Genomic DNA, 113787 nt, shown 5'->3' on the forward strand with positions numbered 1-113787 from the left:
GTCGCGGGCTCGAAATAGCAAGGAGAAGTGACATGGCTAACATCGGTTCCTTCAAGAAGTCCGGCAGCGAGTTCCAGGGCGAGATCGTCACCCTCAGCGTCCAGACCAAGAACGTCCGCATCGTCCCCGAAACCAACCGGGCCAACGACAACGCGCCGAGCCATCGGATCTATGTCGGTCGCGCCGAGATCGGGGCCGCCTGGTCGAAGCGCTCCAACGAGGGCCGCGACTACCTCTCGGTCAAGCTGGACGATCCGAGCTTCAACGCGCCGATCTACGCCAACCTCTTCGACGACGAGGAAGGCGACGGCTACACGCTCATCTGGTCCCGCAGCCGCAAGTCAAACGGCGATTGAGCCAGACTTTCCTGGCGCCCCGCCCGGTTCCTCGGGCGGGGCTTTCTGGGCAACAATGTGATGAGGGTCATCGCCTCATCACTCCGAGATCGGAACGGCTGAGAGCCAGACTCTGAAATTCGCTTCCGGCGAATTGTTTGGCCGGACTGACCTTTCCAGTCATTCGTCGCCAAGTGCAGAGTGACCTGTTTTGGCCGACACAGGAATGGCAGCTCGCGATCGATTGGAAGCGAAAGCAGGCTTTCGATGGTCGAGTCGAACGGCTTATACCAAAGGTTATGACAATTAACCGACGTGCGCCCATGTGCGCAAACCGATGGATCGGACGAGGTCGGGCCTTGCGGCCAGTTTATTCCGTGTGTCGCAAGCGGATGATGGCGTCGTAGGTCTCAAAGATAGTGTTTGAGAGCCGGTTCTGAGTAAGCGCTGTTTTGTGGGCACCTTTTCAGCGGGCCTTCCGGCGTCGATATTCGGAGCGACAAGCGGCTCCGACACATGTCGACTACAGAGCATAGGAACGTATAGGACGCTGAGATCGCATCCCGCGCGTCGAGATATTCACGGGCGCGGGACGACGGCGCAGTTGGACGAAACAGCAGAAGGCGATCATTGTCTCGGAGCGCTTCAAGGTCGGCGTTCGGGCGAGTCACGCCGCTCAGCCCAAAACCCGGGAAACGCGATGCAAAAGCCGGCAATCGCAGCATAGACGCGCCCAACCAGAAGCCGGAAAACCTCATTTCTCAATGGTTCGCTGAAAAGCGTTTTGGGCGCATTATTGACGGAATTTCACGACAGGCAGCCAGCGGCAAATTGCCAGTGAGCTTGACGAAGCGCCTTTCGCACAAAAAAGTTGGGATTCTTGGTAGAGAGGTGAGGGTTTTTGCGTTGCTCACGTGGGTAGCATCATAGCCAAATGAAGATCTAAATAAATGTCGCTGACATCCATTTTCTTGTCGAAACCAAGTGCCCAAGTTCCAATTGGGCTCCAATTATGAAGGCCGACTATGCCAAATACATCTGCATCTCTGACTGCATTCCACGCGAGTACTCTTCCGTATCTAATGATTTTCCCAGCGACGCCGTCGAATTGAGCTTCCGTGCCATCGTCGCGAACATATCTTGGGTTATCCGGCGGCTTTATCCAAATAGAAGCAGCCTGAATTTTTGCGTCAGTACGAAAAGAAGCCCCAATACCGCGCAGACGAAGCATAGACGCGTCGCCAAATAGACTGCTCGTGAGATCGAACGTCCAATGATTTGAATCAACAAAGCTAGAAAATCCGTCATGGCCAATTAAATCAACAACACTAATCTGAACAACGTTATTCTGCTCTCTTCTTTGCTGCGCAGATAATCTGTTTATCGTCGTCTGTACCCAAAGCCAACAATAATCGAGAAATGAATCGGTAATGTCTTCTCCAATTTTACCATACAACTCATAGTCAGGAACTTTGTCATCGAACCCATACAGAATAGAAACGCCAGATGCTGCTGCTACCATTCTTTGATACGACTTCGTCAAATTGGCTACATATCGACGCCTAGCCATTTGTGATAATTGGGCGTAGTTTAGCGGTCCATCTTGCGTGGTTACGGCAGTCATCTTCTTGGAGTTCAAATCTCTAGCGACGGCCAGCCGGTCCTCTTTTGTTTTAGACGTCGCCGCAAGAAATTGAAAATTCATAAACGCGCTTTTCTCACGTTGTTTGCTAGCGAGAGCGGCGCCGTCGGCCTGATTGTGCTGCGCAGCTATTCCAGAATTTCTGAGATATAGCTCCATATTTGCAAGTTTGGATTCAATACCTTGTGCTACGTCCGGTTTGTTTCCGTTAAAGCTAAACGACCCAATTGTTAAATCGTAGTTCATTTGGCCATCCGGGTTAGTAATTTTCATAAAACTTCCGGCGTTTGCGAACGCGGAAAACCCGCGGAGGGCGACTTCAGTCTCTCCATTACTCGACGCCGCCTTGTCGGCGTCTCGCATTTGATCGGCTGCCAACTGTGACGCGTTTGACGTTGCGTTTTCCGCTTCATAGTCGCATTCGGCTCGGTCTCGTTCAATGGTATAAGCTCCCGCCAGCCGTTCCGCTTCATGTATCTGATCAAGTCGCGCAAATTCTTCTAGCTCCAACGCGATCTGAAAAGCCTGTGCGGCTGCTTCAGAGTACACTTTCCTATCTTGAAGAGAGCGGTTAAGTAGCTGTTGTGCTTGATCGAGGAGCGGCTCGACATGGAGCGGCGAGAACGGAAACCCCTCGCTTGCAATCTCTTTTGCAATGTCACCAAAAGGTGACTGAGTGAAATCACTGGGTTGGATTGAAGTCTTTATGTCATATGTAGAGAACGCAAATGCAACCAATTGTTTGTATTCAGCTTCCGGCGTGGCATCAGGCATACTCAGTCCCCGTTCATCTGTTCGATGTTGGAGCGTTTGATCTTAAATCAGGGCAGTTGTAGCGAAAGAATATCACTTCGGGCAATTGACCATCAGAGTTCAAGGTGGGGTGTAATCCAGAACTTGCGCGGTATCGCCCTTCGGCATCTTCTGTAAAATGGCGCATTTCTGTGACGTGAGTACGCAACGCGGAAATGCCGAGACCCGTAGATGGATTTTCGACAATAAAGACGTGATTGGCATACACGCCCAAATCTCCCGTTTGGGGGGGATCTGCGCGTGACCAGCATTGAAAAGCAGACGTCGACAACATTGTGGACGTATTGGCATACGCGTGGTCTGGACCGTACATCGGCTCCATACCAGAGTTTACGGCCATCTCAGCGATGAAGACATTACATTTCCACGTATTTTCGGACAAATTACCTCTTGCTACGGCGTAGGACCAATCGCCCAATTTCTTGTCTTGAACGTAAGCCTGCGTCTCGGTGAGAGCGCAGTTTTTCGCATTATCGAGCATGGATTGCACTAATTCGGGATTGGACGGCAGAGATGCTGCCCAGCGCTGTATAATTTCGCTGTGCCGATCAAACATCGAGTAGGATGCAGTCACCGGACTGGGAGGGGGCGGCGCTTCCATAGAGAACGAACCCGAATATTTCAAGAGATCGTTATTGCCGAAATCAGGTTGTTTTAAACTCGCGTCGCCTGCACTTCCCGATCCCATTTGCTTTAACTGGTTGAAATATTCCCCGGCAGCTTCATCGGAAATACTCTGATCGGACATTCCATAATTCGAACTGCCGCCGCCGTCGCCATCGCCGCCGGCGTCTCCTCCGCCTTCCTGCCCAAGCGCATTGGATACCCCGATGAAAGGCTGTAAAACGACCCCCGTTGCCGCGCTCGCTAAAAATTCGCGCCGCGTGATACACATGGATCCATCCGACTGGAGAACGGCAGGCCTAGTTTTTGCGCGTCGCCAATAGGTCGCGACGAACAGCCAACCCTGTCCAACTTTGCGCTATCGTGCCCTCCGCTTCAAGCGAAGAGTAGCAAGCTAACGCACCGAGCGCCGACCCTTCGGTCGATGCGCGGCGCAATGCGGTTCGCGGTGCGGCTAAGCCAGCGACGCTTGAACGTTGGGCTGTGGAAGCCGGAATCGCCATGCCCAGGCCGCTCGACCGCTTGATCGGATCAGCGGCCTGACGGACTTCCGTCACTTCCTCGATTGGGAGTGCAGGTTCGCTAACACCGGGGAACGCCTTGCGCAGTTAGCCTAAGACTTTTGCCAACGACTTCACGACGACGGCACCGGCTACGCCGACATGATCATCAATCTCACGCATTGGAGCGCTTGGCGGGGGCGAACGAGGGAGACGATCGAGACGCTGGATTCAGGGTTCGCTTCCGCCGAGAAGGACGAACTCCCCCTGTTGGCCTTTGGATCAGTCTTTTGCGAACTCAGACAGCCGAAAAAGCAAATGACCGTTGACCATGTCAAGGCGAATGGCGGCTTTTCACCGCCGCAACTACCCGTTCGCGGCTCGTCCATGCGCGGTCACGATCACATCCGGCGGAACACGACGCTCAGATTGTTTGCCGGCATCTCCGTGATAATCGGAATCGAGAATCCCACAGATTGCGCCATCGCAGCGACCGCTTCGAGGTCTCGCAGACCCCAAGCCGGATTGCGATTGCGAAGGCTCCGATCGAACGCATGGTTGCTCGGCGCCGTTTCTAGGCCTGCGCGTCTGTATGGGCCATAGAGATAGAACGGCGCGCCCGGAGGGAGTATCGCGGCCGCACCCTTGATCAGTCCGAGCGTCACGTCCCAAGGTGAAATGTGGACCATGTTGATGCACATAACCCCGTCAGCCGAAGCGATGGGCCAGGGCGATTGCGAGGCGTCTAGGATAATTGGCGCGCGCACATTCGTGACACGTGTCGCCTTCACCCATGCCACGACACTCTGCAAGGCGTTGGGATCAGGATCGGAGGGTTGGAAAACGAGACTCGGGAGACTTTTGGCGAAGTGAACGACATGCTCGCCGGAGCCGCTTGCGATTTCGAGGATATCGCCCTTTGTCGGCAGAACCTCACGAAGGACATCGAGAATGAAATCGCGATTGCGCAGCGTCGCGGGCGCATACTGGCGATGGTCGCTCATATTCCTCACACATTCCCGGAGTTCCGGTCGCAAGATGAACTGTAAAGCAAGAGGCGACGCTATCGGCTGAAGAGCACCCGCCGGTGTCGCCGGATCGTCGCCCGCTCCCGCTCGATAGGCAAGCAAGGTGTCCGGACCGTCGCCGCGATCACCGCACAGCGAAGCTGCAAAGCCTCGCCGGAGGTCATCTCACAATTAAACAAGCGCAAACCGACAGTCGATAACCCACTCTGCTGATTGTCGCCGATCTGCTTTGCGCTTTGTCGACTTTACGACTTTGTCCGTTTACGCCTCGGCGCTTTTGCGGCTTTGCCGGATGGGACGGGCGCGGCGGCGGCGGCTTCGTCCAGAAACTCTGCCGACCTCCGCCCCAGAGCCTGCGCCGTTTCCCATACCGTCAGAAGCGTGACGTTCTGTTGTCCGCGTTCCATGCTGCTGACGTGAGCGCGGTCGACGCCCATCCGCTCCGCCACGGCTTCCTGGCTGAGCCCCGCTGCCAGCCGATAGCGGCGCAAATTTCGACCAAACACGAGGCGTATATCCATCCGTAGGATGGAGACCAATCGCGTATTTTATTGCTACGTATTATAATACGCGACTAAGATGAGTGCGGCAGTCGCCGCGGCGCCGAGGAATGGTCTGGAGCGGCGCTCCCGCACTATGTAGAATGAGGCTAAACTTTGGCGAAAGTTCTGTCGGCTTGGCCCACGTTTTGCTAAGAACCAATTCTCCGTTGCGTAGGACCCCAATGCGGAAACCACCGCTCAACCCAGACATCGCTGATGTCGCGCCGACCGATCCGACGCTGACGCCTTACGATGAACAGCACCTGATCACCTATTTGCGGGTGCTCGACGCTGACGCCGAAGGCGCTGATTGGCGCGAAGTTGCGAAGATCGTATTGCACATCGATCCAGATCGTGAGCCGGAACGCGCGCTCCGCGCCCATGAGAGCCATCTGGTGCGGGCCAAGTGGATGACCGAACACGGATATCGGCATTTGCTGCGGGGAGAGGCGCCAAACTGAAGGAGATCATCGTCCGCCGTTAGGGCGAAATCAGTTCGCGAACTCCCAGCATCTTTGCATCGCGTGATGCGCAATCGAGGACTTCCCTCAACTCCCCATCGTCAAAACTATGGCGCCTGATTCTCTATCGCTCACGCCGAAAGGAGAAACGACGCGATGCCTCATTTTGACTGGCGGTCTCCAACTGCATACGAGCATCTATCGGATATTGATGCAGCGGGCCTCGCCTGGGAGCTTCTGCGCCGCAATCCCGATTATCGGAACGATTTTTCTCAAACTGATCGAATGAGGGCCCTCGGCGCCGGCGCGGAGGCCCTGCCCGGTTCCGCCCGGAGCTGGGGGCTGACGTTTTTGGGTCGATCCGGATATCGGCGCAGATCGCCAGGCAGCGTTCTGGTCCCCAGACGTCCTCGCTACGACGATCATTCTCGCGCCTGCCGAATTCGAGACCGCGCCGTCAACGTTGCTATTCCAGCCTGACGCGTGGCCCGGAGAGACGATCATCCGAGAATATCCGGATGGCGTGCATCTGCAGCTTCGTGAGGGGCGGCGCCGACACCAGCTCTGGATCCGCGAGCGGCCGGCCATTGGGGCCTCTCTTGCGGTGCGGCTTCCTTTCGATGAGACGACACCGGACCGCGCCGCGGCGGCGCTGCGCTTTTGGCGGCACATGCGCAACGGCAAAGGGACCGACGAGCCGAAGCTCGCAAAGCAGCGGCATGCGCGCGTCTGCGCAAGTTTGCGGGCCATCGACGCGAGGCTCGACGGTGCAAGCTATCGCGCCATAGCAACCGCGTTGTTCGGATCGCGGCGAGTCGAACGGGAGGTCTGGAGAACAGCGAGCCTCCGCGACACGACGATTCGCCTCGTTCGCGACGGCCTTCGTCTAATGCGCGGTGGTTATCTCGACCTGTTGCGCCGAGGGGGCCGCAGCCGACGATGAAGGTCAGCGGGCGTCGAGTCCCAGGTTCAGCGCGAGAACGGCCAGCGCAATCCCGGTCGCCCAACCCTGCGCCTTGTCGAACGCCGGGTTGCGGGTGACGACACGCGCGAGCGCGCCCGCGAGAACAACAATGATCGCCTTAACCGAACCATTGATGACGACATACTCCATTCCCAGCTCAAGCGTTTGCGCGAGCGCGCTTCCGCGCGCGGGATCGACGAATTTCGGAATGACGGTGAGGTAGAGGAGCGCGGTCGCCGGATTGAGGAGGCTGACCAGCACGCCCGATCTGAACAGCTTGGCATGCCCCTCGCGCGCGAGGGGACGCGAATCAACGTTGGCCCATCCGGTAGAATGGACGGCTTTCCAAGCGAGATATCCGAGATAGATCGCTCCAGAGACCCTGAGCATGTCATAGACGCGCGGCACATTGCTCAGCAGCACCCCGACGCCGAATGCGGCCGGGACAAGATAGCCGAGCGATCCGAACAAGATTCCGAGCAGTGCGATCATGCCCGCCGTTCGCCCCTGAATGAGCGAGCGCGACATGGCGTAGACCATATTCGGCCCCGGCGTGAGCGCTACCCCGAGCGCAATCAGCGAGAATCCGAACAAGGCGTCGATTGAAACCACTGCCCTCTCCCCAGCCCTTGAGAGAGGTCCGTATGGCCGTCGGCGCCAACGCTAGGGGATGGCGAATTCGAGGCGCCAATCTTCGCCATCCCTCATCGTGCAGTGATTTCGCCATCGTGGCCGTCAATGCGCCGCCAATCTCCAGCGGTGCTCGACAAAGCCTCGGAGGCTCTCAAATGCCCGATCCCCTGGCCGGTTTGCCGCCGCGCTTTCTCCGCACGCCCGAAGCTGCGCGATTCCTCGGCCTGTCCGGTCGCACGCTGGAGAAGCACCGCACCTACGGCACAGGGCCGAAATATCGAAAGATCGGCGGCCGCGTCGTCTATGCGCTCGACGATCTGCAGGCCTGGGCTGACCTCGGCGCCAAGAGCTCGACCTCTGATCCCGGCGTTGGAACCGTTCTTCCCGCCAAGCGCCACGCTGCGGTCACTCTGGCCTATGCCGGCCGGCCGCGGCGCTGAAGCTCATGCCAAACAAGAGCGTGGCCGCACGGCATCAGAAAAGCCCGGTACAGGAACAGCTCGATCTGTTCCGCGCGCTTCCAGGGGACCTCGCACCCCGCGATGCGCAAGACCTCATGGCCTATCCGTTCTTCTCCCTCGCAAAGTCGAAACGGCTAACCCCGATCGATTTCAGGGCAGGACAGATCGCCATTCGTGTCGAGGCTGTCCCTGAGCATGGCATGGCGACCATCTGGGACGCCGACGTGCTGATCTGGGCTGCGTCGCAGATCGTCCATGCGCGTGACGCGGGCCTGAAGACCTCCCGCCTGATGGCGACGACGCCCTATGAGATCCTGACCTTCGTCGGCCGCGGCGTCAGCGCCCGCGACTATCACAGGCTCAAGGCCGCGCTAGACCGGCTTCAGTCGACGACCGTCGCAACCTCGATCCGGCAGCCCAGCGAACGTCGCCGTCACCGTTTTTCCTGGATCAACGAATGGAAGGAGACGGCCGACGCCCACGGCCGCGCCCTCGGCATCGAATTGATCCTGCCCGACTGGTTCTACGTCGGCGTCCTCGATGACGCGCTCGTCCTCACCATTGATCGCGCCTATTTCGCACTGACGGGCGGCCTCGAGCGCTGGCTCTATCGCCTCGTGCGCAAACATGGCGGTAGCCAGGAATATGGCTGGAGCTTCGACTTCGCATATCTCCACGCAAAATCTGGCGGCCTGTCGCCACTAAAGCATTTCGTCTACGACCTGCGCGACATCGTCCGCCGACAGCCCCTGCCCGGCTACAATCTGGCGATCGAGGGGTCGATATCCGGAAAAGAGCGGCTCGACTTCAAACCATCGTCCGTCGATCCGCTCGCGCAGGCGCCGCGTCGGCGCCAACCCGCTCGCAGCGTTGGGGACAACCTGTGAATCCCCTCGTGCTATCGGGGACCGCGGCTGTCGTGCCATCGGGGACCGCATCCTCGTGCTATCGGGGACCGGAATCTGGTGAAAAGCCAAGATGTTCAATAGCTTGCGGCGCTCGTAACTTCTCTAACTTAGAATCCTTCGGATTCTTTCTAACGGAAAGCGCGTTTTTCGCTGCTGAGGACAACCGTCCGCCGGCAGCAGGGAGCGCGCATTGATCGTCGCGCTCCTCAATCAGAAGGGCGGCGTCGGCAAGACGACGCTGGCGCTGCATCTCGCCGGCGAATGGGCTTGGCAGGGTAAGCGGGTCACGCTCATCGATGCGGATCCGCAGGGCTCGGCGCTCGACTGGTCCGAGCAGCGTGCGAAAGAACGCCTACCGCGTTTGTTCGGCATCATCGGTCTGGCGCGCGACACGCTCCATCGCGAGGCGCCCGAAATCGCTCGCGACGTCGATCATGTCGTCATCGACGGTCCGCCGCGCGTGGCGTCGTTGATGCGCTCAGCCTTGCTTGCGGCCGATCTTGCGTTGGTTCCCGCCCAGCCATCGCCGTTCGATGGCTGGGCCTCCGGCGAGACGCTGAAGCTGATTGAAGAAGCGCGCATCTTTCGACCCGAGCTCGCCGCGCGTTTCGTCCTCAATCGTTGCGCCGCACGCACTGTCATTGCGCGCGAGATCGCGGCGGCGCTCGCCGATCACGAGCCGCCGGTGCTGACGTCGACGATCGGCCAACGCGTGATCTTCGCCGACGCGGCGCGCACCGGCCGCCTCGCCGGCGAACTCGACGAGGTCGGTCCGGCGACACGCGAGATCATCTCGCTCGCTGCCGAAGTAGCGAGGGTCGCGCGATGAACGGCCGCGATCCCAGGCAAGCCTTCGTGGTGCGTCCGAGCGACGCGGAGGCGTGGGTTCGGCGACCCGACCCGGTCGCGGCCAGCGAAAGCAAAGGCGACGTTTTCACCGCCCGGCTCACCATCGACGTCACCCCTGAACTGCGCGGCCGCATCAAGGTCGTCGCCTTCCAGCGCGGGCTGACGGTCGCCGACATGCTGCGCGAGCTCCTCGCGCGCGAATTTCCCGACAAAGCTGGAGACGCGTCGTGATCACGAACAACATCACCGGCAAGCTTACGCACGTCGAACTCACTTGGCTCGAAAAGCGGATCGAGCACTGGATTCGATTCGGCGCAATCGCCTCCGAAAAGGTCCTCGATCGCAGTCGGCGGGTCGTCAGCTTCGCGCCTGACAGCGTCTTCGGTTTCGTCCGTTGGGCGTCGAATGACTTCGGCACCGTCATCTCGCGCGTCGACGTCGTGCGCGCGGTTACGCCGGGCGAGGCGTTCTCAACCCTGCCGTTCGTCCGCCCCGGCGGCGACATCCTTCTGCGCATCTCCGGCTGGCCAAAGGTCGAGCGCGTGCTGCAGATCATCGACGCCATGGAGGCTACTGGCATCGACCCGGCGGACGCTGCGCCCGACCATTGGCGACATGTCCACAACCGTCTGACCGCCGGCGAAGAACCCCGGCCCTATACCGCAACCCGACACCACGCCTGGCTTCTGCGGCAGGGGGCGGAAGCATGACCAGCGGCGCTGCAACAGTCGTCGCGATGGCGCTTGGCGTCTCCGCCGCAGCGCTCTCGCTCGCCGTCGATGTGTCTCCGCTGTTCATCTGGAACGCCAGCGCGAGCGCGCCGATCGGCCTCTATGCCGTCAGCCCGGCGAACCAACTCCAAATTAATGATCTGGTCGTCGTGAGACCGCCAGCAGACGCCGCGGCGTTCCTTGCCGAGGGCGGTTACCTGCCGCGCGGCGTGCCGATCTTGAAGCACATTCTGGCGCTCGCAGGTCAGACCGTCTGCCGTCTGGGCAGCGCCGTCAGCATCGACGCCATGCCCGTCGGCTACGCCCGTGAGCGCGACAGCCGTGGCCGCGCGCTGCCCGTCTGGCAGGGCTGCCGCGTCCTCGCCAAGGACGAAGTCTTCCTCATGAACTGGGCCGCCGACTCGTTCGATGGTCGGTATTTCGGGCCTCTGCCGACCGCCTCGATCGTTGGTCGCGCAACGCCTCTTTGGACCGACGGGGAGGAATGACCGTGCAGTCAGATCGCGAAGTTCCTGCGCTTCCTTTGTTCGCCCCGGAGACGAACCGCTCCTCCTTTCCGGTCACGACCACCGCGACCACTGCTGGCATCGGCGGCGTCAAGCGCACGCGAAGCCTACGCGTCGCCAGTGCATTCGAAGCGCGACCACGTGCGACCACCGGCTTGCGCTCGCTGGCTAGGATCGTCGGCCTTGCGACGATTCTCGTGTCGTCGACGCTCCTCCCCGACGGAATTGCGCACGCCGAAAACCCGTCGCGGGTCGCGAAACCGACGACGGACCATGCGATCGATCGTTTTGAGGTCTTCATCGCCGAGGCGTCGCGGCGCTTCGATGTGCCGATCCCTTGGATACGCGCGGTGATGCACGTCGAGAGCGTCGGCGATGTTCGAGCCCGATCGCCAAAAGGCGCGATGGGCTTGATGCAGATCATGCCGGAGACCTACGCCACATTGCGCGCCCGCTACGCTCTGGGGGCGAACCCCTATGAGCCGCGCGACAACATCTTGGCGGGCGCCGCCTGTCTTCGTGAGCTTCATGATCGCTACGGGGCGCCGGGGTTCCTCGCCGCCTACAATGCGGGTCCGCGGCGGTATGAGGAGCATCTGCTTAACGGTCGACCGCTGCCGCTGGAGACGCAGCGCTACGTTGCAATGCTGGCGCCGATCGTTGGCGGTGGACAGATGGATGACCGGCCGGCTGTCGTCGCTGACGTCGGCGCTTGGTTCCATTCCTTGCTGTTCCCTGCGCGACCCGGCGACAAACCGGCCGGCGATAAGTCGCTATTCGCCGCGTCGCCGGAACGTCAATCGACTGTCCGTGCTCCCGTCGATCTGACGGGCCTTGCGCCCCAGTCGGGCGAGCTGTTCGTGCATCGTATCGCGGAGTTTCAGCCGCAATGATCGAAATCGCGCTGCGTAGGAGCTTTTCGGGCGTTATCGCACGTTCGGCGGCGAGTCGGCAGGTGCTCGGAGGCGCCAGCCAGGGATGGCAAGATAAAAGCGCCGACCTCGGTCGGGCGCATGTGATTGGTTGGGTTGGCATTTTTGGCATTGGAGTCATTGTGCCTGCTGGCGCTTGCCGCAAAAGTCTCTGCGATTTCAATCGGCCGTGCGCCGTCACCCGCGTTTCAAAGTCGCCTGATCCTAATGACGACGCGCGATGACGAACTCAACATCCAGCCCGGCCGCATCCAACACGGGGCCCGAGGCGCCAAGCGTCCAAAGAGCTTCGTCGGTGAAGTGATGCGCGCCGCGAAGAAGGCTGGGCACTCCGGCAAGGGCTTCGGACACAGCGGGCGCACGCAAGCGCGCTCGACGTTCGGCCGTGGGCGGCGGGCGGGGCTGTCCATGTCGTCACGATCTCCAGGACGACGCGTCGTCGTCATGAGCCGCATTGTCCGTCACAAGGGCAAAGCGTTTCGTTCGGCACCGCTGTCGAAACATTTGGCCTATCTCAAGCGAGAGGGTGTGACGCGAGATGGAGCGGGCGCTCGGATGTTCGACTTGGCCTCTGACGATGCCGATGCGAAGGCCTTTGCCGAACGCTGTGAGGATGACCGGCACCATTTCCGGTTCATCGTCTCGCCTGAAGACGCCTCTGAGCTGGGGAACGTGCGCGCCTTCACCCGCGAGCTGATGGCGGACGCCGAGCAGGACCTCGAAACGAAACTCGACTGGATTGCCGTCGACCATTGGAACACCGACAATCCGCACATCCATGTCCTGATCCGTGGCCGCGCCGACGACGGTCAGGACCTCGTCATCAGCCGCGACTACATCAGCCGAGGCTTTCGCGATCGCGCGTCCGAGCGCGTCACTCTGGAGCTGGGCCCCCGGAGCGAGCAAGAAATCCGATTGACGTTGACGAAGGAGGTCGAGGCCGAGCGCTGGACCAGCCTTGATCGGTCCCTCCGGGACATCGCGGACGAAAGTGGCGGCATCATCGATCTTCGCCTCGGGGCGGCGAACGAAGACCCTCAGCTACGCGGCCTGATGCTCGGCCGCGCGTCGAAGCTCGAACGGCTTGGCCTGACGGAACAGGTCGGTTCGGCGCGCTGGACGCTGAAGCCGAGTCTCGAGCAGACTTTGCGTGATCTCGGAACCCGGGGCGACATCATCAAGACCATGCATCGCGCCGTGATCGGCGCCGGCCGCGATCCGGATGTCTCCGGGTTCGCCCTGCACGGCGGCGAGCCGGCCAACCCCGTGATCGGACGGCTCGTCGGGCGCGGCCTCCATGATGAGCTGAGGGGCTCCGCCTATGCGATCGTCGAGGGTATCGACGGCCGCACCCATCATCTGCGGTTCTCCGATCTTGAAGTGACGGGCGACGCGAAGCCCGGGGCGATCGTCGAGGCGCGCGCCTATGAGGATGCGAGCGGACAAAAGCGGCTCTCACTCGCCACGCGTTCGGACTTCGACATTGAGGCGCAGGTCACGGCGCGCGGCGCGACCTGGATCGATCGTCAGCTTGTCGCACGAGAGCCAGCAGCCACTGGCAGCGGATTCGGCGCGGAGGTGCGTGACGCGATGGAGCGGCGTGTCGATCATCTCATTGAGGAGGGCTTGGCGCGTCGGCAGGGACAGCGTCTCGTCTTCGTACGGAATCTGCTCGATACCCTGCGTCGGCAGGAGTTGGACCACGCCGCCACGACGATGTCGGCGGAAACCGGGCTCACCCATCGTCCCAACCGTGATGGCGACCATGTCTGCGGCATTTACCGCCAACGGGTAACGCTTTCCTCTGGTCGATTCGCCATGATCGACGACGGGATGGGCTTCCAGCTTGTGCCGTGGCGTCCGGCGCTGGAACAGCAGCTTGGAAGAGAGGTCTCGGGCACGCTGACGCCGCTCGAGAGCGTTCATTGGAGTTTCGGTCGCAAGCACGGGGTGAGCATTTGATCAACCTCGAACGCCCAACGCCTCAGCGCACCAAAAATTGCCCCTACGTCAGCTTTCTTTGCCTATGCTGCTTCACTTCATTTGTTGGACTGGCCTGCTCAAAGCTTGCAGCTGACGATCTGGCACCACCGAACGTCGGCAGACCTAGCGCACCTCCTTTGCAAGCGGGGCTGGGCGGGTGGATCGCTTGCCGATGCCGCCACGCGCCAGACGTCCCATTGACGGCGTCAAGCGCAGGGCATCAATTGTAGTCCGGGGCGTCACGGTGGGGAGCAAAGATGCGACTAGTCGCCAAGCGATTCATCATCGACGAGAAGACAAAACCTTATAAAGGCGAAATGGCGGAGGTGCTATGCACCTTCGACTCGTCAAATTCGATGCAGAAGGTGGCGATCAAACTCTTTAACGAGGGGAATGAATCCAAGCTTGTCCTGGAAGCCTTTGCCCGCGAATGTGAAAGCCTTGAGAAGCTCAATTCGCATCCTAACATAATTTCGCTGATCGATTTCGGAAACGACTTGGATCTCGGACGGAAATATATTGCCCTAGATTGGGCACCCTACAATCTTCTTGAGCATATTCGATCGTACCCTGAGCATGGCTGGGACGGATTTTATCAAAAATATGGCTCGAAAATACTGGACGCCCTGACCTTCGCGTTCTCTCGCGACATAATTCATAGGGATGTTAAGCCACAAAACGTTCTGATAGATAACGAAGGAGCGGTCAGAGTCGCTGACTTTGGCATATCTAAATTCAAGCGCTACTACCGCCCTGGGATTACCCTCGCTCAGTTTAAGAGTGCTCCGTACACTCCGGAAATCGAATCAGAAGAGTTTGCCGATACGAGGGATGTATACGGGTACGCCGTGTTATGCCTTGAGTGCCTCTCTTCGCATAACCTGAACACGTACGCCGACGTCTATCGATCGCTCGACGAAGCCTCGGTACCTGAAGAGATTGAGCCAATCCTTCGTAGGGCGCTTGAGCGCGAGCCACGATTGCGCCAGCATAATATTGTCGAGTTGCGAGACGAGCTAGCGTCCGCGATGCGGACGAGAGACGCAAGGAACGCGGTTCGCCGAGATATCCCAGTCCATATCACGCACGCTGCGGCCGACATCCTGAAAACAGAATTCCAGGAGGTCTCCCAAGCCGCGGCACGGGAACGGCTCTTGCGAGAGCTGAACGAGGTGTGCGGAATCGACATCTGGCCGGCCACCGGAGTCGAAGAGGAGCCGCACCTCGCGCTCTTGACCGCCGAGTTTCGCTTCCGAGCGGTGATTGATGAACAGAAGCATGCGCTGACAATCATTCACGCCGCTCGTGCGCGGCCCTCGCAACTTGAGCGTCAGCGCGAACGAGCTTGGTTAGCGAATCTGCGCTTCACGCCAGCCACGCCAGGCGGAAGCCCGAAAGGGATGGATTGGATCGGCGCGGAGTTCGACGTCTTCCTCGCTGAACGGCGTGCGCGGGAGGCGACCCGCGCGGAGACAGAATTATTCGATCGATGGGCAAACATCCTTCGGCTCAAGGCTGACGTCGAGGACGCGAGAAAAGCTCCGATCTACTTCAATGATCTACAGCGCGATGGAAACCGCCTCATATTAAGTCTGCGGGACCGAGTCGCCGAGGACATTATCGGGGAAGACAGACTCATTCGCGTTGGCGATGGGCTAGTCATTGCGGGCGTCGTCGAGCGGGTCACAGAGGACTCGCTCGTCCTCTACTGCGGCACCTCCCCAGATTTTGAGGACTTGCCGCGCAAAGGGGAGCTAGTCGCAGACACACGATTAGCGGAAATCGCAATAAAACGGCAGAACTTTGCACTCGACGCTCTGCGCTTTGGTCGCTCGGTAAGACCGGAGCTCCGAGAAATCCTAATAGGCAAAATCCCCGTTCGGGAACCGATGCCACAAGAGAACGTCCCGTTTATCCAAGACCCGCTCGACGACGATAAGAAGGCGGCGATTGCCGTCGCGCTGGGGGCGCCTGATCTGCTCGTGGTGGAAGGCCCACCCGGAACGGGGAAAACGCGGTTCATCACCGAGCTTATTGCACAGTTTCTCCGTGAGAAACCGGGTGCGCGCGTGTTGCTATCTTCACAAACGCACAACGCGCTGGATCACGCGCTGGCTGGCATCGAGGCTCTGGCTCACCGCGAAGGCCTCTCACATCGGCTAGTGCGCATCGCACGGCGCGGAGACCCCCGAGTGTCGATCGCGCTTGAGCACCTTCTCTTAGACAATGGTGTTCACAATTGGCTCAACGACGCAATACGTAGGTCGGACGAGTTTCTGCATAATTGGGCTCTCGCGAAAGGAATTTCGACCGAGTACGTCAGGATCGGGCTAGCACTTGCCGAGTTGCGCTTTTCGACCGTCCGCTTTCGGCGAGCAGACGAGGAATTGGGTGCATGCGAGATCGCTGCCGCTGATTTGAGACGGCAGGAAGCAGAATTGCGCGACCACCCAGCTGCGGGCGACACGTATCGAAGCGCTCTCGCGGAACTGCGAGTGGCCGAAGAGGGCCTACAAGACGCAGAAGAGGAGCGTATCGCCGCTCGCCGTGCTCTCGCCGCCGCACGTCGAGGGGCTGCGGCATTCCCAGATTTGGCCGGAGACGTGGATACCCTCACCGAATCGGACATGGAAGATCTCGAGGCCGTTTTCATCAACCACGCGCCCGGCGGTGCCGATTTCCGGAAGCTGCTTGCATTGTCTGAAGAGTGGCGGCAGCGGTTTGGTCGTTCCGCCGATTTCCATGGGGCGTTCCTGGCCGGCTGCGACGTGGTTGCAGGCACCTGTATCGGGGTCGCGACGCAAAGCCTTCAGCGCGTCGAATTCGACCTGTGCATCATCGACGAGGCCTCGAAAGCGACCCCAACAGAAATGCTAGTACCTATGACGCGGGCCAAGAAGTGGGTCGTAGTCGGGGACCCCAAGCAGCTTCCTCCCTTCATCGGCGAAGCTCTCTCAGACCAGCGCGAACTGGAGCGGTACGGCCTAACGCGAGAGGAGGTTAAGCATACGCTACTCGACCATCTGATTTCTATCGTCCCAGAGCATTCGAAGAAGTCTCTCTTATCCCAACACCGGATGATCCGACCTATCGGCGAACTGGTCAGTCATTGCTTCTATGGTGGGACTTTAAACAATTTGAACGACGCTCAGGACGACTGGCTGCGGAAGTCTCAGGCGCTCCCGAAGCCCGTCACTTGGTTCACCACCGCGAAACTTCCGGATAGAGCCGAAACGAATCGGCGGAACGTAACGAAGAATTTCGCCGAACTGAGGGTAATCAGCAGGCTGTTGTCCAGATTGCAACTGGCTGCACTGAGTGGGAAAAAAGAGTACTCGGTCGCCCTACTGTCCGGGTATGCGGGACAGGTGCGTGAGCTGCAGGACGTGGTATCGGCGAATCGCGCTGCACTCGACAGGCTCCATATCGAATGCGCAACCGTCGATGCCTATCAGGGCAGAGAGGCCGATGTGGCCGTCTACTCGATCACTCGGTCGAACCCGGAGGGGCGTATCGGCTTTCTAAAGGAATACGAGCGATTGAATGTCGCGCTATCTCGGCCGAAAGTTGGCTTGGCGATCGTAGGCGACTCCCTTTTTTGCGAATCCGTGCAGGGCAAAAACCCCTTTTCCGACGTTCTAGGATACATCCGCCGTAATCCAACGGACTGTCGGCTATTGGAGGAAGTGGAATGAAAGCCGAGGACGTCGCTGCACTTTTCGATGATCGCACAGGCTACGCGCTCGTAGACTTTGAAGAGGTTGGCTCGCCAGCCTATCGACTGACGACGACGGTCCTCACTCTTCAGGCAAAGCATTATCCGGCGATCGATGAGTTCATCCTTAGGGCCGTCGATGTGGGTCTTGGCACGGTTGCGGACCTATCGGGTTTCCTTGGTGTCGACGAGCGCGTAATCGAGGCGAGCGCTTCCGGGCTTATTCGCGAGGACGATCTCACTGAGCGCGAGAGTGGCGTGCTGGTTCTCACGACCAAGAGCCAGAAGGTTTTGCTTGGAGAGACGCCACTGAGGCCCAAAGAGCAATCGTTGGTGTTCCACTACGATGCCCTGACTCGTCGCCCAATCAGTGGAGTAGATCTCCGTCTTCTGGCTCCCAGGGAACTCAGAGAGCGTGGGATGCGGGAGGTCCGCGCTTACCCCCCAAAGAAGCCCGAGCCGGAGGACATCGACGCGGACGAGTTGCAGAATGTCCTGCGCACCGTTGCGGGACGGACGGACGAACAGTTTCGCATTCTTCGGGTGCAGTCGGTGACGCGAGGGGCTGCGCTATTCATTCCGGCTGTCATGCTTATCTACCGTAGGAATGACGGGGACGACGTCCGAGTCTCGTTTGCAATAGATGGACGACTCTCCGAAGAGCACGAGCGGGCATTCCTTGAGGCGGGTGGCCCCGCGAAGATGGGAATTGTCCAAGCGATATTAAGTTCCCCCGCGAAACCGCCATTGGCTGAACTGATTGGCGCCCAGCTTGCTCAATCCGTCGAAAAGTTACCGGACTCATCGAGCATATCGCGGAGCGTGCGAAACGCGGCAATCGCTCGGTTCAAAGCAGAGATTGCACAGAAGCGCGGTCTTCCGGCTCCCGCACCCGCCGAGCCGGCTCTCGATCACGTCGAGCCCGCCCGGCCCGTGCCGGTGTACGAGCACCCGAGGCTTCTCGAGATGGCTTTCGAAACAGCTATCAACCGAGTCATCTTGATTTCACCGTGGGTCACGGACGCGGTTGTCGACGTCGCTTTCATCAAGCGACTCCGCATGTGCCTGCAGCGCGGCGTCGTGGTCTATATCGGCTACGGCATTGGTGGGCCAGACGAACGAGAGACGGACGCGCTTCGAGAGCTGCAGAAGATCGCGAAGGCAGACGAACGATTGACGCTCCTGAAACTCGGCGACACGCATGCGAAAGTGTTGATCAAGGACACCGACTGGTTCGTTACGACAAGCTTCAATTGGCTATCTTTCAAGGGAGATCCGAAGCGGACATTTCGAGAGGAATGGGGTACCCAGGTCGGAGTACGGTCCGTAGTCGATAAATATGCTCTTGAGATCTTACAGCGCTTTCGCAGCAACCCGGCCCCGTAGGTGACTGACGTGTTTCAGGCTTGGGGAACGACAAAGCGCGGCCACCGGTCCGAGAACCAAGACAGATTCAGCTTGGCCGGCCTGAAATCAGGTGACACCGAGGCCCCGCTATTCCGACACGGCCGACTCGTCGAAGCGGGTGTCGCCTTCGTGGTCGCGGATGGCGTTGGCGGCAGCGAAGGTGGCCGATGGGCAGCCGAACAGGCGGTCGATTGCATTGGGTCTATGACTTACGCCCCTAATTCTCGGCTAACCGTCGAGCGCGCAATAGCAAACACCTCCGCTATTATCCGGTCTAGTGCCACAAAAGAGTGGCGACCTGCGACCACTGCAGCAGGAGTTACCCTCAGTCAAGGACGCGTCGTCGTGTTCAACATCGGGGACTCCCGCGTATATGGATTGGACGATGATGGGGCCACGCAGCTCACGATCGATCATAGATCGATGGCCGACCCCCGAGCTATCACTCGGTTCCTCGGTGGCGCGCACTCGCAGTCAATTCCGGATACTACGGAACCTGCCCTCACTGACTGGAAGGGCTTCTTGATCTGCACTGACGGGTTCTATGGTCACTTGACAAAGGTTGATCTTCAATTGGTCCGGAAGGTAGATCCCGCAGTCGCTATAGAAACCCTGATGGACCTTGCCCTTGAGCGGGGCAGCAGCGACAACCTCACAGCGGTCTACGTAATCTCCAGCTAATTTCGTGCTCGCCAATATCCCACTCTCGGGTCAATCGCGGATTTCCAGCGCGCCAACCCGCAGCGCGCACGATTTGCGGTTTCGGCAATTGACATGGCGTTCGCCCGCGATCCGTATCCTCTGAGCACGGCAATATGCTACGTAGCAACGCCCAAGCCATCCGATTTTACACGCCGGGGCGTCCCCGTCTACGAGCTTTGTACATTTGGGCTTGCTCTCTACCCTCACCTACCGTTGATACTTGGTCGCGATGCATGCGACCAAGATCCTTTGGAGCCAGCTTCTCCTTGTCAGCGCCGTCGCGCTGGCCTTCGTCTGGGGCGCGACGGAATGGGTCGCGTGGCGTCTGGCCTTCCAACCGCAGCTCGGCCGTCCCTGGTTCAGGCTTCTCGGCTGGGCGGTCTATCAACCCGCGGCCTTCTTCTGGTGGTGGTTTGCCTACGACGCCTACGCGCGCGATATCTTCGTCGAAGGCGCCTATATCGCTGCGTCGGGCGGGTTCGCATCGATCGTCATCGCGATCGCGATGTCTGTCTGGCGGGCGCGGGAAGCAAAGCGCGTCACCACCTATGGATCGGCGCGCTGGGCGGAAGCGCAAGAGGTCCGCGGCGCTGATCTTCTCGGAACCGACGGCGTGCTGCTCGGCCGCTGGGGCGACGAATACCTTCGCCATGACGGCCCCGAGCATGTCCTGTGCTTCGCGCCGACACGATCCGGCAAGGGCGTCGGTCTCGTGGTTCCCACGCTTCTCACCTGGCCCGGCTCGGCGATCGTCCACGACATCAAGGGCGAAAACTGGACTCTGACGGCCGGCTGGCGCGCGCACTTCGGTCGGGTGCTTCTGTTCGATCCAACCAATGTGTTGAGCGCTGCCTACAATCCTCTGCTGGAAGTCCGGCGCGGCGAGTGGGAAGTCCGCGACGTCCAGAACATCGCCGACGTGTTGGTCGATCCCGAGGGCGCATTGGAGCGTCGCAATCATTGGGAAAAGACTAGCCATTCACTCCTCGTCGGCGCGATTCTGCATGTCCTTTATGCCGAGGCAGACAAGACGCTCGCCGGCGTCGCCAATTTCTTGTCCGATCCACGCCGCCCGATCGAGACGACCCTGCGCGCGATGATGACAACGCCGCATTTGGGCGAGCGCGGCGTCCATCCGGTCGTTGCCAGCTCGGCGCGCGAGCTCCTCAACAAAAGCGACAACGAGCGCTCCGGCGTCCTGTCGACGGCGATGTCGTTCCTCGGCCTCTATCGCGACCCCGTCGTCGCGACCGTCACGCGGCAATGCGATTGGCGCATCCGCGACCTCGTCGAGGGGAAGGCGCCCGCTAGCCTGTATCTTGTGGTGCCGCCGTCCGACATCAGCCGCACCAAGCCGCTCGTGCGATTAATCCTCAACCAGATCGGCCGCCGTCTGACCGAAGAGTTGGAATCGAAGGGTCGCCGTCATCGGCTCCTGCTGATGTTGGACGAGTTCCCAGCGCTCGGCCGACTCGACTTCTTCGAGAGTGCGCTCGCCTTCATGGCTGGCTACGGCCTGAAGAGCTTCCTGATTGCCCAGTCGCTGAACCAAATCGAGAAGGCATATGGCCAGAACAATTCGATCCTCGACAATTGCCATGTCCGCGTGAGCTTCGCGACCAACGACGAGCGGACGGCCAAACGTGTGTCGGACGCGCTCGGCACGGCGACCGAGATGCGCGCGATGAAGAACTATGCCGGCCATCGGCTCAGCCCCTGGCTTGGCCATTTGATGGTGTCGCGCCAGGAGACGGCGCGGCCCTTGCTGACCCCAGGCGAAGTGATGCAGTTGCCGCCAGAGGACGAACTCGTGCTGGTCTCCGGCTGTAATCCGATCCGGGCGAAGAAGGCGCGCTATTTCGAGGATGCGGAGATGAGAGTGCGCATCCTGCCGCCGCCTATCCTCGAGTCTCCCAAGGGTTCGTTCGGTCCGAGCATTCCGACGGGCCCGGGCCAAGGCGATTGGACCGGCGCCCTCGTCGCGGCGCCAGCGGCCGCCTCGACCGAAGACCCAGCTAACGGCGGCATCCGCCGTGAGCCGGAGTTGCCGGAGCACGAGGACATTGCGCCGGCGCCGAAGAGCTCCCTTCACGAATTCGAGCCGATCGAAGACGAACCCGACGACGAAGCGCAGCGCCTCCACGCCATGCAGCGCAATTTCGGCAATGCCGTCCGACAAGCTCCGCTCGATCCCGGCGACGACCTGCGGATGTGACGCCAGATGCGCACCAAGCATACGTTCCGCCTGCCGCCCGATCTCGCGGGCAAACTTGCCGACTATGCCGCCAGGAAAGGCGTGCCGCAGGCGCTGGTGGTCGAGGCTGCGCTCGCCTCTCATCTGTCGCCCGACGGGGCCGATCGCCTGGAGGCGGCGCTGGCGCGGCGGCTCGATCGAATGACGCGACACCTCGAGCGTCTCGAGCGCCATGTCACGATCTCGAACGAGGCCTTGGCGGTCTTCGTACGCTTCTGGCTGACCAGCACGCCGCCCCTGCCTGACACGGCGCTGCCCGCCGCCCAGGCGAAGGGCCGAGAGCGGTATGAGGGCTTCGTGGAGGCCCTGGGTCGGCGATTGGCGCGAGGGCGAACGCTCTCAGACGAGATTGTCGCCGATGTCGATCCCACGCGGTCGGCGACCGCTAAAGCGACCGAGCCGTCATAGCCCTTGATTCCGCCGTCCTCCTGTCTTTCTACGCCACGGCCCTACTCTCCTCATGAGCTTGTTGCTCTTCCCCGCTTTCGGCCCTTTTTAGTCGACCCGCTGATCCATCGCCTGAATGAGGCGAGATTGCGGGGATTCCGGTTGACTGCCATTCCTTTTCGATCCGAAGCCTTCGCCCGCGGCGCGCGCATGCTGCGCACGGCGCTTGGACCTGCAATCGCCGGTTATCTCGAAGACCCCAGCATCGTCGAAGTGATGCTCAATCCCGACGGCCGGCTCTGGATTGATCGATTGTCCGGAGGATTGGAGGACACCGGCTGTCGCATCGCGCCGGCGGACGCCGAGCGCATTCTTCGACTTGTCGCGCATCATGTCGGCGTCGAGGTTCATTCGGGATCGCCGCGCGTCTCGGCCGAGCTGCCGGAAAGCGGGGAGCGGTTCGAGGGCCTAGTTCCCCCTGTGGCGGCGGCGCCATGCTTTGCGATCCGCCGCCCGGCGGTCGCGGTGTTCACTCTTGGCGACTATGTCGCGGCCGGCATCATGACCGAGGCGCAGGCGGAGTTGCTGCGCGTCGGCGTTCGCGAGCGCAAGAACATTCTCGTCGCCGGCGGCACCTCGACCGGCAAGACCACCTTGGTCAACGCGCTCCTCGCGGAAGTCGCCAAGACCAATGACCGCGTGGTGCTGATCGAGGATACCCGCGAGCTGCAATGCGCCGCGCCGAACCTGGTCGCGCTGCGCACCAAGGACGGCGCGGCCTCGCTCTCCGATCTCGTGCGCTCAGCGCTCCGGTTGCGGCCGGACCGCATACCCGTGGGCGAGGTCCGTGGCGCCGAAGCGCTCGATCTTCTGAAGGCTTGGGGCACCGGCCATCCCGGCGGCGTCGGCACGCTGCACGCTGGCTCCGCGATCGGCGCGCTGCGCCGCCTCGAGCAGCTCATCCAGGAGGCGGTCGTCACCGTCCCACGAGCCCTCATCGCCGAAACGATCGACCTGATCGCCGTCCTCGCAGGCCGCGGCTCCGCTCGCAGGCTCGCCGAATTGGCCGCGGTGAGAGGGCTGAGTTCGAGCGGAGACTACGTGCTTTCATCCGCAGGAGAACCATGATGCCGCTCTTCCAAAGTCTGCGCCATCGGCTGGCGGCAGCGTCCGCTTTCGTCGCCGTGATTATTGTCACGGGACCTGCCTTCGCTGCCGGTTCGAACATGCCGTGGGAGCAGCCCCTCAATCAGATCCTGGAATCGATCCAAGGTCCCGTTGCGAAGGTCATGTCGGTGATCGTCATCATCATCACCGGTCTGACGCTGGCCTTCGGTGAAAGCTCGGGCGGCTTTCGGCGGCTGATCCAGATCGTGTTCGGCCTGTCGATCGCCTTCGCGGCGAGTTCCTTCTTTTTGTCCTTCTTCCAGTTCGGCGGCGGAGTGCTGATCTGATGGAACGGGCTGAATCCATCGCCGGCTTCTACGCGCCCGTCCATCGCGCCCTCACCGAACCGATTCTACTCGGCGGCGCGCCACGGGCCGTGGCCATCATCAACGGCACGCTCGCCGCCGCGGTTGGGCTCGGGCTTCGCCTCTGGATCGTCGGCGCGGCGATTTGGCTGGTCGGCCATCTCGCCGCGGTCTGGGCCGCCAAGCGCGATCCCGCCTTCGTCGACGTGGTGCGCCGTCATCTGCGCTACCCCCAACACATGACCGCGTGAGGCGTTGGGATGATGAACCTCGCCGAATACCGCCGCCGATCTCAGACCCTTGCCGACTTCCTCCCCTGGGCGGCGCTTGTCGAGAAGGGCGTCATCCTGAACAAGGACGGCTCGTTCCAGCGCAGCGCGCGGTTTCGAGGGCCTGATCTCGATTCCGCGACCTCGGCCGAGCTCGTCGCAATTACGGGTCGCCTGAACAACGCACTACGCCGTTTGGGCTCGGGCTGGGCGATCTTCGTCGAGGCGCAGCGCTTACCTGGCAACAGCTATCCCGAAAGCGTCTTTCCGGACGCCGCTTCGAGGCTGGTCGACGCCGAGCGTCGGGCGCAGTTCGAGGAAGAAGGCGCCCATTTCGAGAGCCAGTACTTTCTGACACTGGTTTGGCTACCGCCGGCCGAGGACGCCGCACGCGCCGAGGCGTGGCTCTACGAGAACCGCGCCCGTGGCGGCGCCGATTGGCGCGGCGCGCTCACTGGCTTCATCGACCGCACCGACCGCGTGCTAGCGCTGATCGAAGGTTTCATGCCCGAGGCCGACTGGCTCGATGACGAGGAGACGCTGACCTACCTCCATTCCTGCATCTCGACGCGCCGCCAGCAGGTGCGCGTGCCTGAGACGCCGATGCATCTCGATGCCTTCCTGCCCGACGAGGAACTGATCGGCGGCCTCGAGCCGCGGCTGGGCGGCGCCAACCTGCGCACGCTGACCATCATGGGCTTCCCGTCGCAGACCTGGCCGGGGCTGCTCGACGATCTCAACCGGCTCGCCTTCTCCTACCGCTGGTCAACGCGCGCGATCTGCCTCGACAAGACCGACGCGACCAAAGTGCTCGCCCGCATCCGTCGGCAATGGTTCGCCAAGCGCAAGTCGATCATGGCGATCCTGAAAGAGGTGATGACCAACGAGGCCTCGGTCCTGATGGACTCGGACGCCGCCAACAAGGCGCTCGACGCCGACCTGGCCTTGCAGGAGCTCGGCTCCGATCTCGTCGGCGAGGCCTATGTCACCGCAACCGTGACGGTCTGGGACGAGGACGCGGGCGTCGCCGACGATCGGCTGCGCCTGATCGAGAAGACTGTCCAGGGTCGCGACTTCACCTGCATGCGCGAGACGGTGAATGCGATCGAGGCCTGGCTCGGCAGCCTACCCGGCCATGTCTACGCCAATGTCCGTCAGCCGCCGATCTCGACCTTGAATCTCGCCCATATGATGCCGTTCTCGGCGGTCTGGGCCGGGCCGGAACGGGATGAGCATTTCAAGGGCCCGCCATTGTTATTCGCGAAGACGGAAGGGGCGACGCCGTTCCGGTTCTCACTTCATGTCGGCGACGTCGGCCATGCCTTGATCGTCGGCCCGACGGGCGCGGGAAAGAGCGTGCTGCTGGCACTGATGGCGCTGCAGTTCCGCCGCTATCCCGGTTCGCAGATTTTCGCCTTCGACTTCGGCGGTTCGATCCGCGCCGCGGCGCTCGCCATGGGCGGCGACTGGCACGACCTCGGCGGCGCGCTGGCCGACGACGTCGCCGAGCCCGTCGCCTTGCAACCGCTCGCGCGGATTGACGACGCCGGCGAACGCGCCTGGGCGGCCGATTGGATCGCGACGCTGCTCGCGCGCGAAACGGTTGTGATCACGCCGGAGCTCAAGGAGCATCTGTGGTCGGCGCTGACGTCGCTCAGTTCCGCGCCTGCGGCCGAGCGGACCATCACCGGCCTGTCGGTTCTCCTGCAGTCGAACGCGCTGAAGCAGGCGTTGCAGCCCTATACCGTCGCCGGCCCTTGGGGCCGTTTGCTTGACGCCGAGGCCGAAAGGCTCGGCGAAGCCGAGGTCCAGGCTTTCGAGACCGAAGGCCTCATCGGCGCCGGCGCCGCGCCGACGGTCCTCTCCTATCTCTTCCATCGCATCGAGGATCGCTTCGACGGGCGCCCCACGCTGCTCATGATCGACGAGGGCTGGCTCGCGCTCGACGACAAGGGCTTTGCGGGGCAGCTTCGCGAATGGCTGAAGACGCTCCGGAAGAAGAACGCCTCGGTGATCTTCGCCACGCAGTCGCTCGCCGACATCGACGGCTCGGCGATCGCGCCGGCAATCATCGAGAGCTGCCCGACCCGCATCTTCCTGCCCAACGAGCGCGCGCTGGAGCCGCAGATCGCGACCATCTATCGCCGCTTTGGCCTCAACGATCGCCAGATCGAAATCCTCAGCCTCGCGACGCCGAAGCGCGACTATTACTGCCAGTCCCGCCGTGGCAACCGCCTGTTCGATCTCGGCTTGAGCGAAGTCGCGCTCGCCTTCGCCGCCGCTTCTTCCAAGACCGACCAGGCTGCCATCGCGGAGGCGCTCGCCGCGCATGGCCGCGAAGGATTCGTCGCCGCGTGGCTTCGCGGCAAAGGCCTCGATTGGGCAGTGGACATGCTCGTCAATCCTGACCAGGAGATTCCCCAATGATCAATCATTTCCGCGCGGCGCTGCTCGCAGGCGCCGCGGCTCTCTCATTTGCCGCGACGGCCATCCCCGCCCACGCGCAATTGATCGTCTACGACCCGACGAACTTCTCGCAGAATGTCCTCACCGCCGCGCGCGAGCTGCAGCAGGTCAACAACGAGATTCAGAGCCTCGAGAATCAAGCGACGTCGCTCATCAATCAGGCGAAGAACCTAGCGAGCCTGCCCTATTCGTCACTGGCACAGCTCCAGCAGTCGATCACGAGAACCGAGCAGCTTCTCGCCCAGGCCCAGGGCATCGCGTATAGCGTCACCACCATCAACCAAGCGTTCACCCAGGCCTATCCCCAGAGCTACTCCAGCTCCACCTCCTCACAACAGCTCCTCGCCGCTGCGCAAACCCGGTGGCAGAACTCGCTTACCGGCTTTCAGAACGCCATGCAGGTGCAGGCGGGCGTCGTCCAGAACCTCGATACGACGCGCACGCAGATCAACGCCCTGACCTCTTCGAGCCAATCGGCATCTGGTGCGCTCCAGGCCGCCCAGTCCGGCAACCAGTTGATCGCCCTGCAAACGACGCAACTCGCCGATCTGACCGCGGTCATGGCGGCGATCGCCCACGCGCAGAGCCTGGAAGGCGCGCGCGTCGTCGCGAACCAGGCTCAGGCACAGCAGCAACTCACGAACTTTCTCAATTACGGCGGGGGCTACCAAGCCGGCTCCGCGCAGATGTTCCACTGATGCGCCGCCCAATTGCCAACCTTGGCGCGTTTGGCCGCGCGCTGGGTTTCGTCGCTGTCGCGGCGATTGTAGTGGTGATCGCTGTTCATTTTCGACGCAGCGACGCCTTGGAGCATGCGCCTCCGCCTGCTCCTTCGACGCCAAGTGATCCGCTCGCGCGAGAGCTTGTCCGCTGCCAGGGCCTCGGCATGGCCGCGGAGGACGACCCCGGCTGCAAAGCCGCCTGGGCTGAGAATCGTCGACGCTTCTTCGCGGCTCCTCCTACGGACGCGAACTCGATCGATCCAACGACCGAACATAAGGCCCCCACCAGGGTCGAGGATCGCTGACGATGGGCGGCACAGGCGTCATCGACAATTTCCTGGGCGTCTTCACCCAGTATATCGATTCCGGCTTCGGCCTCGTGCAAGGCGATGTGCGCTGGCTGGCCGGCGTGCTGATCGGCATCGACATCACGCTGGCCGGCCTGCTCTGGGCGATGGCGCCTGACGAGGACGTGCTCGCACGGCTGATCAAGAAGACCCTCTATATCGGCGTCTTCGCCTTCATCATCGGCAACTACAACAATCTCGCTCAAATCATCTATAACTCCTTCGCCGGCCTCGGCATCGAAGCCAGCGGCGGGACGATGAGCCAGGCGCAGCTTCTTCAGCCGGGCCGGGTCGCTCAAGTCGGCGTCACGGCGGGCCAGCCGATCCTCACCGCGATCTCCGGGTTGATGGGCTTCGCCAGCTTCTTCGACAATTTTGTCCAGATCGTCATCCTGCTCCTTGCCTGGGCCATCCTCGTCATCAGCTTCTTCATCATGGCGATCCAGCTTTTCGTGAGCCTGATCGAATTCAAGCTGACGACGCTGGCGGGCTTCGTCCTCGTGCCCTTCGGCCTTTTCGGACGCACCGCCTTTTTGGCGGAGAAGGTATTGGGCAACGTCGTTTCATCGGGCGTGAAGATTCTCGTGCTCGCCGTGATCGTCGGCATCGGCTCGACGATCTTTGGTCAGTTCACCAGCGTTCTGAACAATCCACCGACGATCACCGACGCCCTGACATTGATCCTCGCGGCCTTGTCGATGCTCGGCCTCACGATCTTCGGACCCGGCATCGCGAACGGCCTCATTGCCGGAGGCCCGCAACTTGGCGCGGGCGCGGCGGTGGGAACGGGGATGGCGGTCGCCGGCGCGGGCTTCGCTGGAGCGAGTCTGGCGGCCGGCGGCATCGGCGCAGCCGGCAGCGCGATCGCGGGCGGCGCGCGATCGGGCGCATCCGTAATCGGCGGAGCCGTGACCGCCTTTCGCGGTGGCAGCGCCACAGGCGCCGAGGCCGACGCGTCGTCCGCCTCCAGTCCGCTTCGGGCGGCCGCATCCGGCCTCGGCGGAAACCCTGCGACCGAAAGCCAGGCCGGGATGGGCGAAGCGGGCTCACCCGCTTCGAGCGCTCCCAGCCAAGCCGAGACCTCGGGCCCGCCGGCGTGGGTGCGGCGTATGAAACGAAATCAAGCCATCAGCCGCGGCGTCAGCGCCGTCGAGCATGCCCTTCGTTCCGGCGATCATCCGAGCAGCGGCGGCGGCGTCGATCTCTCAGAAGGAGACTGAAATAATGTTCCAGCGACCGACCGTGCGCTATGGCCGGACCCCCGAACCAGAGACCCCCTATCAGCGCGCCGGCCAGGTCTGGGACGAGCGCATCGGCTCCGCGCGCGTTCAGGCCAAGAACTGGCGGCTTGCCTTCTTTGGGATGCTGTTCCTCAGCGGCGGGCTTACCGCGGGCCTCGTCTGGCAATCCGCGCGAGGGACGGTGACGCCCTGGGTGGTGCAAGTCGACAAGCTCGGCCAGTCACAAGCGGTAGCGCCGGCGATCGCCGATTATCGTCCGACTGATCCGCAGATTGCGTGGCATCTCGCGCGATTCATCCAAGAAGTGCGCGGCATTCCCGCCGATCCGGTCGTGCTGCGGCAGAACTGGCTCGAAGCCTACAATTACGTCACCGACAAAGGCGCTCTCACGCTCAACGACTACGCGCGGACCAACGATCCCTTCTCCAAAATCGACAAGACGCAAGTCTCGATCGATGTCGCAAGCGTCATCCGCGCCTCGAGCGACAGCTTTCGCGTCGCCTGGACCGAGCGGCGCTATGTCGACGACGCGCTGACCGCCACCGAACGCTGGAGCGCGATCATCACAATCGTCGTCCAGCCGCCGACCGACGCAGACCGGCTGAAGAAGAACCCGCTCGGCGTCTACGTCCACGCCCTCAACTGGTCCAAGGAGCTCGGCTGATGCGCTTCCCCTCTCTCGCGATTATTCTGACGTCGGGGCTCTCTCTCGGCGCTTGCACGACGGCGTGGAAACCGCCCGAGATCGCCTACGACGACACGCCGCGCCAAGCGGTTCTACAGCCGAATCCGCCGAAGCCGGTGAAGGTCGTCGAGGTCCCCAAGCTTCTTCCCTTGCCCGGCCAGCTCAAGCCGTTGCCGGGCGCGAAGACCGAACCGCCCGAGGCTACCGATCCTCGCACGCGCGTCGACCACGCCAACGACGAAGCACGCATGCAGCCAACGCGGGCGGGCTACCTCAACGCGATTCAGGTCTATCCGTTCTCCGAGGGGGCGCTCTATCAGGTCTATTCGGCCCCCGGCGAGATCACCGACATCGCGCTCGAGGCGGGCGAGCAGCTCGTCGGCTCCGGCCCGGTCGCCGCCGGCGACACCGTGCGCTGGATCGTCGGCGACACCGAAAGCGGAGCGGGCGCCACCAAGCGCGTCCATATCCTGGTGAAACCGACGCGGCCGGACCTGATGAGCAATCTCATCGTCAATACAGACCGGCGCACCTACCATCTCGAACTGCGGTCGGACGATAAGACCTATATGGCCTCGGTGTCCTGGACCTATTCGCAGGACCAGTTGATCGCGCTGCGGCAACAGAACGTCATCGCGGAAGCCGCGGCGCCGGTCGCGAGTGGCGTCGACGTCAATGCGCTGAACTTCCGCTACGAGATCGAAGGCGATACGCCTCCCTGGAGGCCACTGCGCGCGTTCGACGACGGGCGGCAGGTGTTCATCGAGTTTCCGACGGGCATTCGCCGCGGCGAGATGCCCCCGCTCTGGGTGATCGGCGCGGAAGGCGGAGCCGAGCTCGTGAACTACCGCGTTCAGGACCATCACATGATCGTCGATCGGTTGTTCGCCGCGGCGGAGCTCAGGCTCGGCGGCGAGCATCAGAAGAGGGTCCGGATTGTTCGCACCGACGGGAGACCGCAGCAGTGACGGACGCCCCACGCGACGAGGCGCCGCCGCCCGCCGGAGGCGAACGGCCGGCACAGGGGATGCGCCTGCGGTCCCGCCGATCGCCTGTAACACGGCTGTCGCGGCGGGTGCTGATAGGGCTCGGCGCGGTCGCGGCCGTCGGCATCGGCGGCGCACTCTTCCTCGCGCTGCAGCCGCAGCGCAAGCCGACCGGCTCCGAACTCTACAGCACCGATAACCGAAACACGCCGGACGGGCTCGCCAATCTGCCCCAGGACTATTCGGGCCTGCCGCACGGAACGCCCAGGCTGGGCCCGCCGCTGCCTGGCGATCTCGGCAGACCGATCCTCAACGCCGGCGCGCCGGCGCCCAGCATGGCGTCGGATCCGACTCAGCAACGCGAAGCGCAGGAACAGGAGGCGGCGCTGACCAGCCATCTCTTCGCGACGACCAATGTCGGACCGGTCATCCCCGCATCTCTCACGGCGCCCGCTCAGGCGGCCGCCGCGACGGCTGCGGCGGTCTCAAACGATCTGACCTCTCAGGATCACAAGCTCGCGTTCCTCAACGGAAACGTCGACCGCCGGACCGTGAGCGCAGATCGCGTCGAGGCGCCGCCCAGCCCCTATGTGCTGCAGGCGGGCGCCGTGATCCCGGGCGCATTGCTCACCGGCCTTCGTTCCGATCTGCCCGGACAGGTCACGGCGCAGGTGACGGAAGATGTCTATGACTCGCCGACGGGGAAGTTTCTGCTGATCCCACAGGGCGCGCGGCTGATCGGGCAGTACGATGCTCAGGTCGCCTTCGGTCAGTCGCGGGCGCTGCTCGTCTGGAATCGGCTGATCATGCCCAACGGCCGATCGATCGTCCTCGAACGCCAGCCCGGCGCCGACACAGAAGGCTATGCCGGCGTCGAAGACCAGGTCGACTACCATTGGGGCATGCTGTTCAAAGCAGCGATCCTTTCGACCGTGTTGAGCGTCGGCTCCGAGGTTGGCATGAGTAATAACGGGAATTCGCTCGTTCAGGCGATCCAGCAAGGCGGCTCGCAAGGCGTGAATCAAGTTGGACAGCAGGTTGTAAGTCGTTCCCTGAATATCCAACCGACGATTACGATCCGACCCGGCTTTCCTGTGCGGGTGATCGTCAACCGCGATCTGGTGCTCGAACCAAATAAAGGATGAGCCTATGAAAATGTCTAAACTGAAGCTCGGCGCAATTGAAGACGACAAGCCGGTCAGACTCGCCGTCGAGCTCCCCGCGGCATTGCATCGCGATCTCATAGCCTACGCACAGACACTTGGAAGGGAAACGGGACAGTCGGTTGCCGAACCGGGAAAACTCATCGCCCCAATGCTGGCGCGATTCATGGCGACCGATCGAGCGTTCGCAAAATCGCGCCGCGGACGTCAGCCGCCAACGACTGGCAACGGATAGCGTTCGCCAAGAAGCGTCAGAAAACTTGCCAACGCGGGATTTTCATTGTCTCCCCTCCAATGGGCAGAATAGCCAACCCTGGACGCACCGGCGCCGTCGCGCACCTCCCGGTAGATCAAGCCGGGAAAAGTCAACCCAATGCCGGCTTCCGTGACCAGGCTGACGCCGAATCCAGCGCCAACGAGGTTTTTGAGACTCCCGCGGCTCACGTCATGGCGCAAGACCCTGGGCCGATCCTCTGATGAGGCAAGCTTCGTGACGAGGAGATCTTGGAACTCCTCGCCTGGGTCGTCCTGGTTCAACAAAAGGGTTTCGCCTCTCAGGTCGGTCCAGTAGACGGTCTCGCTCGCGGCCAGCCGATGGCCTTCCGGTACGGCTACAAGAATCCGCTCGCTCCAGAGCGGCGCAGCTTTGCAGTCAAGCAAAGGCGATTCCCCCGTAACGATCGCGATGTCCAGTCCGCCGTTTCGGACAGCGGTGGCGAGGCGTAGTCGCGAGCTCTCAAACATGCTGATTTCGATTTGCGGAAACCGTCGCGCATAGTCCATCAGCGTCGCGCGCAGATTTCCGTTTGAAAGCGAAGTGTAAAAACCGATCGCCAGCTGCCCGGCTTCGCCGCGACCTGTTCTATTCGCGATTGCCACCAGTGCGTCCATTTGCTCGAGAATCGACCGGGCGGCGCGCAGAAATTTTTGCCCGGCGTTCGTCGCCCGCACGCCGCCGCTCGATCGCTCGAACACGACCATGCCGATCGATTCTTCAAGCTGGCGAATGCAGCGACTTAACTTGGACTGCCGAAGCAGCAGCGCCTCGGCGGCCTGTCGAAAGCTCCCGTGATCCTCAGCCGATATCGCATATCTAAGATGCTGAAGGGTGAAAGCCGAGGATCTACCTCGAAGGAGCGTATCTGCGCTTCTACGTTCATTCGTCATAATCCTGCACCTGACCCCTCTGTGCCGTTTCGGGTTGCGACGCGCCTCAAAAGCGCCCACCACGAGAGGCATGAAGACAAGCGGGCTGCTCCTTTCGCCATGAAGCGAGCTCCCCTATCCGAAGTGTTAGCGTTGTCGTTGCTGGCTTCTCACGCTGCAGCCTGCGCCACTGGCGCCCAGAGCACTGGGGCACGAACCCCGCCGGCGGAACGGACGCGCGCCAAGCTCTCGACCGAAACCTCGAGATAGCCCGCGACCGCCTGGGTCGCCCCGAGCACGCGTGGTTCAGCAATCCGCCGCAACGGCCAGCCCGCGCGGCGCAGGATCCGCTCCATTCGAGCATCGGTGACCGTGACGATTTCGGTGAGCAGTCGTGACAGGCCGAACTCGATCATGCCGGCTAAAAGCTCATAGGTCGCGCTGGCGAGGCCGTGCCCTGCTTTCGGCGCATCGGCAGGAATATCGAGCGCGAAGCGGCTGCTCTCCCAGATGGTCGAGCTCGTTGGGGCGCGGGCTCCGTCCAACAATATCGGAAATGTATCACGCAGCATGGTGGGGCCAGTAGACGGAAGCAGGCGCACACAACCCTGGACACGGCCGTCGTTCGCTCTCAGCAGCAAATAAGCGGGACGGAGCGCATCGAAGTCGTCGATTTCCATATCGCCGCTAATCTGGACGTCCCAATCCAACCTCTTCTTGAACACGCGGTAGCGCAGACGATGCATCTCCGCGATCTCTCCAACAAAGCTGCCGTAGTGATCAACCGTAATCAACTGAATCATCATCGCCTCCTCGATTGCTGAACGTCCAGCATCGGAGGCGAGTTGATGTGTCGATACATCCTGTGCGGTTGCACAGGATGGCGGCTCAGGGTGACTCACTGCATCATGGGTCTCGAGGCGACAAGCCGGGCCACCGCTTGGCAGTTTGAATGAACGCCGAGCTTCGCTTTGGCATTGTCGAGATGGAATGACGCGGTGCGCCGAGAAATGCCGAGGATGCGTCCGATCTCCCAGGCGGACTTGCCTTGGGCGGTCCACTCTAGGCATTCGAATTCGCGTGGGGACAACGACACGCCGTCGACGAACCGGTCAGGAGCGAGTTTGCGTCGGGCATGAGCGTGGAAGTACATCGCCATGAGTTGAAGCACGCGGCCGTGTTCGCCGATGCACCGTTCGAATGCCGGTTGTCGCTCGTCTGCGGCGAAGGTCACCGCGGCGACCGGGCCGCGAGTATCGTGAATTGGAATCGTGAACCCAGAGCGGATGCCAAACCTGGCGGCCTCATCGAACAGCTCACGTTGAGGATTGGATTGCGTCGTCGCCCCGAGTCCGAGGCCCCACTCGAAAGGTTCAGGACGGTCGAGGGCCTGAAGGATGACAGGATCAAAGCGTTCGTAACGGTTTTGCAGATAGTGCGCCGTCCATGCCGATGGGTAGTTCGATATCAGTTGCGGAGCTGAGCCAGGCCGAGGAGCGATAGATAGGTACGCAAAGCATGTAAGGTCGAGCGCCGCCGCAGCCTCGACCATTGAAGCGCTCAGAGTTTCCGTGTCCGAAGCGCTCGACAAGCGATCAATAAAGGACTGAAAGATGTGATGCATTGAGATACTCATACGACAGCACCGGATGTCGTCGAAACAGCTCGCGAGGGAACTGTTCAGTCGGTATTGAGTGCTTCATTTTCTCGAAGCCACGCCCTGATAACTGAGTAATTACCTCGCCGGTACGGCGACCTCCGCGGATTTATGGCGCCCCTCGCAATAGATGCGTCGCCTCCTCGAAATCTCGATGATATCCGACCACGCAGGTTCCCGGCATGGCCAGTCAACCCCGAGTTGACCGTTGAGCCAAACGACAACAATTTTCGAATATTTGAAACGGCGGCACGTCGCGCCGTTGTTAAACGATGTCCCATCATTTTGCGAACTCGATTGCGTGACCTGACCTGTCTCGAAAAAGGCCGGGATCCCTGTCGAGATCCCGGCAAGTTCTGGGAGGAAACGCCCGAAGGCGCTTGTCGCCATTTTCCGGCTGACCTCAGCCGATGCCGCTGGCAACACGCGGAGCTCGAACGGCAAGATGAGCGCCTGCATCGCCGCCGCAATCTGTCATTTTGAGAGTCATGGTCTCGCGATCATTCTCCCGAGGCAATAACCGTCGAAGCACAGGCGATGTCACATCTGCAAACATCCCACTCAACGAGTGTGCCGCGTCGTTATTGAAACGATTCTGGTATGAGTTGAAACCGCTGCTGTTCACCCGACGTTGGGCAACAATTCCGTTGCGGCGAATGGTCCCCGCACCAATTGTTTCGCTGGTGTCATCAAGAAGATTGGCGCGCGGACCTCGCCAAGCTGTCACATCGCGCACGGTCATCACAGCAACTCATTTCCTTGGCGGTTCCGTCCAGTCGGTTATCATGGCTCCCTCGCACCCCGATTATGGATCAATCGCCGCGACAGCGCGGGTCAAAGCATCCGCAATTTGATTAGCCTCCGTCGCCGTAAGCACCAACGGTGGGAACAGTTTCAAGCTCGGTGGCTCGATTTCAGATACGCTGTGGCAGAGAACTCCTTCGGCAAACATATTGCGATAGAGCTGGCGCCCCACAGATCGATCAGCCAACTCGACCGTAATGATAAGTCCGAAATCGGATACGCCCGTCAGCAGATTTGGATGCGCAGAGCAGACCTGCGTCAAGCGCTCGCGAAGAGCCACGCTGACTTCTGAGACATGGCGAAGGAACTGGGGACGGCTCGACACTTCGAGCACCTTCGCCGCGACGAGGCAACTGATCTCGTTGCCGCCGAGACTGGAGATATATGCGAAGCGATGCTCGTTCAAGCAGCGATCATAAATTTCCTGCCGCATCAGAACCGCGCTAACTGGATACAACCCACCGGAAAGTCCCTTGCCAGTCACCATCATGTCCGGTTCAAGCTTGTAGTGTTCGCTGGCCCAAAGTCGACCAGTACGGCCTAGTCCAGTCCTGGTCTCGTCGATGATGAAGACAATGCCTCGTTCTCGGCAGAGACGCGTAGCTGCATCGAGGAAGCTCTGTGTCGCCGGCCTGAATGTCTCGTAGTCGATCGGCTCAACGATAAACGCTGCGATGTCATCGCGCAGTAGTCGATCGAGTTCTTCGACGTCGCCATATTGTTCGAGAAAGCGAGAATGTTCTGTGGGAAGGTTGTAGTGGCCGACAATGCCCTCTTCTGGTGAGCCTGTGACCAGAGCTGCGAATCCCGAGTGCCCATGATAGCCGTGTCTGTAGGCCAGCGCTTTTTGCCGTCCGGTCATGCGGAACGCGAACATTGTCGCGATGTCGACTGACAGGGTCGAGCAGAGCGTGATGACGCTCCTGCTCAGCGAGCGAGAGGGAGCAAGCGACGCGAGCAGATCCTGCAGCTCGAGATACTCCGCATTTGGAACCGACCACAGACCAGTATCGCGGCCATCGTCCAAAGCTTTACGAAGCGCCGCGAGGACTTCTGGATGGCGATGGCCGAGCGAATGCACGCCGCCGCCGGTTCCGCAGTCAATGATCCGCCGCTTTCCCTCGATATCCCAGAGGTAGACGCCGTCCCGTCGGCCGATGACAAAGTCGACCCCCTTGGCTCGCTGGCGTGCGGCGTTAGCCCGCCAGGACCTTTCGACGAATTGGTCAAGTATATCCGCGCTGGACCGAGACGAGTGATCGAGAGTCGCGTGAGACATTCTATCTTTCCGGAGTTTTATTTGCCCAAATCAACTTAAGCGTCTGCTTCGACAGTGAAGTGCCAAACCTTTGAGACGATCAGCCAGCGATCGTCGACAAACAGTAAGGTAAGTTCGTCGGTAAAGTGCTTGGGCAAGAACAGCTCCTTCACGCGAACATGCGCCGTCGTGGATGTGGGAACCTCGATTGAGACGATTTCATCCTCACGACGGTCATTCCGCGAGGCAGGCGATTCCCGTCGCCTGACTACTTCCAAATACTCGGGAACATCCATGACCACGAGTTGACCATCCGTGCTGCAGAATAGTCTGCCTTTGGGATGCAGGACTTCGGCGAAAAGATCGGCATCTCCTCTGTAGAGCGCATCAAAGTACTTTTCGAGGATCTGCCGGATGGCGTCGACGGGATTCATGCTGAGCTCGCTTGAGGTTTGCCTGGCGGGACGACCGCGCGTTGATGGCCGCAGACAGGAATAAAAAGCGCCTTCTACGCTACGTCGCCCTCTGCGCGGTCCGGCCGCTACGCGTCCGGGCAACAGCAACAAGGCAGGTTAGCTCGAACATCAAGTTGGCAGCGTTGATACAAGTCATCCCGGTGGGATCCAGGGACGGCACGACCTCGCAAATATCGCCGCCGACCACGTCCAAACCTGAAATAGCTCGGAGCATCATTTGCACGTCCCGCATCGATATCCCGCCCGGCTCAGGAACGCCGGTGCCCGGAGCGTCCCTAGGATCGAGGCCGTCGATATCGATTGTGAGATAGGTGCTTCCACTACCGACGACGCGACGAATTTCATCTATCACCGCATCACGGCCCAGCGCTTCGTACTCGTCCATCGTGATCATGCGTATGCCGACCTGCGATCCGTATTCGATGTCGTCGTCGCCGTATCGGGTCCCGCGGAGTCCAATCTGAACGATCCGTCGTGGATCGAGCAGCCCCTCTTCAACAGACCTCCTCACAAACGTCGCGTGGTTGCACTTCGTCCCCATGAACTCATCGAAGGTATCCGAATGAGAATCGATTTGCACCAACCCGAGCGGCCGGTCTTTTGCGATCGCGCGCAAGATGGGGAGCGGCACCGTATGGTCCCCGCCGACGGAAATCGGGGACGCGCCAATCCGGTGGATGCGCTCGTAGAATTCCTGAACGAGTTCGACGCTGCGCTCGACGCTAAGCGGGTGCGTCGGAGCGTCTCCCACGTCGCCGATATTGCAAAGCTGGTAGGGAGCCACCTTCGTCGTAGGGTTGACTTGGCGGATGAGACGAGAGGCCTCACGGACACCGGCCGGGCCCTGGCGAGCGCCCGAACGGTAGGTGGCGCCGAGATCCAATGGTACGCCAACCAATGCGATATCCAAGGGAGCAGCAATCTCAGCCCTGGCGGATCGCATGAAGGTCGCGATTCCAGAGTATCGGGGCGTTACCGATGAATCGGTGGGCTGAAATGCGGATGTCGAAGTCATCGATTTCAATGCGCTCCTTGAGAATTGGCGACTGTCGACAATTCTACGTTCGGGATGCCTTCTTGTCAATCCGACCAGCACTCAATCGACTGAATGATCGCGCCGCAAGATGTAGCAGATAACCGCCGCCGCCGTCCGGCTGACAAAACGTCGGCGTCATTATTCAAAAAGCGATGGACGTCGGCCCCCAGGATACCTCTCCGAACATTTTCGGGTTGCCGGATCCGAACTGCCACGATCTCAACAAAGATTAGACGGCCTCGGCGCTCCCGGAAGCAATTCCCACATCCCCGACCGCCGAAATTGATACATTGCCAATGTGCCGGGTCATGCGCTGTTCAATGAGCGACCAAAATCGACGAAAGAGTTCGACGACAACTAGGTAGATAAGCGCCGCGATCACGTAGATTCCGATATCGAACGTCTTGGCAAAGATTTGGCGCGTCTCGCCCATCAAGTCGTAGACGGTGACCACAGACGCCAATGCACTCGCCTTCATAACCATCACATACTCGTTTCCGAGCGGGCGAAGCGCCACGATCAGCGCCTGGGGAAGGCGCAGGTGCAGCAGCCTCGTCACAGCGCCAAGACCCAGCATCCTCCCGGCCTCCTCTTGACCAGGGGCAATTGACCGAAGAGCGCCGTAAAGGATTTCAGCCTGATATGCCGCAGTGTTGAGGGTGAACGCAAAGACGGTGCATATGAATGGGCTTCGGAAGAACTGCCATAGGCCGAGCGCCTCCAACGAAGGCCTGAATTGACCCGCGCCGTAATAGACGAGGAATAACTGGGCGAGCAGTGGTGTACCGCGCAGAGCGAAACAATAGAGCGACGCCGAATGCCGAACGAGGGCATCACCGTGGACGCGTAGCAGCGCGAGTATGAGCGCCAGCGGCGATCCGAGGATTATCGAAAGGCCCACGAGTTCGCAGGTCACGATTAGACCATTCAGCAACTTGGGCCAGAATTCCAGAACGAGGTTGATCAACGTCGCTAACTCCCGTGAGCAAATCCGCGGTTTAGAGACGACGAATAGGCCCCGATCAGAAGACTCGAGGCGGCAGATATAACCAGGTAAACAACGCAAGCGGCGCCGAACATCACAAAAGGCGCTTTCGTCACGCCCACTGCGCTCGTCGTTTGTCGCATCAGATCCGGGAGCGCGATTACCGAGACGAGGCTTGTGTCCTTCACCAGCGAGAGCCAATTGTTCGCGAGACCCGGAAGCGCCAAGCGAATCAGCTGCGGGAACACAACGAAGCGGAACGTCTGGAACCTTCCGAGGCCGAGCGCTTCGGCCGCCTCGCCTTGGCCGCCATGGATTCCGAGCATGGCGCTGAACAAGACCTCGCTCGAATAGGCGGCAAACACCAGGGAAAGAGCGACGACGCCCGCCGCAAATCGACTGATCTCCGGCGGTTGCCCTCCTTCCAACGCCGAGTAGAGGTCGCTGAGCAGATATTGGCCTCCGAAATAGACGAGGAATAGCGTAAGCAGTTCGGGAACGCCGCGAAATACCGTCGTAACTCCTTCACCGAAAGCCCTCACGAGACGCGTATCCGATGCCTTGGACATGGCCAGCGCGAGCCCAAGCGCCAACCCCGGAGGCAGCGTGGCAATCGCCAAGCCGAGGGTGATGCTGGCTCCGGCCAACATGGCTGGACTCCATTCAACCAACTGCGATATCCACGAAACGGTCATAGGTCTCGACCCGCCTCTAAACTTAAACTGGGACACACGGGGCACGCCCCCGTGTACCAATGAGCCCGATAACTCCACGCCGTATTGCTCGCGCGGCGGGCTCCGCAGACGGCGTCAATCATTTGCGTCGCCCGAAGGAGACTCTCGCTTGTTTGTCTCCTCGCCAGACGCCAATGCATCGTGATAGGCGTGCCTTCCGAGCGGAAAGTCGGTTCGCAGCACGCTTCGCTTGATCTCGCCGACGCCACGGAAGCCCACAAGCGCCATCGTTCGGTCGATCTCATCGCCGATCATCGCGATCGCTGACTGCGCGCCAGCCTCGCCGCCCGAAGCGGCGCCATAAAGAAACGCTCGCCCAACGAGAACGGCTCGAGCGCCAAGTGCCAAGAGTTTCACGACGTCGCTGCCACGGCGGACCCCGCTGTCGGCGAGGACGACCATCCGCCCTCCGACGTCATCGGCAATCTCGGGCAGAACGTCGACGGGCGACACTGCACTATCGAGGTTGCGCCCACCGTGATTTGATACAACGATCGCGTCCGCGCCAACCTCCGCCGCTCGCCGAGCGTCTTCGACGTCTAAGATGCCCTTTAAGACGAGTCGACCCGGCCAGCGTTTTCGAAGCTCGCCGATATCCCGCCAAGACAGGGACAGGTCGAAGCCGATCCTGCCGGATGATCTCGAAGTGAAGATCGAGCGACGGAAACGCGTCGGATAGTTGGCGTGAATCGGCATGCCTTCGGTCAGCATATGACGCAATAAGACACAAAATAACCACTTGGGATGTCTCACGATGTCCCAGCAACCTTTCAACGACGGTATGATCGGCACGTCGAACGCGTTATTCGAATTGTATTCCCGCTTGGGAATGGCGGCCATGTCTACTGTGACCACCAACGTTTCAATGCCCACGGACCAGGCTCGGCCAATGAGTTCATGAGTCAACGCGTGATCCCTCCAGACGTACAGTTGCAACCAAATCGCTCCGTTCGTCGCTGCCGCGAGTTCTTCGATCGAAATGATTGATTCCATGGCGGCACAAAAAGGTATGCCCGCTGCGGCCGCCGCCCGGGCCAGGCCAAGCTCGCCTTTATGCCAAACCAGTCCAGCCGCGGCGGTCGGCGCTACGATCAGAGGATGTTTCAACGTGTACCCGAGCAATTCCGTTTGCTGGCTGCGGGACGTGATGCCGGCGAGCACGCGAGGCTGGAACCGCACGTTATCAAGCGACCGACGATTGTTCACGAGGCTTGTTTCGTCCTCGGCGCCGCGATCGATATATTCGAATAGGCCGCGCGGCAGCCGGCGTCGGGCCGTGTCCCGAAGGCTGTAATAGTTAAGCGCGTGCGGCAACTTTGCCTCTGCCTTCTCGCTTTGGTCCCCACCGGGAGTCGCGAGGTTCTTCCGTCCTTCGTTCGGCAAATCCAATGGCTGCCCACTGCCGAGAATGGTTAGGTCGTCGGTCGCGACGTTAGAGCTCAACGTCCTGGGCTCTCAGTGGCGGAATGTGACATATCGAGGCACCGAATAATCTTCTAGCGCGTAGACAGACATGTCCTTGCCATAACCAGATTTCTTGAAACCGCCGTGCGGCATTTCGCTCGCCCAAACGAAATGGCAATTTACCCAGGTGCATCCGTAACGTAAGTTTGACGTGATCTTCATGGCCAGCCCACTGTCACGCGACCAGACCGAGGCCGCTAATCCGTAGTCGGAGTCGTTGGCCATCGTGATCGCTTCTTCGATTTCGTCGAATGGCGTAACTGAAACAACGGGTCCGAACATTTCCTGTCTAACGACATCGTCCGCCTGGCGCGCATCGCAAATTACGGTCGGCGCGAGATAGAATCCGCCGGTGCTCCGGCTGGGCGCCTGGATTACGCGCAGGTGGCTTTCGGACTGAGCTCGCTCAATGTAGCCGCGTACTTTCTCATGCTGCGACTGCGTGACGAGCGGGCCAATTTCGTTCAGACTGTCGTCCTGGAAGGAATATTTGATGCTGGCGGCTACGCCGATTAGCTGTTCGATAAACCGCTCATAGATATCTCTGTGGACGTACAACCTGGACGCGGCGGTGCAATCCTGTCCGGCGTTATAGAAACCGCTGGCGGCGATCTCCGCGGCAGTTTCCTCGACGTTCACGTCCTTGCACACGATGACGGGGGACTTGCCGCCAAGTTCGAGGTGAGTGCGCTTGATAGACTTGCTAGCTGCACGCAGGACCGCCGAACCGGTGGCGACGGAGCCCGTCAAGGAGATCATGTCCACCGCGGGATGGTCGATCAGAGCCTGACCGACGGTCGTTCCGCGACCGACGAGAATGTTTACAAGACCGGCCGGAAGCAATCGAGAGATCAATTCACCTAACCGAAGCGTCGTTAACGGCGTGAACTCCGAAGGTTTCAAGACCACGGCGTTCCCCGCGGCGATCGCGGGCGCGATCTTCCAGGTCGCCATCTGCAACGGGTAGTTCCAGGGCGCTATCGAGGCCACAACCCCAACGGGGTCCCGTCGAACGTACGATGTATGCCCTCGAACGTATTCGCCAGCGGCCACCGCGGTCTGCACTCTGGCGGCGCCGGCGAAGAATCGGAAGCAATCTGATGCAGCGGGTATTTCGTCAGTCAGAACGCGGTGGAGCGGCTTTCCACAATTCCTAGCCTCGATTTCCGCAAGCTCCTGCGCGTGGTTGTCGATCGTCTGGGCGACCTCAAGGAGCACCTGCGCGCGTTCCCTCGGAGTCGTCTTGCTCCATTCGAACTGGGCGCTGACCGCAGCGCCGACGGAGCGTTGCACTTGACCCAAATCCGCCTCGGGCAGCTCGCAAAGGACCGCCCCAGATCTCGGATCCATGATCGTAATCGGGGCCGCCCCGCCCGCCTCGAGCGTCCCTCCGATCAGAAGACGTTTGGCATTCCGGTCGAATTCGGCCAATTGGCCCATGAATTACCACTCCCTTTGTTGCCGACTGTCGGCAATATTGAATTGACGCATGCCACCTTCGGCCGCCTCAATCCGCCGCCGGCGCTAAGCGGAAGACTAGGACGCTCGCGCCTTGTGATTATTTTCCAGCGCTTCGAGCGAACTCAGAATGTGCGTAGTCAATATTGCGGTCGCCCTGATCGCGTCTCCGGACTCAATCGCCGCCAATACCGGCTCGTGTTCAGCCGCGACATCCGCAAGGTCCTCATAGTTCGCGTTGTCCACGGCGAGAGCCATGCGCAATTGACCATCGATCATCCGGGCGGCACGAGAAACATAGGGATTACCGCCAAGCTCGCACATCGTTTCGTGGAACCGAAGTTCCGCTTCTACGACCGCCATAACGTCCCCCTTGCGGGCCGCATGACGCATTTCCTCGATCAATGCGCGCAACGGCTTGAAGTCCACTTCGTTGCGTGACGCCGTCAAATACCTCACCGCCAAAGTCTCGATTGCAACCCGCAAGTCGTAAAGATAGCGCATCTTCGGGAGCGTCATCTGGATGACGGACGGACCGAAATGAGTGCGGGACTCGAGAAGACCATCTTGAAGCAGACGATTCACAGCCTCGCGCACTGGAGCTCTGCTCGTGCGAAGCGACCTCGCAATCTGGAGCTCGACTACACGCTCGCCTTGCGCGATTTGTCCGGAAACAATCGCGTTCCGAAGATGCTCGTAGACCTGCTCCGCGACTGAAAACCGGTCAATCTTGCCTTCGATCTCCGACACTAAGCTCTCCTAGACATTCGCCGCCACTCCGCATCCATGCAGCGGTTGACAAGAAATCACAATCCGTGCTCCTTGTCCACTGTCGACAATCATGGAAACGCGCCAAATGACTCCCGGCCTCACCCTGTCTGCACGTCCCAACCGGATCTCGATCGATCGACAGGCGCTGGTTGCGGCGTGTCGAGAAGTCGTCTCGATCCCGAGCCTTACCGGCGAGGAGACGAATGTCGCCCTCGTATTCTCGCGCTATTTTAAGGAATTGGGCTTCGATCATGTTGAGATCGATCAGAACGGTAACGTCATTGGCAAGATGATCGGAACCGGCAGAGGCCCATCACTCATGATAAACGGTCATATCGATCACGTTCCGACCGGCGACATGGCTACCCCCTATTCTGCAGACGTTGTCGATGCCGTCCGGTGGGGCGAGGTGGGCGAGGCTATTTACGGACGCGGCACCTGCGACATGAAATGCAATGTCATGGCCGCCGCCTTTGGCGTTGCCGCGGCTAAGCAGTGCGGCCTGTCCTTGGCGGGCGACGTCATTCTCGTTGCAGATGTCGAAGAGGAGACGGATTCGCCGGCGGGCGTCAAGTCGGTGTTGGAGCGGGGGCTGAAGGCCGACTATGGCGTTTCGGTCGAATCGACCAACGGCGGTGTCTACGTGGGCCATCGCGGAAAGCTGGAATTCGAACTGGTGGTGAAAGGGCGGACCTCGCATGCCTCCGAGCCGTCAAACGGAATCAACGCGATCCTACAGACCGTTCCTTTCCTACAAGCACTTGAGGCGCATGCCAGGGGCCTGGCGAACGATCGTCTGCTCGGCTTGGCGACTGTGACGATCACTGGCTTTCATTCCTATCCCGACAACGGCACCGCCGTGGTGCCTGACCAGTGCCGACTTCGTATCGATCGGCGGTACGTCCGAGGCGAGACGCCTGAATCATGCGAGGCGGAACTCCGATCTCTTTTCGCGGAAACCGCAAAGCAGAATTCGGATTTGCGTTGGGAACTCGCACTAACGAATCACTATCCGCTTATGTTCACGGACCCGAGCAATCCGGTCGTCCAGGCCGCGGTAGAGGCCGTAAGCGAGGTCGTCGGCGAAAAGCCGGCGATCGGAGCGTGGCGATTCGGGGTCAATGGGACCTTCATGGTCGAGGCCGGTATACCTACGGTCGGCGTCGGCCCTGGAGATGAACGTTGGGCACACACGCCAGAGGAGCACATTCTCATCGATGATCTGCATCGCTCAGCAGAATCGATTGCTCATCTGGTGCTCAAGGTCTGCGGATCGGCATCCTAAGCGCGACTCCAGTCTCCAACCGCATCGCGCAATCGAACGGATTGGCCGACGGACGATGGAGATCGTCTGATATCGGCCGGTTCGAGGCCGAAGTGAGGCCTAGAACCTTCAGTTCCAGTCCACGGCAACCGCATCGCGGGGGCGTCCGAAGAAGCAACACCAGCGCGTTCGCGCGCGCGACGAAATGAGAGTCCACATGTACGAAAGTGGGTTAACCAGAAGGATTGTGGGCCCAGGCGCCGAAGGCTTCAAAACAAGCGACCGCGCCGAGACGCTTGTTCGCAAGGGCAAGGATATCATCATCCTCACGTTGGGGGATCCTGACTTCGACACGCCATCGCCAATCACCGATGCAGCGGTTGCTGCATTGCGATCCGGTCGGACGCACTACACCCCCGTTCCCGGCGTCAGAAAACTACGGGAAGCAATCGCGGGGGATCAGCGCCGGATCGACGGGGGCGCCTGGGATTTCGACAACGTTGTGGTATTCCCCGGCGCACAGAGCGCCCTATTCTCAGCGATGATGTGTGTCGCGGATCGCGAGTCGACGGTCGTCTCTTTCGACCCGACATACGCCACCTACGCCGCGGTCGTCGGCGCATCAGGCGCCCGGAATGAGATCGTTCCCATGGAGCTGCCATGGAACGGCGGTTCGGTTCCAAGGATCGATTTCGATCGAATGCAAAGCGCGCTCAAGGGAAACGTCTCCGCGATTCTCCTAAATTCTCCGAATAATCCGGGCGGATTCACCTTCCATGACGATGATGTTCGGCGTCTCGCAGACATATGCGTCGAGCGGAACGTTTGGCTCCTGAGTGACGAAGTCTATCGCGATCTTCTCTATGATGGACGCTTCCGGTCCGCCTCGGCGTTGCCGGGCATGCAAGAGCGCACCATCATAATAAACAGCTTGTCCAAGTCCCACGCGATGACAGGATGGAGAATAGGTTGGGCCGTTGCCCCACGGGCAATGGCTCGCCACCTTGAACGGTTCGCCCAATGCTCGCTCTTCGGCTCGCCGCCCTTTATCCAAGACGCCGCGATCGAGGCGTTGGCAAATGCTGAGACTTATGTCCGGCCGATGCGCGTCGAATACGAACGCCGACTCTGCGCTCTGCTGGACGCGCTGCAGGGCGACATCGTGCTCAAGTGCCTACGCCCAGTTGGTGGGATGTTCGTGTTGATAGACATCTCAAGAACCGGTCTCGAGAGCGGCATATTCGCCGAGCGCGCGCTGGATGAAGCGGGAGTGGCAGTTGTCCCCGGCACCGCGTTCAGCATGACCGGCGCGAACTACGTTCGTGTGAGTTTTGCGACGGACGTCAGGAAGATTGTCGAAGGCATCAATCGGCTGAAGGCATTTGCGACCTCTCTGGCGCCACCTTGAGGTCTGCTGTGCCCGATCCGCTCGTGTCCTCGATCCAGGGTTGAACGCCGATTTATCGCGACCTCCTCACTGTGCGCGCGCCACGCCAAGGTGAATTTTCAAACGAGGTGAGGTGCCGGACGATCAGCTCCATCTTTTGCAATGAGATAGCCATTGACAAGCGACGAGGCAGTCTTTTACGTAGAATTGTCGACAGGCGACAATTTGTTAAGAAGGGGAGACGAATGCTCAAATCAGTTCGGGCAGCGGCATTGATAGCGGCGGTAGTGTGCTCGTCCCACGCCCATGCACAAAGCAAGACGATCAGGTTCGGCACGGAAGGCGCCTTTCCTCCGTTCAATTTCGTAACGCCACAAGGCGAAGTCCAAGGGTTCGAGATCGACCTTGCGAAGGCGATCTGTGATGATCTCAAAGCAAAATGCGGCTTCACCGCCCAAGATTTCGACGGATTGATTCCGGCGTTGGAGGCTAAGAAATTCGACGTCATCATCGCCGCGATGAACGTTACGGCTAAGCGACAGGAGCACGTCGATTTTTCGTCGGTTTACGTCAACGTGTCGGGTCGCTTTGTCGGCAAGAAAGGCAGCGCTCTCGTTCTGTCAAAAGAGGGGCTTTCCAAAAAATCTATTGGCCTGGTTTCAGGTACGGTCCACGAAAGTTACTTCCAGGACGTTTGGAAAGGCGTGAACGTCCAGGTCTACAAGAGTCTTGATAACGCCATTCTCGATCTCCAATCCGGCCGCGTCGACTTCGTCTTCGACGACGAAATCGGCATTTCGGAGGGTTTCCTGAAACGCCCCGAAGGAGCCGGCTACGACTTCGTCGGTCCAGCCGTGACCGACAAGAAGTATTATGGCGGAATGGCGATGGCGGTTCGAAAAGGTGACGAGACGCTTCGCAATGACCTGAACAAGGGCCTGGCAGACGTCGTCGCCGCCGGAACATTCAAGGAATTGAGCATCAAATATTTTGGCTTTGACGTCTCAAAATCCCAATAAAACGCGGACGATGCTGGAGTCAGAGGCGATGGTCAACCAAGCAGAGCAAATTGACGTCCCGTGCGCCGATGCAATTATGCGCCTGCTTGAGAGATACGGCTTCGATACGATCTTCAGCATCCCCGGTGTGCACACGGTCGATTTCTATCGCACCTTCCCCGAACGGGGTTTTCGACATGTGACGCCGCGGCACGAACAAGGCGCGGCGTTCATGGCATATGGCTATGCCTTCGCCACAGGCCGTCCAGCGTGCTGCATGCTCATCACAGGACCAGGCCTGCTCAACGCGGGGACGGGAATCGCGGAAGCTTACTCCGACTCCCTCCCAATGCTTGTTCTGACCGCTTCCAACCAGAGGGCGGAACTCGGTGTCGGCCGGGGCTGTCTACACGAGACCAAGTCGCAACACGCGGTCGAGCAGCAGATCGCTGGCTTTTCGCATCTTGTACTCGACACGGCGAATGTCGCTGAGGTGCTTCACCGTTCAATCTCCCTCTTTTTGACGGCTCGGCCTCGTCCGGCGATTATCGAAATTCCCCGCGACCTCCTCGCGGCTCCGACGCGTGTAACTCTCGAGACAGCGTCGATGTTCCATCCGCCGGCGCCCGCGCCCGAAGCGGCGAAGATGGCGGCTGATCTTGTCGCCGGGGCGACGAGAGCGATAGCGATCCTTGGCGGCGGCTGCCGGCGAAGCGCAGACGCGGTGTTGGAACTTATCGAACGGCTAGGCATAATTGCTGTGACCACAAATGCCGGCAAGGGCGTCGTGCCCGAAGACCACCCCCTCTCCCTTGGATCTTCGCTCCCCTTCGAACCCGTTAGGACCCTGCTCGAGGAAGCGGACGTGGTCCTGGCGATTGGGACGGAGTTGGGAGAGACAGACCTTCTCTACACATGCAAGCCCTACCAAATTCCGGGCAAACTGATCCGGATAGACATTGATCCCCATCAGTTGACGATGAACTTCCATCCGAGCTTGGCGATATTGTCTGACGCAGGACTCGCGGCGAAGGAAATATGCAAACATCTCTCGGCGTCTGTCTCTGGCGCTGATCGCGCCGATCGCGAGAAGATCGTACGCGATAGCAGGGCGAAACTCGTGGGGGAGTGGTCTGCGGAAGCGCCGAAGCACAAAGCCATCCTCGACGTGCTTGCTGGCAGCCTCGACCGAGATGCGCTCATCTGCGCTGATTCAACACAGTTGGCCTATACAGGGAACCACTACTACCCGTCCAAAACGGCGGGCGCATGGCTTTTTCCCAACGGATACGGAACGCTTGGCTCCGCAATGCCCGCCGCGATCGGCGCAAAGATCGGATGCCCGAGTCGGCAGGTTGTCGCCATCGTAGGCGACGGCAGCTTCCTCTACACTCTCGAAGAGTTGGCGACAGCTGTCGAAAACCGTGTCGGCATCCCAATTGTCCTTTGGAACAACAGGTCATACGGCGAAATCAAGGACGCCATGAACGCGGGCGGTATCCCGACGATCGGCGTCGATCTCTACACGCCTGACTTCGTGGCGGTCGCTCGCGGTTTCGGATGCCAGGCGATTCTGGTCGAAAGCCTCTCCCAATTCGGAGCCGAGCTTGGAAAAGCTTTGAGCCGAGACGTCCCAACACTGCTCCAAATCGATGCTGACGGGCCAAGCTTTGCCGAGCTCGCGAACTGAGGACGCCCCAACATGGCCTCTGCTTCACAGAGCGAAGCTACCAGAAGTGAAGCACCCTTCTCGGCGACACACGGGAGTTCGGTCGCCCCCGATCCCATCGCGGTATACGCGGCTAACATCGTCAAGAGCTACGGCACGGTGAGGGTGCTAGATGATATCGGTGCAACGTTGCAAAGGGGGTCCAAGACCGTAATCTGCGGGCCATCTGGATCGGGGAAGTCAACTTTTATGCGCTGCCTCTCGGGGCTCGAGAAACGCAACGCGGGAACGGTACGTCTCCTCGGACGTGACGTAAAGCCGGATGGAAGCAGCGTAAGAGACTTCGCCGGCCGGGTTGGAATGGTTTTCCAATCCTTCAATCTCTTCCCGCACTTGACGGTCCTCGAAAACCTCATCCTCGCTCAAACGAAGGTAAGGAAGCTCAGCAGACGGTTAGCCGAGGAAGTCGCCGCCGACTATCTCAACCGTGTAAGGATGCCGGGCAGCGAACAGAGATACCCGTCCCAATTATCTGGAGGACAGCAGCAGCGCGTGGCGATTGCTCGCACACTCTGCATGCAGCCCGAGATTATATTCTTCGATGAGCCGACGTCGGCGCTCGATCCGGAGATGGTGTCGGAAGTCCTCGACATCATGACACTTTTGGCGTCCAGCGGCATTACGATGGTTGTGGTTACACACGAGATGAGCTTCGCGCGCCGTGTCGCCGACAGCGTAATATTTCTCGACTGCGGCCGTATCGCGGAGGTTTCGCCCCCAGAGAGGTTTTTCAGTGCCCCAAGCAACCCGCGCGCGGCAGAGTTTTTGGGTTCTCTGCTAGGGCGCTAAAGACGTTCGGCGAGCACTTCTATGGTCTGCTCGACCACGCTTTCGGACACCCAATGCCTACGATCGCCGTCCGCGTCGCCCCGTACGCTGCTGGTCCGCAACCGCTTACGCGAGAACCGATGATGATAAGAGTTCCGAACGAAGCCATCACAAGGTTGGAAAACATCGTTGGGCACGGCCATCTCCTTAAAGAAAGCGATGTCTTCTCGCGTTGGCCAGGTTACGGGGCGGGAAATCTTGACGCAGGCCTTCTGATCCGCCCCAGCAGTACAGAGCAGGTCGCCGACTGTGTCTGTGTGTGTAGCGATTTTGCGATTCCGATCGTGGTGCACGGCGGGCTGACTGGCCTTGTTCGAGGCTGCAAGAGCGCGCCGGGCCAACTAATTCTGTCAACCGAAAGGCTGAACCAAATCCACGGCATCGATGTCGCGCGACGTTTAATCGATGTCGGCGCCGGCGTGAAGTTGCAGAGTGTTCAAACCGCGGCAGCCGGCGCTGGCCTTCATGTCGGAATCGATATTGGATCGCGCGGGTCTTGCACCATCGGTGGCAATGTCGCCACAAATGCCGGTGGCTCGCGCGTGGTACGTTATGGCATGACACGCAGCCAGATTGCGGGATTGGAAGTGGTTCTGGCGGACGGCGCCGTTATCTCGGAAACAACCGGTCTTATCAAGAACAACACTGGCTTCGACCTTAAGCAATTGTTCATCGGGACTGAGGGCATTTGTGGCATCGTGACACGCGTTTTAGTGCGCCTGGACGCAGCCCCAACGACAAGTTGCGCAGCGCTACTTGCATTCGATAGATATGACGATGCGCTCAAATTTTATGAAAAGGCGAGAGCTGAGCTAAACAACCGAATCTCCGCAGTCGAGGTGATGTGGAGAGAATACTACTCGGCCGTGTGCCAAGATATGCTCGCCGGCAAGCCTCCTCCCCTCGCTGCGGAGTGGCCAATTTTCGTTCTCTTCGAGTTGGAGAGCGTCGACAAAAGCGTGCACGCGGATGCCGCTATGCAGGACTTTCTCGGCGACATCGAATACATCTCAAGCGGTGTCATAGCTAAATCCGGCGCTGAGGCGGCTCGGTTTTGGGAAATCAGGGACGGTTCAGATTCCATTGAACGCCTTTATCCCGCGGTATACTCGTTCGACGTGAGCCTTAGCCCTTCCGATTTTACTAATTACATCGAAAAGGTGAAGGCAGGACTGGCATCGTGTGGCGAAACCTGTTCGTTGTATTCCTTTGGCCATATGGCCGATGGCAACATTCACTTTATGGTCGGATGTGCGAATGCTGACCCGTCGCTACACGGTCTAATAAGCAACCTGGTCTATGACCCTCTTTCGCGGTACGTCTCCTCTTCGATTTCCGCAGAGCATTGCATAGGCATTGAGAAGGCGGCTCATGTTTCCAGGTCCCGCCCTGCCCAGCAATTGGCTCTGATGCGGCTGCTGAAGCGCTCACTCGATCCAAAGGGCCTTCTGAATCCGCACATAGCTTTCTGAGCGATGAACACTCTTTTCGCTGCGTCGAAAGCGGCGAGCTGACTTCGCGCCTGGTCGGCGCAGCTATGAAGCGATAGCCGTCCCATAGGAAGTCGACAGTCGACGGGCCATTGACAATTTCGAAATCTCGGTGTCCCCTAAGATTGTCGACAGGCGACAACACGGACTTTCACATTGAGTTTGAGGAGGTAATATGAACGGGATCGCGAGAGTGCTCGCCATTGCAACGATGTTGGCTTTTGGCGGCCAATGCTCTGAAGTCGCCGCGCAGTCGGTTCCCAAGCTTCGAATTGCGCATTCAACGTGGATTGGCTACGGCGCCCTCTATGTCGCCAAGGAGAAGGGCTACTTCACCGAGGCGGGCGTCGACGTTGAGCCCACCATTATCGAAGCCTCATCCGATGCCATTGCGGCAATGGCAGGCGGTCGGCTCGACGCTGTGGCGTCCACCATCGATAACTTCGCCCTTTTCACCGGGAATGGGGCGCAATTGTCAGTCGTTCTCGCACTCGACGAGTCGCACGGCGGCGATGGTATCGTCGGGAAGAAAGACATTGCGGGCGTTGCAGGGCTCAAAGGCCGCACCGTCGCCGTTCAGCATGGTTCGGTCTCTCAATTCTTGCTGGCGCAGGCTCTGGACAAAGTCGGGCTATCCGACAAAGACGTCAACGAAATCGACATGAAGTCGGGGGATGCGGGAGCCGCTTTCGTGGCCGGCCGCGTTGACGCGGCAGTGACCTGGGAACCGTGGCTTTCGAAGGCCAAAGCGACTGACTTCGGCAAGATCCTGATTGATACGAAGTCGCTTCCGGGTCTCATTGTGGACGCGCTCGCCGTGCGCCCCGAATACATGAGGGACAATCCCAAGGCTGTCGAGGGATTGGTGAGGGGGTACTTCAAAGCCATCGCCTTTCTTCAGGCGAATCCGGCCGAAGCCAAAGAGATTATTGCCAGAAACCTCAAAATGACGCCGGCTTCGCTTGATAGTTCATGGAACGACGTGATGTTTTTCGGAAAAGCGGAGAACCTTTCCTTTTTCGTCTCACCGACGGGAGGAACCAGCCCGGCACTGGAGCTCGCCAAGAATGCTGGCTCTTTCTACGCCCGCATCGGCGTCCTGAAGAAAGCGCCCGCTCCCGAGGCAATGATCGCGTTCAAAACGCCGGCCGACAACTGATCGCATTGGAACGACAATGAACCCCGACGTGCCTCTCCGGGTGCCGGCATCGGCGTCTCCCGATGCCGCCCCGGCCTCGCCTGTGAAGCGGGACCGGCGCTCCGCTTCACATAAATTGAGTCGCTATTTGCGACCGCGCGCCAGTCTCTCTCCGCGGGAAGGGTGGATCATTTCGGCCGTCGGGGTTGCTTTGTTCTTTGCGCTTTGGATCGCCGTCACGAGCGGTGGATTCATTCAGCCATTCTTCTTGCCGAGTCCCGCTGCGGTGGCGACTCGTCTGGTCTCGATGCTCTACACGGATGGATTTTTGATAGACATCTGGGCGAGCGCATACCGAATTCTGGGTGGGTTTCTCATCGCGGCAGCCCTGGCCGTTCCCATTGGCGTCCTCATGGGCAATTTCCGGTTCTTCCAGGCTTTATTCGAACCGCTCTTCGGCGCAGCGCGCTATATGCCTGCATCCGCTTTCATTCCCCTACTGATAATCTGGCTCGGCATCGACGAGGGACAAAAAATCTCGGTTGTCTTCCTCGGCGTCTTTTTTCCTTTGACGCTGATGATCGCAGACGCCTCATCGACCGTATCGAAGGATATCGTCAACAGCGCCTATACCCTTGGCGCAAGCTCGATGCAGGTCTTTTTCCGAGTGCTCATTCCCGCGTCCACGCCGGCCATCGTGGATGCGCTTAGGATAACAGTCGGACTTGCTTGGACCTATGTGATTGTTGCGGAGCTCGTGGGCGCCCAGCGCGGGATGGGTATCGCAATCCTGCAAGCGCAACGCTTTTTGTTAACGGATCAGGTGATCGCGGGCATTATTTCGGTCGGTGTTCTTGGCGTAATCACCGACGTCGGATTCCGTATCGCGCACCGTAGGCTCTTTCCCTACATGTACTGAGGGTAGCACTGTGGCCCGAGTTGTCATCGATCGTGTCAGTATCGCATTCCAAAGCAGCGAGGGTGTTCCCCGCATTGCCGTCGCGGAAACAAACCTAGACATCGCAGACGGCGACTTCGTCTGTCTCCTGGGACCGTCGGGCTGCGGAAAATCGACGCTCCTCAACGTTGTGGGTGGCTTGGTCTGCGCCTCGACCGGAGTGATCATGGTTGACGGTCGCGAAGTAGTCGATCCGGGACCGGACCGCGGTATGGTCTTTCAGAATTACTCGCTATACCCATGGCTGACAATTCGGGACAACGTAGAGTTTGGGCCTAAAATCAATGGTTGGCCGCCAGAGCGTCGCCGGGAAACGTCGCTGGACCTTCTGAATCTTGTCGGTCTCCGCGAGTTCGCGAGCGAATACCCAAAGGCGCTATCCGGCGGAATGCGCCAACGCGTCGCCATCGCAAGAGCGCTCGCGATGGAACCCAAAGTGCTTCTCATGGACGAACCGTTTGGGGCGTTGGACGCGCAAACGCGGTCCAGAATGCAGGAACTGTTACTCGACATATGGGCGCGTCGGAAAACGACTGTCCTCTTCGTAACCCACGACATCGAGGAGGCAATTTTTTTGGCCGATCGCGTGCTGGTGATGAGTGCGCAGCCGGGGCAGATCATGGCTGATTTTCGGATCGAGCTGCCACGCCCGCGCTCGGCCGACATCGTCGCGAGCGAGGAGTTCACATCTTATCGACGTGACGTCCTTCATATGCTGCGGCACTAGCGGGAGAGCACCTAAGTGACGAATTTCAGTTCGAACGGTAACGCTTTATGATGGATCTACAACTCAAGCTTCAGGATCCTTTGCTCCTCAAGGCGCACTGCTATGTAGACGGTCAATGGATCGGCGAGCCCACCGACGCTGTCACGAATCCCGCCACCGGCGCGATCCTCGGTAAGACTCCAAGCTTTGGCACCCGGCAGGCGATGAATGCCGTCGAAGCTGCAGAGCGCGCCTTTAGGCTTTGGGCCAAGAAGATCGCCAAGGAACGCTCTGCGATCATGCGCCGCTGGTTCGAGTTGATCGTGGAGAACCGCAGCGACCTTGCCCTGATCCTCACCTCTGAGCAGGGAAAGCCGCTCGCCGAGGCAAAAGCCGAGGTCGACATTGCCGCGGCCTACGTAGAGTTCTACGCCGAAGAAGCGAAACGCGTCTACGGCGAGACCATCCCGAGCCACCGGGCCGACGCGCGCATCGTTGTCGGCAAGCAGCCGATCGGCGTCGTGAGCGCCATCACGCCGTGGAATTTCCCGTGCTCCATGATCACCCGCAAGGCGGCGCCTGCTATCGCCGCAGGCTGCACGGTGGTGCTGAAGCCTGCGCCCGAGACGCCGCTCTCGGCGCTCGCCCTCGCGGCACTTGCCGAGCGGGCCGGGCTGCCTGCAGGGGTATTCAACGTCGTGACAGGCGAGCCCTCCGCTGTCGGCAAGGTGTTCTGCGACCACCCAGCGGTCCGGTTTGTGAGCTTTACCGGCTCGACCGAGGTCGGCAAGATTTTGATGAGACAAGCTTCCGATGGTGTGAAGAAGGTGGGGCTCGAACTCGGCGGAAATGCGCCCTTCATCGTCTTCGACGACGCCGATCTCGATGCCGCCATTGAAGGCGCGATGGTCTCGAAATATCGCAACATGGGCCAGACCTGCATCTGCGCAAACCGGATCTACGTGCAGAACTCAATCTACGAATCCTTCGTTGAGAAGCTCGCCACGCGCGTCATGGACATGAGGGTCGGCAGCGGTCTCGAAGTTGGCGTCGAGCAAGGCCCGTTGATCAGCGACGCTGCCGTCGCGAAGGTCGAGCGGCACATCGCGGACGCGGTCAGACAAGGCGCGCGGCTCGTGATCGGAGGCAAGCGCCATCCGCTTGGCCGCACTTTCTTCGAGCCGACCGTGCTCGCCGAGGTGACGACGAAGATGCTGGTCACTCGTGAGGAGACGTTCGGTCCGCTCGCTCCGGTGTACCGATTCAGCAGTGAGGAGGATGTCATCGAGATGGCGAACGCCTCCCCCTTCGGCCTCGCGTCGTACTTTTATTCCAGTGATCTCGGTCGGGTGTTTCGTGTCGCGGAGGCATTGGAATATGGCATGGTCGGCGTCAATACGGGGCTCATCACCACCGAGGCGGCGCCCTTCGGCGGCGTCAAGGAGAGCGGGCTCGGCCGGGAGGGCTCTCACCACGGCATCGAAGAGTTCCTCGAGTTGAAATACATGCTGCTCGCCGGCCTCAATGGGTAGGCGGCGCTGTAACGTTGGCGCAATCTTCCCCGATATGTGTTTTCTCGTCTTGCCGGTCGGTGCGTTCCGAAGGCGCGGCCAGAATCGCTCGAGTGCGTCGGCAACGGTTGCCCGGGCGCGCGCGCAGCATGCCCGCCGAACGCGATGTAGAGCGCCCAACAGCAGGCAGCGCGAAGCCGACACCGACCGCATCGAGATTGTTCATGGATTCGCCGAGGGGCAGCAACGGCGTCAGTCCCAGCGTGGCGAGCCCGATCCATGCGAAGTGGTGCAGACGTCGGGAATTCACGACGGCGACGCCCAATGCCCCGGCCCGTCTCAATTGATAGGCCGGTCAGTTGCCTCGGTAGGCCGCTCGAAGCGGTAAGGGGATTTTGATGTCGGTTGCGGTTCGCGGTCTGTACCATTATCCCGTGAAAGGGCTTAGTGCGCAGGCCCTCGCCAAGGTGCGCCTGATCGCGGGCGAGGGATTTCCGTTTGACCGGGTTTACGGCCTTGCGCGGCATGATAGCGGGTATGACCCCACTTACTTCCAGCCCTTGCCGAAATCGCGCTTCATCGTGCTCGTGAAGGAAGACCGGTTGGCTGGGTTGTCGACGTTTTTCGACACGGAAACGAAGACGCTCGATGTCAGCGTTCAGGGACAGCCGGTGCTATCGGAGAATTTGGAAACTGAGCGTGGGCGTGCCGAGGTCGTGCGGTTCTTCTCAAACATGTTTGATCTGCAAGACGGGCGGGAACCTTCTGTGGCGGTCGGTGGTGAGAATCGCTTCACAGATCTTTGCACAGAGTCAAAAGAGATGATGAACGCCATTTCGCTAATCAATCTTGCGACAGTCAGAGACTTCGAGAGCAGGATCAGCGCGGCCGTCGACCCACTGCGCTTTCGAGCAAACCTCTACTTCGACGGACTGCCGGCTTACCGGGAATTGGAGATGCTCGGCCGCGAAATCGAGGTGGGTCCCGCCAGGTTACGGATCTTCCAGCGCACGGAACGTTGCGCCGCGACCGAGGTAAACCCAATCGACGCAAGGCGGGACATCGCCGTCCCGCGGCTGCTGATGAAGCACCTCGGGCATGCAGACATGGGGGTTTACGCTGAAGTCATCGAAGGGGGCATGATCGAAATCGGCTCCCAGATCTCGATTTCCTGAGACAAGGCCGCATGCTCTTAGACAGCAAACTTCAGCTCCAGGTTCACGCTCGCAGGGCGTTGACCGACGACATTCATGAGTTCGATCTTCGGTCGGCGGATGGGACCGAATTGCCGGCCATCCTTGCCGGCAGTAGTCTGATTGTCCAGACGCCATCAGGCGAGCTGCGCAACTATTCGATTTGCAATGACGACACAGAGCGGCACCGCTACGTCATCGCCGTCAAGCGAGAGACGGCATCGCGCGGTGGCTCGCGGAGCATGCACGAGGGTGCGTCAGAAGAAGCCGTCCTTTCAGCGGAAGTGGCCCGGACCGGTCTGCGACTGGCCAAGGGTCACGGTCATCTTCTGATCGCGGGCGGGATTGGCATCACCGCGATGTTGTCCCTGGCGCGCCGGCTGCTACGCGGCCGAGATGGCGATTTCAAGCTGATCTATTTGGCGAAGTCACGGAGCGAGGCGGCCTACGCCGACATTATTCTTGGTCCGGAGTTCGTGGAAAACGCCATCTGCCACTTCTCTGCCGAAAACGGCGGTAGGCGCCTCGACCTCGGCCCCTGGTTGCAGGACAACGGCGACGGAACGAATCTGTATTACTGCGGCCCTGCCGGCATGATGGACGCCGTGCGGCTGGGGTCGATTCATTGGCCGAGGTCGCATGTCCACGCCGAGCAATTCCGCAAAGACGGCGCCGGCGCGATCGACAACGAGCGGTTCGAGATCCGGCAGACAAAGACGGGTAGGGTGTTCCGCGTGCGCGAGGATCAGACCATCCTTGATGCGCTTCGCGAGGCAGGCCTAAAGCCTACCGCATCCTGTGAGAGCGGCTTTTGCGGGAAGTGCCGCATGCGCCTGGTCTCTGGGGACGCAGATCACCGTGACATGTACCTCAAGCGAGAGGAGCGGGCATCGGCCATTATGCCGTGCGTGTCTCGGGCCTTAGGGGGTGTGATCGAACTCGATTTTTGAAATGAGCACCGATCAGAGTGATTTGTTCAGTTAGGGCATAGTCAAATCGCACTGGTTGGATCGGGTGGAAATCCGCCTGTCCGCTCTGGAGCGGAATAGTTGAAGGCCCGGGCGTCCAGATATTGACCATCGGCGTCGAGACTTCCCTTGGCTAGAAAGTCGCCCGTGAAGAATCCGATTTAGGCGGCGGCGATGAGATTTTGTGAGCCGTCAGCATTGATGAGCGCGGCGAGCCAGAGGCGCAAAAGCAGCCTCAGCCAGGCCAGCAACCTGCGGAAGTTGTAGCCGGCGGCGGCGAGGACGGCGTTGGCGGCGTCGCCGGTCATGTGGGCGAGGTGGTTGCGGCCCATCCGGTGCTCGGCCTTGAGATGGCCGATGCAAGGCTCGACGGCGGACCGGCGGCGCAGGTCCCGTTCGATCGCCTCGGCGACGCGCCGCTTCTGGCCCGAGATATAGACCCTGAACCTGTGCTCGGGCGGAGCGTTGTGGCCACGGTAGCCTCGGTCGACAACGACGCGCTCGATATTGGCGCCGATCTGGGTTTCCATCTCCGGCACAACGACGCCGAGCGTATGGCCGTCATAGGGGTTGCCCGGCAACGCCTTCACATGGGCGATGAATTGGCCGCCGCGGGAGCGATGCAGCGTCGTGGCGAGGGAGACCTTGACGCCGAATTCGTAGGGCCGATGCGCCTTGCCCTTGCCGATGCATTCGACCTCCGGCGCATGCAGCGAATAGACTTTCTTGCCGCGCTGGTTCTGACGCTGATCGCGCACCCGCCAGGCGAGCGAGAGCGGATGAGCAAAGACGCTCTCCAACGCCGCCTTGCCCTTGATCTTGCGAACGACGTCGCGCGCGGTCCGGCCCAGATACGTGCGCAAAGTCCTGAGCGCCCGGTTCGCGCGCTTAAACTGCTTGGCGTGGGCGTAGCGCTGATGGGCGATCAGCGCATGTTTGCCGACCCGCTCGTAGGACTGGCGCAGCGCGACGCCATGCTTTTTGGCCAGCCGGACCAACCGCTCGCGCGCGCGATGCATCAGCTTGGCGTCGGTCGGGTGCGCCACCGCCTTGGGCTGAACGGTGGTGTCGACGATCACCTTAGAAAAATCCGCCGGCTTGGCCGCGCGCGTGCGCGTGGCGACAGCGAGGCTCTCCTGGATCAGCGCGACGAGCTTCTCTTCGCCCATGCGCTGTCGCCAGCGCGTCATTGAGGAGCGATCGAAGCGCAGCTTGTGTTGGAAGAACTCCTCGCCGCAGAACAATTGGAAATAGGGGTTCTCGACCCAGCGCTCGCACAGAGCTTCGTCCGAAAGATCGTGCATGTGCTTGAGGATGGCGAGTCCCGCCATCAAGCGCGTCGGCAGCGGCGGATGGCCGGGCTTGTCCGTATAAGCCGCGCCGAACCGCGCCTCCAGGAAACCCCAATCGACCGACCCCGCGAGCTTCGCCAGCGGATGACCCATGTCGACGATCTGATCCAGACGGGCGCGGAAGAGGTCTTTCTGTCCGCTGTCCCGACGCTCCTTCGGCCGCATCGCGAATCTCCAGATCGCGTCTCTCGCCAGCAGAGAATCACGACCCGGCGACCGTTTCAATTTGCAAGATAATCGCCGCCCGCGCCCTCCATTCCGGCAAAAGCGATTACTTCAAACCACCAGAAAAGCCCCGCAAACCGGCCCTCTCAGGATTCTTCACGGACGACTAGAAAAGCATCCGTACTCGAAATGCTGGCCACTACGGGGGCAACATGCCGCTATGGAGAAGGTGCTGATGCTCTTTTCATCAGCATCACTCCGTTTAGTGCGGTTGACCGAGCATTGAACACCCCCAACCAATGAACGGGAATTGAGCGAATACAGGCGTCTGTTTACTGCTCGCCGTGGGCGCCGCGAATCCGCCGCACGATGAGCGCGACCCCGAGCACGACCATCGGTACAGCGGCGGCGGTGGCGAGCGAGGGGTCTGGCCCGACGCCGATTTCCTTGAGCCCCTTGAACGCATAGCCTGCCAGGCCGACGATGTAATAGCTGATCGCGGCGACGGAGAGCCCCTCGACGGTCTGCTGCAAGCGCAATTGCAACCGCGTTCGTTCGTTCATCGAATGCAGAAGATCGCGGTTCTGACGTTCGATCTCGACATCGACGCGCGTGCGCAAGAGATTGGCGGCGCGGCTGAGTTTCTTCGAAAGGTCGACCTGGCGATTGGCCATCGTCTCGCAGGTGCGCATGGCTGGCGCCATTCGCCGCGCCAGAAAAGAGGCGAAAGTCGAGAATGCGCCGAACGGCTCCTCGTCAACGGCGACGAGCCGCTGCTGAACGAGGCTGTCGTAAGCCCGGCTCGCGCCGAAGCGAAAGCTCGAGGCCGCAAGATCGGCCTCGAGCTCCGCGGCGAGCCGCGTCATTTCGTCGAGCAGCTTGTGGTCGGCGGGCGCGCCCTCGACGATATTCATCTTATTGAGGATGCCGGCTAGACCCTCTTCCGCCGCCTTGACGCGGGGCGCGCATCGCTGCGCCTCGGGCAGGCCAAGCAAGGCGAGCGTTCGATAGGTCTCGATCTCGAGCAAGCGCTGGGTCAGCGCGCCAGCGCGATTGGGCGTCAGGCCGCGGTCGCGCACGATGAGATGCACGAAGCCGTCTTTTGCCAGCCGGAAATCGGTCGCCGCCAGAGCCGCGCCGCGCCCCATCGTCGAAGCGACGAGCGAACTCTCGTCGAAGATATCCTCCAACGCCGCCGCCTGTGCGTCCGGTTCAAGGGAAAGCGCGGCGCTGACGAGCAGAGGTCCCGGCTGCGGGAGGCTCCCGAGAATCGGCGCGGCCAGGGCTTGCGCGGCCTCGAAATCCACCGCCGCGGCGCCTTCGACGATCAATGTCCACGTCGTGAATTCGCTATGCTGCTCCCAACGCAACGCAAGGTCTTTCAACGCGACACAATGATGTTTGGCGTTGCCTCCGGGGCCCGCGACGCCGTTTCTGGCGCAAAACTGCGAAATCTCGCGCCGATCGGCCGCCGCTTGTGCAAAATCAGCCGTGAACGCGAAGTGCAGCAACTGAGCCGGCGTCGTCAGCGGATGAAATGGTCGCGAATGTATTTCCTGCAGAACACTGTCGCGCAGGGGATGATCTTCGTAGAGTCGTCCTGCATTGTCACCCGACATGACGCCAACCTTGTCGAATCGAGGCCATTGTTCGCACGACTTAAGCTCGCCTTCTGCGGCGACGACTCCGACCAAGCGCCTTCAAATGAGCCGGAACGTATGCACGGAACGCGACCGATTTGAAACCGTTTTATGGTGAGGTCTTGCGTCGCAGGGCAATAGGTCGCGTATTCGCCACGTTGTGATTTTTGAGCATGGACAATTGGGTCCATCGGAGACGGACGGGTTCAACTTTCGACGGCTCGCAAAAGTCGGCTCGATCATTGGAATCGACGAAGCTTCAGGCTGTCACCACTCCCGGCACCAATTGAAAATTGCGGGGAAAATTCCCGACACGCCGGCCTGCGTCAGTGGAAATCCCGGGCCCTCACCTTTATCGAACCGCCTCGGGAATCGGGAATGTAGATGTCGCGCGGCGCCGGCCCTTTGGACTGCCGCTCACGAGGATCGAGGCCAGGGCCGCCGTGGTGGAACTCATCACCGCGCCCATGCGGCAGCAGAAATGCAGCCTCCCGCTCGCCGACGCTGGCGAGTTCCGTGGAGAGGTCGGCGAGGTGATGGGCGACGAGATGCACGACCTCGCCCTCGCGCTGAATACGACCGCGGACGGCAAGCATGCTAGCGGAGAGGACCACGCGACGATACTTTTCGAACATCTTGGCCCAGACGACGAGATTGGTGATGCCGGTCTCATCCTCCAAGGTGATGAACATCACGCCCTTGGCCGTGCCCGGCTTTTGCCGGACGAGAACGAGGCCGGCTGTCTGAAGCCAGCGTCCGTCGCGGGCCTGCATCGCCTCGGCGCAGGTGACGATGCGCTGGCGCCGCAGGTCGGCGCGAAGAAAAGTCACGGGGTGGGCGCGCAGCGTGAGACCGACATGGCCGTAGTCTTCCACCACCTCGCCGCCGGCGGTCATCGGTCGGAGCACCACCGCCGGCTCGTTGAGTTCCGGAACGGTCTGTTCCTCCCGCGCCGAAGCGACCGCAAAGAGCGGCAGCGGTTCATCACGCAGGCCCTTGATCGCCCATAGCGCCTCGCGCCGGGCGAGCTTCAACGAGGGCTGCAAGGCGTCGGCCTCGGCGATCTGCACGAGTGAGGCGGACGGAATGCCGGCGCGCCGCCAGAGATCATCGACCGACACGAAGGGCTCATCGACGCGCGAAGTGACGATGGCGGCGGCATCGACATTGGCGAGGCCACGCACCATGCGCAGACCGAGTCTGACCGCGAAACGGTCATCCCCGTCGGTCGGCTCCAGCGTGCAGTCCCAGCGAGAGGCATTGATGCAGACGGGGCGAACTTCAACACCGTGATCGCGCGCATCGCGCACGATCTGCGCGGGCGCATAGAAGCCCATCGGCTGCGCATTCAGCAGCGCGGCACAGAAGACATCGGGATGATGGCATTTAAGCCATGACGACGCGTAGGCGATCAATGCGAATGAGGCAGCGTGGCTCTCCGGGAATCCATAACTGCCGAACCCCTCTAACTGGCTGAAGGTCTTCTCAGCAAAGCCGCGCTCATAGCCCTTGGCGATCATGCCGTTGATGAGCTTATCGCGAAACTTCGAGACGCCTCCCGTGTGCTTGAAGGTCGCCATGGAACGGCGTAGCTGGTCTGCCTCGCCGGGAGTAAAACCGGCGCAGACGATAGCAACGCGCATGGCCTGCTCCTGGAAGAGCGGCACCCCGAGCGTCTTGCCAAGCACAGTCTCCAACTCGGGCGTCGGGTAATGGACCGGCTCAATACCGTCGCGCCGGCGCAGATAGGGATGCACCATATCGCCCTGGATCGGCCCTGGCCGGACGATCGCGACCTGGATGACCAGGTCATAGAAGGTGCGCGGTTTGAGCCTCGGGAGCATCGACATCTGCGCCCGGCTCTCGATCTGAAACGTGCCGAGCGTATCCGCCTTGCGGATCATCGCGTAGGTGCGGGGATCCTCCGCGGGGATCGTCGCGAGATCGAGGGCAACGCCCTTGTGCTCGGCCAGGAGGTCGAGGCCGCGCTTCATGCAGGACAGCATGCCGAGCGCCAGGCAATCCACTTTCATGAATTTCAAGGCATCGATATCGTCCTTGTCCCATTCGATGACCTGACGGTCCTTCATCGCAGCGGGTTCGATCGGCACAAGTTCATCGAGTCGATCGCGGGTGAGGACGAAACCGCCTGGATGCTGGGACAGGTGGCGCGGCGCGCCCATCAATTCGTGGGCGAGATCGAGCGCAAGTCGAAGTCGGCGATCGCCAAGATTGAGATTCAATTCTTCCACGTGCTTGGGCTCGACACCCTCTTCCGACCAACCCCAGACCTGACCGGACAACATCTTGATGAGGTCCTCGGGCAGGCCGAGCGCCTTGCCGACGTCGCGGAGCGCTCCTTTGGCACGATAGCGGATGACGGTCGAGCAGAGCGCCGCATGATCGCGACCGTAGGTCTCGAACACCCATTGCATGACGATCTCGCGCCGTTCGTGCTCGAAATCCACATCGATGTCGGGTGGCTCCCGCCGCTCCTCGGAAACGAAGCGTTCAAACAGCAGATCATTGCGCTCGGGATCGATCGACGTGACGCCAAGGACGTAGCAGACCGCACTGTTTGCGGCTGACCCTCTGCCCTGGCAGAGAATGTCCCGGCTTCGGGCAAAACGAACGATCGAATTCACAGTCAAGAAATACGGCGCATATTGCAGCGTCTCTATCAGGCGCAGTTCGTGCTTGAGGATGGCGATTGTCTTGTCAGGCACGCCCTCGGGATAACGTTGCTCAGCGCCCTCCCAGGTCAACTTCTCCAGCGCCTGCTGCGGCGTGAAGCCGGGGATCGCAGCCTCCTCGGGATATTGATAGGCGAGTTCGTCGAGCGAAAACCGGCAACGCTCGGCGATCGCTCGTGTTTGCGCCAGCGCTTCGGGATAGCGGCCAAACAATCGCGCCATTTCCTCCGGCGCCTTGAGATAGCGATCGGCATGACGCTCCCGACGGAAGCCCGCTTCGTCGATCGTGCAATTGTGCCGGATGCAGGTGACGACGTCTTGCAGAATGCGCCGCGCCGGAACGTGAAACAGCGCGTCGTTGGTGACGACGGTCGGCACGCGCGCCCTAGCCGCCAGGTTCGACAATTCATGAAGTCGCATTGCGTCGTTCGGCCGTCGCCGCAGCGTCAGCGCCATGAATGCTCGATCGCCAAAGGCCTTGGCGAGGCGCCGCAGGTTTACGGCGCAGAGGTCGTCGGCTTGGTCCGGAACGAGGATCGCAATGAGTCCCTCGCCGTAGGCAACAAGGTCCGACCAGTCGAGACGGCACTTCGCCTTGCCTGCGCGCTTCTTGCCGAGAGACAGCAGCCGGCAAAGCCGCGCATAGGCTGGCCGGTCCGTCGGATAGACGAGAACGGACATGCCGTCGGTGAGATCGACGCGGCATCCGACGATCAGCCGCACACCGGTCGCCTTGGCGGCCTCGTGGGCGCGAACGATGCCCGCGAGGCTGTTGCGGTCGACGATCGCCAGACCTTCGATGCCCAACACCGCAGCCTGTGCGAAGAGCTCGTCGCATGAGCTCGCCCCGCGAAGGAAGCTGAAATGCGAAGTGCATTGCAGCTCGACGTATCGGGTCCCGCTGTTCATCCGAAGATTCCATGCAGGAACCAGCGATGCGAGCCGGTGTCGGGGTCCTCGCCGTCACCGGCGCGATAAATCCAGAAGCGCTCGCCCGCCTCGTCTTCGACCTGGAAATAATCCCTGACGGCGATCAACTCGGCATCGCGCTTCCACCATTCGCCGAAGACGCGCTCGGGGCCATCGGCTCGTTTCACGCGGCGGCGCACGCCGCGCCAGGTAAAGGTGACGGGCGGATGGTCGGGTAGCAGGGCGACCGTCTCGATCGATTCCGGGTTTGGCAACAGGCGCGCGGGACGCGGCCAATGGTCCGGCCATGTTTCGCCGGTGATCGGAGCGGTTGGCGCGACCCGTTGAACGGAGCGCTCCGGCACGTCGCTGGCGAATGGAGCGAAGCGATAGAGCCGGCTTTCGCCAACGCGATTGGCGAGCGTGTCGATCAGGCCGGAGACGTCGGTCTCGGGTTCTTCGATCAGCGAAGAAATGGTCTGCCTCGGCGACAACGGCTCGGCGAGCGTGACGGCGAGGCTCATCAATTCGATGCCGAAGCCCGGATCGACCGTTTCGATCTTGTCGCAGAGGAGCCGGGTTAGACGCTTTGCGTCGCGCACCGGCAGCGCCGTTCCGATCCGGATCGCCTCAATGCGATTGTCGACGCAATGAAAGAGAAGGTCGAGCCGCCGCGCGCCGAGGCCTTTGGCTTCAAGCGCCTCGCAGAGTTGCGTCACGAGCTTGCTGGTATAGCGGGCGATCGTTTCCGCGGCCCCAATCGGCTCAGCGAAACCTCGGCGGACCTCTACGAGGTCGGCAGGGCGCACAGGAACGATCGGCTCGTTGAGCCGTCCCAGGGCTTGGTCAAGACGGCGGCCGAGTTCCGGACCGAAGCGATGCGTCAGCGGCGCCCGGGGTTTTGACGCCAGTTCGCCAATGCGCTCAAAGCCGAGGACGCGAAGAGCGTCGATCATATCTTTGGGCAGACGAAGGACCGCGATCGGCAGATCGAGAACGGCTTTTGCGCTTTCTCCCGGCGGAACGACGAATACCGGCCGCGCGGCACAGCGGGCAAAGGCATATGCGGACCCCCAGCTATCGGCAATCGCTGCCCGCGCGGCGATGCCGGATGCGGCGAGCCGCTCCACCATCGTTTTCACCATGGCGCCTTCTCCGCCATGGAGGTGAGCGGCGCCCGTCGTGTCGATCACCAGACCATCAGGCGGATCGGCCGCGACGATCGGCGCGTAGCGCAGCGCCCAGAGCGCCAACCGCTCGAGCGCTTGCGTATCGCCAGCCGGCTCCGCGTCCTTGACGATGAGGCCTTTCACAAGTGCCTGCGCTTTGGTCGCCGGCATTCCGACGTGCAACCCAGCGCGTAGCGCCGCCCTATCCGCCGCCAGCACCACCCGCCGCCTCCCCTCCCGGCCGATCAACAGGAGCGGCGCCTCAGCCGGCGGCGCGGCGGCGCCTAAATTCCTTCTCACCCGATCCGTCGGCCAGGTCGGAAGGAATAGCGAGACGACCCTTGGCATCGCAGGCCTCCACTTCGAAATCGGCGCTTTCGCCGGCCCGACACCGGATCAATTCGACCTGCCATCGGGCGCGTCCAACGCCGGGAACGGGCAGCGGGGTTGAGGGGAGCGCGGTGACGCGCCAGCGGGTGACGGAGGCCGTTGGCTGCCCGAAGTCGGCGGCTTCGGTTTGCCGCCGCCAGCGGCGCACAGCGATGCCGATGGCGCCGGAGCTTTCGGCGGCGAGTTGAAGGCGGCGGGAGGCCATCATCGACAGGCGAGCGACCTCGGCGACGACCGCGCCGAGCCCACCGTGTCGCAGCCCCTCTTCGAAGCAGGCGAGGAGCGATTTCTCGTCCCCCGCCTCAACATAGATCACGCGGTCGGGCCCAAGGCCGGCCTGCGCAATGGCGGGAGCGAACAGGTCCTGGCGGGTGACGCACCACAGGACTTTGCCGCGCGTCCGAGCCGCGATCCCCGCGGCGAACAGGGCGGCCGCCGCACCGTCGATCACGCCGTCGCCGCCGCCGGCGACCTCATGAAGCGCGCCGAGCGCGAGGCCGCCTCCCGGTAGACGCCGGTCGATCTCCTTGACGCCGAAGGGAAGCGTCGTGCGACGGCGCGCTGGGCCGCTTTCGAGGCGCTGAATGCGCTCTCGAAGCTCCGCGACGACAGGATGGGCGGGCGCATTCATCTCCTTCGCAACTCGTTTCGCTGATGGTATGTTCTCTATTTGTTCCCAACTCGGCGAATGAGTCAAATCGCGGGAAGTGGTGCTAAGCTCGGAGCCATGTGCGGACGTTTCACACAGACGACAGGAGACCTGCCGGGCCTCGAGACCGTCGCGACGGGCGAGACGGGCGTCGCCTATCCGCCGCGCTTCAACGGAGCGCCCTCTCAAGAGTTCTGGGTCATCCGACGCCACCCCGAAACGGGGGAATACCGCAAGGATCGCTTGATCTGGGGCCTGATCCCGCATTGGACGAAGGATCTCGATGGCGGCCGCAAGTCAATCAACGCAAGGGCGGAGACGATCGCGAGCCTTCCGTCTTTCAAGGGGGCCTACGCCAAGCGCCGCTGCCTGATCGCGATCGACAACTTCTTCGAGTGGAGGGCGATCCAGGGACAGAAGGCCAAGCAACCCTTCGCGATCGCCATGAAAGACGGATCGCCCTTCGCCGTCGCCGGCATCTGGGAGAGCTGGGAGCATCCAGAGACCAAGAAAATCATCCGCACCTTCCTGATCATCACGACCGAGGCCAACGAACTCGTCGCCACGATCCACAACCGGATGCCCGTCATCATCGCACCGGCGGACTATCATCGCTGGCTGAGCCCGCTCGAGCCCGATCCGAATGATCTGATGAAGCCATACCCCTCGGAGCCGATGACGATCTGGCCGATTTCGACGCGCGTCAATTCGCCTGGGAACGACAGTACGGACATTCGCGATCCGGTCGATCCGTGACGCTCACGCGGTCAGCGCGAGATCGAGCTGCTCGGGAGCGGCGACCTGATTGTCGCCGAAGTTTGAAACTGCCACGCCGACGAGGCGCACGCCTTGCGCGGGCGGAAATACCGTCCGCACAAGGTCGAGGCTGACTTGGCGCAGAACGGCCGCAGATGTGATTCGACCCGGCAGAGATTGGCTGCGCGTGGCCTGCCTGAAATCGGCGTATTTGATCTTCACCGTCACGGTGCGGCCAAACGCAGTGGTTTTCTCGCACCACGCCCAGACCTGATCCGCCATCGCGGCCACGCCGGCCTCGATGTCGGCTGGATTCAGGAGATCATTTGAGAAGGTCGTCTCCGATCCAGACGACTTCCGGGGACGGTTCGGCACGACGGGACGGTCATCTTCGCCATTGGCGATCGCGTGATACCAGGGTCCGGACTTTCCAAAGTGCTGCTGCAGAAAAGCCAACGACTGCTTCCGCAGGTCCGCGCCCGTAAAGATGCCGAGTCGATTCATCCTGTCGGCCGTCACCGGCCCAACACCATGAAACTTGCCGATAGGCAAGGCTTCGACGAAGGCGGCGCCCATCACAGGGGTCACGACAAACTGGCCATTGGGTTTGCGATGATCGGACGCGAGCTTGGCGAGGAATTTGTTGTAGGAAATGCCGGCCGACGCGGTAAGCCTCGTCTTCTCGAAAATGCGGGCCCGAATCTCCGACGCCGTCGATGACGCTGTTGGGATGCCCCGAAGATTCTCCGTCACATCGAGATAGGCTTCGTCGAGCGAAAGCGGTTCGATCAACGGCGTATAGTCCGCAAAGATCGCGTGAATTTCGCGCGACACTGCGCGATAGACGTCGAACCTCGGCGGCACGAACACGAGGTCTGGGCATTTGCGTGTCGCCATGCTCGAAGGCATTGCCGAACGCACGCCGAATTTGCGCGCCTCGTAGCTGGCAGCCGCAACCACACCGCGCTTTGCGGCATAGCCGACAGCAACAGGGCGACCTCGTAGCGAGGGATCGTCGTGCTGCTCAACTGACGCGTAGAATGCGTCCATGTCGATGTGGATGATTTTGCGCATGGTTCAACAAAATGGTCGGCGCCGAACTTATCAGAATAAGAACATAAAGGGAACCGTTCGCGCCATTCGGTGGTGTCTCAGTTTGAATTCCCGGGTACGACGTTTGGAAGCTCCGCCTTCGGATAGCCCAACTCAGGTGAAACCCAATTTTGCGCGCTGCCTGCGTGTCACATGCGACTCTATGAAGGGACGATCGACGGCTCGACGTCAGAGTCCGCAAAATGCTCATCGACCTTCTGGCCGAGGCAGCATCGTTCGACGTCATCGAGGCCCACGTCCCGTGACGATTTTACGGTGAGGTTTCGCTTCAGGATCGCGATGTCGGAACGGAGCTGCGGCTTCCCACCCTCTATGACCGCCGGCATAAGGAGATACACACCCGCCTTCTCGTAGTCGGCAAGGAAGCGGCGGAGATTCGTGTCGGTGTCGGGTTGCATGCGGTTGAACCGCGAAAGAACCATAGCCCCGCCAGGCTTGCGGAGTTCAGAAGGATCAGGACTTGAGGTGATCAACACGTTGTAGTGGGCCGGGTTCGCGGCCGACACGTCCCGAACGATTGACAGATAGATCTCGTCCTTGCGGTCGACCTCTCCGAAGCGCTCACGCCAGCGTTCGAAGATCGAGCGTGCCGCGTCGCGATCCGTGAACAGCAAACCGAGCACGGGCGGCACGTCCGGCCCATAGCTGGCATAGATAGTTCCCTTCCACGCAGCTTTGTTCCAGAGATTGTAGTCGATCACCGAGCGCGTCTGGATGTCGCGGTGGTTGCCGCTCTTCCACCAGGCTTTCATCTTCGCCCCGGTCTGCTCGTCCTTCTCGTCAGGATCATCGATCTTTTCGCGGACAATTTTCGGCCGGTCATCGCGGAGTGCGTAACTCGTCCGGACGAGTTCGCTCCGCTCATCGAGGGACGTCAGATCGCGCGAAAACAGGCGGTGATAGCTGTTCGCGGTGATCGAGATCATCGTCACTCGGTCAAACACAGCCTCGTCGCCGGCGAGGCGCTCGATCAGTTCCATGCCGCCATGCCACACACAGCTGGCAGTCATCGTGAGAAGGGACGCTTCGGTGAGGAAGCGGATCGTGTCAGCGGACCGTTCGAATGAAGTGATCGGGAGATCCTTGGGCCAAACGAGCTTCGCCGTCGGTTTGAGCGGATCGATCTCGAACGATGGCGCTGCCGCCTCTGCTGCTTCCACAAGGACGATTTCATAGCGCTCGGTGTGGGGGTGAGTCCGAAGCTCAAAGGCCGTAGCGAAGCAGGCCTCGATCGAAGCGAGGACAGCTTCGGCAACAAGGGTTGCAGTGATCGTTCCCTCGAACGCCACCTCGACCATCATTCCCATGACCGTCGATTGCAAGCGGCGGCGCCCTGGCCGGTTCGTGATGAGCGGGCCGCGAATGTCGTCAGTCACCGGTTGGCTGGCGAGCCTTTTGACCATGGCCTGCACGGCCTCGTCAGACTCCCCGGGCGGCAGCGATCCGTCGGTGCGGAGGTGATCCTCGTAGCCAAGGGCATAGAGCAGCGCGAAGCGCGCGGCGAAGAGCCCGACTGCTTCCAGGATGTCCGGAAGGCCCTCGACCTGGCGCAGTTCCTCCGGCTGGAAGTTGAGGAAGTAGCTCCCGAGCGCCCTGTCGAAGGTCAGAAGCCGGTCCTTGAGAAGTTCCTTTGACTCGTCGGCGAGCGGCAGGGCGTTTAGGCACCCGTTGAGGAGCTGGACGGCTTCGAGAAAGTCCGGTAGGTGGCGCAGCTCAAGCGCCGTCCAAGCCATGAATTCGATCGTCGGGACGATCGCAACATCGATCTCGCTATCCGCCTCGCCCTCGATGGCGATGGACGCCGCCGCAAAAATGGACGTTGCTCGAGACGCCCAGAGCAAGCCCGCGCTCCGGTAGGCCAGACTCAGCAGCTGCAAGGCCTCGATAAGCTTTTCGGCATACTCCTTCTTGGTGAGCTGGCGCGCCGCTTTGCCGAGCAGGCGGATCATCTCGAAGTGATTATTGAAGTCAAGCTTTTGGGCGCGCTTGAGGAGCACTAGCGCGCCCTCTGCCTCGCCGGTGCGCTCGCTCACGAAATCGGCGACTTCTTCGATCAGTGAATTGTAAGCGGGGTCATTGCCGGCCGCGTTTCCAATCGCCTCGATTAGGTAGACGAGGCGTGTTGCTTCGAATTCACCAAGGCCGCGGGCTTGCGCCAGAATTTTGGAGAACTCCGGCAAGATCGGCGGGATTGCATCGCGGTCGCCGGCCAGCATAGCCGCGTTGAGGCGACCTAGGAGCAACAACGTCCGCGCCCAGAGCGCGTTCGTCGGGCGGTCCTTATTCGCCGCGACAGCTTCAAGCCGTGTTTTGAGCCGGCCCGCGCGTGCGTCGAGATCGCATCGCTCGCGCGTGAAGTCGCTGTGGATCACGGCGTTGTAGAGCATCTGAAGGAGGTTGGAGAGGAACTCCAGATTGGCCGCGTGATCGCTGTCGATAACTAACGCCTCGAAGGCGTCGTAGTTGGAATTCAGTTCGTTGTAGTCATCGAACCACCAGACAGCGGTCCAGAGCGCTTCGTAGCGCGCCTCAAGCTTCTGCCTGTAGGCACCGTGCGCATCACCAAGACGGATCGCCCGCTGGAAGCGCCCGTCCGTCTCCGGGCGCGGGCGCTCCAGCGAACGCGAAAGCTTTGCCGCCAGCAGGGCTTCGGTGACGCCTTGGCGTTCCATTCCCGAAAAGCTGTCGGGGTCCGAAAACGACTTCTCGATCGCTTCCAGTTGCCGGTTGCGGGAGTAGTCGGCGGGGCCAAGCCGGCTCGCGTCGGCGATCTCCTGTCCCACGTGGAGATAGTTATAGGCCAGGTCTTTGCGGTCGAATTCGATGACCTGCTGCACGATCCACGAACGATCGTGGATCGTGACTTGGATCCCGTACTTTTGGGTCAGCTCGTCTTCAAGCGCGGCGCGAGCCTTCGCCTTCGCGTACCGGCTCGTGACAAAGATGATGCGCTTGTAGCCGCGCTCCGTCTTCGTGATTCCCTCGACGTCGCTGCGGGCCTTGGCCAGCCATTTCTCTTTGGCGCTGAAAGCGAAAGCCCACTTCTCGTTGCCGGCGTTCGGCTCGCCGACATAGGTGAGGGCCATAATCTCATCCGAGACGGGAACGGTCTCAGAGTCGGCTTTGCTGTCGCCGCCGCCATCGGGGCCGGTCTGCGGCCGCAGGTTTCGGCAGATGGCCCGCTCGCAGAGCTTGCGGCAGAAAATTTCGAAGTCGTGGGTTTGGTTGCGCGAGGTGATCGTGTCGAGGTGGTGGCCGAAAACGGCCCCGTCGAGCAGGTAGGAGGTGAGCTCGGTCGTGTCCGAATAAATTTCGGGCCGAAGCTGGCGCATGAACGCAGAAGGAGTGAGCTTTTCGTTCGCCATATCCCTTTCCGGCGTCCGAGGGCGCGAACATTAATAGAACACGACTCACGCGAGCGCCAGCTTTCTGGAAGGATTGCAACGTCCGCTCTCCTCCCGTTTGCGGAACTCTGAATTGAGACACTACCCGCCGTTCGTCGCCCTAGGACCCCCGCTCGCTAGGCGGCGCGCAGAATAGGAGGCCGCTCTCCGCCGGAAGCAGGGCGCTGGACCTCGGGATTGACAACCGCTCGCCGGGCCGCACCACGCCCCAGCCAACCTTGCAGGGCTCGATTTTCGGCAAGTGAGGCGCCCAATGCCTCAATGGTCGCGCTGCTGATCGCTTGCTGCTGGCGCCGCAGGTGGTCTTCAAGAAGCTTGTGCCGAGTGATGTAGCCGGCGTTCACGCCAGGAATGGAGTGGTTCATCAGGAGCTTGGCGTCGAATTCAGAAACACCTGCAATCGTCGCGATGGTTCTGAAGGTTTGGCGAAGATCGTTGCCCCACTTGGAGAGCTCATTTCGATCTTCTTTTGTCTCGGCGAGATGCCCTGATTCGCTATCGGCTGGGAATACCCATTCCCTCGCCTGCAATGGGTACATTTCCCTGCCGAACCGGATTGCCCGCGCGAGACACAGAATCATCTCGCGCGATAACGGGATATCAAATGCGCGCTTGCTGCCGCCCTTCGGCTTGGTCACGCGCAATGTGCGCCTTCGAAAGTCTATGTGATTAGGCTTGATCGCCTGCAAAGCGGTCGGCCGCGAGCCAGACAGCAACATGAATAGATGGAATTCACGACGCACAGGGTTCTCGAGCGCCCCCAACTCCGAGAACCATCCTCTCAGGTCACCCGCGCCCATCCCGGTGTCGCGGCGCTTCTCCTCGTTCCAATCGACAGCGTCTGCAGGATTGTCGGAGGGAAGCTTTTTGTTCGTCTTTCGCGCGTGATTGTAGATCGCCCGCAAGGTGCGCATCGCCCCGTTCGCGAGATAGGGCCCGTTTTCCTTCGTGACATCGTCGTGCTTTTTCGCCACGCGAGCTGGATCTGCGCCAAGCTCACCCAAAGGGGCGTCAAGCCACTCCGCAAAAATGCGTTCCACATGATCGCGATAGCCGGCGATGGTCTTCTCGCTGCGGTTTTTCCGAACCAGATGGGCTTCCAGATACCGCTGCCACGCCTGCCTGAGTGTGACGTCCGTTGATGCCGTCTTGTTCTCAGCGCTCTCATTTGAGCCGCTGAGCCCGTCTTGCGAGGGCCTCGGGTGCTGCCCCCGACTGATCTGAGCCAAATATTCCTTTGCCGTCGCACGGGCGGTTCGCGTCGACATTTCACTCGTGTCGCCGATCGAGACCCGGATCGACGACGCCCGCTTGCCACCTTTTCTGAGGTCGCCCTGGATGGTGAACGTCCGCTTACGTTTTCCAACGACGACGAAGAAGCCCTTCAATTCGGTGTCGCGAGCCAAATACCAACCATCGTCTGGTGCGGGTAACTGAGCGATCGTTTTATCTGTCAGCAGAATTCGGAGGTCAGCCATATTCGAAGCCCAGGCAAGCTAAAACGGTTTTCAAACGGTTTTGTCGAACTGAGAGGTTTGAGGGTTTCGGTTCGACGTGCCGCGACGCTATGCGACAAGCTTCGACAAACAAAGGGCTTCTTGAGGGGCGTCGCGTTCTGGCGTGCATTCAGAAACGGCGGCGAAGAGCCCAATTCGAACTCTTAATCAGCGGGTCCAAGGTTCGAGCCCTTGTGCGCCCACCATCGAAATCAACGGGTTAGCAGTGTTTTGCCGTTTGGGCGGCCCGTTTTTCAAACGGCGTTTTTCGATGCATTTGCTAACTTGGACAAAAAACGCCGCTGCGCCGGAGAGTGGAAGAGCGCCCAGCGCAGGTTTCATGAGCGCAACATGAATCTACCGAAAAATGTTTCAAGCTCGGCATAGCCGTCGAGCGGGAGAACATTCGCGACATATTGGTCCGGGCGCACGAGCACCATGCATCCCCGGCTGCGATCGATGGCTCTCAGGTCGAAAATGTCGCGGCCGCTCTTCAAGTCGGGACAGAACATCTTTTCGTAGTCACGCAGCCCATAGCGACCTTTCGTGGGCAACAGGAAAGAGGGCATCGCCTCGATCGCAAGCTCGCGATGAGCTTGCTGGAAAATAGCGCGTACGTCGATCACGGAGTCGATATCGGCCCCCTTCGGCGTGTACTGCCCGATGGGAGACTGGGGGGACCGGGCAAGAAACTCGCACAGGGCTCGAAGCCGCGAGGAGGCTCCGGCGGGGTCTTCCGTGGCGGCGAAAGCGAACAGCCGCCAGCGGCCGTCCGCCTTGACCGTATGCCCCAGGTGAACCGGCTTGGCGTCGGCCAATCGGATGACCGGCGCCGAATGAAAGCGCATGCCGATGGTGAGCCCTTTGGCGAGATGCTGGTAGGTCGGCTCGTCTGAGATGATCGACGGGGCGTAGCGGGTTTCCGTGCCCGCCGTGAAGCGACCTTGCTTGACGAAGTAGGTCTGGAACTCCGCAGGATCGATGCCTTTGCCGTCGGCCTTCGCGGGGTCTCGCGGGGCGGCGCTGAACATCTTCGCGAATTTGCGGTCGAAGTCGATCAGCTCCTCAGCGATGCTCTGGCGCTCGTCGGAATAGGTACGCAGAATCCGCGGCGAGCTTTGGCCCCTGAGGACCGACGCTAGTTTCCATCCCAGGTTGAAGCCGTCCTGCATCGAGACGTTCATGCCCTGCCCAGCTTTGGGGCTGTGCGTGTGACAGGCGTCTCCCGCGATGAACACGCGCGGGAGACAATCCTCGGCGCCATCGGGAGTGTCATCGAATTTTTCGCAAAGTCGCTGCCCGATCTCGTAGACCGACCACCACGCGATCTCCTTCACCTCCAATGTGTAGGGATGCAGGATCCGCTGCGCCGCGGCGATCAAACGGTCGGTCGTGATGTTCAGGCTCGTGACCCGCTCGTTCTCGTTGAGCTTATCGAGTTCGATATAGAGGCGGACGAGATAGCCTCCTTCCCGCGGAATGATCAGGAGGCTACCTTCCTCAGCCGATTGAATTGCCGACTTGATGCGAATGTCGGGGAAGTCGGTGACGGCGAGAACGTCCATGACGCCCCAGGCCTGGTTGGCCGAATCCCCGCTGAGCAACCGTCCGAGCGACTTGCGCACGACGCTGCGGGCGCCGTCGCAGCCAACGACATAACGGGCCTTTACCGTTTCGATTTGACCTTCGTGCGCCGGATCGAGCCGTTCGAGAGTAACGGTCACCGGATAAGCCGAATCGCCGTTCCCGGCCTCGCCAGAAGCCGGAGAGATTGTGAGGTCCTGCAGTCTACGCGAGTAGTCCGGCTCCAAACGGGTCGCGGCGTTGCGCATGACGTCGAGATAGAAATCGTGTATCCGCGCCTGGTTGAGGATCACATGCGGGAATTCCGACAACGCGTCCTCGGTGTCCTGGATTCGCCCGCTGCGCGCGATATGCGCGCGCTGCTGATCATCAGGCTTCCAGAACGTTGTCTCGTTGACCCAATAAGCCTCCTTCAACACGCGCTCGCAGAAGCCGAAGGCCTCGAACATCTCCACCGTGCGACAAGCCACGCCATCCGCCTGGCCGAGCGACAGTGGTCCGGATTTCTGTTCGACGATCCGGGTTCTAATGTCGGGAAAGGCGGCGAGTTGCGCCGCCAGGGTCAAACCCGCCGGTCCGCAGCCGACGATCAGCACATCCACGCCCTCCGGAAGCGCGCCAGCGGGCGCCGCCGCGGCGCGCGATCCTGCCGGCTCCGGGATTTCCGGGTTGCCGGTTCTGAACCCGTTGAGATGGAACTGCATCGCGGCTCACTCCTTGTGATTTGTCAGGCCATGGTCACGGGCCGGCTTCAGAAGGCTCCGACCATTACGATTGCCGTCAAATCACTCAACCAGAGGAACGCAATCGGGCGAGCGCATTCGTCCGAGCGGCATGATTGAAGCCGCACCAACGCCCAATCGCGCCTTGAAACGTCTCCTTGCAACAAGGTCACTCCGCGAAGCGTGGAAACAAACGCTCGGCATTGCCCCGATCGATGGCGGCGTGGTCCACGGCGGCCGAGCCGTCGAGCTGGCTCGCATAAAAGCCGCTAACCGCAACCGGCGCAAAGGGGAAATCGGACCCGAAGACAATGCGGACCGGATCCGCGAAAGCGAGCAGAGACGGCAGCGCGAATTTGGAAGTAGCCAGCGCCGAGTCGAGATAGAAACGTCGCAACAGATTCATGCCCTCCCTCGGCTCCCTATTGGGCGAGGCCTGTGCCGCTACTCGAAACGCCGCGTAAGGTAGGAATCCGCCGCCGTGGGAAAGGATGAACTTGATGTCCGGATAGCGGCTCATGGCTCCCGTTGCACAGAGATGGACAGCGGCTCGCACCGTATCGAGCAGGAAGTCCGCGACATAGGCCGGCAATCCAGGGACCGCGCCGCCCGGTAGCTCGGACGGATGAATGAACGCCACGGCTCCGCGTCGATTCAATGCGTCCATCAAGTCGGCAAATCTGGGATCGCCGAGGTAAGTCCCATCAACGTTCGCGTTGAGCACGACCCCGTCGGCGCCCAAGTGGTCGAAAGCATAATTGATGTCCTCTATCGCGCCCTCCATGTTGATCAGCGATGGCGTCGCAAAGAAGCCGAAGCGCCCGGGATACTCCAAGCATACGTTGGCGGCATACTCGTTCAAGCGGCGCGCCATGGCGCGGGCGTCTTCTGGGTCGCCGCACTCCACCCCGGGAGTCGATACCGAGAGGATCGAAGTCGCTATTTCATGCCGTTCCATGAAATCGAGGGCGGCGTCCGCGCTCCAGGCGGGAATCGGAAATCCGCCCGACAAGACGTGCTTGTCCTCAAGCCATTTCGCGTAGAATTCAGGGACGATATGCGAGTGGGTGTCGATCCGGCGTCCGCGCGACATGCAACTCACTCCGTTGTACTATGGGCTCTGTCCCGATCAGCCGCGTCCGGGCGTGTCGAAGCCGGGCCTCATGCCGCCGACAATCAGCCTTGCCTCGATTTCGCGTGCGGCCGCGAGCAAGGACGGCAGGTGCTGGTCGAGGTCCGGTTTCGCGATCGGTTTGGGCGAAAACCAGTTGATGTTGATGGCGGCGGCGACGCGCCCTTCACGATCTCGCACCGGAACAGCAATTCCGACGACACCCGAGATGAACTCGCCGTTGTTGATCGCATACCCTTGCTTGCGAACCTTCGCGACCTCTCTCTCGAGCGACTGAGCGCTGACGAGCGTCGTCGGGGTGCGTTGTGTCCGCTCCACACGCGTCAAAAACTCCTCGAACGCTTCGGGCGAAAGACCCGAGAGAAGACACTTACCGAGCGATCCCGCGTAAGCGGGTCGGCGTGCGCCGACAGCGATGAAAAACCCGTGCATCTTTTCGTCGTAAATGCTCGCGACAAACAATGTACTGTCATCGTCGAGCACCGCGAAATGCGCCGATGTCCGCGTTTTGTCGGCGAGGTCCTTGAGGATCGGTTCGACATGGACCTCGATGCGCGCGGCCGAGATGTATGCGTAGCCAAGATCCAGAACCCGTGGACGCAGAAAGAAATAGTCGCCTTCGGACGCAAGGTAGCCCAGTTCGCGCAATGTAAAGAGAAATCGCCGTGCTGCTGCCCGCGTAAGGCCGGTCCGCTCGGAGACCTCGGTTATGCGAAGTCGTGCGGCTTCGTGTCCGAAGGCCCGAATGACCGTCAATCCTCGTGCAAGCGATTCTGAGAACCAATTAGGCTGACTTGGCATGCCCTCAACGCTCACTGATAGTAGGATGGAAAAGCTGCAGCATTACGTCCGCGCGCCCATGTTGAAGGAGCGCGTCAATTTGGTTCAACAGGCTGAGTTTTCGCTGCACGATGCCCCGATCGCCCCGACTGGTGATCCGTTTGCCAACGATCTCGACCTCGACATGTACGGTCTCGCCGATGAAGAGCGGCGCCGCGAACGTCCAATCCTGGAGTCCCAAGGCTCCAACGATCGGCTCGACAAAATGAATAATTCGATCCTGCGATGCCCATCGCCAGGGCGATTCCGAAGGTTCCATGCGTCACGCGTTTGCCCATCGAAGATTGACTTGCATATACCTCGTCCGAATGAATCGGATGCCAGTCGCCTACCAGCATCATGAAGAGACCGTGATCGGTTTCCGTGAGCGTCCGCCCCGGTCCTATAAAGCGTTGTCCGATCTCTAGGTCGGCAAATTTGATAACATTCACGGGAATGCGTCCAAGTCCGTTGGGCCTTCAGGAGACCTGATGGTCGCGCCCGCTCCAATACGGAGCACGCAGCGTTTTTTTGTCGATCTTGCCGTTGAAAAGGCGCGGAAGCTCACTGAAAAAGTCCACGCTGCGCGGCTTCTTGTAGCTCGCCAAATTCGCCCGGCAGTATTCAATCACGGCGTCGCCCTCGAGCGAGCGACCGTGACGCAACACTACGCACGCCTTCACCGCTTCGCCCCACTCCGCGTCGGGAACGGCGATGACCGCGGCTTCAGCAATTGAGGGATGGGCGCGGAGCACCTCTTCAACTTCCCAGGAATGAATGTTCTCGCCGCCGGATATGATCATATCCTTCTTGCGGTCCACAACGTAGAGATATCCCTCATCGTCAAGTTTCCCGAGATCCTGAGTCGCATACCATCCGTCCTGTAAGGCGTCGACGGTCGCGGAGGTTTTGTTCCAGTACCCGAGCATCAAAGTGGGTGAGCGGATCAATATCTCCCCCACCTCGTCGCGGCCGCACGAGGTTCCATCCTCGCGAACGATCCGCACTTCATTTCCGAAGCATGGCTGCCCCGCCGAACTGAGGCGCCGTTGGTCGGATTCGCTGCCATCGGGGCGATGCTGGTGCGCCTTGAGCGTGCTCCCCATGATACACTCGGTCATGCCGTAAACCTGAACGAAGATAGGTCCAAATCGGTCGAGCGCCCGCCGCAGCACAGGAGCGGGCATCGGAGCTGACGCGTAGTGCACCAGCCTGAGAGAGCTGAGATCATAGGAGCGTCTCGACGTCTCCAGGGCGTCCAACAGGCGTTGGATCATAATAGGAGCGAAATGGGCAGCGGAAATTCGCTCGCGTTCGATTGTTTCCAATATCTCTATCGGATCGAACGTGGATCTGAGAATGATGGCGCCGCCGAGAAAACTGAAGCCCATTTGCTCGAGCTTGCCGCCGAGATGGAAGAACGGCATGACGATCAATGCCCGCTCCGTGGGTTGGACGCCTCCTTCGTGCGAGGAAATGCGGACGGCCTCGACAAAGGCTCTATGGGTGAGCATGACTCCCTTGGGGCCGCCGGTTGTTCCGCTCGTGTACATGAGATGAGCGATGTGATGAGGTTTCGAGTACAGCGTAGGCGACTCCGGTGAAGCCGCCTGGACCAATGCTTCGTAGGAATCCTCGCCTGACTGCGCCTCGTCTATCCGCACTAGTACGCGCAGATCGGAAACGGCTGCCTGAACGGCCTTCGCGATTCCCGCAAACTCTTCGGCGAAGATGAGACAACTCGGCTGACAATCCAAGCAGATGCGAACCAATTCGGGCTCGGATAGACGAACATTCAAATTGACAAGAATGAATCCGACGACCTCCGCGGCGCCGAACGCCTCCATGTACTCGGCGCAGTTTCGGGCGAGCACCGCCACACGGTCCTGCTGCCGGAGGCCCTTGTCCGACAGCGCATTGGCCAGACGATAGATGCGCACGGTGTGTTCGGCGTATGTGTATGATCGACGCCCGTAAACCAAGGCTGGGCGGGGGCCGTGGATAATGCCGGCGCGCCTGATGAGATCGCCAAGTGTCTGCATTTGTCTGTCTCCGTCGCGATCGATGGCGGGATTGTTCGAGGCCGGCGCGATTTTGCGCAGAGCCGCTTATTTGTTGGAGACGAGGGGGCAGCCCCCCTCTTGCATCGTCAGGAACGCCTTTTCTCCGGGAACGGTCTCATAGAGTTTGAGATAGTCCCAGGGGTATTTCGACTCTTCGGGTGATTTGACTTCGAATACGTAGACATTGTGAATCGTGCGGCCATCGGCGCGTACGTAACCCTTGCCAAACAGTGGGTCGTCTGTCGGCAATTCCTTCATCTTATCGACGACCTTCTTCCCGTCATCAGCGCCGCCGAGCGCGTCGACGGCCTTGAGGTAATGCAGCACCGCCCCGTAATTCCCCGCCTGGATCATCGTAGGCATTCTGCCGTTGTTTTGTGCCGCCCACCTCTTGCTGAAGGCTCGCGTCCCCTCGTTGATATCCCAGTAGAACGGCAGGCTGAGGAGAAGACCGTGCGTCGCCTGCAATCCGACGGCATTCACGTCGGTGATAAGCGCCGCAAGTCCGACGATCACCATCGTGTTGGTCAAACCGAATTCGTTGGCCTGCTTGATCGACACCGTCGTATCCGCGCCTCCGTTCGCGAGCGCGAGCACGTTTGCGGACGACGCCTGCGCCTCCAGCAGAAAGGACGAGAAATCCATCGTGTTGAGCGGGTGCCGGACCGAGCCGACCACCTCGCCGCCGTTAGCGAGCACGGCATTCGTCGCCTCTTTTTGCAGGCTGGCGCCGAATGTGTAACTGGCGGTCAGAAAGAACCATTTGTTATGTCCGCGCTTCACCAAGGCAATGGCCAGAGGCGCGGACTGGGAGTGGGTATCGTAGGTCCACTGCACCGTGTTTGGCGAACATTGCGCGCCCGTTAGGGCGATATCGCCGCCGGCAGACACGAGAATTGCCTTGTTACGATCGCGAGCGATCTGACTGACCGCTAGCGCAACTGACGAATTCCCAAGATCGGCGATCGCGTCTACGCCCTCTGTGTCGAACCATTTGCGAGCGATGCCGGCGCCGATGTCCGCTTTGTTCTGATGGTCCGCAAAGATCACTTCGATCTTTTTGCCGGCGGCCTTTCCCCCGAAATCGTCCACGGCCATCTGAGCAGCCGTCACCGACCCGTGGCCACTCGAGTCAGCGAAAACGCCGGTCTCGTCGTTGAGGACGCCGATCTTGATCGTGTCGCCCGACGCTAGAGCCACGCTCGGGATGACGAAGGACGCAATTATGCAAAGCATCGACAAGATTCGCGCCGCCATACCTCGTTCCTCCCATGTGCGATAATCGCACATATGTTCAGAAATAAAGTGTGCGCCTTGTTTCCAACAGCGTCAAGGAGACCGATCTTGCCAGGAGCGCTCGGCCTTGAGTGTGAAGCGGCTCCACGTGTTGACCACATTCAACCCAATTTCGTCGGAAGCTTCGCGCGCCGATTTACACAAAGGCCTTCAGCCCCGTCCCCGTAGTCCGTGTCCTTGGCGACGCGGCTTTCGCAGATGAGAGTCGGATGGTCTATCCGGCGTCAATATCGATTCGGAATTCGCGATATAACGGGATTGAGCAGCGCTATTGGGTATCCACTATGTGCAACTGATCTCATCGCAAACAAGCAGGACGAAGATGCCCCCGATACAGGCGCCGGTTAGATTCTTCGTTTTTGCAAATCATCGTTCCTGAACAACATTTATTCGTTGAGTATATTGATCCACAACAACCCGTCTCGGCATCCTTCTTCACGCTCAATCACGGACCATCGTTCTAACGCAGCGATTGAACGTGATCGGGCTTCGCTAGCAAGCGCGCTGCCCCACTTCGTGGCCGGCCCGCTGTCGGCGCAACCTTGCGGTCAATACCGACATCAGTGCTTTGTCAGTGGAATCACGCGCAATTGCAGCGGCAGGAGTTGGATTTGCCATCGCGATCGCACCAATCCCCAAAGCCCTCTTGGCGCTAGTAGCATGACAAGAATCGCGACCGCTCCAAGAACCATCAAGTATGTCGGCCCAAGATTGGCGAGGGTTTCGCGCAGCAAGAAGTATATCAGAGCGCCGAGGATCGGACCTTCGAAGGAGCCGAGGCCGCCGATCACGACCATGAAGATTACGAGCGCCGTCCAGTCGTTGACGCTAAACGCTGCGTCGGGAGAAATGCGCAGACGCTGCAGGAAAATCAGGGCGCCAATCATCGCCGTGCCGAACGCCGTCGCCACATAGACGATGAGCTTGGTGCGGCCGACATTGACGCCGTTGCTGCGGGCCGCGAGTTCGTTGTCCCGGATGGCCGTCAAGGCAAGGCCCGTCCGCGAGCGCAGCGCCAGGAAGATGATGACGAGAATCCCAAGGAGCAGCGCCAGGGCCGTCCAATAGACGGCGACGAATCGATCGTGCGGGGCGCGCCCGACCGATTGGGCGATGCGTGCAGGCAGGCTCATCCCGGAACCGCCGCCGAGTGGGGTGAGCAGGATCGCCGACAGGCGAAAAACTTCCGCAACCACCCAGGAGCCAATCGCAAAATACGCGCCGCGCAATCGGAACAGCAGGCCGGCGATCGGGATGGACAAAAGCGCCGCCGCCAGACCCACGATCGGCACGCAAAGCAGGGGGGGAATGCCGGCCTTTGCTGACAGGGCGAAGAGACCATACCCGCCCAAGCCGACAAATGCCTGCTGGCCGACGGATACGAGGCCGGCATAGCCGGCGAGAAAATTCCACAAGCAAGCTAGCGCGACATAAAGAAAGATGTCGATGAGGAGGCGCAGCGCGTCGGTCGTCGCCCAAAGAGGCGCCGACAAGAGTCCGGCGACCAGGCTTGCGATGAAGACGAGACCCAGGCGGGTCGACGGCGTGGCGCGCACGATCGTCAGCGCGGCGACGGTCATGCGACCCTCCCGAACAGGCCCTGCGGGCGAAAGGCCAACACCAGCAAGAAGGCGAGATGGCCGGCCAGAATCTGTAGGCCCGGATCAATCGTTGCGGCGATGGCCTGCACGACGCCGAGAATGACGCCGCCGACAAGCGTGCCCCAAAAACTGCTGAGGCCGCCGATAATGACCGCCTCAAAGCCGAAGATGAGCCGGGTTGGTCCAGTTGCCGGATCGAAATTGGCGCGAATGGCGAGGAGGACGCCGGCCAGGGCGACGACCGCCAGAGACAGCGCCATCGCGAGACCAAAGATATGTCGGTTGTTGAGGCCCATCAGTTGCGCGATCCGTGGGTCGTCTGAGACGGCGCGAAAGCTACGTCCAATCGCGGTACGAAACATCAAAGCCTGAAGGCCGCCTATGACCAGAACGGCGAGGACGAACTGAAGCAGCGGCAGCACGCCGACGTTGATCGCGTCGCTGAATTTGATGGTGGCGACCTCGATCGGTCCGGCGAGTAACCGACGATTGTCGGCGGAGAAGAGTTCCAGCAACCCGTTCTGGATAATGACCGACAGCCCGAAGGAGACCAGCAGCGGCGGCAGCAGATCATTGCCAATCGTGCGGTTGAACAGGCCGCGCTGCAGGATGTATCCGATCAACCCCATGATCGGAACAACGAACACAAGCGATACGAGAGGATTGAGCCCGAGCGACTGCGTGACGATCAGCGCGACATAGGCAGAAAGCACAATCAGATCGCCGTGCGCGATGTTGACGAGTTTCATCACGCCGAAGATCAGCGCAAGCCCGACCGCGAACATCGCATAGAGACCGCCGATCAAGATTCCCTGAATGATCGTGTTGATCCAATCGGCCATCCTCAGACTCCGAAATAAGCGGCGGCGATCGATTCGCGCGTCAGCGATCTGGCTGCGCCGTGCAGAACGATGCGGCCCTCGAGCATGCAGTAAAGGTGGCCGGCGATCTTCAACGCCTGCTGGATATCCTGCTCGACGATGATCGCCGCCACGCCGTCGGCGATGATGGCGCGCAGATGCGCATAGATGTCGCGCACCACGATTGGAGCGAGCCCGAGGCTGAGTTCGTCGCATAACAGGACGCGAGGGTTCGACATCAACGCTCTTCCGATCGCGACCATCTGCTGCTGGCCGCCCGATAGCGCGGTCGCCGGATGATGGCGGCGTTCGGCAAGCGTGGGAAACAGTTCGTAGATTCGCGCCAGCTTCCACGGGCCCGGCCGTTTCATGTGACCGCCGATGACCAGGTTTTCCTCGACGCTGAGCGAGGGAAAGAGGCGCCGCCCTTCCGGCACGAGCGCAATCCCCTGGGCGACGATCTGATACGGCGCCTTGCCGCCGATGCGTTCGCCGGCGAGCTCAATCGCCTCCGGTCTCGTCGCCATCAACCCCGCGATGGAGTTCAGAAGCGTGCTCTTGCCGGCGCCGTTGGCGCCGACGATCGCGACGACTTGACCCGTCTTGAGCTCCAGATCGAGGCCATAGAGAGCCTGAAAGTCGCCGTAGAACGCCTCGAGCTGGCGAACCTTGAGCAGCGGGGCGTCAAGCATCCGCTTCGATCCCCATATAGATCTCGGCGACTTTTGGGCTTTTGATCACGTCATGGGGATCGCCGTCGGCGATGAATCGTCCCTGATAGAGGACGACCGCCCGCGCGACGACCGACAGCAGCGCGTGAAGCACGTGCTCGATCCAGACGATGGTGACGCCGGCCGCATGCACCTGTTTGATCAGAGCGACGAGATCCCGGCATTCATGCTCGGTCAGGCCCCCGGCGATTTCGTCGAGCAGCAACAGGCGCGGATCGGTCGCCAGAGCTCTGGCGAGTTCGAGCCGCTTGCGGTTGAGCAACGTGAGCCGGCCCGCCGCCTCGTTGGCCTGATCGGCAAGGCCGCACTGCTCGAGGATATTCAGGCTGCGCCGATGCGCCTCCCGTTGCGAAACATTGGCGCCAAAGCACGCGGCGACCGCGAGGTTTTCGAAAACCGTCATGTCGCCAAACGGCTGAGGCACCTGGAAAGCCCGAGCAATGCCCAGCTGACAGCGGCGCTCCGGCGTCAGACCGGCGATGTCCCGGCCTTCGTATTCGATCCGGCCGCCGCCAGGCGTCAGCGTGCCGGTGATCAGGCCGAGCAGCGTCGTTTTGCCGGCGCCGTTCGGGCCGAGGATGCCGACCGCCTCGCCTTGTTCGACGACGAGGTCGAGTTCATTGGCGATGACGATCGCGCCGAACGATTTCGATACTTTACGAAGGGCGAGAACGACGGGCATTCGGCGATGATGTCCCCGTATTCGCGCGTGGGATGCAGCGGGCTCTGGCCCGCCGCGCATTTCAACAGCAGGCCTTGCCGTCCTCAAGAGCCGTAGGCGATCGGCTGGAACTTGCCCACCGTCGCGATGCCAGGATAGGCGGCGTTGTTGACGATCTGAATATCATACTTAGAGGTCTTGCCCTTAACCCACTGGCCGCCGACCAACGGCGTCGTCGTGCAATTCTTCACTGGCCCCTTCTTCCAAGACACCGGCCCGACGATCGACTGATAGTCGGTCGCCGCGATTGATTCCATGATCGAACCGGGATCGTCGACGTTCTTAGTGCGCTTGAGCACATCCAATGCGACCTCCAGCAGAGCGTGCTTGAAGCCGATCGGCTGCACCCATTGCTTGCCGGTCGCCTTGGTGAAGTCGGCGCAAAGCTCGGCCGCCGACTGGCCGGTCAATCCCGATTTGAACGGGTGGTCGGGCGACCACCACTCCTCCGACGACAGGCCGACGCCGCGATCGCCGAGCGCTTCGACAGAGGCCGGAAAGAGCAACGCCTTGGCGACGGTGACGGCCTTCGGTTTGAATCCCTGCTGCGCGCATTGCGCCCAGAACGTGGCGAAGTCCGGAGGCAGGAACACGCCGGTGACGATGTCGCACTTCTCAGCCTTCAGTTTGGTGATCTGCGCGGTGAAATCGTTGGACAATGGCGTGAACAGGCCGGCGTCAATCAGCTTGAAGCCGGCCTTGATGAAGCCGGGAGGCAGGCCATGCACCGGATTGGACACCGCCACGCCGTCAGAATCGTTGGACCAAAGCGCGCCGACGGTTTTGTTGGTTTCGATCGCGTTCCACAAGCCGGTGAAGGTTTCGACGATCTGGCCGACCCCCCAGAAGAAATGATAGGTCCAGTCGAAACCTTTGGCGGGGTCTCCGCCGCGCCCGAAGAAAAAGGCGTCCCATGGCGTATCTGTCGTGATGCAGGGCACGCCGTTCACCTCGCATTGATCAGCCACCGGGTTGACCGTGTCGGCGGTGCTCGAGGCGAGCATCAAGTCGATTTTTTCCTTCGTGATCAGTTCGGCCGCGACTTCGGCGGCGCGGCTCGGATTGGACTGGCTGTCGCGCACCAGGATTTCCACCGGATATTTGACGCCGCCGACTATGATTCCGTCGCCGATCGCCTTGCGCACGCCCGCTAGAATGAACTCGTCGGCGGAGCCGAACGATGCGATCGGTCCGGATTCAGGACTGACAAAACCGAGCTTGATCGTCCGGCTGGCGGCAAGCGCGCGGCCGATCAGCGCGGGCGCCGCGATCGCGCCGGCGCCGGCGAGAGCCAAACCTTGAACCGCACGACGGCGGCTGATGGCTGTTGGCGAAGATAGGCTCCATTTTCCCTGTGCCATGATTTGTCCCTCCCAGGATTCGCTGTTTGTTATGGGGCTTGCGGCGTCTGAGGTCAGACGAGCGCCGTGACGTTGTTTTCGACGCCGAGTAGAGCCTTGCCGTAGACCTCATAGCCGACCGTCGGAAGGACGACCGCGTGGCGCGCCGCCACCGCTGAATCCCGCCAGATGCGTTGAAGGGGGCTTGAATCGGCGAAGCTGCCCGCGCCATGCGCAAACAACAAGAGATCGATCGCTTGCGTGATCTTCTCGACGACGTATCCAGTATCGGCGCGCACCCGGGTGCGGACGATCATATCGGGGTAAACGCCGCTGACCGCGGCTTGATCGATGTCGTCAGCGGCCCGATAGGCATGAAGATGGGCCGTGTCGATCAGCATTGCCGCCTGGGCGATCTGCAGCTGAAAAGCGACGGAAGCGTTCTGCTTTTCGAAGAAAGTATACGAGATCGGCCGCGTTCCAGCTTTCTGCCGGACGTATTGCAGCGCAGCGCGACCGAGGCCGAGTTGGGGACCGACCAGGATCAACGCAAGGATCGCGACGAAAGCCGATCGGTAGAAAGATTCCTGGCCTCTCATCTCTGTCGGATAGTCTCCCTCGATAGCGCTGGGGACCGACAGGATTCGGTGGCTAGGTATGAATACGTCCTTGGCGATCAAACCGATGCTGCCACTGGATTTCATGCCGGCGACGAACCAGGTGTCCTCGCGTTCAAGATCAGCCATCGGGATTAGCGCCAGGCCTTGATCTATCGTCTCGCCGACGTCGTTGACGATGGGAACGCCGAGCACCGCCCATTGAGCGTGCCAGCCGCCGGAATTGTAGTACCATTTGCCAGTGACGCGGAGCCCGCCGGCGACCTTGGTCGACGCCGCGCTGGGGGCGAGCACGCCGGACACTATCGCATCCGGGTTCGCGCCGAACACCTCGTCCTGCGCCTTGACGGGAAACAGGCTGGCGAGCCAACAGCAGATATTGTTGAGGTTCGCCACCCAGGCGGCGCCGCCATCCGCCTCGGCGATCGCGGCGCTCACGTCCAGCATTGCGCGCGTGTTCATCTCCCAACCGCCGTATCGCCTCGGCGTGCACACTTTGAGGAGACCCGCTTTCGTCAGGGCCAGTAGCGATTCTTCCTCGACGCGCCGATTGGCTTCCCCTTTCGGCGCGTTCCTTTGCAGCAGCGGCGCAAGCTCGCGCGCCCTAGCGACGAGTTCTCCCGACGTAGGCGCAACAAAAGTATGAACGCTGGCAACACTGGTCATTGCATATCTCCTCCCAATAAGGTCAGTCTTTTTGCCTTCTTTTTTCGCTCGGTTTCGCGTTCCAGCAGCACCGAATGCGTGCCAAAAAGTCGTTCGCTGTAGACGAGCGGCGGCGCGGCGGTTTTTTCGGCGTCCGTCACGACGCCCAGAAGAAGCATGTGATCGCCGCCTTCAACGGCTTGGGCGAGGGAGCAGACCAACCAACTCGCCGCGGCCGCCAGCCGCGGCATCCCGTGATCGAAGGCCCAGGTCGACTGGCCGAAGCGATCGGCGCCCCGCGCAGCGAACAATCGCGCCGTTTCCTCCTGGGACTTCTCCAGGACATTGATCCCAAATCGCTCGGTCCGCAGAATGCGCGCGAGCAATTGCGAGCCTTGACCCAGCGCGACGCTGATCATGGGCGGGCTGAGGGAGAGCGAAGCGAAGGCGCTTACGGTCGCCCCGTAGGGAATTTCCGCCTCCGAAGTGGTGACCACGGTCACTGGCGCGCAAACGCCAGCCATCAGATCGCGAAATCTCTGGATGTCCAGCGTCACTCGTTCCTCCAAAAGTCCCTTGTTCCAGGGTCTCTTCTACGCTTCGGAAGCCGTTTCCCGATCTTGGTACGTCATCCCGGCTCGGCTGCGGGACGGTCAGGCGGCCGAGCTTGCAACAGAGGCGAGCCCAGAACGATATCCGAAGTGCGCGTCAGGTGACGCTCGATCAACTCGCATGCGAGGGCCGGCTCACGCGCAAGACACGCGTCGAGAATGCCCTTGTGCTCGCCGTCGATGTCCCGGCTTTCGCGCGCCAGCGTGTGCGAGAGAAGCCGATAGCGTTCCGATTGCGCATAGAGCATGGCGCGCAGGATGAGCATCCAGGAGCTGTCGCAGCCGGCGACAAGCGCCGCGTGGAACGTGGTATGCGCGGCGGCCCAGGCCTGATTCACGCGGGAAGGCTCCCCGGGCATCGCCAGGGGAATGCGATGCAGCCGATGGTAAGCCGCCACAATCGCCGTCTCCCATTCGACGTCGCCGCACTCGATCGCCGAACGCAGACAGATCTGTTCGATCGTAATTCGCGTCCGCGTCAGATCCTTCAGTTCCTCTACCGAGACTTCGGCGACGGAATAGCCCTTTTGAGCGATGGCGACCGTCATTCTCTCCGCCGACAAACGCGACAGGGCTTCACGGACGGCTCCCGGGCTGAACCCGAACTTCAAAGCGACTTCGCTAATCGTGATCCTGGCGCCGGGCGCGAGCCTGCACGTGAGAATTTCATCCAGAAGGGCCGCATAGGCTGCATCTGTCTGGGTCACCGATTGATCGAGTTGAGCCCGCTTGTTCATTCATATTTTCTAGCGCGTCAAAACTATGACCGCAAGGAAAAAATATTTTATATTGACAAAACTAATTTCAAGCAAATAGAATTTACCCTGCGATATGCCGCTAAGGCTTTCCCTGGGAGACTTCGACGTGAGATTCGTCCGCTACCAAGCCGAACACGAAGAAGGTCTCGCGATCGAACAAGCAGGCGAAGCGCGCGGATTGACGGCGAGTGAAGCTGGCTATCCCGGAGATTTCGATGCGCTCGTTCGCAAGGGTCTCCCAGCGCTCGAACAGGCTGCCAAGGCGCTTGGCGCGGGCCACTCTGTCGACCTTGCCGCCGTCTCCCGACTGCCGCCGATCCGCGCTCCGGAAAAGGTGATCTGCGTCGGGCTCAACTATCGCGATCATTCCACAGAATCCGGCTTCAAACAGCCCGATTACCCAACGCTGTTCAGTCGTTTCAATTCGAGCCTGATCGGCGACGGCGCGCCGATCGTCAGACCGTTCGCCTCCGACAAACTCGACTACGAGGGCGAACTCGTCGCCATCATTGGCACGGGCGGGCGCCACATTCCCTTGGCGAGCGCGCTCGATCACGTCATCGGCTATTCGATCTTCAACGACGGATCCATTCGAGACTATCAATTCAAGTCGCCGCAATGGACGGTCGGCAAGAATTTTGACGGCACGGGCGCGTTCGGCCCTTGCTTTGTCACCGCCGACGAACTTCCCCCCGGCGGCAAGGGCCTGAGATTGCAGACGCGGCTCAACGGCGAGGTCGTGCAAAGCGCTTCGACCAGCGACATGGTGTTTGACGTCGCCACGCTCATCGCCATCATCAGCGAGGCCATTACGCTTCGAAGCGGCGACGTCATCGTGACAGGCACGCCGTCGGGCGTCGGCCAATCGCGCAAGCCGCCGCTCTTCATGAAACCCGGCGACACGGTCCAGGTGGAAATCGAGAAAATCGGCGTACTGTCGAATCCGATCGCCGACGAGACGCGATAGCGGCCGCGGGAGCAACGCGAGTAGATATTTCAATCGCGTATCGCCACATGCCTATAGGAATGCGATCCGGGCGCGCCAGACGCCAAATCGCGCAAGGCAAATCAGGAGGAAACGCGATGACCGAGATTCATGGCTTCATCAAGCCGACCCGCCGGCCAGGAGAACTCGGGATCCATTCCCTGGATCAATTTCATTTCGTGGCTCCCGATCTCGCCGTCGCTCATAATTTCTATAGCGAATTCGGCCTGGACATTCAGGAAAAAGGCAATTTGCTCACGGTCGGCACGCACGGGCATCCCCATAAATGGGGGACAATCGGCGAGGGTCCCCGCAAGAGACACAGCCACATGTCTTTCGGCGCCTTCGAGGACGACATCGACCGATTCGCCGAGCGCCTGCAGAGCATGGGAATCAAGAGGCTTGATCCGCCGCCGGGCGTCGACTCGAATGGGTTGTGGTTTCACGACCACGACGGCAATCTGGTCGAGATCAAGGTTGCCGCAAAGTCGTCGCCGGACGAAAAGACGCGGTTCTCCTTTCAGTCTGCCGCCCCTGGTCAACGCGGGGCGTTGTTCCGCAGCAAGATGAAGCGAACGCATCCGCGCCGCCTCGCCCATATTCTGATGTTCACGCGTGACGTGCGCAAGGCGGTCGAGTTCTACACGCGCGTGCTCGGTTTGCGTCTCTCCGACCATTCGAGCGACAATATCGCGTTCCTGCACGGCGTTCACGGCAGCGATCACCATATGATCGCCTTCGCTCGCTCGGACGCGCCCGGCCACCACCATTTCAGTTGGGACGTCGGAACCGTCGACGAAATTGGCGCGGGCGCCATGCACATGCTGGGCAAGGGTTTCGCCAAGGGATGGGGTCTCGGTCGCCATGTGCTGGGCTCGAACTTCTTTCACTACGTTCAGGATCCTTGGGGCAGCTTCAGCGAATATTCCGCGGACATCGATTACATTCCAGCCGATTGCGACTGGCCGACGGGAGATTTTCCGTCAGACGATTCGTTTTACGCTTGGGGACCAAACGTTCCGGAAGATTTCGTGCATAATTACGAGGCCTGAGCGGCGCGGCCGTCCCGGAAGATGTCTTGCCTCAGCTCCACCCCGTTTTTTTCAGGCGAGATTTCCGAAAAGTCGGGCGCATAGCGCCGCCTGGGAGTGTGATCGCAACGTCTGCCGCGCCAAAACCAATAGGCAATCCACAACTTCCTAAGCGCGGATCAAAACATCTATACCCTTCGTTCTGAAAGAATCAGGCGATTAATCCGCTGCCCGCCCGTAAGCGCGACGGCGGCCAGGGGCGCGCATCGCCCACCGCGACCCTGATCCTCGCAGCGACGACTTCGATCGCCTTTCTAGGACCGTCGGGTGAAAGCCAAAGCGAAAAGGTAGCGTTCGGCAGATCGGGCAGCGAGGCTTCCCGGCTCACGTCGCGCAGGCCGAGCGACAATTCGCTCTCCAAAAGCGCGACAACGCCAAAGCCGCTGCGCGCCGCGGTCAGGCAGCTTTGGAAACTTGGGCTAACGCAAGCGAGGCGCCAAGCGATCTGCCGACGCGCCAAGGCGGCAATCGATGCCGCGCGATAGGGGCATGGTTCGGGTGCAAAGACCATGGGCATTGGTCGATCGACCGGAAGCGGGTTCGTCGTGGCGAAACCCCAAACCAGTCGCTCGGTCCATAAGGCTTCCGCCGACGGATGGGTGTCGCAATGTACACCCAACAGAATGTCGAGCAGGCCATCATTGAGCTGATCGAGCAATAGTTTCGTGAGATCGACGTGCAACTCGATCTGCAAGGTCGGATGTTGCTCCATGACGCCGCGTATTGCAGCCGCCAGCGCGCCGCTGAAATAGCCTTCGGAAATGCCGATCCGCACCCGTCCCCGGATCGATTGCGTCATGCCGAGCTGCTCGCTGAGCGCGCTGTGCAGCGCGAGAATGTTGCGGGCGCCCTGCAACATCACCTCGCCATGTGGCGTCGGCGCCAATGCCCGCGTACTGCGCGTCAGGAGCGCACAGCCCGCCTGCGCTTCCAGCCGCTTGATCTGCGCCGTCACGGCCGATTGCGTGAGGCCAAGACGCCTACCGGCGGCGGTGAAGCTGCCCTCATCGACGACGGTCGCGAAGGTGCGCAGCAACTCGGTCGAGAAAGTCTGCATTCATCAATTAGTGTAATAACTGCGACAATGATAATCAATTTAATTTTCGAATGCGCGCCCGCTAGGTTTTCGTCCGCCGAACAAGCCAGGAGACGAATCATGAAGGTGCTCTATATCGAAGCGTCCCCGCGTAAAGAGCGGTCGGCCTCCATCGAGGTTGCGAATGCATTTCTGGATGCGCTGAGGGCGGAAAATCCGGACACGCAGATCGATGTTCTGGACCTTTGGGCGCATCAACTGCCAGAATTCGACGGGCCGACGCTGCAAGCCAAATACGCCGGGCTCGAGGGCGTGGAGCGAACCCCGGCGCAGCAGGCGGCTTGGGAAGCGATCAATGTTATGGGCGACCGCATCAAGGCCGTCGATCTCCTGCTCTTTGCGATCCCGATGTGGAATTGGGGCATTCCTTACAAACTAAAGCACCTGATCGATTTCGTGTCGCAAAAGGACGTACTCTTCACCTTCGACGAACGCGGCTTGAACGGGCTGCTCACCAATCACCGCGCCGTCTGCATCTATGCGCGCGGCATCGCTTATGGGGCTGACAGCGAGCTTGCGAGCTGGGATCAGCAACGTCCTTTCATGAACACTTGGCTCACCTCTGTCGGCGTCCCGACGATCGACACCTTACTGGTGGAGAAGACCTTGCTCGGCCCCGACGTCGACGTGCAGGCCCGCGACGCCGCCAAAAAGGCCGCGCAGGCGCTGGCGAAGACGATCGCGCGCTGCTAGCGGCGATATCCCGCCTCCACCCTAAGTCGCTTGGCGACGATTTCGTGAGGCGCCGTCATGCGGCGCTATGCATAATCACGATAGCTCTTCGTATTAACGCCATTCGAGAGCCGCGGCGCCGCCGGCGCACCTAAATCTTGCTGTCGCTCGGAAGAAACGCCGCGAAGTTGCGCCGCCCGTCGACAACGCGGACGCTCTCGACCGATAAGTCTCCAACATTATTGTTGGCGATCGCGGAGCGCTCGCCGCTCAGGGTCGGTTCGGGGACAAGGCCGCGCCGCAAAGCGGGATGGCGGAAACCAAGGGCGCGTTACGTAGCCGCCGTCGGAAAGTTTCATCAGGCGGCCCGAAAACACATAACATTTTTTTGACGTGTATACGGCGCTTGCACATATAATCTGGTAATTAAGAGTTAATTGAATTTTGCTGCGCGGCGGCGTCAAAGAAGGGGGCAGTTTGATGGATCGCTTGGTCCGAGGTTTTCCTCAGCGCCTCGATAATTCGCAACGCATTCGCCGCAGCCCCTGCCATCGTCGTCATCGCCGAGCGCTCCTCGCATTTCCGACCGGTGTTCTTCGGCGCAATCTAGGCCGCGTGCTCCTATGAAGCGCCCTCTATCATGAGGGCCTTGCATGGATAGCGAGCCTACTTGTCTTGTCGAGATAAGCGGAAGGGGCATCGCCCGTCTCGGTGACGCCACCTATTGGCGAATTGCTCCGGGCCACTTGCCGCGTGTCACGGGATGGAAATTGGGCGTAGGGATTGTCGTCGAGGAAAACGATCATCTCTTCTGGAAGCACAGACTGCTTAATCTTGAGACCGGGGAACAGGCGTTCGCGGTTATTAGTCACAGAAGAGGCTCCCCATTGCCCCGCGCGCCTAACGTGTTCGGACTGGCTCCGATCGGCCATCGAGCGCGCGGCGACGTTGGCGGTCTCGCCGATCGACTTGCTCAGCCCTTGCAAAACGAAGTCGGCGCGTATTTGAGCGCGGAGGATGTCCATCTCGCGCTCGCCGTGCTCAGGGTTCATGTTGGGATGGCGGGAAGTTCCGAAAGCAGCCCCGCAGCCCCGATGTATGAGATTGAGATCATCAATGGTCAGGGACGTTCGGAAGAGGTGCTGGCTACGGCCCGCGATGAACCCATCGCCCGCGCCGCATTTGACGAGGCCGTCGGGATCCATCCCGGTCGCAAATTGCGAATGATACGCGGGTCGCAAGTGGTGGCGGAGTTGGAATAAAAGGTTCCGGCAAAGATATTTGGAGGCCGCTTCCCGGGGGCGACAAGACATTGGTCGCAACCAGCATTCGGCCGCGCGCTCTCCCCACGGCGTTCGCAGCCTATCGAGTGCGGCTCCTCTCCTTGCTGCAGGCGATGAACGGATCGGCGGCGACAGGAAAGTCGATCGTCTCGACGCCGCCAATTCGCCCGTCCTTTTTCACGCCTCAGGATCGAGCGTGAAGAGTTCTTGGGGCCGCCCGACGCCGCGCAAGGCGTAGCGTCCGACCGAGACGAAGCGATGCCGTTGGTCGGCGAGAGAGGCGGCGAATGCGGCCGAAAGCAGCAACGGCTGGTCGGCGGACCGGCACATCGCCGCGATCCGGCTGACCTCGTTGACCGCCGGGCCGATGATAGTGAAATCGAGGCGTTCCTTGCTGCCGATATTGCCGTAAAACACCTCGCCGATATGGAGCCCCAGATACATGTCCGTCGTCGGCAAGCCTTCGCCGGCGCGACGCGCATTGAGCTCTTCGACAGCCCGCTGCGCCTGGATCGCGGCGTCCAGCGCGGCCGTGGCGGCGCGTTCGCGCTCCTGCGCCGGGAAGATCGCCAGTACGCCATCGCCGATAAATTTCAGAACGTCGCCGGCGTTCAGGTGAATGACGGAGATGATGGCGTCCGCATAGTCGTTGAGCAAGGGGATGATCTGCTCTGGCGGCGACGTGTCGGCGATGCGCGTGTAATTGCGTAGATCGCTGAACCACAGCACGGCCTCGATCCGGTCCACCACGCCGCGCGCGATCCTGCCGCTGAGAACCCGTCGGCCGGCGTCGCGGCCAAGATAAGTTTCGACCAAGGTCGCGGCGATTCGGCCGAGCGAGGCTGATTTCACGGCCAGCCCGAGGAACGGCATGAGCCGCTGCAATATCGCGATCTCGCGATCCTCGAAACCGCTGGCGCGATCGGTTGTCCACGCGGAATAGACGCAATCCATCTCGCCGATTGCCCCATCGGCGCCGAAGCGATTGACGATCGCCACGAAGTCGGTGATGCCGGCCGCGCGGTGCTCGCGAAACATCGGAAATTCGTTTTCGCCCTCCGCGTCGATGCGGCGGCGCAGCATGGATTCGCCGCTGGTCACCAGCCGATAGAACGGGCTGCTGAGCCAGCGCTCGGCAGCCTCGCCTTCCGTGCTTCGTCCATATTCGGCGAGCGTCGCCTCCGCCTTCTCCCGATCCCAACGAAACGCGCGCCCCTCATAAACGGGGTGCAGCGTATCGTTGAAAACGGTGACGCGGACGAGCGGCAAGCCGAGGGCGGCGAGGCGGTCGCAGAAGCCCGCGACCATATCGGTTTCCGCCCGCCCCGCGAGTCCCGCCTCGGCGATCCAGGCCGCCAGCGCGGCAATCTCAGCTTCTCTCATGGCCGGCGATCATAGCGCCTGTTGAGGCTATGGCCAGTGGCGTCGAGCTCTTGGTTCCCAAACTTGACAAGGCTAAGGTGGCGGATGGAGACAAGGGAGGCGACTTTTCCCCGCGCCCGATAGTCTCTCTCCAAAGGCCATGCGATGCAGAATTTGCTGTTTCTCCAATCGCTGTGGGCGATGGAGCGCCGGCACACCGACGGGGCCGAACGCACGCTCGAGCAGAATATCGAGATGATCGTCGACGCCGGCTATGACGGCGTCAGCATGAGTTTCACCGACGCGGACCTGGCGCACCGCGCGTCGGCGTTGCTCAAGCCGCATGGCAAGGTCATCGAAGCGCAATGTTTCCCGCGGACGGTCGACGATCTCGCGCCCGCGCTGGAGCTCGCGAGCGCGGCGGGCGTCCATCACCTCGATATCCAGGCCGACGTGCGTCCGCGCCGTTTAGACGATTGCATCCCGCTCATCGAGGGTTGGCGGCGTCTCGCCGAGCAGGTCGATTTTCCCGTCTATTTCGAGACGCATCGCGACCGCATGACGACTGACCTCTATTTCACGCTCGATCTCCTCGATCGCTTTCCCGATCTCAAGCTCTTGGGCGACCTCTCGCATTTCCTGGTGGGTCGCGAATTCGCGACGCCGATCTCGGCCGAGAACCACGCCTATATCAACCGCATTCTCGACCATTGCTGGGCGTTCCATGGCCGCGTCGCCAGTCGCGAACAAGTGCAGATCGAGATCGCCTTTGCCCATCACCGGATATGGCTCGACATCTTCCTGGGATGGTGGAAATACGGTTTTGAAAGCTGGCGGCGGCGCGCGGGGCCCGACGATTCGCTCGCCTTCGTTTGCGAACTCGGCCCCCAGCCCTATGCGATCACCGGGCCGGACGGCAATGACACGACGGATCGCTGGCAAGAGGCGTTGCTGCTCCGCGAGCATGTGCGCGGCCTCTGGAATTCGCCGCCTGCCGGTTAGCCGCGCGAACCCGCCACCCATTGCTCCTGGTCGATCAGCGACCCGGTGATCGGGCCTCCCGCGTCGCTCAGCAGGAACAGAACGAGACGCGCCACATCGTCCGTTTGAATGAGCTTGCCGAACGGTTGCCCGGCTTCCGCCTTGGCGAGCCAGCCCTCGCCCTTGCCGAGCGTGACGCCCTGCATCCGCCGCTCGCCCGGCGTGTCGGCCCAGCCCAGATTGATTCCATTGACGCGGATGCGATCGAAGCGATGGGCGTTGGCGGCGTTCTTGGTCAGCGTCGCCAGCGCTCCCTTGGTCGCCGAATAGATCGCCAGATCCGGCGCGCCGCAATGGATGTTTGTCGACAGGATATTGACGATGCCGCCCGGCGCGCCGCGCCGGCGCATGTCGGCGATCGCGCCCTGCATCAGGAAGAACGGCGCGCGCGCATTGACGGCGAACAGCCGCTCCCACACTTCCGGCGCGCCGTCGACGAAGGAGGCGCGGTCGGTCAGCGCGGCGACATTGACCAGCGCATCGACGCGGCCGAATTTCGCGATGCAGGCGGCGATGAGCGCGGCGGGCGCATCAGGGTCGGCGAGGTCGGCGATTTCAGCGGCGGCGGCCGCGCCCAGCGCCTCGACTTCCGCCACGACGGACGGGGCGGCGTCGGCCTCGCGCCCGGTGATCAGCACGCCCGCCGCCCCCTGCCGCGCCGCCTCCAGCGCAACCGCGCGCCCGACGCCCTGGGTGGAGCCGGTGACAAGGACGATACGGCCGGGGATGCTCATGGGGCTCTCATAGCGTTTGGGACTGCGAACTTATCCAAAGGCGTTTCAGGAGAATCCGAGGAATCTCCAAATTTACCCCCATTGATATCATTGAGACTCGCCAGAAATTTGCAAATTTTTATCGAGGCGGATTGATTGATATCAAGGGCTTGCAAGCGAAAAATCAAAAAAAACGCGCCTCTCTCTAATCTCGGCTCCCGGCAAGCGCGCTCAGCGGGAAGGCTTACATCGACCTTAGCACGCCTAGTGATTTTCAGAAATAAATTGTTGCGAACCCGAACTTTTATTATGTATCGGCCAACGCAACATCCCGCCCAGAGCCCGGCCGCATGATAGCTAGCGCATGATGATTTATGATCGAAACGGTCGAGGGTGATCCATTGTTTCGCATGGCGGAGCGTGAAAAAAATGCCTCCATGCGAACAATGGCTCCATATCGAAGTCGCCGCCGATAGCTTTTCGATTCAATGAATTCTCATCCCGCTCTGGGCGCATCAAGGCGACGATCGTCGAGGCAACCGGCGGCTGCGTCGCCTTCATCGCTCCCCCCACCTTGCTGATCGCACAGGCGACGTCAGAGCTCCGACGCGGGCGCCTTTTCGCCCGTGTTGGTCGCGCGGGGCGCGCTGAAAAGCGCGCCGATGTCGCGTTCGGACGCGAAAAACGAGGTCGCGCGACGATTTCACTCCATGTGCCGTTGCGCATTAGCGCCTCACCCCGCCCGCTCCCCATGCCCGAGCGACCTCCGCCCCAGCCTCCTGCGGATCGGCCAGGCGCAGAGATGGGTCGCGCTCCAGCCGATGACGAGCGCGATGCCGGCGATGACGAAAGCCTCGAAAGTGATGGGGACGGCGGGTTCGTAGTCGCGGATCGCCTTCGAGGCGGTGGCGGGGTCGAAATTCTCGATCAGGCTGGCGAGGCGGGTCAGCGGGCCGCCGATCTGGAAAGCCTCCTGCTGGCGGGTGAGCCGGGCGGCGCGATCGACATCGCTTTCGATGGCGGCGCCGCGTTCCTGCGCCAGATTATCAGGATTGGTCTTCAGCCGGTCGACGCCTTGGGCGCGCGTCAGCGATTGGGCGGCGACTTCGCTGTCGAATTGCGCGATCATGCGGTCGAGCTCGTCGATCGCGCCGCCGAGGCGCTGGCGGTATTGCTGAGCGAATTCAGGTAGTTGCGAACCGGCAAGGGCGAACAGCAGGCCGATCGCCACGGCCAATCGTCGAATCAGCAGCATGCGGTCCTCGTTGCGCCGAACTGGCGGCGGGCATTATCGGCTCTAGGCAAGGCGCTGTCTTCCCCCTTGGGGGAAGATGGCCGGCGGAGCCGGTCAGATGAGGGGAGTCGCGAAGCGACGGCTTTGAACCTGTCAGCTCGGCGCCGCGCATATGCAAGACAACAGGCTTGATTGCTCCGATGACCCGCCCGTCGGCACAAGCACGCGCGCGAATCTCGGCAACGTTCAAAGCCGTCTCGCTTCGCTCGACTCCCCTCTTCTGTCGTGCTTCGCATGACATCTTCCCCCAAGGGGGAAGAGGCGTTCGCCTGTTGACGCCGTCAATCGAATGGGCCTCATATCGGCCATTGGCTGGGCGATCCAAAGATGAACGAAACGCATAGTCCTGTCGCCGCGCGGCCTTGGCCCGTCTTGCGCTCCTTCGCCGGCTGGCGCTTCGCCGATCTTGGACCCGACGTCATCGCCGGCCTGACCTTGGCGGCGATCGCGATTCCCGAACAGATGGCGACGGCGCGGCTCGGCGGTTTTGCGCCGCAGATCGGCTTTCTCGCGATCATCGCGGGCGCGGTCGGCTTTGCGATTTTCGGTTCCAATCGCGCGATGTCGGTCGGCGCGGATTCGACGATCACGCCGATTTTCGCCGGCGGTCTGGCGTTGATCGCGGCAAGCGGGTCGCCCCATTACGCCGCCCTGGCCGCGATGCTCGCCCTGATGGTCGGCGCGATGTTGATCGTCGGCGGCCTGCTCCGTCTCGGCTGGATCGCCGATCTCCTGTCGATCCCGGTCACGACAGGCTTTCTGGCTGGCATCGCCGGACATATCATCCTCTCTCAGGCTCCCGCCTTGCTCGGCGTCGCCGGTCCCGAGGGCTCGTTCATCGATAAGATCACGGCGCTCGCCGGCGCGCTTGGCTCCGCCAATATCCTCACATTGGCCATCGGTCTTGGCGTTCTCGCGATCATGCTGATCGGCGAGCGCATCAGTCCGCGCGTTCCCGGCGCCTTGATCGGCCTTGGCGGCGCCACCGCGCTGGTCGCCGCCCTTGGGCTGGAGAATCATGGCGTCGCCGCTTTGGGCGCTGTCGCTGGCGCCATTCCGACGTTGAAAATGCCTGAAGTCTCGCTCGACGACCTGACCAAAGTCGTCCCGCTCGCCTTTATCGTCGCTGTCGTCGTGATGGTGCAGACCGCGGCGACGACGCGCTCTTTTCCCGCCGGCCGCGAGCCCGACGTCAATCGCGATTTCGTCGGCGTCGGCGCGGCCAGTGTGCTGGCCGGGCTCACCGGCGCCTTTCCCGTCAACGCCAGCCCGCCGCGTACGGCGGTGGTCGTCGAGACTGGCGGCGCCTCGCAATTGGGCGCGCTTGTCTGCGCCGCTTTGGTGCTGGCGCTGTCGGCCTTCGGCGCCGATCTCCTGACCCATGTTCCCTATGCCGCGCTGGCCGGCGTCCTGCTGTTCGTCGCGCAAAGGATCATTCGCGTTTCGACCTTCGTCGATGTCTGGCGCCAGAGCCTCGCGGAATTCGCTTTGATCGTCGCCACGATGGCGGCGATCCTGTTTCTGCCGATCCAGCAAGGCGTCGGCATCGGCATCATCCTGTCGCTGCTGCATGGCGTCTGGACGACGACGCGCGCCAAGACCGTCGAATTTGCCAGAATTCCGGGGTCGACGATCTGGTGGCCCAAAACGAACGCGGCCCAGCCAGGCGAAACCATTCCCGGCGTGCTGGTCGTCGCCTTGCAGGCGCCGCTATCTTTCCTCAACGCCTATGATTTTCAGCATGCGATTCAGCGATTCGTCGCCGCGCGCGCGCCCGTGCGGCTGGTAGTGATCGAAGCCGACAGCATCGTCGAGATCGACTATACCGCCGCGCAGGTCTTGAGCGCGGGCATCCGCCAGTTGCACGAGCAGGGGATCGCCATCGCCGTCGCCCGGTTGGAATCGGTGCGCGCGCAGGAAGCCTTCGCGCGCCTCGGGCTCGAAAAGCTGATCGGCGCGGATCATCTGTTTCATAGCGTCGAGGAAGCGGTGCAAGCGCTGAAGCCTCAAAGCGCGGCCTAATGGCGCGCCCGGTCACGCCGCCGTCACTTTCGGATGTGACTTTGGCGGGGGCGCCGACAGGGCGGGATCGAAGCAAATGCAGTGGAATGTGTTGAAATTCGCGGCGATCGCCGCCGCCGTGGCGTTCGCCGCGCCCGTGCTGGCGCAAGAAGCGCCAAAGCCCGTCGCCGGGCTTGAGCGCATCAATCATATCATCGTCATCTACCTCGAGAATCGCAGTTTCGATCAGCTCTATGGGCTGTTCCCCGGCGCCGACGGCGTCGCCAATTCCGGCGCGGCCGCCACCCAGGTCGATCGCGACGGCAAGCCCTATGACAAATTGCCGCCGGTGCTGAACACCAATTTCAGGCCGGCGCAGATTGATTCGCGCTTTCCCGCCGATCTGCCCAACAAGCCCTACCGCGCCGAGCCCTATGTGACGCTGTCGCAAATCACCGGCGACGCCTGGCATCGCTATTATCAGGAGCAATTGCAGATCGACGGCGGCAAGATGGACAAGTTTGTCGCCTGGACCGACGCGGGCGCGCTGCCGATGAGCTATTTCGACGGTTCGCCAACCCCGCTCTGGGCCTATGCGAAGGATTATGTGCTGATGGATCATTTCCATCATGCGGCGTTTGGCGGCTCGTTCCTCAACCACCTTCTGTTCGTCTGCGCCTGCGCGCCGCGCTTCGACAATGCGCCGGCCGATCTCGTCGCCCAGCTCGACGACAAGGGCATGCTGGTCAAGGACGGTTCGGTGACGCCGGACGGCTATGCCGTCAACACCTTGCTGCCGCGTCTCGGACCGCTTCCAGCCAAGATCGATCTTGCCAAAACGCTGCCCGTCCAGAGCGCCCCGACGATCGGCGACCGGCTTGACGAAAAGGGGATCGACTGGGCCTGGTATTCGGGGGGCTGGGACGCAGCGGCGGCCGGCAAGCCCGGCCCTCTGTTCCAGTTCCATCATCAGCCCTTCGCTTATTTCGCCAATTTCGCTTTGGGCACGCCGGGGGCCAAGGCCCATCTCAAGGACGAGGTCGATTTCGTCGACGGCATCGAGAAGGGGATGCTGCCCCCCGTCGTCTTTTTCAAGCCGAGCGGCGAGGATAACGAGCATCCGGGCTACGCCAGTGTGCTGGCGGGCGAATACCATACCGCGCTTCTGCTGCGCCTCATCGAGCGCAGCCCCCTCTGGAAGGACAGCGTCGTCATCGTCACTTACGACGAGAACGGCGGCCTTTGGGACCATGTGGCGCCGCCCGTCATCGACCGCTGGGGACCTGGCACGCGCGTGCCGACGCTTGTCGTCTCGCCATTCGCCAAGCGCGGCTTTATCGATCATACGGTCTATGACACGACCGCCATTCTGAAATTGATCGAGACGCGCTTCGCCTTAAAACCCTTGGGAGCGCGGGATGCGGGCAGCGCCGATATGACGGCGGCGTTCGACTTACCCTGACGGGAGCTTTTGTGACAGAAATTCTCATTGGGATCGTCACCGTTTCGGATCGCGCCAGCGCCGGCATTTACGAAGACAAGGGCGGTCCGGGCATCGAGGCGGCGCTGGCGGCGATTCTGGCGACGCCCTGGCGCGCCGTACGCCGGCTTGTGCCTGACGAACGCTTGGCCATCGAGGCTGCTTTGCGCGAGCTTGCCGATGTCGCGAATTGTTCGCTGATCCTCACCACGGGGGGCACCGGCCCATCGCCGCGCGACGTGACGCCCGAGGCGACGGAAGCCGTTTGCGAGCGCATCCTGCCCGGCTTTGGCGAATTGATGCGCGCCAGGAGCCTGCTCGAAGTCCCCACCGCGATTCTCTCGCGCCAACTCGCTGGCACCCGCGGCCACACATTGATCGTCAACCTGCCGGGCAAACCCTTAGCGATCCGCACCTGCCTCGACGCGGTCTTTCCCGCGATCCCCTATTGCCTCGACCTGATCGGCGGCGACCGCCTCGACACCAACCCCACAGTCTGCAAGGCGTTTCGCCCCCAGCAATGATTGCGGAGAGCGCTCGGACGGGCCTCAATTGTCGTCGCTGGCCTTGGGCGGCCCGGACGACGCATCGGCGTCTTTCTTCTTGCCAATGGTCTTGGCGCTGATCGGATGCGGCGCGCACCAACCGGGAAGGTAACTCGCTTCGTCGGTCTTGGCGTATTGGAGCGCGAGCGCGAGGGAGCCTTTGAAATCCTTTTCGGCGGCTTTGTCCTTGATTCTCCGGCGCAGGAAATCGGCCCATAGGAATTCGGAAAAGGGTGTGGAATCCTTGGCGAAGCCGCCGAGGCGCCGCAATTCGCCCGCCAGCGAGCGGAACGGGTCGTCCTTCATATGAGCGACGGTCTTGGGCAGATCCGAATAGTCGCGCCGCCGCCCCTTGCCGTCATAGGGATGGGTCCAGGCGCGAAAATCGAGAACGGTCCAGAAAGCGTCCTTGTCGAGCTGATGGAGGTCGGCGATCACCGTCGTGAAGACGCTTTTGACCCCGTTGTCGTGCAGCGCCCGCGCCAGATGATGATGGTCGGTGAGATAGGGCTCCTTGCCGGGGCCAATGATCACGGGGACCATGTGCGAGCCCAGGAAACGCTCAAGTTTCTTGGGGTCGAAGGCGCCCCATGCCTTTCGCTTTTCCTCGACTTCCCGCATTCCGAGCGTCATCTGCGTCGGGCGCAGCTTAAGGATCGGCGTGGGCGTGAGGACCGGTTCCCGAATATGGACAGCCATGGATTCCCCCTGCGAACAATCGATGAAACGCCCGCGCAAACTGCCGCAGGCGCGGCCCTGGGTCAATGAAGGGTCGCTCGCGCGGCCGCTCGACCGGCTGCAATTTGACCGGCCGGATCAATTCATGCTCTGTCCCGCCCAATGACGGAGCGCCTTCACGCGCGCCGAATTTTGGACAAACTCCTTAAAGAACAGACATGCGGCCTGAGCGTTATAACGCCCGCGAGGCGGAACAAAAGTGGCAAAAGATCTGGGCTGAACGCGCGACGTTCCAGACGCATAGCGACGATCCGCGCGCCAAATATTACGTCCTTGAGATGTTCCCCTACCCCTCGGGGCGCATCCATATGGGCCATGTCCGCAATTACGCGATGGGCGATGTTGTGGCCCGCTACAAGCGGGCGCGCGGCTTCAACGTGCTGCATCCGATGGGCTGGGACGCCTTTGGCATGCCGGCCGAAAACGCCGCCATGCAGAACAAGTCGCACCCGGCGGCCTGGACCTATTCCAACATCGATACGATGCGCGGCCAGCTCAAATCCATGGGGCTGTCGCTCGACTGGTCGCGCGAGATCGCGACCTGCGATCCCAGCTATTACAAGCACCAGCAGAAGCTGTTCCTCGATTTTCTCGCCGCCGGTCTCGTCACGCGCAAGAAATCCAAGGTCAATTGGGATCCGGTCGACCATACCGTGCTCGCCAACGAGCAGGTGGTCGAGGGGCGCGGCTGGCGATCGGGCGCGATCGTCGAACAGCGCGAACTGACGCAATGGTTCTTCAAAATCACCGATTACGCCGAGGATCTGCTCAAGGCGCTCGATGGACTCGACCGCTGGCCGGAAAAAGTGCGCCTGATGCAGCGCAATTGGATCGGCCGTTCGGAAGGCATGCTGGTGCGCTTTGCGATCGATCCGGCCTCGGCGCCGCAGATCGCGACGGAAGCGGGCGCGCAGGAGCTGGAAATCTATACGACGCGGCCGGACACTTTGTTCGGCGCCAAATTCATGGCCCTCGCGCCCGACCATCCGCTCGCGGCCGCGGCGGCGCGGCATGATCCCAAGCTGCAAGCCTTCATCGAGGAGTGCAAGCGCGTCGGAACCTCGCTCGCCGCGATCGAAACGGCGGAAAAGAAGGGCTATGACACGGGGCTCCGCGTCATCCATCCCTTTGATCCGACCTGGCGCCTGCCGGTCTATGTCGCCAATTTCGTGCTGATGGATTACGGCACGGGCGCGATTTTCGGCTGCCCGGCGCATGACCAGCGCGATCTCGACTTCGTCAACGCCTATGGCTTGGGCGTGACGCCGGTCGTCTGCCCGCCCGGCGTCGATCCCGGGTCATTCGTCATCGAAAAAGAGGCCTATGACGGCGACGGAACGATGATCAATTCGCGCTTCCTCGACGGCATGACGATCGAGGACGCAAAAAAGGAAATCGCGCGGCGTCTTGAGGCGCAAAGCCTGGGCAATCGTCCGCAGGGCAAGCGGCAGGTCAATTTCAAGCTGCGCGACTGGGGCATTTCGCGGCAGCGCTATTGGGGTTGCCCGATTCCGATCATTCATTGCGAGGCCTGCGGCGTTGTGCCCGTTCCCGCCGCCGACCTGCCGGTCGTGCTGCCAGAGGACGTTTCCTTCGACCTGCCTGGCAATCCGCTGGATCGGCATCCCACGTGGAAACATGTCGCGTGTCCGCAATGCGGCGGTAAGGCCCGCCGCGAGACCGATACGATGGACACGTTCGTCGATTCTTCCTGGTATTTCGCGCGCTTCACCGATCCGTGGAACGAGACTGCGCCGACGACGCCCGCGATCGCTAACCATTGGCTGCCGGTCGACCAATATATCGGCGGCGTCGAACATGCGATTCTGCACCTGCTCTATTCCAGATTCTTCACTCGCGCGATGCGCCGCTGCGGCCATCTGGCGCTCGACGAGCCTTTCGCCGGCCTGTTCACGCAAGGCATGGTCGTCCACGAGACCTATCGCCACCCTGAAGGGCAGTGGATTGCGCCGGCCGAAGTGCGGGTGGAAGCGGGTACGGATGGGCGTCGCGCCATTTTGATCGAGGGCGGCGTCGAAATCGAAATCGGCCCGATCGAGAAAATGTCGAAGTCCAAGCGCAACATCGTCGATCCCGACGATATTATCGCGACCTATGGCGCCGATACCGCGCGCTGGTTCATGCTCTCGGATTCGCCCCCCGAACGCGATGTGATCTGGACGGAGGCGGGCATTCAGGGCGCGACCCGGCAGACGCAACGGTTGTGGAGGCTCGTTTGCGAAATCGAGCGCATCGTCGGCGCCGGGCGTCCCACCATGCCGACGGCTTTTTCCGCCGAAGCGCATGAGATCCGACAGGCGGCGCATCGCGCGCTCGCGAAAGTCGAGGACGAAGTCGAGCAATTGCGTTTCAACGTCTGCATCGCGACGATCTATGAACTCTCCAATATTCTCGGCGCCGCCGTCGGCGCGATCGAAAAGTCCGAGATTGCTGACGATCTGCGTTTCGCTTTCGCTGAGGCCGGCGATATCCTGGTGCATCTCTTTGCGCCGATGATGCCGCACCTCGCGGAGGAATGCTGGTCTGTGCTCGGCCATGAAACGCTGGTCGCGGAAAGCGCCTGGCCCATCGCCGACCGTGCCCTCATCGTGCAATCGCAGATTACGATTCCTGTGCAGGTCAACGGACGCAAGCGCGCCGATTTGACGATCGACCGCGACGCCGACGTCAAAACGGTTGAGGCCGCCGCTTTAGCCCTCGACGCCGTGCGCCGGGCGTTGGATAATCGGCCGCCCAAAAAGGTGATTGTCGTGCCTCAGAGGATCGTCAATGTCGTTATCTGAGACTTCGCCACTCGAGAGGGGCCGGTCTTTCTGGAAGGACGGGCGGCGTTTCGCCATTCTGTTGCTCGCTCTTCCCGCCGCGGGATGCTTCCAGCCGCTTTACGGCGAGGCCGCCCATCCCGGCCTCGTCGCCGAAATGCAAGCGATCAAGGTTGAACCACTCAGGCAAGTCGACCCGGTCACCCTGCAGACGACCACCGGCGCCTTGCAGCAAAGCATCGACCTTGACCGCATCGACCATTATCTCGAAAACGATTTGATCGCGAACCTCAATGGCACAGGAACAACTCCGGAGCCAAAATATCGTCTGGTCGTCACCCCCACATTCGGGGCTATGACCCCAACCGTCTCCTCGCAGATCGGTGTTGCGAACGCTGCTACAGTGCTCGTGACGGCTGCTTATACCCTGACGCCGATCGGCGGGCGCGAGGCGGTCCTGAAAGGTACGGCGAGCAACGCGGCGGTCTATGACCGTACGGAAGATCGCTTCGCCAATCTTCGTGCGCAACGGGACACCGAAATAAGACTGTCCAAATCATTGGCTGAAGAAATCGAACTGCGCATCGCCGCCTATCTCGGAGAGAAAAAATAGGCCTCGGGTGCGATGCTGTGGCGCCCTGCGAAAGCGCAGCCGCGCCGCGGCTTATCTTGGCGGTTTGGAAACGGATCGATGAGAGAACGGCCGATCCGGCTCATGGGCTCTGCTGGAAAAATTGAAATCTAGGTTGAGGCGTTGGTCGTTTGATGCGTATGAATCATAGAAATATCGCCCTATTTGTCGCGATTTTCTTGTCTGGCCGCGCGTTTGCCGCCGATCTTCCTGCGCCGGCTGTCATTTCGCCCGAGCCGGTCGTCAATTGGGCTGGCCTCTATGCCGGCTCATTCGTCGGCGGGGCGATCGGTTCTTTCGCCACGCGCCAAAACGTGGCGGAGAGCAGGGTCGCCTTGGGCGCCGCGACGGGCGCCCTGGTAGGTTACAACTGGCAGAACGGCGCTCTTGTCTATGGGCTCGATGGCGACATCGGCTCAAACTACCTCACCCGGAAATTCGGCGCCGCCGCCGGCGTCGTCGCCAACGAGGCCGAGAGCATCTATGCGATGCACGCCAGAGCCCGCGTCGGCTATGACGTCGGCGGCTTCATGCCCTTCGTCGCGGGCGGGCTGGCCTATGACAAAACCGATCAGTTTCAGCGTGCGCCGCTCGATTTTGACGGCGAGGCGCGCAACCGCGCCGGTTGGACGCTTGGCGCCGGAGTCGACGCCAAAGTGAATCTGCCGCTCCTTGGCCCATCAGTTGTGCGAGCCGAATATCTCTATGAAGGCCTGCCGGCGACCAGCTATGACCTCAAGGGGCCATCGCTGCGCACGGATATGTCGATTCATTACGCCCGCGTCGCGTTGATTTCCACGATGAGCGAAGTCCGGCATGGTTCGCCGGAGACGGATACGACCGATTGGGCGGGCAATTATGTCGGCGCCATCGGCGGCGGCGCTCGCCAGGCGGTTTCGACGCATGGCCTTGGCGTCGCCGACACGTTTTCCGCTGGCGGTCCGATCGGCGGCGTCTATTCCGGATATAACTGGATGCATGGCGATTCCATGCTGGGCGTCGACGGCGCAACAATGCTCGCCGATGTCGTCGGCCATGGCGCGCAGCCTGGCGCCGCCTCGACCGATTACTGGAACTTTCTCGAAAGCGATTTCCGCGGACGCGCCGGCTACGCCGTCGGCCGCTTTCTGCCTTTCGTGGCCGCCGGCCTGGACTTTGGTTCGAGCCAACAGGTCGACAATGCAACGCAAAATACGAAAGCCAATCTTCCCGTTCTCGCCGGGACGTTTGGCGCCGGCGTCGATTATATGGCGACCGATCTCATTGCGATCCGCGCCGAATATCTTCATGCCCGGTCGCTGATCGGCGAAAGCACCCATCTCGACAGCGATGTCTGTTGCGGCCAAACGCGAACCGGCAATAGCGTGCGCCTCGGCGCCGCCTATTTTTTCCACTAACGGGGAAGTCACTAACGGGGAAGTCACTAACGGGGAAGTCACTAACGGGGAAGTCACTAACGGGGAAGTCACTAACGGGGAAGTCATGGCGCCCGCGCCCTGTTTGCTCCGGCGCGATCTCGAACCGCCAGCGTCGTGGTCCCCTGCGATCAATGCGAGGATTTGGACTTGCCCCGACTTTTCACGGGTCTTGAACTGCCTTCGGAAATAGGGACGGAGCTTGCGATGTTGCGCGGCGGGATTTCCGGGGCGCGCTGGATCGATGCGGAAAACTATCACATCACATTACGCTTCATCGGCGATATTGACGAGCGGATGGCAAGCGAAATTGTCGAGGTTCTCAGCGAAATCCGCCGTCCTTCCTTCCCCGTGACCCTTGAAGGGCTGAGCTGGTTCGGCGCCGACAAGCCGCGCGCCATCGTCGCCAAGATCAAACCGACGGCGCCGCTCGTCGAATTGCAGGCCGATCAAGAGCGCCGACTGCGGCGCATCGGTCTGCAGCCCGAGCCGCGTAAATATACGCCTCACGTCACGCTGGCGCGATTGCGATCCGCCTCCACCCTCGCGGTCGCTGATTATTTGAGCGTGCGCGGCTATTTTCGCATTCCGCAATTCGAGGCGACACGGTTCGTGCTATTTTCAGCGCGCGAGTCGACGGGCGGCGGTCCCTATCTTGTCGAAGCGGCCTATGGATTGCAGGGATAGGATGCGCAATGGGAATGAGCATCGACGTTGAACGGCGCTCGGTGTCGCTCGATCCGCGCGATCCAGCTTTTTTCAACGATCCTTACCCCGCTTACCACGCCATTCGCGCTACGACGCCGGTATTTTTCTGGGAGCAATATGGGTTCTGGTGCTTCGCCCGCCACGCGCAAGTATCGGCGCTGCTGCGCGACCGGCGTTTCGGGCGCCAGATTCTTCATCTGACGAGCCGTCAGAAGCTCGGCTGGAGCGAGCCGCCCGCGCATCTGCGCTCCTTCCTCGATGTGGAGCGCCATTCGCTGCTTGAACTCGAGCCGCCCGAGCACACCCGCTTACGCAATCTCATCAATCGCGCGTTTGTGTCGCGGCAGGTCGAGCGTCTCGCGCCGCGCATCGAGAGCCTGGCGAATGAGTTGATCGATCGGTTCGAGGCGCGAGGCGCGGTCGATCTGCTCGAACATTTCGCGACGCCAATCCCGGTGATCGTCATCGCCGAATTGCTGGGCGTGCCCGGCGAGATGTGGGCGCGTCTGCTCGACTGGTCGCATCGGATGGTCGCGATGTATCAATTTGGCGTGACGCGCGCTGTTGAGGACAGCGCGGTGGCCGCGACGCAGGAGTTCGTCGCGTTTCTGCGCGATTATGTCGAGGCGCGACGCGGCGCGCGGACCGATGATCTCATCAGCCAGCTCATTTCAGCCGAATCGGAGGCGGGTCGCCTCAGCGAGGAAGAACTGATCGCGACGTGCATTCTCGTGCTGAATGCGGGTCATGAGGCGACGGTGCATGGCGTCGGCAATGGCGTGAAGGCGCTATTGGAGGCGCATATCGATCCAAGTCGGGCTTTTGCGACGCCCGCTGCGAGCGCGGCGATGGTTGAGGAGCTGCTGCGTTTCGATGCGCCGCTTCACTTGTTTACGCGCTACGCGCTGGAGGATATCGACCTTGACGGCGTCGCTCTCAGGCAGGGCGACAGGATCGGCTTACTGCTGGGGGCCGCCAATCGCGATCCCGAGCGCTTCTCCAATCCAGACCTTATCGACGTTTCCCGGTCGCCCAATCCGCATGTCGCTTTTGGCGGCGGCATTCATTTTTGCATCGGCGCGCCGCTCGCGCGGCTGGAAATGGAAATTGCGCTGCCCATTTTGTTTCGGCGCCTGCCCGGGCTCAGGCTGGCGGAGCCTCCGCGCTATCGCGACAGCTATCATTTCCACGGCCTCGCAGCCTTGCCCGTCGCATGGTGAAGGCTGGCTATATCGGGCGCCCGGAGACGATGGCGCCGCGGTGAGAACCCTAGCGCCTAGCCAAGCTACTCAAGGGAAACGTTGTTCAACGCCTCCGCGGGATGCTATGAACCATGCCAAAATGTCGCAATCGCTTGGGGGGTCGAGGATGTCCGACGGCGCAGAAAATGAAATATTGGGCAATGGTTCTTCGGTCCCGGCGGGGCTTCCGAAAGTCGGGGTCTTGGTGAAAACGCCCGACGAAGCTGAAATTGACGGGACCGACGCGGAGCGCAACACCATTTTCGATAGTCTCGTCAAGGTCGAAGGCGAAGTCGCCGGCCTCGTCGCCTATTCGATCTACAAGCAGAACAAGCGCGCCTGGCTGCAGGATTTCCTTAAGGCGACCGGGCGTCCGCCGAGCGAGGCGGAATCGCGGTCCTATATCATCGGGGAGAGCACGGAGCGGCGCCTGGCGACTTATCGTCATCTTGCCGCCGCCACGCTCGCGGGGCAGGGACCGGACGCGCCCGCATCGGCGGGGGGGCGGCGCGCGATGCGCCAGGGGCCCGGTCGGCCGACGTCGTTCTATGTGGTTTGGGCAATCGTTCTGGTCGGGGCGATTGCTTTGCTCGCCTTCGCCCTGCATGCGGGTCTGGGCGTCGGCAAATAATTTCCGTCAAAGGAATTGCGCCGCCTGCATGGACATCTGCAATTCGAACGTTTGAAATTGCGTGAAAATTGGCGCGACCCAGGCCCTCAGGCCGGTGCGTGTCACAATCGACATATCGGGCGGCGGCGCCTGCAGGAAACGCGACAGCGAGAAATCGGGCGCGTCGAAACACGCCCGGCTTGACGCATCGAGCGCGCCGATCGCGAAACGCCGCGACGATGGGAACTGGGCGAGAATATCGGACGCATCGGGGCCGAGCGGCGCGGCGCCCTTGTTGGTCACGACGACCATGCCCAGTTCCGGCCATTGCGCGGCCAGGGCATGGGAGGCGGCAAGCGAGGCCGAGGTCGCATCCGCGTGGAACAGCACAATCGGTTGAACCATCGCTCGCCGCGCTTCATCCATGAAGCCGATCTGGCCCATCGTCTCGATAAACCGGCTGTAGGAGCGGTGCCAGACATCGACAATTTTTGGTGTCTCGTCGTGCACGAGCAGCCTGTCGAACATCGCGACCTGGCCTTCGACTTTCGCGGCGTCGACGATCGTCACCGCCTGCGGGAAACGCGCGCCATAATCGGGCTCGTGCGGATCGGTGTCGAACCCGGCAAAACCTCTGCCGTTGAAGAGGAGATATTCGGTCAGCAGGCGCGCGGTCGTGGTCGCGCCTGTCCGCTTATGGGGTGAGCAGCAAATATAGACCCTGGTCCTTTGCTCCATCGCCGGGTCGCCGCATGTTTATTTCTTCGGCGAAGCGCCCGCGATGAGATCGAGCAACCCGATCTCTTCGAATTCCTCGGCGATCTTGCCCTGCCATGTCCGGACGTAGCCGCGCAGGACGAAGGAATGCGCCGCTTGCCGGCCATCGCCCGTCTTATTGGCGACAAATTGCGAAAAGGGCGACCCCGCGATCTCGACCTGCTCATAGGCCATCTCGCTCAGTTTGGGGATCGTCAATTCGCCGGCGCTGCGCGTCTTGGAAAAATAATTCTGATAGGTCGCGGGATCCCATTCAAAAAACGTCGAGTCGTTGACGTGATTCTTGACGAGGAAATAATGCGCATTCGAGACGAACGGCGCGGTTTCGGCGATCTCGTCCAGCGAAGCGATCGAAGGGCCGAGCACGTGAAACAGAATGAAGGTGAATTGCCCCTCGCGCACCGCATCGAAGAAGCCGACGTCGCGTAGGGCTCTCAATGTTCGGGCCAGGGAGCCGGCGCGCGTGTCGATGATCGAGACTTTGACCTGCGCCGTGTTCAATGTGTCGATGATTCTCATTTGGTCGGACGTTGAATCAATGTCGACGACTTCAGTCATGTCGCCATGGAAGCGCTTCAACGTGCCGCGCGGACTTTCCGTGTCGAAAGCGCGCGTCATAATGTTCTTTCCCGTGAGATAGTCGGCAAGAGCGCGCGCGACGGTCGTCTTTCCGACCCCGCCCTTATCCGCGCCGACGAGAATGACCGCTGGCTTCATAGCTTTGCTTGCTCCCACACGAGTTTCGGCAATCGGTTGCTTTGCGGTCGATGACTGGACGCTTCGCACCGCTGATTTTGAATCGCTTGGACGACGGGCCATTTCATATCCCTACCACCGAAATCCACGAGATGGGGATCGGTAAACTATGTGAGAATGAGAAGACGAGGTTAAGGCGCCAAAAATCTGAATCGAGGATCCATTGAGAACTCAATCTCAAGGGGCGACATTGACATGACTTTTGTTCTTTGGCCACCCTCGCCTGGCGGCGCCTTCATGCGTCGGCGGACGATCATCGCACGATCGTCAGACGCTTGGCGGCGCGGGTCAGGCCCGTATAGAGCCAGCGATTGCGATGCTCGCCAAATGCATAACTTTCGTCGAACAGCATCACATCGTCCCATTGCGACCCCTGCGCCTTATGGACGGTGAGCGCGTAGCCGAAATCGAACTCGTCGGATTCGCGACGCTGAGGAAAGGGAATTTCCGCCTCGCCGCCCTCGAAGAATTGCCGGAGCACGGCGACCTTGGCGCTTGCGCGGCCCGTATCGTCCTCCGGCTTCAGATTCATCCGCACAAAGTCCTTACGCATCGCCTGCAATGTGTCGACTCGCCACAGACCGCCGTTGATCAGCCCCTTGGTCCGGTCGTTGCGCAGGCAGACCAGCCGGTCGCCGGCGACGGGCAGCGGTTCCTTGATCCCCAGGAGATCGCGAATGCGGCCGTTATAGAGGCGCCGCGTCCGGTTCAGGCCGACCAGAACCTGATCGACGCCAAGGACGGCGCCGGGTTCAATCTCGTTGCGCCGGATCACGCGGCTCTCGCCATATTGGCCATAGGCGAGGTTGCCGCCGCCGCGCACCTCAGCCGAAAGGCGAATGATCGGATCGTCCTGCGCCTGCCGATGGATTTCGGTGAGCATGATGTCGGGCTCGACCTCGGTGAAGAAGCCGCCGCCCTTGACCGGGGGCAATTGCGCGGGATCGCCAAGCACCAGAATCGGTTTGCCAAAAGACAGGAGGTCGCGGCCAAGCTCCGCATCGACCATCGAGCATTCGTCGATGACGATCAGGCCGGCGCGCGAGGCCGGCCCGTCGTGGTTGAGCTTGAATTTCGGCGCGCCGTCGTCGTCTTCGCTGGCGCGATAGATCAGCGCGTGGATGGTGGTGGCGCCGACGCAGCCCTTCGAGCGCATCACCAAGGCCGCCTTGCCGGTGAAGGCCGCGAACACCGCCTCGCCTTGGGCGCCTTGCGCGATGTGGCGCGCCAGCGTCGTCTTGCCGACGCCGGCATAACCGAACAGCCGGAACACCTGCGGCTCGCCGGCGCGTAGCCATTGGCCGACACGGTCGAGGGCCGATTGCTGCTCGCGCGACCAGTCCATGAGTTTCCTTGCGTGAGAATCGATCTGGCCGCCGATCCGGGGCCTTGGTCGGTAAAGAATTGGTTTATGTTTTTCGTGTAATTTAGCAACCTGAACGATTGCATCGAAGCTTGTCTCGCCTGGACCCGGTCGAACCAGGGCTTGAACCCTCTGGCGGCATGGCCATATTAGCCTCGTCCGGAGCGCTCCTGGAGCGAAGGCCGGGGACTAAAGCGGGCGAGGCGCTTCAAATACGAAGGCTTTGCCGGTGAAGCGCCGAAAGGGCTTCGAACATGGTGCGCGTGGCTGCATTGAGCT

106 protein-coding genes and 1 pseudogene (1 of these 107 only partly in view) are annotated in these 113787 nt (G+C 61.1%); 57 read left to right on the forward strand and 50 right to left on the reverse strand.

Annotated elements, in window-relative coordinates:
* The first annotated feature begins 32 nt into the window (after positions 1 to 32).
* Complete coding sequence (locus tag GSQ90_RS13595) at positions 33 to 356, forward strand: DUF736 domain-containing protein (protein WP_158815365.1); 324 nt, start codon at positions 33 to 35, stop codon at positions 354 to 356.
* Positions 357 to 1245: 889 nt separating this feature from the next.
* Here the strand turns inward: GSQ90_RS13595 and GSQ90_RS13600 are convergent.
* The 4 genes from GSQ90_RS13600 to GSQ90_RS13615 all read right to left on the reverse strand — a co-directional run bounded on the left by GSQ90_RS13600 (position 1246) and on the right by GSQ90_RS13615 (position 5463).
* Positions 1246 to 2751: a hypothetical protein gene (locus GSQ90_RS13600; protein WP_158815366.1), complete on the reverse strand. Its 1506-nt coding sequence runs from the start codon at positions 2749 to 2751 to the stop codon at positions 1246 to 1248.
* Positions 2752 to 2764: 13 nt separating this feature from the next.
* Positions 2765 to 3685 carry a hypothetical protein gene (locus tag GSQ90_RS13605; RefSeq protein WP_158815367.1) on the reverse strand — a complete coding sequence of 307 codons (921 nt, stop codon included), beginning with the start codon at positions 3683 to 3685 and terminating at the stop codon, positions 2765 to 2767.
* Between the two features lie 630 nt (positions 3686 to 4315).
* Complete coding sequence (locus tag GSQ90_RS13610) at positions 4316 to 4918, reverse strand: DUF938 domain-containing protein (protein WP_158815368.1); 603 nt, start codon at positions 4916 to 4918, stop codon at positions 4316 to 4318.
* Positions 4919 to 5187: 269 nt separating this feature from the next.
* Positions 5188 to 5463, reverse strand: coding sequence for a helix-turn-helix domain-containing protein (locus GSQ90_RS13615; RefSeq protein WP_158815369.1), 276 nt, complete (start codon positions 5461 to 5463; stop codon positions 5188 to 5190).
* Positions 5464 to 5666: 203 nt separating this feature from the next.
* On the opposite strand from GSQ90_RS13615, the gene GSQ90_RS13620 reads away from it, so the two are divergent.
* The 3 genes from GSQ90_RS13620 (at position 5667) to GSQ90_RS32845 (ending at position 6888) form a co-directional block, all read left to right on the forward strand.
* On the forward strand, positions 5667 to 5945 hold the full coding sequence (locus tag GSQ90_RS13620; RefSeq protein WP_158815370.1) for a DNA -binding domain-containing protein: 279 nt from the start codon (positions 5667 to 5669) through the stop codon (positions 5943 to 5945).
* Between the two features lie 156 nt (positions 5946 to 6101).
* A complete protein-coding gene (locus GSQ90_RS32400) occupies positions 6102 to 6425 on the forward strand; it encodes a transcriptional regulator domain-containing protein (RefSeq protein WP_246731590.1) in 324 nt (107 codons plus the stop codon).
* 124 nt (positions 6426 to 6549) lie between these two features.
* Complete coding sequence (locus GSQ90_RS32845; protein ID WP_371418376.1) at positions 6550 to 6888, forward strand: DUF2285 domain-containing protein; 339 nt, start codon at positions 6550 to 6552, stop codon at positions 6886 to 6888.
* A gap of 3 nt (positions 6889 to 6891) precedes the next feature.
* Here GSQ90_RS32845 and GSQ90_RS13630 read toward each other — a convergent pair whose 3' ends face one another.
* Complete coding sequence (locus GSQ90_RS13630; protein ID WP_158815372.1) at positions 6892 to 7521, reverse strand: LysE family translocator; 630 nt, start codon at positions 7519 to 7521, stop codon at positions 6892 to 6894.
* Positions 7522 to 7697: 176 nt separating this feature from the next.
* On the opposite strand from GSQ90_RS13630, the gene GSQ90_RS13635 reads away from it, so the two are divergent.
* The 24 genes from GSQ90_RS13635 to GSQ90_RS13750 all read left to right on the forward strand — a co-directional run bounded on the left by GSQ90_RS13635 (position 7698) and on the right by GSQ90_RS13750 (position 31963).
* Positions 7698 to 7982, forward strand: a complete 285-nt coding sequence (locus GSQ90_RS13635) for an AlpA family transcriptional regulator (RefSeq protein ID WP_158815373.1) — start codon at positions 7698 to 7700, stop codon at positions 7980 to 7982.
* A 5-nt stretch (positions 7983 to 7987) separates the two neighbouring features.
* A complete protein-coding gene (locus GSQ90_RS13640; RefSeq protein WP_158815374.1) occupies positions 7988 to 8890 on the forward strand; it encodes a replication initiator protein A in 903 nt (300 codons plus the stop codon).
* A gap of 211 nt (positions 8891 to 9101) precedes the next feature.
* Complete coding sequence (gene parA, locus GSQ90_RS13645) at positions 9102 to 9740, forward strand: ParA family partition ATPase (RefSeq protein WP_158815375.1); 639 nt, start codon at positions 9102 to 9104, stop codon at positions 9738 to 9740.
* Positions 9737 to 9991 (forward strand): hypothetical protein, encoded by a 255-nt coding sequence (locus tag GSQ90_RS13650; RefSeq protein WP_158815376.1) that lies wholly within the window; start codon positions 9737 to 9739, stop codon positions 9989 to 9991. The genes parA and GSQ90_RS13650 overlap by 4 nt, the downstream gene beginning before the upstream one ends.
* Positions 9988 to 10470 carry a DUF2840 domain-containing protein gene (locus GSQ90_RS13655; RefSeq protein WP_246731591.1) on the forward strand — a complete coding sequence of 161 codons (483 nt, stop codon included), beginning with the start codon at positions 9988 to 9990 and terminating at the stop codon, positions 10468 to 10470. Before GSQ90_RS13650 ends, GSQ90_RS13655 begins: the two co-directional genes overlap by 4 nt.
* Entirely contained in the window at positions 10467 to 10979 is a 513-nt protein-coding gene (locus GSQ90_RS13660; RefSeq protein WP_158815377.1) for a S26 family signal peptidase, read from the forward strand. Before GSQ90_RS13655 ends, GSQ90_RS13660 begins: the two co-directional genes overlap by 4 nt.
* A gap of 2 nt (positions 10980 to 10981) precedes the next feature.
* Positions 10982 to 11890 (forward strand): lytic transglycosylase domain-containing protein, encoded by a 909-nt coding sequence (locus GSQ90_RS13665; RefSeq protein WP_246731592.1) that lies wholly within the window; start codon positions 10982 to 10984, stop codon positions 11888 to 11890.
* A gap of 246 nt (positions 11891 to 12136) precedes the next feature.
* The gene (locus GSQ90_RS13670) at positions 12137 to 13891 is read left to right on the forward strand and encodes a DUF3363 domain-containing protein (protein ID WP_158815379.1); all 1755 of its coding nucleotides are present in this window, start codon (positions 12137 to 12139) and stop codon (positions 13889 to 13891) included.
* Positions 13892 to 14169: 278 nt separating this feature from the next.
* The gene (locus GSQ90_RS13675; RefSeq protein WP_158815380.1) at positions 14170 to 17607 is read left to right on the forward strand and encodes an AAA domain-containing protein; all 3438 of its coding nucleotides are present in this window, start codon (positions 14170 to 14172) and stop codon (positions 17605 to 17607) included.
* Positions 17604 to 19013, forward strand: a complete 1410-nt coding sequence (locus GSQ90_RS13680) for a hypothetical protein (protein WP_158815381.1) — start codon at positions 17604 to 17606, stop codon at positions 19011 to 19013. Before GSQ90_RS13675 ends, GSQ90_RS13680 begins: the two co-directional genes overlap by 4 nt.
* Before the next feature lie 9 nt (positions 19014 to 19022).
* Positions 19023 to 19715, forward strand: a complete 693-nt coding sequence (locus GSQ90_RS32850) for a PP2C family serine/threonine-protein phosphatase (protein WP_371418377.1) — start codon at positions 19023 to 19025, stop codon at positions 19713 to 19715.
* Between the two features lie 250 nt (positions 19716 to 19965).
* Entirely contained in the window at positions 19966 to 21951 is a 1986-nt protein-coding gene (locus tag GSQ90_RS13690; RefSeq protein ID WP_158815383.1) for a conjugal transfer protein TraG, read from the forward strand.
* A gap of 6 nt (positions 21952 to 21957) precedes the next feature.
* On the forward strand, positions 21958 to 22398 hold the full coding sequence (locus tag GSQ90_RS13695; protein ID WP_158815384.1) for a CopG family transcriptional regulator: 441 nt from the start codon (positions 21958 to 21960) through the stop codon (positions 22396 to 22398).
* Between the two features lie 189 nt (positions 22399 to 22587).
* Positions 22588 to 23505 carry a P-type conjugative transfer ATPase TrbB gene (gene trbB, locus GSQ90_RS13700; RefSeq protein ID WP_210254901.1) on the forward strand — a complete coding sequence of 306 codons (918 nt, stop codon included), beginning with the start codon at positions 22588 to 22590 and terminating at the stop codon, positions 23503 to 23505.
* Positions 23505 to 23831, forward strand: a complete 327-nt coding sequence (locus tag GSQ90_RS13705; RefSeq protein ID WP_158815386.1) for a TrbC/VirB2 family protein — start codon at positions 23505 to 23507, stop codon at positions 23829 to 23831. Before trbB ends, GSQ90_RS13705 begins: the two co-directional genes overlap by 1 nt.
* On the forward strand, positions 23831 to 24100 hold the full coding sequence (locus GSQ90_RS13710; RefSeq protein WP_158815387.1) for a VirB3 family type IV secretion system protein: 270 nt from the start codon (positions 23831 to 23833) through the stop codon (positions 24098 to 24100). The genes GSQ90_RS13705 and GSQ90_RS13710 overlap by 1 nt, the downstream gene beginning before the upstream one ends.
* 9 nt (positions 24101 to 24109) lie before the next feature.
* The gene (gene trbE / locus GSQ90_RS13715; RefSeq protein ID WP_158815388.1) at positions 24110 to 26545 is read left to right on the forward strand and encodes a conjugal transfer protein TrbE; all 2436 of its coding nucleotides are present in this window, start codon (positions 24110 to 24112) and stop codon (positions 26543 to 26545) included.
* The gene (trbJ, locus tag GSQ90_RS13720) at positions 26542 to 27282 is read left to right on the forward strand and encodes a P-type conjugative transfer protein TrbJ (RefSeq protein WP_158815389.1); all 741 of its coding nucleotides are present in this window, start codon (positions 26542 to 26544) and stop codon (positions 27280 to 27282) included. Before trbE ends, trbJ begins: the two co-directional genes overlap by 4 nt.
* The gene (gene trbK-alt, locus GSQ90_RS13725) at positions 27282 to 27611 is read left to right on the forward strand and encodes a putative entry exclusion protein TrbK-alt (RefSeq protein WP_158815390.1); all 330 of its coding nucleotides are present in this window, start codon (positions 27282 to 27284) and stop codon (positions 27609 to 27611) included. The genes trbJ and trbK-alt overlap by 1 nt, the downstream gene beginning before the upstream one ends.
* Before the next feature lie 2 nt (positions 27612 to 27613).
* The gene (gene trbL, locus GSQ90_RS13730) at positions 27614 to 28873 is read left to right on the forward strand and encodes a P-type conjugative transfer protein TrbL (RefSeq protein WP_158815391.1); all 1260 of its coding nucleotides are present in this window, start codon (positions 27614 to 27616) and stop codon (positions 28871 to 28873) included.
* A 4-nt stretch (positions 28874 to 28877) separates the two neighbouring features.
* A complete protein-coding gene (gene trbF, locus GSQ90_RS13735; RefSeq protein WP_158815392.1) occupies positions 28878 to 29558 on the forward strand; it encodes a conjugal transfer protein TrbF in 681 nt (226 codons plus the stop codon).
* Positions 29558 to 30547 carry a P-type conjugative transfer protein TrbG gene (trbG, locus tag GSQ90_RS13740; protein WP_158815393.1) on the forward strand — a complete coding sequence of 330 codons (990 nt, stop codon included), beginning with the start codon at positions 29558 to 29560 and terminating at the stop codon, positions 30545 to 30547. The genes trbF and trbG overlap by 1 nt, the downstream gene beginning before the upstream one ends.
* Positions 30544 to 31710 carry a TrbI/VirB10 family protein gene (locus tag GSQ90_RS13745; protein ID WP_246731593.1) on the forward strand — a complete coding sequence of 389 codons (1167 nt, stop codon included), beginning with the start codon at positions 30544 to 30546 and terminating at the stop codon, positions 31708 to 31710. The genes trbG and GSQ90_RS13745 overlap by 4 nt, the downstream gene beginning before the upstream one ends.
* A 10-nt stretch (positions 31711 to 31720) precedes the next feature.
* Complete coding sequence (locus GSQ90_RS13750) at positions 31721 to 31963, forward strand: DUF2274 domain-containing protein (RefSeq protein ID WP_158815536.1); 243 nt, start codon at positions 31721 to 31723, stop codon at positions 31961 to 31963.
* Here GSQ90_RS13750 and GSQ90_RS13755 read toward each other — a convergent pair.
* From GSQ90_RS13755 to GSQ90_RS13810, 12 genes are all read right to left on the reverse strand, one after another.
* On the reverse strand, positions 31936 to 32895 hold the full coding sequence (locus GSQ90_RS13755; protein WP_158815394.1) for a LysR family transcriptional regulator: 960 nt from the start codon (positions 32893 to 32895) through the stop codon (positions 31936 to 31938). The genes GSQ90_RS13750 and GSQ90_RS13755 overlap by 28 nt on opposite strands.
* A gap of 149 nt (positions 32896 to 33044) precedes the next feature.
* Positions 33045 to 33677, reverse strand: a complete 633-nt coding sequence (locus tag GSQ90_RS13760) for an acyl-homoserine-lactone synthase (RefSeq protein ID WP_158815395.1) — start codon at positions 33675 to 33677, stop codon at positions 33045 to 33047.
* Positions 33678 to 33772: 95 nt separating this feature from the next.
* A complete protein-coding gene (locus tag GSQ90_RS13765; RefSeq protein WP_158815396.1) occupies positions 33773 to 34498 on the reverse strand; it encodes a LuxR family transcriptional regulator in 726 nt (241 codons plus the stop codon).
* A gap of 436 nt (positions 34499 to 34934) precedes the next feature.
* Positions 34935 to 35273: a hypothetical protein gene (locus GSQ90_RS13770; RefSeq protein WP_158815397.1), complete on the reverse strand. Its 339-nt coding sequence runs from the start codon at positions 35271 to 35273 to the stop codon at positions 34935 to 34937.
* Positions 35274 to 35336: 63 nt separating this feature from the next.
* Complete coding sequence (locus tag GSQ90_RS13775; protein ID WP_158815398.1) at positions 35337 to 36614, reverse strand: aspartate aminotransferase family protein; 1278 nt, start codon at positions 36612 to 36614, stop codon at positions 35337 to 35339.
* Positions 36615 to 36649: 35 nt separating this feature from the next.
* Positions 36650 to 37027: a nuclear transport factor 2 family protein gene (locus GSQ90_RS13780; protein ID WP_158815399.1), complete on the reverse strand. Its 378-nt coding sequence runs from the start codon at positions 37025 to 37027 to the stop codon at positions 36650 to 36652.
* 79 nt (positions 37028 to 37106) lie between these two features.
* The gene (locus GSQ90_RS13785; RefSeq protein WP_246731594.1) at positions 37107 to 37979 is read right to left on the reverse strand and encodes an agmatinase; all 873 of its coding nucleotides are present in this window, start codon (positions 37977 to 37979) and stop codon (positions 37107 to 37109) included.
* A 355-nt stretch (positions 37980 to 38334) separates the two neighbouring features.
* Positions 38335 to 39072: an ABC transporter permease gene (locus GSQ90_RS13790; RefSeq protein ID WP_158815401.1), complete on the reverse strand. Its 738-nt coding sequence runs from the start codon at positions 39070 to 39072 to the stop codon at positions 38335 to 38337.
* 5 nt (positions 39073 to 39077) lie between these two features.
* Positions 39078 to 39740 (reverse strand): ABC transporter permease, encoded by a 663-nt coding sequence (locus tag GSQ90_RS13795; protein ID WP_246731595.1) that lies wholly within the window; start codon positions 39738 to 39740, stop codon positions 39078 to 39080.
* A gap of 159 nt (positions 39741 to 39899) precedes the next feature.
* Entirely contained in the window at positions 39900 to 41267 is a 1368-nt protein-coding gene (locus GSQ90_RS13800) for an alpha-hydroxy acid oxidase (protein ID WP_246731596.1), read from the reverse strand.
* 12 nt (positions 41268 to 41279) lie between these two features.
* The gene (locus GSQ90_RS13805) at positions 41280 to 42728 is read right to left on the reverse strand and encodes a gamma-aminobutyraldehyde dehydrogenase (protein ID WP_158815402.1); all 1449 of its coding nucleotides are present in this window, start codon (positions 42726 to 42728) and stop codon (positions 41280 to 41282) included.
* Positions 42729 to 42824: 96 nt separating this feature from the next.
* A complete protein-coding gene (locus GSQ90_RS13810; protein ID WP_158815403.1) occupies positions 42825 to 43496 on the reverse strand; it encodes a GntR family transcriptional regulator in 672 nt (223 codons plus the stop codon).
* A gap of 106 nt (positions 43497 to 43602) precedes the next feature.
* On the opposite strand from GSQ90_RS13810, the gene GSQ90_RS13815 reads away from it, so the two are divergent.
* The 10 genes from GSQ90_RS13815 to GSQ90_RS13860 all read left to right on the forward strand — a co-directional run bounded on the left by GSQ90_RS13815 (position 43603) and on the right by GSQ90_RS13860 (position 55547).
* Positions 43603 to 44802: a M20 family metallopeptidase gene (locus GSQ90_RS13815; protein WP_158815404.1), complete on the forward strand. Its 1200-nt coding sequence runs from the start codon at positions 43603 to 43605 to the stop codon at positions 44800 to 44802.
* A 196-nt stretch (positions 44803 to 44998) separates the two neighbouring features.
* Positions 44999 to 46189, forward strand: coding sequence for a pyridoxal phosphate-dependent aminotransferase (locus tag GSQ90_RS13820; RefSeq protein ID WP_158815405.1), 1191 nt, complete (start codon positions 44999 to 45001; stop codon positions 46187 to 46189).
* Between the two features lie 224 nt (positions 46190 to 46413).
* Positions 46414 to 47187 (forward strand): transporter substrate-binding domain-containing protein, encoded by a 774-nt coding sequence (locus tag GSQ90_RS13825; protein ID WP_158815406.1) that lies wholly within the window; start codon positions 46414 to 46416, stop codon positions 47185 to 47187.
* A 28-nt stretch (positions 47188 to 47215) separates the two neighbouring features.
* Positions 47216 to 48856, forward strand: coding sequence for a 5-guanidino-2-oxopentanoate decarboxylase (locus GSQ90_RS13830; protein ID WP_158815407.1), 1641 nt, complete (start codon positions 47216 to 47218; stop codon positions 48854 to 48856).
* A 12-nt stretch (positions 48857 to 48868) separates the two neighbouring features.
* On the forward strand, positions 48869 to 49684 hold the full coding sequence (locus GSQ90_RS13835; protein ID WP_158815408.1) for an amino acid ABC transporter ATP-binding protein: 816 nt from the start codon (positions 48869 to 48871) through the stop codon (positions 49682 to 49684).
* Between the two features lie 53 nt (positions 49685 to 49737).
* On the forward strand, positions 49738 to 51195 hold the full coding sequence (locus GSQ90_RS13840; protein WP_158815409.1) for an FAD-binding oxidoreductase: 1458 nt from the start codon (positions 49738 to 49740) through the stop codon (positions 51193 to 51195).
* 193 nt (positions 51196 to 51388) lie between these two features.
* A complete protein-coding gene (locus tag GSQ90_RS13845; protein ID WP_158815410.1) occupies positions 51389 to 52372 on the forward strand; it encodes an ABC transporter substrate-binding protein in 984 nt (327 codons plus the stop codon).
* 16 nt (positions 52373 to 52388) lie between these two features.
* Complete coding sequence (locus GSQ90_RS13850) at positions 52389 to 53270, forward strand: ABC transporter permease (RefSeq protein ID WP_158815411.1); 882 nt, start codon at positions 52389 to 52391, stop codon at positions 53268 to 53270.
* A 10-nt stretch (positions 53271 to 53280) separates the two neighbouring features.
* Positions 53281 to 54036 (forward strand): ABC transporter ATP-binding protein, encoded by a 756-nt coding sequence (locus GSQ90_RS13855; protein WP_158815412.1) that lies wholly within the window; start codon positions 53281 to 53283, stop codon positions 54034 to 54036.
* Positions 54037 to 54083: 47 nt separating this feature from the next.
* The gene (locus GSQ90_RS13860; RefSeq protein WP_158815413.1) at positions 54084 to 55547 is read left to right on the forward strand and encodes an NAD-dependent succinate-semialdehyde dehydrogenase; all 1464 of its coding nucleotides are present in this window, start codon (positions 54084 to 54086) and stop codon (positions 55545 to 55547) included.
* Here GSQ90_RS13860 and GSQ90_RS13865 read toward each other — a convergent pair.
* Positions 55537 to 55851, reverse strand: a complete 315-nt coding sequence (locus GSQ90_RS13865) for a hypothetical protein (protein ID WP_158815414.1) — start codon at positions 55849 to 55851, stop codon at positions 55537 to 55539. The two genes, GSQ90_RS13860 and GSQ90_RS13865, sit on opposite strands and share 11 nt — an antisense overlap.
* A gap of 73 nt (positions 55852 to 55924) precedes the next feature.
* Between GSQ90_RS13865 and GSQ90_RS13870 the strand changes: the two genes are divergently transcribed.
* Positions 55925 to 56701 carry an MOSC domain-containing protein gene (locus tag GSQ90_RS13870; protein WP_158815415.1) on the forward strand — a complete coding sequence of 259 codons (777 nt, stop codon included), beginning with the start codon at positions 55925 to 55927 and terminating at the stop codon, positions 56699 to 56701.
* Between the two features lie 59 nt (positions 56702 to 56760).
* On the forward strand, positions 56761 to 57669 hold the full coding sequence (locus tag GSQ90_RS13875; RefSeq protein WP_158815416.1) for a PDR/VanB family oxidoreductase: 909 nt from the start codon (positions 56761 to 56763) through the stop codon (positions 57667 to 57669).
* A 179-nt stretch (positions 57670 to 57848) separates the two neighbouring features.
* Here the strand turns inward: GSQ90_RS13875 and GSQ90_RS13880 are convergent, their stop codons facing one another.
* From GSQ90_RS13880 to GSQ90_RS13900, 5 genes are all read right to left on the reverse strand, one after another.
* Entirely contained in the window at positions 57849 to 59204 is a 1356-nt protein-coding gene (locus tag GSQ90_RS13880) for an IS5 family transposase (RefSeq protein ID WP_158815417.1), read from the reverse strand.
* 332 nt (positions 59205 to 59536) lie between these two features.
* Positions 59537 to 60823: a DUF3422 family protein gene (locus tag GSQ90_RS13885; protein WP_158815418.1), complete on the reverse strand. Its 1287-nt coding sequence runs from the start codon at positions 60821 to 60823 to the stop codon at positions 59537 to 59539.
* Positions 60824 to 61170: 347 nt separating this feature from the next.
* Positions 61171 to 64446, reverse strand: coding sequence for an error-prone DNA polymerase (locus tag GSQ90_RS13890; RefSeq protein ID WP_158815419.1), 3276 nt, complete (start codon positions 64444 to 64446; stop codon positions 61171 to 61173).
* A complete protein-coding gene (locus tag GSQ90_RS13895; protein ID WP_158815420.1) occupies positions 64443 to 65963 on the reverse strand; it encodes a DUF6504 family protein in 1521 nt (506 codons plus the stop codon). Before GSQ90_RS13895 ends, GSQ90_RS13890 begins: the two co-directional genes overlap by 4 nt.
* Entirely contained in the window at positions 65878 to 66636 is a 759-nt protein-coding gene (locus tag GSQ90_RS13900) for an ImuA family protein (RefSeq protein ID WP_158815421.1), read from the reverse strand. Before GSQ90_RS13900 ends, GSQ90_RS13895 begins: the two co-directional genes overlap by 86 nt.
* A gap of 96 nt (positions 66637 to 66732) precedes the next feature.
* Here GSQ90_RS13900 and GSQ90_RS13905 point away from each other — a divergent pair, with 96 nt between their 5' ends.
* Positions 66733 to 67410 carry an SOS response-associated peptidase gene (locus GSQ90_RS13905; RefSeq protein WP_158815422.1) on the forward strand — a complete coding sequence of 226 codons (678 nt, stop codon included), beginning with the start codon at positions 66733 to 66735 and terminating at the stop codon, positions 67408 to 67410.
* 3 nt (positions 67411 to 67413) lie between these two features.
* Here the strand turns inward: GSQ90_RS13905 and dinB are convergent, their stop codons facing one another.
* From dinB to GSQ90_RS13990, 18 genes and pseudogenes are all read right to left on the reverse strand, one after another.
* Positions 67414 to 68484 (reverse strand): DNA polymerase IV, encoded by a 1071-nt coding sequence (dinB, locus tag GSQ90_RS13910; protein ID WP_158815423.1) that lies wholly within the window; start codon positions 68482 to 68484, stop codon positions 67414 to 67416.
* 179 nt (positions 68485 to 68663) lie between these two features.
* The gene (locus tag GSQ90_RS13915; protein WP_210254897.1) at positions 68664 to 71888 is read right to left on the reverse strand and encodes a hypothetical protein; all 3225 of its coding nucleotides are present in this window, start codon (positions 71886 to 71888) and stop codon (positions 68664 to 68666) included.
* A 155-nt stretch (positions 71889 to 72043) separates the two neighbouring features.
* Complete coding sequence (locus tag GSQ90_RS13920; RefSeq protein WP_158815424.1) at positions 72044 to 73405, reverse strand: integrase arm-type DNA-binding domain-containing protein; 1362 nt, start codon at positions 73403 to 73405, stop codon at positions 72044 to 72046.
* 356 nt (positions 73406 to 73761) lie between these two features.
* Positions 73762 to 75711 carry an FAD-binding monooxygenase gene (locus GSQ90_RS13925; RefSeq protein ID WP_158815425.1) on the reverse strand — a complete coding sequence of 650 codons (1950 nt, stop codon included), beginning with the start codon at positions 75709 to 75711 and terminating at the stop codon, positions 73762 to 73764.
* Positions 75712 to 75898: 187 nt separating this feature from the next.
* On the reverse strand, positions 75899 to 76822 hold the full coding sequence (locus tag GSQ90_RS13930) for an amidohydrolase family protein (RefSeq protein WP_158815426.1): 924 nt from the start codon (positions 76820 to 76822) through the stop codon (positions 75899 to 75901).
* 36 nt (positions 76823 to 76858) lie between these two features.
* A complete protein-coding gene (locus GSQ90_RS13935; protein WP_256366602.1) occupies positions 76859 to 77662 on the reverse strand; it encodes an IclR family transcriptional regulator C-terminal domain-containing protein in 804 nt (267 codons plus the stop codon).
* Between the two features lie 4 nt (positions 77663 to 77666).
* Entirely contained in the window at positions 77667 to 77960 is a 294-nt protein-coding gene (locus GSQ90_RS32405; RefSeq protein WP_246731598.1) for a hypothetical protein, read from the reverse strand.
* A 25-nt stretch (positions 77961 to 77985) separates the two neighbouring features.
* A pseudogene (locus GSQ90_RS32855) lies at positions 77986 to 78042 on the reverse strand (hypothetical protein); the annotation flags it as partial.
* A gap of 117 nt (positions 78043 to 78159) precedes the next feature.
* Positions 78160 to 79722, reverse strand: coding sequence for a class I adenylate-forming enzyme family protein (locus GSQ90_RS13945; protein WP_158815429.1), 1563 nt, complete (start codon positions 79720 to 79722; stop codon positions 78160 to 78162).
* Between the two features lie 66 nt (positions 79723 to 79788).
* Positions 79789 to 81000: an ABC transporter substrate-binding protein gene (locus GSQ90_RS13950; protein ID WP_158815430.1), complete on the reverse strand. Its 1212-nt coding sequence runs from the start codon at positions 80998 to 81000 to the stop codon at positions 79789 to 79791.
* Between the two features lie 599 nt (positions 81001 to 81599).
* Complete coding sequence (locus GSQ90_RS13955) at positions 81600 to 82619, reverse strand: branched-chain amino acid ABC transporter permease (protein ID WP_158815431.1); 1020 nt, start codon at positions 82617 to 82619, stop codon at positions 81600 to 81602.
* Positions 82616 to 83482: a branched-chain amino acid ABC transporter permease gene (locus GSQ90_RS13960; protein ID WP_158815432.1), complete on the reverse strand. Its 867-nt coding sequence runs from the start codon at positions 83480 to 83482 to the stop codon at positions 82616 to 82618. Before GSQ90_RS13960 ends, GSQ90_RS13955 begins: the two co-directional genes overlap by 4 nt.
* Positions 83483 to 83484: 2 nt before the next feature.
* Positions 83485 to 84192 carry an ABC transporter ATP-binding protein gene (locus GSQ90_RS13965; protein WP_158815433.1) on the reverse strand — a complete coding sequence of 236 codons (708 nt, stop codon included), beginning with the start codon at positions 84190 to 84192 and terminating at the stop codon, positions 83485 to 83487.
* Positions 84185 to 84913 carry an ABC transporter ATP-binding protein gene (locus GSQ90_RS13970; RefSeq protein ID WP_158815434.1) on the reverse strand — a complete coding sequence of 243 codons (729 nt, stop codon included), beginning with the start codon at positions 84911 to 84913 and terminating at the stop codon, positions 84185 to 84187. The genes GSQ90_RS13965 and GSQ90_RS13970 overlap by 8 nt, the downstream gene beginning before the upstream one ends.
* A gap of 83 nt (positions 84914 to 84996) precedes the next feature.
* A complete protein-coding gene (locus GSQ90_RS13975) occupies positions 84997 to 86313 on the reverse strand; it encodes an ABC transporter substrate-binding protein (RefSeq protein ID WP_158815435.1) in 1317 nt (438 codons plus the stop codon).
* 53 nt (positions 86314 to 86366) lie between these two features.
* Positions 86367 to 87575 carry an acyl-CoA dehydrogenase family protein gene (locus GSQ90_RS13980; RefSeq protein ID WP_158815436.1) on the reverse strand — a complete coding sequence of 403 codons (1209 nt, stop codon included), beginning with the start codon at positions 87573 to 87575 and terminating at the stop codon, positions 86367 to 86369.
* Positions 87572 to 88111: a flavin reductase family protein gene (locus tag GSQ90_RS13985; protein WP_210254898.1), complete on the reverse strand. Its 540-nt coding sequence runs from the start codon at positions 88109 to 88111 to the stop codon at positions 87572 to 87574. The genes GSQ90_RS13980 and GSQ90_RS13985 overlap by 4 nt, the downstream gene beginning before the upstream one ends.
* 71 nt (positions 88112 to 88182) lie before the next feature.
* A complete protein-coding gene (locus tag GSQ90_RS13990; RefSeq protein WP_158815437.1) occupies positions 88183 to 88902 on the reverse strand; it encodes a GntR family transcriptional regulator in 720 nt (239 codons plus the stop codon).
* Positions 88903 to 89029: 127 nt separating this feature from the next.
* Between GSQ90_RS13990 and GSQ90_RS13995 the strand changes: the two genes are divergently transcribed.
* Together GSQ90_RS13995 and GSQ90_RS14000 are read left to right on the forward strand one after the other, a co-directional pair.
* Complete coding sequence (locus GSQ90_RS13995; RefSeq protein ID WP_158815438.1) at positions 89030 to 89890, forward strand: fumarylacetoacetate hydrolase family protein; 861 nt, start codon at positions 89030 to 89032, stop codon at positions 89888 to 89890.
* Positions 89891 to 90006: 116 nt separating this feature from the next.
* Positions 90007 to 90960 carry a VOC family protein gene (locus GSQ90_RS14000; protein WP_158815439.1) on the forward strand — a complete coding sequence of 318 codons (954 nt, stop codon included), beginning with the start codon at positions 90007 to 90009 and terminating at the stop codon, positions 90958 to 90960.
* A 190-nt stretch (positions 90961 to 91150) separates the two neighbouring features.
* Here GSQ90_RS14000 and GSQ90_RS14005 read toward each other — a convergent pair whose 3' ends face one another.
* Positions 91151 to 92056, reverse strand: coding sequence for a LysR family transcriptional regulator (locus GSQ90_RS14005; RefSeq protein ID WP_158815440.1), 906 nt, complete (start codon positions 92054 to 92056; stop codon positions 91151 to 91153).
* Between the two features lie 99 nt (positions 92057 to 92155).
* Here GSQ90_RS14005 and GSQ90_RS14010 point away from each other — a divergent pair, with 99 nt between their 5' ends.
* On the forward strand, positions 92156 to 92788 hold the full coding sequence (locus GSQ90_RS14010) for an FMN-dependent NADH-azoreductase (RefSeq protein ID WP_246731599.1): 633 nt from the start codon (positions 92156 to 92158) through the stop codon (positions 92786 to 92788).
* A 405-nt stretch (positions 92789 to 93193) separates the two neighbouring features.
* On the opposite strand, the gene GSQ90_RS32675 is transcribed toward GSQ90_RS14010, so the two are convergent.
* Positions 93194 to 93328 carry a hypothetical protein gene (locus GSQ90_RS32675; protein WP_256366603.1) on the reverse strand — a complete coding sequence of 45 codons (135 nt, stop codon included), beginning with the start codon at positions 93326 to 93328 and terminating at the stop codon, positions 93194 to 93196.
* Between the two features lie 92 nt (positions 93329 to 93420).
* Here GSQ90_RS32675 and GSQ90_RS14015 point away from each other — a divergent pair, with 92 nt between their 5' ends.
* Positions 93421 to 94029 (forward strand): hypothetical protein, encoded by a 609-nt coding sequence (locus GSQ90_RS14015; RefSeq protein WP_158815441.1) that lies wholly within the window; start codon positions 93421 to 93423, stop codon positions 94027 to 94029.
* 198 nt (positions 94030 to 94227) lie between these two features.
* Here GSQ90_RS14015 and GSQ90_RS14020 read toward each other — a convergent pair whose 3' ends face one another.
* Positions 94228 to 95433, reverse strand: a complete 1206-nt coding sequence (locus GSQ90_RS14020; protein ID WP_158815442.1) for an adenylate/guanylate cyclase domain-containing protein — start codon at positions 95431 to 95433, stop codon at positions 94228 to 94230.
* 144 nt (positions 95434 to 95577) lie between these two features.
* Here GSQ90_RS14020 and GSQ90_RS14025 point away from each other — a divergent pair, with 144 nt between their 5' ends.
* Positions 95578 to 96414, forward strand: coding sequence for a sugar phosphate isomerase/epimerase (locus tag GSQ90_RS14025; protein WP_158815443.1), 837 nt, complete (start codon positions 95578 to 95580; stop codon positions 96412 to 96414).
* Here GSQ90_RS14025 and GSQ90_RS14030 read toward each other — a convergent pair.
* A complete protein-coding gene (locus GSQ90_RS14030) occupies positions 96411 to 97187 on the reverse strand; it encodes an SDR family oxidoreductase (protein WP_158815444.1) in 777 nt (258 codons plus the stop codon). The two genes, GSQ90_RS14025 and GSQ90_RS14030, sit on opposite strands and share 4 nt — an antisense overlap.
* Positions 97188 to 97899: 712 nt before the next feature.
* On the reverse strand, positions 97900 to 98421 hold the full coding sequence (locus GSQ90_RS14035) for a DUF2937 family protein (protein ID WP_158815445.1): 522 nt from the start codon (positions 98419 to 98421) through the stop codon (positions 97900 to 97902).
* 366 nt (positions 98422 to 98787) lie between these two features.
* On the opposite strand from GSQ90_RS14035, the gene GSQ90_RS14040 reads away from it, so the two are divergent.
* The 3 genes from GSQ90_RS14040 (at position 98788) to mog (ending at position 102465) form a co-directional block, all read left to right on the forward strand.
* Positions 98788 to 100482 carry a SulP family inorganic anion transporter gene (locus tag GSQ90_RS14040; RefSeq protein ID WP_158815446.1) on the forward strand — a complete coding sequence of 565 codons (1695 nt, stop codon included), beginning with the start codon at positions 98788 to 98790 and terminating at the stop codon, positions 100480 to 100482.
* A 76-nt stretch (positions 100483 to 100558) separates the two neighbouring features.
* Entirely contained in the window at positions 100559 to 101923 is a 1365-nt protein-coding gene (locus GSQ90_RS14045; protein WP_158815447.1) for an alkaline phosphatase family protein, read from the forward strand.
* 11 nt (positions 101924 to 101934) lie between these two features.
* On the forward strand, positions 101935 to 102465 hold the full coding sequence (gene mog / locus GSQ90_RS14050; protein ID WP_158815448.1) for a molybdopterin adenylyltransferase: 531 nt from the start codon (positions 101935 to 101937) through the stop codon (positions 102463 to 102465).
* A gap of 24 nt (positions 102466 to 102489) precedes the next feature.
* Here mog and GSQ90_RS14055 read toward each other — a convergent pair whose 3' ends face one another.
* Positions 102490 to 103185, reverse strand: a complete 696-nt coding sequence (locus GSQ90_RS14055) for a ParB-like protein (RefSeq protein ID WP_158815449.1) — start codon at positions 103183 to 103185, stop codon at positions 102490 to 102492.
* Positions 103186 to 103207: 22 nt separating this feature from the next.
* Between GSQ90_RS14055 and GSQ90_RS32680 the strand changes: the two genes are divergently transcribed.
* The 7 genes from GSQ90_RS32680 to GSQ90_RS14085 all read left to right on the forward strand — a co-directional run bounded on the left by GSQ90_RS32680 (position 103208) and on the right by GSQ90_RS14085 (position 110633).
* Positions 103208 to 103330, forward strand: coding sequence for a hypothetical protein (locus GSQ90_RS32680; RefSeq protein WP_256366604.1), 123 nt, complete (start codon positions 103208 to 103210; stop codon positions 103328 to 103330).
* A 52-nt stretch (positions 103331 to 103382) separates the two neighbouring features.
* Entirely contained in the window at positions 103383 to 106028 is a 2646-nt protein-coding gene (gene leuS / locus GSQ90_RS14060; protein ID WP_158815450.1) for a leucine--tRNA ligase, read from the forward strand.
* A complete protein-coding gene (locus tag GSQ90_RS14065) occupies positions 106015 to 106620 on the forward strand; it encodes a hypothetical protein (RefSeq protein WP_158815451.1) in 606 nt (201 codons plus the stop codon). The genes leuS and GSQ90_RS14065 overlap by 14 nt, the downstream gene beginning before the upstream one ends.
* A gap of 197 nt (positions 106621 to 106817) precedes the next feature.
* On the forward strand, positions 106818 to 108035 hold the full coding sequence (locus tag GSQ90_RS14070) for an outer membrane protein (protein ID WP_158815452.1): 1218 nt from the start codon (positions 106818 to 106820) through the stop codon (positions 108033 to 108035).
* Between the two features lie 168 nt (positions 108036 to 108203).
* Positions 108204 to 108740, forward strand: coding sequence for an RNA 2',3'-cyclic phosphodiesterase (gene thpR / locus GSQ90_RS14075; protein ID WP_158815453.1), 537 nt, complete (start codon positions 108204 to 108206; stop codon positions 108738 to 108740).
* Positions 108737 to 109981: a cytochrome P450 gene (locus tag GSQ90_RS14080; RefSeq protein WP_174247484.1), complete on the forward strand. Its 1245-nt coding sequence runs from the start codon at positions 108737 to 108739 to the stop codon at positions 109979 to 109981. Before thpR ends, GSQ90_RS14080 begins: the two co-directional genes overlap by 4 nt.
* Positions 109982 to 110129: 148 nt before the next feature.
* A complete protein-coding gene (locus tag GSQ90_RS14085) occupies positions 110130 to 110633 on the forward strand; it encodes a hypothetical protein (protein WP_158815455.1) in 504 nt (167 codons plus the stop codon).
* 6 nt (positions 110634 to 110639) lie between these two features.
* On the opposite strand, the gene GSQ90_RS14090 is transcribed toward GSQ90_RS14085, so the two are convergent.
* From GSQ90_RS14090 to GSQ90_RS14100, 3 genes are all read right to left on the reverse strand, one after another.
* Complete coding sequence (locus GSQ90_RS14090) at positions 110640 to 111350, reverse strand: hypothetical protein (protein WP_158815456.1); 711 nt, start codon at positions 111348 to 111350, stop codon at positions 110640 to 110642.
* 18 nt (positions 111351 to 111368) lie between these two features.
* Positions 111369 to 112106, reverse strand: a complete 738-nt coding sequence (locus GSQ90_RS14095) for a hypothetical protein (protein WP_158815457.1) — start codon at positions 112104 to 112106, stop codon at positions 111369 to 111371.
* Between the two features lie 292 nt (positions 112107 to 112398).
* Positions 112399 to 113490 (reverse strand): ATP-dependent RecD-like DNA helicase, encoded by a 1092-nt coding sequence (locus tag GSQ90_RS14100; RefSeq protein ID WP_158815458.1) that lies wholly within the window; start codon positions 113488 to 113490, stop codon positions 112399 to 112401.
* A 272-nt stretch (positions 113491 to 113762) separates the two neighbouring features.
* Between GSQ90_RS14100 and GSQ90_RS14105 the strand changes: the two genes are divergently transcribed.
* Positions 113763 to 113787: the start of an Hsp20 family protein gene (locus tag GSQ90_RS14105; protein ID WP_158815459.1), read on the forward strand. It continues 404 nt past the right edge of the window; only the first 25 of its 429 coding nucleotides appear in the window; the start codon lies at positions 113763 to 113765; its stop codon lies beyond the right edge, outside the window.

This window comes from Methylocapsa sp. S129, assembly GCF_009765995.1.
Lineage (GTDB): Bacteria > Pseudomonadota > Alphaproteobacteria > Rhizobiales > Beijerinckiaceae > Roseiarcus.

What these genes read in the sequence shown, in the direction of transcription:
- GSQ90_RS13850 (WP_158815411.1), top strand. Translation starts at nt 52,389, where the DNA reads ATGAACCCCGACGTGCCTCTCCGGGTGCCGGCATCGGCGTCTCCCGAT.
- GSQ90_RS13770 (WP_158815397.1), bottom strand. Translation starts at nt 35,273, where the DNA reads ATGACCGTGCGCGATGTGACAGCTTGGCGAGGTCCGCGCGCCAATCTT.
- GSQ90_RS13650 (WP_158815376.1), top strand. Translation starts at nt 9,737, where the DNA reads ATGAACGGCCGCGATCCCAGGCAAGCCTTCGTGGTGCGTCCGAGCGAC.
- GSQ90_RS13600 (WP_158815366.1), bottom strand. Translation starts at nt 2,751, where the DNA reads ATGCCTGATGCCACGCCGGAAGCTGAATACAAACAATTGGTTGCATTT.
- GSQ90_RS32680 (WP_256366604.1), top strand. Translation starts at nt 103,208, where the DNA reads ATGAAACGCCCGCGCAAACTGCCGCAGGCGCGGCCCTGGGTCAATGAA.
- GSQ90_RS13885 (WP_158815418.1), bottom strand. Translation starts at nt 60,823, where the DNA reads ATGTCGGGTGACAATGCAGGACGACTCTACGAAGATCATCCCCTGCGC.
- GSQ90_RS13925 (WP_158815425.1), bottom strand. Translation starts at nt 75,711, where the DNA reads ATGCAGTTCCATCTCAACGGGTTCAGAACCGGCAACCCGGAAATCCCG.
- GSQ90_RS13830 (WP_158815407.1), top strand. Translation starts at nt 47,216, where the DNA reads ATGGTCAACCAAGCAGAGCAAATTGACGTCCCGTGCGCCGATGCAATT.
- GSQ90_RS13695 (WP_158815384.1), top strand. Translation starts at nt 21,958, where the DNA reads ATGCGCACCAAGCATACGTTCCGCCTGCCGCCCGATCTCGCGGGCAAA.
- GSQ90_RS13845 (WP_158815410.1), top strand. Translation starts at nt 51,389, where the DNA reads ATGAACGGGATCGCGAGAGTGCTCGCCATTGCAACGATGTTGGCTTTT.
- GSQ90_RS13930 (WP_158815426.1), bottom strand. Translation starts at nt 76,822, where the DNA reads ATGTCGCGCGGACGCCGGATCGACACCCACTCGCATATCGTCCCTGAA.
- GSQ90_RS32400 (WP_246731590.1), top strand. Translation starts at nt 6,102, where the DNA reads ATGCCTCATTTTGACTGGCGGTCTCCAACTGCATACGAGCATCTATCG.
- GSQ90_RS13795 (WP_246731595.1), bottom strand. Translation starts at nt 39,740, where the DNA reads ATGTTGGCCGGAGCCAGCATCACCCTCGGCTTGGCGATTGCCACGCTG.
- GSQ90_RS13990 (WP_158815437.1), bottom strand. Translation starts at nt 88,902, where the DNA reads ATGAACAAGCGGGCTCAACTCGATCAATCGGTGACCCAGACAGATGCA.
- GSQ90_RS14005 (WP_158815440.1), bottom strand. Translation starts at nt 92,056, where the DNA reads ATGCAGACTTTCTCGACCGAGTTGCTGCGCACCTTCGCGACCGTCGTC.
- trbF (WP_158815392.1), top strand. Translation starts at nt 28,878, where the DNA reads ATGTTCCAGCGACCGACCGTGCGCTATGGCCGGACCCCCGAACCAGAG.
- GSQ90_RS13835 (WP_158815408.1), top strand. Translation starts at nt 48,869, where the DNA reads ATGGCCTCTGCTTCACAGAGCGAAGCTACCAGAAGTGAAGCACCCTTC.
- GSQ90_RS13905 (WP_158815422.1), top strand. Translation starts at nt 66,733, where the DNA reads ATGTGCGGACGTTTCACACAGACGACAGGAGACCTGCCGGGCCTCGAG.
- GSQ90_RS13920 (WP_158815424.1), bottom strand. Translation starts at nt 73,405, where the DNA reads ATGGCTGACCTCCGAATTCTGCTGACAGATAAAACGATCGCTCAGTTA.
- GSQ90_RS14025 (WP_158815443.1), top strand. Translation starts at nt 95,578, where the DNA reads ATGCAGAATTTGCTGTTTCTCCAATCGCTGTGGGCGATGGAGCGCCGG.
- GSQ90_RS14030 (WP_158815444.1), bottom strand. Translation starts at nt 97,187, where the DNA reads ATGAGCATCCCCGGCCGTATCGTCCTTGTCACCGGCTCCACCCAGGGC.
- trbL (WP_158815391.1), top strand. Translation starts at nt 27,614, where the DNA reads ATGGGCGGCACAGGCGTCATCGACAATTTCCTGGGCGTCTTCACCCAG.
- GSQ90_RS13660 (WP_158815377.1), top strand. Translation starts at nt 10,467, where the DNA reads ATGACCAGCGGCGCTGCAACAGTCGTCGCGATGGCGCTTGGCGTCTCC.
- GSQ90_RS13895 (WP_158815420.1), bottom strand. Translation starts at nt 65,963, where the DNA reads ATGCCAAGGGTCGTCTCGCTATTCCTTCCGACCTGGCCGACGGATCGG.
- GSQ90_RS13610 (WP_158815368.1), bottom strand. Translation starts at nt 4,918, where the DNA reads ATGAGCGACCATCGCCAGTATGCGCCCGCGACGCTGCGCAATCGCGAT.
- GSQ90_RS32405 (WP_246731598.1), bottom strand. Translation starts at nt 77,960, where the DNA reads ATGGAACCTTCGGAATCGCCCTGGCGATGGGCATCGCAGGATCGAATT.
- GSQ90_RS13820 (WP_158815405.1), top strand. Translation starts at nt 44,999, where the DNA reads ATGTACGAAAGTGGGTTAACCAGAAGGATTGTGGGCCCAGGCGCCGAA.
- GSQ90_RS13815 (WP_158815404.1), top strand. Translation starts at nt 43,603, where the DNA reads ATGACTCCCGGCCTCACCCTGTCTGCACGTCCCAACCGGATCTCGATC.
- GSQ90_RS13680 (WP_158815381.1), top strand. Translation starts at nt 17,604, where the DNA reads ATGAAAGCCGAGGACGTCGCTGCACTTTTCGATGATCGCACAGGCTAC.
- GSQ90_RS13675 (WP_158815380.1), top strand. Translation starts at nt 14,170, where the DNA reads ATGCGACTAGTCGCCAAGCGATTCATCATCGACGAGAAGACAAAACCT.
- GSQ90_RS32675 (WP_256366603.1), bottom strand. Translation starts at nt 93,328, where the DNA reads ATGACGACGATGGCAGGGGCTGCGGCGAATGCGTTGCGAATTATCGAG.
- GSQ90_RS14000 (WP_158815439.1), top strand. Translation starts at nt 90,007, where the DNA reads ATGACCGAGATTCATGGCTTCATCAAGCCGACCCGCCGGCCAGGAGAA.
- GSQ90_RS14090 (WP_158815456.1), bottom strand. Translation starts at nt 111,350, where the DNA reads ATGGAGCAAAGGACCAGGGTCTATATTTGCTGCTCACCCCATAAGCGG.
- GSQ90_RS14020 (WP_158815442.1), bottom strand. Translation starts at nt 95,433, where the DNA reads ATGAGAGAAGCTGAGATTGCCGCGCTGGCGGCCTGGATCGCCGAGGCG.
- GSQ90_RS13615 (WP_158815369.1), bottom strand. Translation starts at nt 5,463, where the DNA reads ATGGATATACGCCTCGTGTTTGGTCGAAATTTGCGCCGCTATCGGCTG.
- GSQ90_RS13955 (WP_158815431.1), bottom strand. Translation starts at nt 82,619, where the DNA reads ATGACCGTCGCCGCGCTGACGATCGTGCGCGCCACGCCGTCGACCCGC.
- GSQ90_RS13890 (WP_158815419.1), bottom strand. Translation starts at nt 64,446, where the DNA reads ATGAACAGCGGGACCCGATACGTCGAGCTGCAATGCACTTCGCATTTC.
- GSQ90_RS14045 (WP_158815447.1), top strand. Translation starts at nt 100,559, where the DNA reads ATGCAGTGGAATGTGTTGAAATTCGCGGCGATCGCCGCCGCCGTGGCG.
- GSQ90_RS13775 (WP_158815398.1), bottom strand. Translation starts at nt 36,614, where the DNA reads ATGTCTCACGCGACTCTCGATCACTCGTCTCGGTCCAGCGCGGATATA.
- GSQ90_RS13965 (WP_158815433.1), bottom strand. Translation starts at nt 84,192, where the DNA reads ATGCTTGACGCCCCGCTGCTCAAGGTTCGCCAGCTCGAGGCGTTCTAC.
- GSQ90_RS13975 (WP_158815435.1), bottom strand. Translation starts at nt 86,313, where the DNA reads ATGGCACAGGGAAAATGGAGCCTATCTTCGCCAACAGCCATCAGCCGC.
- GSQ90_RS14035 (WP_158815445.1), bottom strand. Translation starts at nt 98,421, where the DNA reads ATGCTGCTGATTCGACGATTGGCCGTGGCGATCGGCCTGCTGTTCGCC.
- trbJ (WP_158815389.1), top strand. Translation starts at nt 26,542, where the DNA reads ATGATCAATCATTTCCGCGCGGCGCTGCTCGCAGGCGCCGCGGCTCTC.
- GSQ90_RS13705 (WP_158815386.1), top strand. Translation starts at nt 23,505, where the DNA reads ATGCCGCTCTTCCAAAGTCTGCGCCATCGGCTGGCGGCAGCGTCCGCT.
- GSQ90_RS13805 (WP_158815402.1), bottom strand. Translation starts at nt 42,728, where the DNA reads ATGGGCCAATTGGCCGAATTCGACCGGAATGCCAAACGTCTTCTGATC.
- GSQ90_RS13970 (WP_158815434.1), bottom strand. Translation starts at nt 84,913, where the DNA reads ATGCCCGTCGTTCTCGCCCTTCGTAAAGTATCGAAATCGTTCGGCGCG.
- trbG (WP_158815393.1), top strand. Translation starts at nt 29,558, where the DNA reads ATGCGCTTCCCCTCTCTCGCGATTATTCTGACGTCGGGGCTCTCTCTC.
- GSQ90_RS13690 (WP_158815383.1), top strand. Translation starts at nt 19,966, where the DNA reads ATGCATGCGACCAAGATCCTTTGGAGCCAGCTTCTCCTTGTCAGCGCC.
- GSQ90_RS13825 (WP_158815406.1), top strand. Translation starts at nt 46,414, where the DNA reads ATGCTCAAATCAGTTCGGGCAGCGGCATTGATAGCGGCGGTAGTGTGC.
- GSQ90_RS14015 (WP_158815441.1), top strand. Translation starts at nt 93,421, where the DNA reads ATGGATAGCGAGCCTACTTGTCTTGTCGAGATAAGCGGAAGGGGCATC.
- GSQ90_RS13670 (WP_158815379.1), top strand. Translation starts at nt 12,137, where the DNA reads ATGACGACGCGCGATGACGAACTCAACATCCAGCCCGGCCGCATCCAA.
- GSQ90_RS13635 (WP_158815373.1), top strand. Translation starts at nt 7,698, where the DNA reads ATGCCCGATCCCCTGGCCGGTTTGCCGCCGCGCTTTCTCCGCACGCCC.
- leuS (WP_158815450.1), top strand. Translation starts at nt 103,383, where the DNA reads ATGCGGCCTGAGCGTTATAACGCCCGCGAGGCGGAACAAAAGTGGCAA.
- GSQ90_RS13765 (WP_158815396.1), bottom strand. Translation starts at nt 34,498, where the DNA reads ATGCATCACATCTTTCAGTCCTTTATTGATCGCTTGTCGAGCGCTTCG.
- trbE (WP_158815388.1), top strand. Translation starts at nt 24,110, where the DNA reads ATGATGAACCTCGCCGAATACCGCCGCCGATCTCAGACCCTTGCCGAC.
- GSQ90_RS13880 (WP_158815417.1), bottom strand. Translation starts at nt 59,204, where the DNA reads ATGCGGCCGAAGGAGCGTCGGGACAGCGGACAGAAAGACCTCTTCCGC.
- GSQ90_RS13870 (WP_158815415.1), top strand. Translation starts at nt 55,925, where the DNA reads ATGTCGGTTGCGGTTCGCGGTCTGTACCATTATCCCGTGAAAGGGCTT.
- GSQ90_RS13620 (WP_158815370.1), top strand. Translation starts at nt 5,667, where the DNA reads ATGCGGAAACCACCGCTCAACCCAGACATCGCTGATGTCGCGCCGACC.
- dinB (WP_158815423.1), bottom strand. Translation starts at nt 68,484, where the DNA reads ATGCGCAAAATCATCCACATCGACATGGACGCATTCTACGCGTCAGTT.
- GSQ90_RS13780 (WP_158815399.1), bottom strand. Translation starts at nt 37,027, where the DNA reads ATGAATCCCGTCGACGCCATCCGGCAGATCCTCGAAAAGTACTTTGAT.
- GSQ90_RS13595 (WP_158815365.1), top strand. Translation starts at nt 33, where the DNA reads ATGGCTAACATCGGTTCCTTCAAGAAGTCCGGCAGCGAGTTCCAGGGC.
- GSQ90_RS14065 (WP_158815451.1), top strand. Translation starts at nt 106,015, where the DNA reads ATGTCGTTATCTGAGACTTCGCCACTCGAGAGGGGCCGGTCTTTCTGG.
- GSQ90_RS14095 (WP_158815457.1), bottom strand. Translation starts at nt 112,106, where the DNA reads ATGAAGCCAGCGGTCATTCTCGTCGGCGCGGATAAGGGCGGGGTCGGA.
- GSQ90_RS14085 (WP_158815455.1), top strand. Translation starts at nt 110,130, where the DNA reads ATGTCCGACGGCGCAGAAAATGAAATATTGGGCAATGGTTCTTCGGTC.
- GSQ90_RS13750 (WP_158815536.1), top strand. Translation starts at nt 31,721, where the DNA reads ATGTCTAAACTGAAGCTCGGCGCAATTGAAGACGACAAGCCGGTCAGA.
- GSQ90_RS13760 (WP_158815395.1), bottom strand. Translation starts at nt 33,677, where the DNA reads ATGATTCAGTTGATTACGGTTGATCACTACGGCAGCTTTGTTGGAGAG.
- GSQ90_RS13605 (WP_158815367.1), bottom strand. Translation starts at nt 3,685, where the DNA reads ATGTGTATCACGCGGCGCGAATTTTTAGCGAGCGCGGCAACGGGGGTC.
- GSQ90_RS14055 (WP_158815449.1), bottom strand. Translation starts at nt 103,185, where the DNA reads ATGGCTGTCCATATTCGGGAACCGGTCCTCACGCCCACGCCGATCCTT.
- trbK-alt (WP_158815390.1), top strand. Translation starts at nt 27,282, where the DNA reads ATGCGCCGCCCAATTGCCAACCTTGGCGCGTTTGGCCGCGCGCTGGGT.
- GSQ90_RS14100 (WP_158815458.1), bottom strand. Translation starts at nt 113,490, where the DNA reads ATGGACTGGTCGCGCGAGCAGCAATCGGCCCTCGACCGTGTCGGCCAA.
- GSQ90_RS14040 (WP_158815446.1), top strand. Translation starts at nt 98,788, where the DNA reads ATGAACGAAACGCATAGTCCTGTCGCCGCGCGGCCTTGGCCCGTCTTG.
- GSQ90_RS13900 (WP_158815421.1), bottom strand. Translation starts at nt 66,636, where the DNA reads ATGAATGCGCCCGCCCATCCTGTCGTCGCGGAGCTTCGAGAGCGCATT.
- trbB (WP_210254901.1), top strand. Translation starts at nt 22,588, where the DNA reads ATGCTGCGCACGGCGCTTGGACCTGCAATCGCCGGTTATCTCGAAGAC.
- GSQ90_RS13935 (WP_256366602.1), bottom strand. Translation starts at nt 77,662, where the DNA reads ATGCCAAGTCAGCCTAATTGGTTCTCAGAATCGCTTGCACGAGGATTG.
- GSQ90_RS13950 (WP_158815430.1), bottom strand. Translation starts at nt 81,000, where the DNA reads ATGGCGGCGCGAATCTTGTCGATGCTTTGCATAATTGCGTCCTTCGTC.
- GSQ90_RS13640 (WP_158815374.1), top strand. Translation starts at nt 7,988, where the DNA reads ATGCCAAACAAGAGCGTGGCCGCACGGCATCAGAAAAGCCCGGTACAG.
- GSQ90_RS14010 (WP_246731599.1), top strand. Translation starts at nt 92,156, where the DNA reads ATGAAGGTGCTCTATATCGAAGCGTCCCCGCGTAAAGAGCGGTCGGCC.
- GSQ90_RS13980 (WP_158815436.1), bottom strand. Translation starts at nt 87,575, where the DNA reads ATGACCAGTGTTGCCAGCGTTCATACTTTTGTTGCGCCTACGTCGGGA.
- GSQ90_RS13915 (WP_210254897.1), bottom strand. Translation starts at nt 71,888, where the DNA reads ATGGCGAACGAAAAGCTCACTCCTTCTGCGTTCATGCGCCAGCTTCGG.
- GSQ90_RS13960 (WP_158815432.1), bottom strand. Translation starts at nt 83,482, where the DNA reads ATGGCCGATTGGATCAACACGATCATTCAGGGAATCTTGATCGGCGGT.
- GSQ90_RS13860 (WP_158815413.1), top strand. Translation starts at nt 54,084, where the DNA reads ATGATGGATCTACAACTCAAGCTTCAGGATCCTTTGCTCCTCAAGGCG.
- GSQ90_RS13710 (WP_158815387.1), top strand. Translation starts at nt 23,831, where the DNA reads ATGGAACGGGCTGAATCCATCGCCGGCTTCTACGCGCCCGTCCATCGC.
- GSQ90_RS13945 (WP_158815429.1), bottom strand. Translation starts at nt 79,722, where the DNA reads ATGCAGACACTTGGCGATCTCATCAGGCGCGCCGGCATTATCCACGGC.
- GSQ90_RS13755 (WP_158815394.1), bottom strand. Translation starts at nt 32,895, where the DNA reads ATGACGAATGAACGTAGAAGCGCAGATACGCTCCTTCGAGGTAGATCC.
- GSQ90_RS13840 (WP_158815409.1), top strand. Translation starts at nt 49,738, where the DNA reads ATGCCTACGATCGCCGTCCGCGTCGCCCCGTACGCTGCTGGTCCGCAA.